Origin of the sequence: Streptomyces guryensis, assembly GCF_021261325.1 — a bacterium.
Taxonomy (GTDB): Bacteria; Actinomycetota; Actinomycetes; order Streptomycetales; family Streptomycetaceae; genus Streptomyces; species Streptomyces guryensis.
The window spans coordinates 1-113,362 of the sequence record NZ_JAJSBI010000011.1; the positions used below are offsets into that span (position 1 = coordinate 1).

Consider the following 113,362-nt stretch of genomic DNA (forward strand, 5'->3'; position numbering starts at 1 on the left):
CGTACCGGCCCCGCCCTCCCACAGCATTCCAGCAGTACCTCGACGCACGCGACTTACCCCGGCCACTGTGGTGGCGCCAAGGGAAGTGACGCCCGTCCTCAAGATTCCCGACAGAGTCGCTCAATGAGGACGTCCGTCGAAAGTCACCAGCAACCGGCCGCACAGCCGGTACGCCTCCCGCAGCACCGGATCAGTAATCCCAGCCCGATCCAGAGCACCCCGGTCACCCAACACTCGGCTCCACCCTTCGGTCAGTACCTGCCAGGGAAACGAAAGCCGGCAACGCCCGGCCCCATGGCAACGCCGCTGCTCAAGCCAGGTCACGCCCAAAACGCCCGTCACTGGCTTCGGCGTCTCTGGGTGCCTTGAGGCGGGTACAGCCGGAACGCTGGTCGCATGCCGTACGGCTCCACACGGTCGTCACGACTGCGTACGTCACCTGGTACGGCCGCGCCCCTCAACGGTGCTGTCCTGCCACACGCCGGCACCGCGGCACCGGCCATTCGTCGGCACCCGGAACATGCGCACGAACACAGGCCGCTACCGACAAGGTCGTTGGACGGACACGACCGTACGGTCATCGGCCCGCGGAGGGCGGAAAGTGCGCACGTCAACGGACCGCATAACGCACCTTGACCGGGCCCAATGGTTTCGTGCGCTTCTGGGCGCCGAGAGGAGGCATCGAGGCCCTGATCCTCGTCAAGCCCCGGGCTTCCAGCACCTCAGACCCGTACCCCGACGCGGAAGGGAGGCGGAAGGGAAGTTTGCGCCGGGGCTGTGGCACTCGACGTTCGTCCGGGACGCCACCTGTTCATGACCCACCCAGCTTCCCGTTTGTCATGTCTCAGGGGCTGGGCGCGCGGTTCTGCGGCCCAGCCCCTGAGACCGGCACTGCTCGCCTACGGCAGCGTCCACCGCTGGTTGGCGCCACCGTCGCAGGCCCAGATGTCCAGCTGGGTGAGGTTGGCGGTGCTGCTGTTGGGGTCGTCCAGGCAGCGTCCGGACTGCATGCCGCGCAGGCTGCCGTCAGCCTGCTGCGTCCACTTCTGGTTGTCTCCGCCGTTGCAGGTCCAGATGTCGACGGGGGTGCCGTTGGTCACGCCCTGCTTGACGACATCCAGGCATTTTCCGCCGATGGTCAGGGTGCCGTCGGGATTGTATGTCCAGTTCTGTGACCCGGGCTTCTGGTTGCAGTCGTAGAGCTGAACCGCGGTGCCGTTGGTGGTGTTGCCTGTGTTGAGGTCGAGGCACTTGCCGGAGATACCGGAGCGGACGGCGCCGGAACGGGTGGGGATCGGGTTGCTCCCCGGGGTGACGGAGAAGTTGTCGAACTGCTGTGTCTGGTATCCGCCCCCGTTCACGCTACTGGTGGAGTCCGCGGTGCCCAGTCCGGCACGGCCGTGGGTGTAGCTGTTGTCCGTGACGCTGCCCAGAGCCGTGCCGTCGAGCGTGGCGCTGATGGTCGCCCCTTGCATCGTCAGTGAAACGGTGTGCCACCGGTTGGTGCCCAGTGCCGTCGTAGAGCCGCTGGCGAGGGTGGTGTACGCCCATGTGCTGTTGACGACATCAGACTTGAGAATCGACCACGTGCCGGTGCTGCTCACCCGCAGGTGGTACGCCTGCAGGCCGTTGTCGTTCCGACCTTGCATGCCGATACGGCCCAGCAACTCCACCGCTCCGGACTGCGCGAGCATCGTGTCCGCCGTGACGGTGTAGTTGCCCCATGACTCGTCGCCCATGACGGTGTACGGCGCGTAGTAGTTCTCGTTGGTCCAGCGGACAGGAGTGGTTTGCGCCGTTTGCTGGAGGCAGGTTCCGGTGCGCCCTGCGCCGCAGGCCGCGGTCTGGAAGGCGCCGTTCATGTCGGTGAAGTACTTCGGGGACGTGGTGGTCGCCGGGGTCTCGAAGTTGTTGGAGTACGGCAGGCTCAGCGGGGCCGCCGGGGGCGAGGTGGCGGTTCCCTTGCTCTGCCCGGTCGTCGTGGTGACCGTGTACACGTAGCCGGGTTGCAGTGTCAGCGTGTAACTGCCGCCGGAGGGGGTGACGTCGGTGGTGTGCACGAAGTGTTCGCTGTCGTTGGGCGACTTGAGATTGGTGCCCCAGACGTGGACCTGGCCGGTGGACAGGCCGCCCGTGACGTGAACGGTCAGGGTCTGCGCGGCCGTGGCGTCCACCGTCTCGATGACGGTGCTGTAGTCACTGTGGTTCGGCGACTTCAGTGTCACGTAACTGCCGTTGGACTGAGCGCCGCCCAGGTAACCGCTGGCCGAGTCCTGGTACTGCCAGCCGATCTGCGCGAACTGGGACGTGTGTGCGAGGACCCAGGCCGTCTTGGCGATGCTGTAGTGGCCCGACCAGGGCTGGTTGGCGACGGCCAGCCCGTTGAAGGCGAAGTAGGTGTTGGGATACAGCGCGGCGACGAGCGGCCAGTTGTAATAGGCCGTCATACGGCCGTCGATGTAGTCCCGGTTGACGGCCCTTGCGACCGCCACCGCGCCGGCCTCGGCATCCTCTGACCCGTTCTCACTCGCCCACAGCGGTTTGCCGAGGTTCTGGGCGTTGCTGGTGCTCGGGCAGTTCTTGAAGTCGGACTTGTTACCGATGGCCGCGCCGTTGACGTAGCCGCAGGGGTAGTGGACGCCCACGATGTCCACCGCGCTCTTGAACGTCGGATCGCCGGCCATCGCGTCGGCCACCGACCAGTTGTCGTCGGCCGCGACCAGCTTGGTGGCACCGTAGCCCTTGGCGACCAGGGCGGACTTGAGGTTCTCGTACCAAGTCGCGTTGTAGCCGCGCTCGTTCCAGCCACCGAGGTAGTCGATGGTCAGTTTGTGCTGGGCGGCGCAGCCCATCCAGTCCGTCAGGTAGCTGATCGCGTTGGGGGTGAAGAAGGTGTTGCTGCCGCTGCCGACCCAGCCGGGTGAGCCCCAGGCGAGCCCGTAGAGTCTGATGCTCGGGTTGCGGGCTTTGGCCTGCTCCGCGAGCCACCACTCGTAGCCCTGGTTGCAGTCGACCACGCCCTGTGTGTGCTCGTGGCTGGCCTCGGCGCCGTCAGTGGTGTTGGTGTCGCCGCCTATTTCGATCTTGAGGGACTGCAGCGAGGCGCCGTAGCCGGGCTTGAACAGGTAGTCGAGGATCTGGCTGCGCTGCGGCTCTGGATAGTCGATCAGCAGCCGGGTGTTGCCGCCGCCACCGGAGATCGCGCCCACACCGTCGAAGGTCCGACCCGTGCCGTTGCCGTCGACGGTGATCGAGGTCGCGGTGGCCGCCTGTGCCGTCGGCGCGGACCAGTTCACCAGGGCAGCGACGGTGAGGGACAAGGCGGCCAGGAGTGATGTCCGTCTTGAGAGTCTTCGGCGGATCGGGGATCTGAGGTTCATGTCGCCTCCAAGGGTGCTGGTTCAGCAATTTGGAACAGGTACGAACGGTCCGAGGCCGCGGAAGGCTTGGCGTGCCTACGGACAGCGGCGGAGACGCCACTGGGTACGAGTGCGGTACAGAGGACCCCGGGATCTCCAGGGGGGGCCGTCACTCACGCTGAGCCTTCGTCGGCGCGTGGGACTATTTGTTTGCACTCGTTCGGTAACGTTGTTTCGCGTTGCAGAGTGTGGAGCTGTCGACGATTGCCGTCAAGGGTTTCGGTGGGATTGGGTTCCCGGCCCGCGGCTGTCCCACGCGAGTCACCCGTCCCGCTCACCAGGTGGCGGCTTGACCGAAGCAAATCAGGACCGGGCGTTGGTGGGGCGCGTTCGCAGTGCCGTCGTGAGCGGCGCGTGCGTGGGATCGGCGGCCGGTCGGCGCGCTGGTCGCCCGGCCGGAGACGACGGCGCGAGCCGCGGCGCCCGGGAGTACTTCACCATCGCCGACTGAACCCGCGTCCCTCGCGTCAGCTCGATTTGAGGATGATCGCCTGGCCGCCCGCGGGAGCCATCGCCACGTTCAGCGTGGCGGCCGAGGTGACCGTCCGGGTGCTGACCACGACGGGTCGCCGCGCCGAGACTGACCGGGTTGCGGTCGATGGGGCAGAGACTGATCTCGGTGCCTTCCCAGGGTTCGGCGAGTGCGTAACGGGCGGCGGTGCCGCGTACGTGCGGCAGCACGGCGCTTCCCAGTCTGTCGGCGACCCCGGCCGCAGGTGTCCCGAAGACCACGACGGGACTGGACGCGAAACAAGAAGACGTCAAGGCGCAAGCGGGGACTGGCCGTCGACGTGCTGGGACTGGTCATCGGCGGCGTCGTCCTGGCAGCCTCCGCGCGGTACTCGGCGGCGCGTTCGGTGAACCTCGGCGATGTCCGGCCCCCCGTGGTCGGCACTACGAGCGTGCGGGATCGCGTCGTCGGGGCTCTCCGTGACCACTTGCCGGGGCCGGGGGAGAGTCCCCGGCCCCGCGATGGTCAGACCTTGCTCCAGCGCTGGTTGGCGGCCCCGGTGCAGGTCCAGAGCTGGAGCTTGGTGCCGTTGGCGGTGGCGCCCGCGGTGACGTCCAGGCACAGGCCGGACTGCACGCCCTGGATGCTGCCGTCAGCCTTGAAGGTCCATTGCTGGTTGTCGGCACCGCTGCAGGTGTAGATGATCACCTTGGTGCCGGGTGTGGTTCCGGCGCCGCTGGCGTCCAGGCACTTGCCCAGGACGGTCAGGGTCTTACTGGATGTGGGTGTCCACTTCTGGTTCGTACCCCCACCGCAGTCCCAGATGTCGATCTGGGTGCCGTTGGTGTTGCTGCCGGACGGGTCGTCCATGCAGCGGTTGGACGCGGCGCTGACCAGGCTGCCGGTGCCGGTCAGGCCGATCGACACCGAGCCGAGAGTGCGGGACTGGGTGGCGGGGGTGCCCGTCACCGGGGTCACCGCGCGTCCGCCGACGGGGTCGGAGACCTGCTGGACGAGGTACGAGCGGCCGTTCACGGCGGGGACGGCGATCTGGGAGGCGGTGGTCGAGGCGACCACGACGGTGCTCTCGTCGTTGCCGTCGACGACCTGGACCTGCTGGCCGGGCCAGGGGTTGCGGACGTTGATGGTGCCGGTGGAGCCGGCGTTGATGCCGACGGTGGTCACCGTTCCGCCGCGGACCTGGACGGAGACCTTGCTGCCGCCCTGGATGAACACCGTTCCGTCGGCGCCCCAGCCCGAGGGCAGGGCGGGGGCGATGCGTACCAGCCCGTCGTAGTCCTGCACCAGCGCCTCGCTCAGCGCTGCCGCGACCACGCCCTGCTGCTCGCCGTACGGCTCGCTGCCCACGAAGGTCGCCAGGCCCGAGGGGAGTGTCTGGTACTTCTTGGTGAGCCCGATGAGGGTGTTGGCGACCTCGCTGCCCATTCCGAGGCGGGCGGCCTGGATCGGGTCGTTGCTCCAGTCGTTGACCATCTTTTGCGGGCGGTTGGTGAAGGTGCGCTTGGCCAAGCCGGACATGCTGCCCGAATCGCCGATCAGGTTGTAGGGCCACACCGGCTCCAGGCCGATGTTCTCGCTGTTGTGCTTGGTGGCGGACGGGTCGTAGGAGGGCGCGATGACGTCGTTGCCTGCGGCGTCGTCGGATGGGGTGAGCAGCTGCGACTGCGTCGAGGCGTCGGTGCGGGCGAACGGGCGGATCTTGGGGATCGCGGCGTTCAACTGGGTGACGAGGTCGGCGTCCTGCCCGAGGGTCTGTGCCGCCTGGACGGTCACCGGGAACAGGGCCTGCATGGCGGCGATGTCGGTGGTGGGGTCGTGGACGTCCCACTGCGTCTCGTGCGCGTTGGAGGGGAAGGTGTGCAGGAAGCCGTCGGCGCCGGTGGTGGAGTAGGCCAGCAGGAAGCGGGCAGCCTCTGCCATCAGCGGGTAGTTGGCGGACAGGAAGGACTGGTCGCCGGTCATCTTGTACTGCTGCCAGACCCACAGGCCGACCTCGGCGCCGGTGCTGATGGTGCGGGCGTTCCAGGTGGGGCTGGCCCCGGAGTCACAGTTCAGCGCGACGTAGTTGCTTCCGTTCTCGTAGCCGACGCCGTTGAAGCGCATCGTCTCCGGGACGCAGATGCCGGCACGGTTGCCCATGTGGGCCTTGGTCCAGGCCTGGATGTTGCTCAGGTTGTCGCGGTAGAGGCGGAAGTAGGGGGTGTTGAGGTCGAAGGCACCGGCGGAGAGGTTTGCCTGGACCTGCATGCGGGTGTTCCAGTGCCACCAGGCGCCCGGGTCCCACCTGTGGCTGTCCTGGTAGGGGGAGAACAGGTCGGCGATTCCGGCCTGGGAGCCGGGGTAGGTGTCGCGGCTCTCCGCGGCGGCGCCGTACAGGTCGAGGACGCGCAGGTTCTCCATGTAATCGGCGCTGCCGTCGGAGGACGAGAGCTTGATCAGACCGACCCGGCCCCAGAAGGAGTGCCACCAGGACAGGTGGGGCGCCTTCAGAGTGGAGGAGGCGGTGGTCGCGTCGCTGCCGAGCAGGGTCGTGGCGGCGGCCTGGGCGTCCCCGCCGGTCCAGTGCGGGGCGGCGGCGACGACCCGGAAGCTGCCGTCGGCGTTGGGCGTGAAAGAGACCTTGACGGTCTTGGAGTCGACGACGCTCGCGCTCACGACCTGCCCGTTGGCGGTGATCGCGCCGAGGGAGCCGAAGGTCGCCCCGGTCGCCCCGCTCTGGGTGTTGTCCACCCAGGTCTCACCGAGGGTGGCGATCTTGCCGGAGGCCAGCGCCTGTGGGGAGCGGCCCGACCACAGGGCCAGCTGCGCGGTCTGCGCGGAGGCCGGATCGGCCCCGGTGACATCGACGACCAGTTCGTTCTTGTCCGCGCGGGTGTAGATGGTGGCGGTCATGCCGCCCCCGGACTCGATCAGCGTCCCGTCGTAGAGGTCCAGGCGGGCGGAGAAGTCGGGAGCGCTGGTGAGCGCGGCCAGCCCCGGTATGGTCAGCCAGCCCGGCGACTTGCGCTGCGGAAAGGTGTCGGAGCGGTTGAGCTGGGCGGTGAAACCACCCGCCGCCCAGACCGCAGCGCCCAGCGTTCCGTTGCCGAGCGGCATGAACTGCGACTGGGCCGTGTTGGGTCTGCCCAGTACCACGTCCGAGCGGCGGACCAGGTTCGGGGCGTCGACCTGGAACGCCCCTGCCTGCCAGGCGGTCGTCGCCGTTGCAGCTTCGGCGGAAGGGGCGGGGGACGAGAGGGACAGCGCTGCGGTCAGCGCGATGCTGAGGCAGGCGCCCAGTGCTGCCGCTCTTCGGTTACCGGACATGTACGTGATCACTTCCTTGTGAAGCACGACCCGACTTGGGGAGCGCTCGGTCGGTCAACATGCCTCGAAGGAACAGCATCACTTGACGTTCCTTCAGGAGGCCCTAGCAGATAGCTCCGATGACTGAGGTCCAGGCATTTGGGGTGTCGGCGTGGAGCCACAGGGGATACCGTGCAACGCAAGTGGATTCATCGGACGTCTTGCGCCCGTGGGAGCGTACGTTCAGATCACGCCCACAGCAAGAGGAACGAGCGGGTCGAGCGCGTGAGCGTTGCTGCCCTCCCCTCCCGGGTCTCTCCGGAGGCAGAACGGGAGATCGCCCAGAAAGTCCTGGCCACAGCAGGCGAGTTCAGCGACCGGATGGCGGTCGTCGCGGGGTGACCCCGCCCGCGCTGCCGGCACATCGCCCGAGCCGCGCCCTGCCCCAGGACGTGGGCCAAGCCGCGCGAAGAGCGGCCCGGGGAGGTGGAGTCCCAGGCCGTGCCGGACGTTCGACGGCCTTGCCACGGGACCACTCGCGCACTGCGGCGAAGCGGGAGCGCAACCGCCTCCAGCCGTGCCGCCAGGCGACAGAAGTGAACGTCGAGGCACCGAGGCCGACGGCCAGTGCAGCCATCGAGGGCGCGGGATCTCGGTGGCACGGCGGGGGCCGGCATCCGAGCCCAGTCGCCTCTCCGCTCGACCTGTCAAGCCAAACACATCCTATGAATCACGTCACTTAGCCCGGAACTCGAACGCGTCTGTCAGCTGCGATCTCGGGGTTCTGGCAATTTCCGTCGAGACCCTAGACAGACCACCGACTGATGCTCGTTAATACATCCGATGTTACTCCGCTGAACACACGCTGTGTTTAAGGCCTTCCATGGCAGCGTGTGCTGTCCTGCGAACTGCCAGGAGAAGACCTTGTCAGAGCCGATCACCCGCCGAAGGGGCGCTCGTCGGCATGGCGGTCACCCACAGCGGGCTTCACCGTTGCGTCCGGGGCCCTGTATCGAACGGAAGACCTGCTGCCCAGCGCGCCGTAACGCATGTGCCGGCCGCCTCACTTAGGGGGTTCACGCCGCTCCCACCGCACCCAAGCTGCCGTACATCGACGCCGCTCTCACGCCGTCCGCGCACAGGTGGGCAACCGCCGTTGCCCTGGCCGTCATCCAGGTGGCGCCCGACAGCGGCAGTCGTGCATCCACCCGCTCCGGCACGGCGCCACCTGCGCCACGCCTCCGTCCAGCGACGTCCCCACCGGCACGCTCACCTGCAACGGCTTCCCGCACTCGGCGACATGACCGGCGCGACCGTCCACCTCGCCGGCTCCTGGGTCGCCAACTCGGCCTCCGCCGACGGGGCCGCGCTGGTCCAGTAGCCCTGTGGAAGCCGGCTCAACCAGCAGTTCACGCTCCGGAGCGTCGCCTCCTGAGCGCCCCAGCCCCCTCGACCCGCACGTCTCCACGAACAAGACGCGCACGTCCCCACGCGGAAGAACCGCGCGTCCCCACGCAGAAAGAAGCGCCGCACATGCACACCTCCCGAAGACTCTCCGCCAGACTCACGGCCACGGCATCCGCCACCTGCCTGGCCGCCGCCGGACTCGCGCTCATCCCGGCGGCAGACGCCTCGGCCGCGGGCGCGCCGCAGGGCGGCCACGTCTACGCGCTGACGGCGGCCAACAGCGGCAAGAACGCCGCCGTGCTGTCGGACTCCCTGGCCAACGCAGCGGCGGTCGTGCAGAAGACCGCCTCCGGCGGCCCCGGCCAGCTGTGGGAGGCGGTCGACCACAGCGACGGCACCTTCTCACTGGTCAACATCAACAGCGGCAAGTGCATGGACGTCCAGAGCGGCTCCTCGGCTCCGGGAGCCGCGATCATCCAGTGGCCCTGCACCGGCGCCGGCAACCAGAGCTGGACTGTCAGCGGTTCGGCGATAGTCTCCGCCCACAGCGGCCTGTGCCTGGACGTCTCCGACGGCTCCACCGCGGAGGACCACGCGATCATCCAGTGGACCTGCAAGAACACGACCAACCAGCAGTGGAGCCTGACCGAGCGCCCGCGCTCGGCGAGTTGGGGCCCGGCCATGGCCAGCGGCGGCCAGAGCTTCAACGCGCAGACCATCCGGATGGTCGTCCACAACAACACCTCCGGCGCGGGGCTGCGCATCCGGCTGTCCAATCTGCGCAGCACGACCGCCCTCCCGGTCGGGGCCGTCACGGTGGCCGTCCAGTCCAGCGGCGCCACCGCGGTCGCGGGCACCACGCACACCGTCACCTTCGGCCGGTCGGCCACGCCGACCATCCCCGCCGGGCAGGAACTGACCAGCGACGTCATACCGATGCCGGTCGCCGCGGAGCAGAACCTGCTGGTGAGCGTCTACCTCCCGGGCAACACCGGCGCCTCCACCTACCACTACGACGCCCACCAGACCTCCTACCTGTCCGCCGCGGGCACCGGCAACCACGCCGCCGAGGAGGCCGCGACGAACTTCACCTCCACCACGAACCACTGGTTCTACGTCGCCGGACTCGACGTCGTGTCACCCACGGCCAAGGGAACCGTCGTGGCCATCGGCGACTCCATCACCGACGGCTCCCTCGCCACCGACAACGCCAACCAGCGCTGGCCCGACTACCTCGCCCGGCGTCTGCAGGCCGAGTCCGGCGGCCAGCGCCTCGGCGTGGCCGATGCGGGCATCGGCGGCAACCGGGTGGTCACCGACAGCCCGTCCGCGCAGCAGGGCATCGCGGCCGTCACCCGGTTCTCCCACGACGTCCTGACCCAGCCGGGCGTGAAGGACGTCATCCTGCTGGAGGGCATCAACGACATCAACACCACCACCGTCACCGCCGACCAGATCATCGCCGGCTACCAGACCATGATCAACCAGGCACACACGGCCGGTGTCCGGATCCTCGGCGGGACCATCCTGCCGAACTCCACGGAGACCACCGCCAAGGCCGCCATCCGTGCCCAGGTCAACGACTGGATCCGCACCAGCGGCGCCTTCGACGCGGTCATCGACTTCGACGCGGCGCTCCGGGACCCGGCCAACCCGGCGCAGCTGCTCCCCGCCTACGACGGCGGCGACCATCTGCACCCCAACAGCGCGGGCATGCAGGCCATGGCCAACACGGTGAACCTCGCGCTGCTCACCTCCTGAGCGGTGCCCACCTCCCGGACGGCGTAGTTCCGTTCGGCGCCCCCTCTCCGCGTACGGGGCACCGGACGGAACGGCCCGTCATCCGTACGCCTGCGGGCAGCTACTGCCGCGGACGATCAGGTGGCGCAGGACGACCGAACGCATCCAGGAGCAACGGACGCCCGTGGATGTGGTCGAGCACATTGGTTTTGGGGTTTGCCGGTGGCGGGCGGCTGGGCCTGGTAGTTGTCGAGGGTGGCACGTGGTGATCTCTCGGATGCCGAGTGAGCCGTGCGCATCGTGAAGTTGCAGGTCATGGGTCTGGGGTGCACAGGCGTCGGTGTGCTCGGGCCGGTCATGGGCGTATGACTCTCGCGAAGATCATCGGTCAGCGGGCGACTTCACGGTTCGTCAGGACCAGCAGGGCCCGTACCAGCGCGGTCGCGCATTTCGGGTCGGTGCGTACGTTGCCCAGGACGCGCCAGTTCCTCTGGTGCGCGAAACCGTGCTCGACCGGGGCGCGCACCGCGGCCAGTGCCTTGTTGGACAGCTTCTGGCCATGATGAGGGGCCGGTTCCGGGCGGCCTTGCAGCCGGTGATCACCGCCAGGTCGGCGTCCGGGCCACTGTCGTCGAGCCCGACGAATCCCAGGTCGGCGATCGCGCCGAGCCCTGCAGCCCGCAACTTCTGCGTGAGCTTGTCGTGACGGCAGGCGGTGACCGCCGAGGTCCGCGCGGGTCTGACCGCGGAGACCGATACCAGCCGGCCCCGGTCGTCGGTCAGCGCGATCACGAGCAGGCCATGGCATTTGCTCTTGCCCGAGGGCGATCTCCGACACAACCTGCTCGGCGACCACCATCCGCAACCGCCGCGACGAGTGGATCCGGCTCGGCGTCTTCGCCCGCCTCAAGCAAATCGAGCTTGAGTCCTACGACCGGATCGTCGAGCTCGTGCTCGACCAGATCGCCGTCGACGGCTCCATCACCAAGTCCCCCGGCGGCGGAGAGGCGGCCAGGCGTTCACCGGTCGATCGCGGCAAACAGGGCCCGAAACGCTCCGGCATGACAGACGGTTATGGGATCCCACTCGGCGGGGTCCTCGCAGGAGCGAACCGCCACGACTCCCCACTGCCGGCCCCCACCCTGGACCGGCTGGCGGACCTGGGACCGCTACCCGAGGACATACCGTGCACCTGGACGCCGGCTACGACTCGGACAAGACCCGCGCCGAACTCGCCGCGCGGGGCTTGCACGGCCACATCACGCACAAGGGCGAGAAGGCGCCAATCCAGGCGAGCCAGCGGTGGCACGTCGAACGCACCCACGCCTGGCAGAACGCCTTCCACCGGCTCGCCTCGACCACTACGCCGACCTCGCCAAGACGCTGGGCCCACTGCCCGAGCAACCAGCGCTGAGCCTGGATGCGGGCTACGACTACCGGCCGGTCTACGCCGATCTCTACACACGCGGCATCACCGCGAAGATTGCCAAACGAGGCCAACGCACCCCGATCCAAGCCGACGGACGGTGGGTCGTAGAGCGCACGAACTCGTGGATGAACAACTTCGGCAAGCTCCGTCGGTCACCGAACGTCGCCGCGTCTGCGTCGAGTTCTTCATCGCGCTCGCCGCAGCGATCACCACCATCCGTAGCCTCATCCGCCGGGCGTGGCCCCACCGCTGACCCAACCGCCCCCGAAGCCCCCGCATCCGGTGACCCAGGGCCTGTCTGGAGTCGTGATCAATGCGGTTCGGTCGCATGCGCCGGAGCACTCTGGGGTGGTAGAACGCTCTGGTGACGCGCGGCGGACTGAGCAGTGGCGATCGGGAATGTTCGAGCCGCTCCTGCCGACGAATGCGAAGTAGGTCCTGCGCCAGAGCGAGGGGGCGTGCTGTGGCTGAGACCCGAGATGAGCAGCCTGTGCGAGCAGTCGAAGCCGAACGGCTCAGGCTACTGTTCCGGTTTTTCAGTGCGACACAAGGTGCTGGCCGCTCCGCGGTGTACGAGACCCTCAGCGAAGGCGTCGCAAGTGACAACGGCCTCCTTGCTCTTCTTCTCGACGCCCCGGAGCAGCAGCGACGGCCCAGCCTCCTGTTCGCCGCGGTGAACTCGCTTCTCGCCTCACGCCGAGGCTCGGACCTGGCTGCCTACTACCCGATCCACGGTGGGCACCGAGCGGTCGACGATCAGCTGGTGCCGGCGTTCTCCGCCTTCTGCGGCCAGCATCGCGACGACCTGACTCGCCTTCTGGCGCAGCGATCCACCCAGACCAACGAGATCCGCCGATGCGTCGCCCTGCGCCTTGGGATCGACCACGTCCAGCGCCATTGGCCGGGTCCCGTTGCCCTGGTCGAAGTAGGCGCCAGCGCCGGACTCAACCTGCTGTTCGACCGCTACGACTATCGCCTCGACGGCGAAGCATCTTCCGCAGCCGCCTCCTCGGCCGTGGTGTCCTGCGAAGTCCGGGGCTCGTCCGGCACGAACATCCTCCGGACACCGCCGACGATCACCCGGCGACTCGGCATCGACCAACATCCGATCGACTTGTCCGATCCCGATGCCCGAGCCTGGCTGGAGGCGTTCATCTGGCCTGAGCAGGTCGAAGAACTCGCAACTTTGCGGGGTGCGATCGACCTCGCGGCTACTACTGCGGCGGCGAGTGTGGTGACGGGCGATGCGACCACGGACACCGCTCGAATGCTCAGCGAGCTGCCAGGCAGCGAGCCGGTAGTCGTGTTCACCGCTTCGCTGCTCAGCTACCTCACCGGCCAGGCTCGTAATGCCTTCGTCGCCCAGCTTCGAGAAGCCGCCCACCGACGCCCGGTGGCATGGGTCTTCGCAGAGGCCCCCGGCCTGCTGGCGACCACCGCACTCGACGTCCCTGCTCTGCGCGGCCCCCTCGCTCAGCGCAACTCCAGGTACCTGGTCGGAGCCAGCCTACGCAGGGCCGATCAACATCATGATCAGTTGCTCGGCCTGGCTGACCCGTACCTGCGCTGGTTCTCTCCAGCCCGTGATTCCACTGATGACTTCCAATGGATCCCGACGGACTGACTATGAGGGCGGCCCGTTGAGCGCGATAGAACGGTCACGTGACTCGTGGTGACCTGACTGATGGCGAGCGGGAGTTGGTCGAGCCGCACCTCCCGATGGGTGCGTTTGGTCGATCCCTGACCTGCGTAGAAACTTCAACGCGGTGATGTGGCGGTTTCGGACCGGCAGTCCCTGGCGGGACGTGCCGCAGAGCTATGGCTCCTGGTCAACAATCTACGACCGGTTCCGCATGTGGGCTCGCGGCGGGATCTTCCGGACCCTCATGGAAGCGATGATCGCCGAGGCGGCGGCCCGCGACGACGTCGATCTCAGCCTGGTCAGCGTGGACTCGACCGTTGCCCGCGCACATCACCACGCGGCGGGCATGGTCGTCGACCCGGAGCTCCTTCAGGACCTGGAGAAGGTAGCGGCGGAAGAAAAGGGGCTACATCAAAGGGGCAAAACGACCCCGTAGGCGAGGGGGCCGCGGTCAAGGAGGACCCCGAGCGCGAACAGCCGTGCGTCCCATCGTGCCGTCGGCCACGCGTGGGTGTCTCCTTCCCATGAGCCGGACAGCACGCCTGCTTCCAGGGTTCCCTGCGTCCCAGGGGCAATCTGCGGCGTCCGAGGGCCACGGGGTGCGGCCGGGTGCCGACGGTGGCGCGATGGAACGAGACGACGCCCGCCCCGGCTGGTCGGCCGGGGAGCTGGCACGCAGGACAGGTTCGTGAGGAGGCCCATGAGTGACGACGCCTTCTACCATCCGACGACACCGACAGGTCCATGCCTGGCGGGAGCACCTCGCGCCAGGAGTCCACGACGCGTTCGAGGCTTTGCGAGGGCGGCCCGCGCCTGCTCGGGCATCTGGTCGGTGAGGGCCTGCTGGACGAGCTGTTCTGGACCGTTTCCCCGGTGCTGGCCGCCGTAACGCAAGCCCCCGCCCTGGCCTGGTCGACGGCCGGGAACTGCTGCCCGGCCAGCTGGTGCGGTCCGAGACGGTGAGCGTGCGGCGCCGGGCGTCGTACCTGTTCCTGCGTTACCGGTTCCCGCGCCACGGCCCTGAGCAGCCATGACCTGGCAGCGGATCGTCGGTCAGGCAAGCTCCAGAGCGGAGTCGAGGGGCACGACGGGATCGGTGAGTCGGCCGACGTCGACCGGGCGGCTGGCGCGGACCAGTGCCTGAATCTGGTCGTTGACGTCCCAGATGTTGACGTTCATGCCTGCCAGCACCCTGCCGCCGGCCAGCCAGAAGGCGATGAACCGGCGCTCGGCGGCATCACCGCGGAAGACGACCTGGTCGTAGCCGCCCGGCTCCACGTATCCGGCGTACTCCATACCCAGGTCGTACTGGTCGGTGAAGAAGTAGGGCACCCGGTCGTAGACCGCATCCTGGCGATCGAGCATCGCCTTGGCCGCCGTGTGGGGCTGGTGCAGGGCGTTGGCCCAGTGCTCGACGCGGATGTGTTTGCCGAGCAGGGGGTGGAACGCGTTCGCGACGTCACCGGCGGCGTAGATGTCCGGGTGGGATGTGCGCAGGTGTTCGTCAACGCGAACACCGTCGTCGACCTCCAGGCCCGCCTGCTGGGCGAGCCCGGTGTTGGGGGTGATGCCGACGCCGACGATGACCACGTCGGCGTCGAGATGGGTACCGTCGGTCAGCCGTACCCCGTCCGCCGCGCCGCCACTGCCGGTGATCTCGGCGACCTGCGCGCCGCACCGTAGGTCCACTCCGTGGTCGCGATGCAGGTCCGCGAAGATCTGGGCCACCTCGCGGCCCAGCACGCGCAGCAGCGGCAGCTCGCCCCGCTCCACCACCGTGACCTCCAGACCGGCCGTGCGGGCGGCGGCCGCGGTCTCCAGGCCGATCCAGCCCCCGCCGATCACCACCGCCCGGGACGCCGACTGGAAGGCAGCCTTGATCCGATCACTGTCCGCCACCGTGCGTAGATACAGCACCCGCTCCAGGTCCGCGCCCGGTGCCGGCAGGCGGCGCGGGGAGGAGCCGGTGGCCAGCAGCAGCCTGCCGTAACCGACCCGGCTGCCGTCCGCGAGGGTCACCTCGTGCGCGGCCGGGTCGACGGCCGTTGCGGCGGTGCCCGGGCGCAGATCGACGTCGTGTTCGGCGTACCAGGTGGACGGGTGTACGTAGATCTGCTCCCGCGGGTCCTTACCCATCAGGTAGCCCTTCGACAGCGGGGGCCGCTCATACGGCCGCTCACTCTCCTCGCCGATCAGGACCAGCGCCCCGTCGAAGCCCTCCTCACGGAGCGCCTGGGCTGCCTTGGCTCCGGCCAGACTCGCACCGACAATCACGCACGCGCTGTTGGTCGCCATGGTCAGCTCCCTTCACGGGCGTCAGGACGGGTGCGAAGCCGGTCGGCGAGTTGCCCGGCGAGCTGCTCCCAGCTGGCGTCGAACTTCGCCACACCGTCGTCCTCGAGGGACTGTACGAGGTCGTCGTAGTCCACACCGACCGCGTGCAGTTCGCCGAGCACCCGGCGCGCGTCGTCGTAGTGGGCGCGCACCGAGTCGGCGGGCACCTGTCCGTGGTCGGCGACCGCGCGCAAAGTGGCCTCCGGCATGGTGTTCACCACGTTCGGAGCCACCAGGTCGCTCACATAGCGCGTGTCCGGGTAGGCGGGGTCCTTGACGGAGGTGGAGGCCCACAGCAGCCGCTGCGGACGAGCCCCCGACTGTTGCAGGGACTTCCAGCGAGCAGAGGAGAGCACCCGCTCGTAGTGCCGGTAGGCGAGCCGGGCGTTGGCGATAGCCACCTGGCCGCGCAGGTCGGCCGCCTTCGCTGCGCCGGTCTTGTCCAGCCGGACGTCCGCCTCGGAGTCGACCCGGGAAACGAAGAAGGAGGCCACCGAGGCGATCTCGGACAGCTCCCGGCCCGCCGCACGGGCGCGTTCCATCCCGTCCAGGAACGCCTCCACCACCTCGTCGTAGCGGGCCAGGGAGAACAGCAGCGTGACGTTGATACTGATCCCCTCGGCCAGGCACTCGGCGATCGCCGCCAGACCCTGCCGGGCCGCCGGGATCTTCACGAAAAGGTTGGGCCGGTCAACCAGCCACCACAGAGCCCGCGCCTCGGCGACCGTCGCCGACGTCTCGTGCGCAAGCCTGGGATCGACCTCGATCGAAACCCGCCCGTCGACGCCGCCCGTCGCGTCGTAGACCGGTCGCAGCACATCGCACGCCCACCGCACATCGAACGTCGTCAGAGCCCGCAGCGCCTCACCCACCCCGACGCCGCGGGCTGTCAGGTCACGGATCTGGCCGTCGTACGCCTTCCCGTGCGTGATCGCCTTGGCGAAGATTGTCGGATTGGTGGTCACCCCCACCACCCGGTCCCGCGCGACCAGTTCGGCCAGGCTCCCGGAGATCAGCCGCTCCCGGCTCAGATCGTCCAGCCAGATGGACACTCCGGCATCGCTCAGTGCGTTCAACGGATTCATGACACCGCCGCTTCTCCCCGCCGCCGGCCGGAGAGCACAGTGCCGTTTCTTTCCTTGCCCTCCGCGGCCCGCGGCAGAGCTTGATGTCGTTCCATCGTCCGCCCGGGGCCCAGCGGCCCGCAAACCGCTCCCGGGGCGGCGCGGGCTCGCGGGTCCCTGTCCCTGGGTACAGTGCCGATACGCATGATGTGCCGGTGGAATTCCAGATCTCCGCTGCCAGGGTGGGTGGCCGGGAGCGTTTGCCCCAGGTGTAGAGGTCGGTGAAGCGCCCGTTGGCGATCACGACGTAGGCCAGCACGTGGGCGGCTTCCCCGACCGCTGCCAGGACGTCCGGGTCGGGGGTGGCCGGCAGGAGCAGTTCCAGCAGCCCGATGGCGTCTCCGCGGTTGGTGACCGGCAAGATCACCCGCTGCCCCATGTCGGTCGCCTCCTGACACAGCCGCTGGGTCCGGATCACGACCTCGTAGACGCTGCCGTAGAGCGGGATCCGCTGCACATCCGGCCCCTCCTGCGGTTCCCCGGCTGTGGACACCCGTGCCACTGCCTTCCCCGTCAGGTCGACGATGAGGAACGACACCTTCGTGGCGCCGAAGCGCCGCCGCAGCTCCTCTGCGAACACGTCGACGGCCTCCACCGGCGCCGCCGTCTCCGCAGCCGTCAGCAGCTCGGGATACCCGCTGCGCCCACCACTCACGACCGCGGTCCTTCCACCAGCCCCCGCTAACCAGCGCGGAAGCCGAAGTCGTGAGTGTCAACCGCGGCCCAGGGCGGGAGACGCCTCGGCCGCGGGCGCGCCGCAGGGCGGCGACGTCTACGCGCCACGGGCAGTGCTTGCTTCGACTGCACCGCCGCGATCAAGCGGCGGCCTCGTTCGCTGACGGTCAGGATTCGGCCCACGGCCGGTGTGCTCGAGTCAGGCTGAGGTCTTCGGCTGCGCCCCGCCCTGGGTGCGCAGTTGCTCGTTGATGCGCTGGGCTTCTTCGAGCTGGTCTTCGAGAACGACGATGCGGCAGGCGGCCTCTATGGGTGTGCCCCCGTCGACGAGTTCGCGGGCGCGGGCCGCGATGCGCAGCTGGTAGCGAGAGTAGCGGCGGTGGCCGCCTTCCGAGCGCAGAGGCGTGATCAGGCGATGTTCGCCGAGGGCACGGAGGAAGGCGGGGGTGGTGCCGAGCATCTCGGCGGCCCGGCCCATGGTGTAGGCGGGGTAGTCGTCATCGTCGAGATTGTCGACGGGACGGGGATCGCCAGGGGGCATAGACCTCTTCTTTCGCGGACGCGCCGGGGGGCCCGGGTGCCGTACTGGCACCCGGGCCCCGAGCTTTCAACACCATCTACCGGCACACGGCGCCGGCCTTGTTCGTCCGCAGGGGCCGCCTGGGAGGGCAGGGCTGCGGGGATCGCGAATGCGTGACCGGGGACCACCTTCCAATCCGGGGCCTGCGGTACCCGGGCGGACTGCTTTCTCGCCCGGGCGATCCTGATGGCGTTCGGCTCCTTACCTTCGGTTACTCGATTGCACTGCTGGATACCGCGGGTACTACTCACGGCCCCTCGGGGTCGTGTCCTTCTTGACCTGCTCGCACGGCAGTTCATGTCTGCCGTGCCCACTTCGACTTCCTGGGTACGCGAAAACAGTAACCCCACGATGAGCCAATGTCTACTCTCGCCACAGCAGGTTTTCTTCTGAGCTGATGCATGCACCTCTACGGCATGCACACCCAGAAGAGTGCTGCCTTGGGTGCCATTGCCGTGCCATTGCCGACTCGAAGAGCAGCGCCTGGGTGCGCGGGTCGAAGGGCAGGCGAGTCTGCACGATCCGGTGCAGAGCAGCGTTGGCCTGCCGGGCACCACCACGGTTGAGATGGCGGTCCTGCCGACTTCCCGACTACGAATGGACCAGTGCCGAGCCCCACCGGGAGGCCGCGAGCGCCGGAAACTCGACAGGGTGCACTAGATCCTCTCCGGCACCGGGCGAACGGTCCGGCCACGGAAGCTCGTCCGACCAGCAAGCGCCGCCAGTCACTGTCCGAGGGAAAGGACAGCGATGACCACCACCCAGCGCTACCCGCACCCCGACGTAGGCAAGATCACGACCGCCGGGGCGGCGCGCTCCGCACACCTCAGCGCGCTCCGCGCACCTCGCTCACTGCCGAGCCCGATCGCCGTGACCCGCTGACCTGGGTCAAGGACGCCGGTCCCCAACTGGTCCCCAAGAATGATCAAGGGCCGGTTTCGGATGCTCCGAAACCGGCCCTGACCTGCAACTGTCTCCAGTCGGGACGACAGGATTTGAACCTGCGACCCCTTGACCCCCAGTCAAGTGCGCTACCAAGCTGCGCCACGTCCCGGTGCCTGTCTGACCTGGGGTTTCCCCCGGCCGAACGTGCATGGAAACCATACCGCACTCGGGTCGATGGTCGCGCATGGCTTTACCTGGGGCCTGACGAGGAGCGGCCCGTGGCAGCGCTTGACCTGAAGCTTGATTGAGGTTGCACGATCGTCCGCATGACGATCACCGAGGAACAGCGGCATACGTACGCCTACGACGACCTGCCCAGGCTCATGGGGATGATGACCGGCGACGAGAAGCACGGCCCCGCGGCCACGTCCACGCTGGACGTGCTGTGGGTGCTGTACGACCGGGTGCTCCAGGTGGGGCCGGAGCGGATGGGTGACCCGGAGCGGGACCGCTTCCTGCTGTCGAAGGGGCACGGCCCCATGGCGTACTACGCCGTGCTCGCAGCCAAAGGCTTTGTGCCCGCGGACTGGCTGCCGGGGTACGGCTCCTACGACTCTCCGCTCGGTCACCACCCCGACCGCGTGCTCGTGCCGGGGTCCGAGATCGGCAGTGGGTCGTTGGGGCACGGGCTGCCGATCGGTGTGGGTACGGCGCTCGGGCTGCGTGAACAGCACCGCGGCGAGGGACTGGGTGCCGAGGCGTACGAGGTCGGCACCGATCATCAGCTTCTGTGTACTGAAGCGGTCGGCGATCACCCCGCCGAAGACCACCAGCCCGGCGAAGGCGACCGAGGTCGCGGCCATCGCGAGGCCGACCGCGCCCGCTCCGTACCCGTGCCGCAACAGGCCCGCAGCGAGGGCTACGGGCAGCATGGTGTCGCCGAGTCGGGCGACGGCGCGGGCCACGAAGAAGAGTGCGAAGTCCCGCGACCACACCAGTCGCATGTCCCCCGGTCGGCGTCCTTTGCCGCCCGCCGCTTCGGCTTCGGCTTCGGCTTCGGCTTCGGCTTCGGCTTCGGCTTCGGCTTCGGCTTCGGCAACGATGTCAAGCGGTCCGCCGGCCGCTCCTTCCGAGCTGCCCTGCGGTCTCCCCGCACCTGCCTCGCCCCCGGCCCCCAGGTCCGATGGCTGTGATGACTTTCCGGTCACCCCCTACGCCTCCCCTCCCCGCTGCCGCTACCCCCACAAGCCCCGCGCCCCGACGTCGTGGTGGCAGCCGAAGCCCCCTCCGCCCCGGCTCCCACACTCGACTTCGGATCATGCCACGCGCCACTGACAACACTCGAAGCGTTTTCAGTCCGCGTCCGGAAGCCCCAACTCCGGGTAGGCGTCCAGCAGTCGGGGCGGGGCCGCCTGGCGCCAGGAGTCGGCGAGGATGTCGCGCAGTTCGCCCTCGTCCTCGATCGCGGCGAGGCGGGCCCTCACCCAGGCGAACTGCGCCTCGTGGTCCGCGATCCAGAACTTGCCCGGCTCGGCCAGCACCAGTTCGTCGCGCTCCTCCTTGGGGCAGCGCACGGCGATGGAGGTCTCGTCCTCGGGCAGCGTGGCGAACATCTTCCCCGCCACCCGGAACGTGGGCATGCTCCAGGCGACCTTCTCCGTCGTGTCCGGCAGAGCAAGGCAGATACGGCGTACGTCTTCGGCATCCGGCATGCTCCGCACCGTAGCCGCCGCCACTGACAATCACCTGGTGAGGCCATCGGGCGACAACCTGGTGAGAACGCAGGCAGCTACCGGGCGCGCGCGACGGGCGTCAGTTCCTTGAAGAAGATCGACGTCGGGCGCAGCACGCCGTCCGGTGCGGCGGCGTAGTCCGGTATCGCGCCGATCCGGGTCCAGCCGGCCGCACGGTAGAGGCGCTCGGCGAGGCTGTCGGTCTCGGTGTCGAGGTGCAGCAGGGTGAGGCCGGCCGCGGCTGCCGCCGCCTCGGCGGTGGTCAGGAGTGTGCGGCCGAGGCCCTGCCCCCGGGCGTCCCGGTGCACCATCAGTTTGACCAGTTCGGCGCGGTGGCGGCTGTTGGGCTTGTCCGGGAAGGCCAGGCTGACGGTGCCCACCAGTCGCTCCCCGTCGTGCGCCGCCCACACGGCGAGCTGCCCGGCGGCGACGCCCGCGGCGCGCTCCCTCCACCAGGCGAGGGCCTCCGCGCGGTCGAGCGGTGCGAGAAAGCCGACGGAGGCACCGCCGTCGACCGTGTCGACCAGGAGGTCGGCCAACGCGTCCACGCGCGCGTGCAGTTCATCGCAGTCCAGCCGGTTCACGATCACGGCAGCACCACCGCCAGGACGTATCGCACGTCGTCCGGTCCCGCGCACCGGAACCTCGTCGGCCCCCACACCCGCAACCGTAGACAGTCCCCGGTGGCGAGGTGGTGCTCCACCTCCTGTGCCGTCACCTCCAGTGCTCCTTCCAGAACCCAGATGTGCTGTTCCAGGCCGCGCACGGGGGGCCGGTCGTAGGCGATGTCGGCGCCCGCGGTCAGCCGGCCCTCGACGAGTTCGCCGCGCAGCCCGGCATGCGGCGGCGACACGGAACGTCGTACGAAACCGGAGGCCCGGTCCTCCCACACCTGTTGCTCTGCGGCGGGTACCAGCAGCGTGGGTTCGGCCTCCACCTCGCTGAGCAGCTGCGACATGGTCCGCCCGTACACGCCGCACAGACGGTTCAGGAGCGAGGCGGTGGGGCTGATCTCGGCCCGCTCGGCGCGGGAGAGGGTCGAGCGGCTGACCCCGCTGCGTTCCGCCAACTCCCCCAGGGACCAACCTCGTTCGGCCCGTAGCTCGGCCAGGCGCGCGCCCAGCCGGGTGTCGACGGGGTCCGGCCCCGCCTCAACAACGCCCTGTTTCATATTCGGGATGCTATCCCATATCAAGGACGCGTAGGCGGCTTGATGTTTTCGCGCTGCAAGTGGCCGCACGCTGCATGTTCGCGGCAGGTTGCCGTGCCCACGCCTCCGCCTACACCCGCGCCGCCTCGTCGAGCGCGTCCAGCACAGGCCGGATCAGCGGGTGCTCCTCGGCTCCACGGCGTACCGCCGCGAAGACCCGGCGGGTGGGCGCGAGCCCGTCCACCGGCCGTACGACCACGCCCGTGAGGTCCATTCCGCGGAGCGCCGAACGCGGTACGAGGGCCACGCCCGCGTCCGCCGAGGCCAGCGCGACGACGGCCCGGAAGTCGTCCGAGGAGTGCTCCAGGCGCGGCTGGAATCCGGCGCTCTCGCAGGCCAGCACGACCACTTCGTGGCAGGGGTTGCCGGGGTACGGGCCGATCCACGGGTCCTTGGCCAGGTCGGCCAGCGGGATCTCGGTGGCGTCGGCCAGCCGATGGCTCACCGGGACGACCGCGTCGAAGGGCTCGGCGTACAGCGGTACGTGGGTCAGGCGCGGGTCGTCCGCGGACGGCGCCCCGCGGTACTCGACCGCCACCGCGACGTCGACCTGGCGGTCCAGGACCATCGGCAGGCTGGCGTCGCCCTCGGCGTCCTGGACGCGGATGCGGATGCCGGGTGCGGAGGAGGCGAGGCGCGCCACAGCCGGCGCCACGACCTGGGCGATGCCGGTCGCGAAGGACGCGACGGTGACCGTGCCGGCTGCGCCCGACCCATATGCGGCGAGCTCGGCCTCCGCCCGCTCCAGTTGGGCGAGGACCGCGTTGGTGTGGCTGAGCAGGATCTCGCCGGCCGGAGTCAGCCGTACGCCCTTGGCGCTGCGCTCGACCAGGCGATGGCCCGTCTCCTGCTCCAGCGCCGTCAGCTGCTGGGAGACGGCGGAGGGCGTGAGATACAGCGCGGCGGCAGCCGCCGTCACCGTGCGGTGGTCGGCCACCGCACGGAGGATGTGGAGCCGCCGCGCTTCGATCATGGGATCGATTATCTCAATATGTCCGGGACGGCCGGATCAGGCCTCCAGTTCCGCCCGCGCCGCCACGAAGGCGTCGACGGCCCGGTTGACGTCGTCCGTCGAGTGCGCGGCGGACAGCTGGACGCGGATGCGGGCCTGGCCCTGCGGCACCACCGGGTAGGAGAAGCCGATCACGTACACGCCCCGCTCAAGCAGCAGCTCCGCGAGGCGGCCTGCCCTGGTCGCGTCGCCGATCATCACGGGTGCGATGGCGTGGTCGCCGGGGAGGATCTCGAAGCCCTCCTCGGTCATCCGGCGGCGGAACAGCGCGGTGTTCTCGGCGAGCCGGATGCGCAGGTCGTCGGCCGACTCCAGCAGGTCGAGGACCTTGAGGGAGGCCGCGGCGATCACCGGGGCGAGCGTGTTCGAGAAGAGGTACGGCCGCGAGCGCTGGCGCAGCAGGGCGACGATCTCGGCGCGCGCCGCGACGTAGCCGCCCGAGGCTCCGCCGAGCGCCTTGCCCAGCGTGCCCGTGATGATGTCGACGCGGTCCATGACGCCGTGCAGTTCGGGGGTGCCGCGGCCGCCGGGTCCGACGAAGCCGACGGCGTGTGAGTCGTCGACCATGACCATGGCGTCGTAGCGGTCGGCGAGGTCGCAGATCTCGCGCAGCGGGGCCACATAGCCGTCCATGGAGAAGACGCCGTCGGTGACGATCAGGCGGCGCCGGGCGTCGGACGCGTCCTTCAACTGCCGTTCCAGGTCGGCCAGATCGCGGTTGGCGTAGCGGAAGCGGCGGGCCTTGGACAGTCGGATGCCGTCGATGATCGACGCGTGGTTCAGGGCGTCGGAGATGACGGCGTCCTCAGGGCCGAGCAGCGTCTCGAAGACACCTCCGTTGGCGTCGAAGCAGGAGGAGTACAGGATCGTGTCCTCCTGGCCGAGGAAGGCGGAGAGTCGCGCTTCCAGCTCCTTGTGCACCTCCTGGGTGCCGCAGATGAAGCGGACCGACGCCATCCCGTAGCCCCAGCGGTCCAGGGCCTGGTGCGCGGCGGCGACGACCTCGGGGTGGTCGGCGAGGCCGAGGTAGTTGTTGGCGCAGAAGTTGAGGACCTCGCCGGGGCGGCCGCCCGCGGTGACGTTCACGGTCGCGGACTGCGGGGTGCCGATGACGCGCTCGGGCTTGTGCAGGCCGGCGGCGCGGATCTCGTCGAGGGTGGCGCGCAGGTCGTCGCGCACGGAGTCGAACATGGGGAGGCTCCTGAAAGTGCTGGCGGGTGAAGGGGGTTACACGGTCCAGTCGAGGATGACCTTGCCGCCGCGGCCGCTCGCCGCGTCGGCGAACGCCGCCTCGAAGTCGCCGTACCCGTACCGGCCGGTGATCACGGGTGACAGGTCGAGGCCGCCTTCGAGCAGCACCGACATGGCGTACCAGGTCTCGAACATCTCCCTGCCGTAGATGCCCTTGATGGTGATCATCGAGGTGACGACGCGGGCCCAGTCGACCGGGAACTCCTGGGCGGGCAGTCCGAGCATGGCGATACGGCCGCCGTGCGTCATGTTGGCGATCATGTCGCGCATGGCCTCGGGGCGGCCGGACATCTCCAGGCCGATGTCGAAGCCCTCGCGCAGCCCCAGCTCGCGCTGCCCGTCCGCGATTTCCGACTCCGCCACGTTCAGCGCGAGGCTCACGCCGATCTTCCTCGCCAGCTCCAGCCGCTCCTCGCTGACGTCGGTGATCACGACGTTGCGGGCGCCCGCGTGCCGTGCCACCGCGGCGGCCATCAGACCGATCGGTCCGGCCCCCGTGATGAGCACGTCCTCGCCGACCAGCGGAAAGGAGAGCGCCGTGTGCACGGCGTTCCCGAACGGGTCGAAGATCGCGGCGATGTCGAGGTCCACCGGCACCCGGTGCACCCACACATTGGACGCGGGCAGGGCGACGTACTCGGCGAAGGCCCCGTCCCGTCCGACGCCGAGCCCGACGGTGGCCCGGCACAGGTGCCGCCGCCCGGCGAGGCAGTTGCGGCACTTCCCGCAGACGAGGTGCCCCTCGCCGCTCACCCGGTCGCCTATGGCGATGTCCGCGACATCACGCCCGGTCTCCACGACCTCGCCGACGAACTCGTGCCCGACCACCAGCGGCGTTCGGATGGCCTGCTGCGCCCAGCCGTCCCAGGCCCGGATGTGCAGATCGGTGCCGCAGATGCCGGTGCGCAGCACCTTGATCAGTACGTCGCCGGGTCCGACGGCCGGCTCCGCGACGTCCGCGAGCCACAGCCCGGGCTCCGCCTTCTCCTTGACCAGCGCCTTCAACGCTACGGCTCCTGTGGGTGCGACCCCGGGCCCGGGCATGCCGAAGGCGCCCGTATCCGGGGAGAGGGGTGGAATCGCGTAGCAATCTGCCGTACGACGCCACCCCCGGTCCATCGAGGATTTCTTAACCCGCGCCGCAGCTGCGCTTCACGCCCGGCCCGCCCGCCTCATGCCTGCTCCCTCGGCATACGCGGCCAACTCCCCGTCCGGCGCCGGAATCTCAGCTACGACGCCGCCTCACGACAAGGCCGACTCGATCATGGTTGTGCTTCTGCGGGTTCGCCTGCTCGGACTGGTCGTCCGTTCTCGCCTGGGAGAGCGGCACGGGGCGCGGATCCGCCCAGCCCGGCACACAGGTGGTCGAGTGGATCGTGGACTGAGTCACGGCCGGGCTGAGGGCTCCTGACTGCCCGCGCGGCGCGGTGGGCAGCGGGGTGCGAGTCCGCGGACTCCTCGCTCCAGGTGCTTGCGTGCGCATGGCGTGGAAGTGGACATCGACCGTGCGTCCTCCTGCCTGGAAGCCGCATGCTCCCAGCCCGAGTCAGCCCGGGAGCGCGTATGGATCGTCGGCTGGCAGCCAGGCGTCCGCGGCGTGGATGCCGAGGTCGCCGACGTCCTTGCACAGGGCGTCGGCGGCGGCGAGGACTCCGGTGCGGTCCTCGGTCTCGCTCCAGACCAGGGACCACGTCCAGTAGACCTTCGGGGCGACGATCTCGCGGCGGACCAGGTCGGGTGGGAGCGGAGTGGCCTGTCCCTTGGGCGAGTTGAGGATCGGGCGGCGGCAGCGGCGGACGTGGTCGAAGAAGGCGGGGCCGGTGACGGCGCCGTCGGAGATGCGTACCTTGCGGGCCCCGGTGGCCTGCGCGAGCTCCTCGGCGTACACGTTCCAGGAGGCCCAGGAGGTGAGGTCGTCGTCGATGAGGACGTCGGTGTCCTGGACCGCCACATCCGGCACGTCTTTGGTGTCGCCGCCCTTGGCGACGGCGTACAGCCGGTCGGCGCCGATCAGCCGGGCCCGCAGCCCGAGCCGCTTGAGATCCTCGGCCCGCAGCCAGCAAACGGCGAGGTCCAGGCTGCCGTCGGCGACCCGGGCGGCCTGGGTGTGCGAGGGGGCGACCCAGGCGTCGACATGCACGCGGGCGACCGCGGCCGTACGTGAAGTCAGGTCCGGGGGAAGCCAGTTGACGTAACCGAGCCGTACCGACTGGGAGCCGGACAGTCGGCCGGCCCGGCGTTTGAGGTCGTCGGCCCGTTCCAGCAGGGCACGGGTGTGCGGGAGCAGGTCGGCTCCGGCGGGGGTGAGGGAGACCGAGCGGCGGTCCCGGTCGAACAGCCGGACGCCCAGGTCCCGTTCGAGGGCCTTGATCTGCTGGGAGAGCGAGGGGCCCGCGATGAGCAGCCGCTCGGCGGCCCGGCCGAAGTTCAGTTCCTCGGCGACCGCGACGAAGTAGCGCAGCTGGCGCAGTTCCACGCGCGCCATGCTACGCGCGCTGGGAGGCTGCGCCTATCAGAAGCGAGGAAGCCGGTCGTGGCATCGGTGCTGGTCACGGGCGCACGATGGGCCCACCTACGACGATCGGAGCACATCATGCGCGAGTTCCTGGTCGAGATCACCACCACCGTCCCCGAGGGCACCGGCCAGGACGACGAGGTCGACCGGCGGCGGGCCGCCGAGGCCGTCTGTGCGCGGGAGCTGGCCACCACCGGCCATCTGGCCCGACTGTGGCGCCCCGTGGGCGAGTTGCGCAGTATCGGCGTGTGGCGGGCCGCCGACGAGGAGGAGCTGCACGAGAAGGTGCTCGGCACGCTGCCGCTGCGCCCGTGGATGACGGTCGCCGTCACCCCGCTCGAGTCACACCCCAACGATCCGGGGCGGGTCGACGGCAGCCGATGAGCACCCCCTCCTCTCCCTGGACCCATGTCGCCCGGGCCGCGGCAGCGCTCGCGGCGGGCATGGGAGTCGGCCGCTTCGTCTACACGCCGATCCTGCCCCTGATGCACACCCAGACAGGCTTGTCCGCCGGTGCGGGAGCCGACCTGGCTACCGCCAACTACGTCGGCTATCTCTTCGGGGCGCTCGCGGGCATCCTGCTGCCCACCCTGGTGCGATCGCGTAGTGTCCTGCGCGGTTCCCTGCTGGCGCTGACGGCGACACTGGCCGCGATGCCGCTCACCCACAGCACCGCGGCGTGGGGCGTGCTGCGGCTGCTGGCCGGGGTGGTGAGCGCCCTGGTGTTCGTGGTCGCGGCCAGTTCCCTCCTCCACCACCTGCGCGGGCACCCGGCGCACCTGCCCGGCTGGGCCATCGGCGGCGTCGGCGCCAGCATCGCGCTGTCCGGCCTGCTGCTCCTGGTGCTGCGGTCCGTCGCGGACTGGCGGGCCGCCTGGTGGGCCTCGGCCGCGCTCACCGCGCTGCTCACCGTCGGCTCGTGGAACCTGCGGCCGGAGACGGCTGCGCCGGTGAGCCGCGAGAGGTCGGACAGTACGGCGCCTCGCACGCACCGCTGGTTCGGTGCGCTGCTCGTGAGCTACTCCCTGGAGGGCATCGGCTACATCGTCGCCGGTACCTTCCTGGTCGCGGCGGTCGGCCAGGGCTCCCCCGGCTGGGTCGGCAACGGCTCCTGGGTGCTGGTGGGACTGGCCGCCGTTCCGTCCCCGGCGCTGTGGGCGTGGCTGGGACGCCGCTGGTCCCGGCCCTCGCTGCTGCTCACCGCGCTGGTGGTGCAGGCGCTCGGCATCGCCCTGCCCGCCCTGGTCGGCGGAACGGCTGCCGCACTCGTCTCGGCGGTGCTGTTCGGGGGCACGTTCCTGGGCATCAGCATGCTCGCCCTGACCACCGGGGTCCACCTGCGCTTCCCCCGCTCGGTGGCGCTGCTGACCGCCGGATACTCCGTCGGCCAGATCCTGGGCCCGCTCGCCGTCGCCCCGCTGCTGCACCACGGCTACCACCGGGCGCTGCTACTGGCCGCTCTCGTGGTCCTCGCCGCGGCGGCGGCCGCCGCCGTGCTGCGGATCGGCTTCCCGCACCACATGGTCGTAGTACGACACACAACGCCGCCGCAGCAGCGAGAATCGACCGAGGACGTCCGGCCCGCTGAGGGCCTGTCCGGCGGACCAGGGCGGCTGTAGGTAACGTCGCCTTGCAGCCGGGCGGAGCGGGTCCGGCGCGTGCAGCTGCTGGGCGGCGGAGGGTGTCGACGCGAAGCGTCGGCAACCGACGACTACACCGCTGGGGCGGCGCCTCCACGCCTTTACGGCAGCGGGGGCGGGCGTGCCGGCCCCCGCCCCGCCGGCATGATCCGCCGGACAGGCCCCTGAGGCCGGCTCCGACGCTCTCGCCCCGCACTCGGCCAACTGACATGGAGCCGCCGATGAACACCGCACGGGACCTCGCGATCGTCGCCCTGGACGCGGCGCCCAGCCGCCATGTCCACCAGGGCGAACTGTCGCTCGCACTCGCGGGAGCCGAGGTGCTCGACCTCATCGAGGCCCTGGCGCTCGCCCTGGACGGTGACCGTATCCACCCCAGCGCCCCGTCACCCACGGGCGACCGCCTGTTGGACGAGGCCGCCTCCTCCCTCCTACGACACGAGCCGTACGAGTCGGTCGAGGAGTGGCTGTGGCGCAGGGGCCGCGGGTTGTCCTCGGCCTACGTCGACGACCTGGAGCGGGCGGGGCTGACCGCCCGGCCGCGCGGGCGCCGGATTCCGCTGCGGAGCGGGCGGGCCGAGCTGGTCGACTCAGCGGCCCGCCGCCAGGCCGAGGAGCGCTGGGCATCGGGCGAACCGGTCCTCGCCGCCCTTGCTGCCGCCGCCGGGATCCACGAGGAACAGGCCGAGGACCAGGACGGCCTCTCGGGTGAGGCGGTCACGACCGTACTGGCCGCCGTCGGCGACGCGGTGATGGAGCTGGAGGCCGTACGACAGCGGAAGGCGATCGAGGACGCGGCGTTCGACAACGTCTGGCGCGGCTACTGAGCGCTCCGCGGGCTGTGCCGATGTGTGGCTCCGCCGCGGGGCTGCGATGGGCCGTCAGCCGTCAGCGGCTCCGTCGTGGCTGTTCACGCCGTTCCCCGCGCCCCATCGGGGGCGTCGCCGAACCGCGGCGGGCTGCGCCTTGGCCCAGCTCAGCTCCGGGAGAGGCTGCCGTACAAGCGTCACAGCAGCGGGAGCCCGTCCGCCTCCCGTCGCTCCAGCCGGGCGACCAGGTCGGCCGCGGTCGACTTGATGGTCTCCAGGCCGGGCCTGCCCCAGGGCCGTGGCTCCACGTCGACGACGCACACGGTGCCGAGCACCATCCCCGTGCTGTCGATCAGCGGGGCGCCCAGATAGGAGCGGATGCCGAACTCGTCGACCACCGGATTGCCCGCGAACCGCGGGTAGTCGCAGACGTCCTCCAGGACCAGCGCCTTGCGCCGGACCACCACATGCGGGCAGAAGCCGTGGTCGCGGGCGAGTTCACGGCCCAGCACCGGCGTGGTGCCGTCGGCCTTCACCACGGGCCGGGCGACGTCCGAGAGGTGCAGACCCGCGAAGAACTGCCGGTTCTCGTCGATGAAGTTGACCATGGCGTATGGCGCCCCGGTGAGCTCGGCGAGGTGGTCCGCGTAGGCGTCGAGGGCGGGGTCCGGGTGTTCCGCGAGGCCCAGTTGGCCCAGGCGCCGGGCCCGGGCGGGGGCCTCCTTGTCCTCGGGGGTGAGCAGCAGACGACCGGCCGGGCGCGCCGGGTCGTACCTCATGGGCGGGCTCCGTCACTGTGGACGCAGGGCATATACGGGCTCCGTGGAGGTGTGCGGGGATCACATGTGGGCGCCGTGGCTCGGCGCGTGTGCCGGGGCGTGGGCGATGAGGTGCCGTACGAGGGTCAGCAGGGTCTGCACTCCTGAGCTGGAGATCCGGGCGTCGCAGCGCACGACGGGGATCGCCGGGTCGAGGTCGATGGCGGCGCGGACCTCCTCGGGGTCGTAGCGGTACGAGCCGTCGAACTCGTTGATCGCGACGATGAAGCCGAGGCCGCGCTGCTCGAAGAAGTCGACCGCCGCGAAGCACTCCTCCAGGCGGCGGGTGTCGGCGAGGATGACCGCGCCGAGCGCGCCCTCGGAGAGCTCGTCCCACATGAACCAGAACCGCTCCTGCCCGGGCGTGCCGAACAGATACAGCACATGCTCCGGGTCGAGTGTTATCCGGCCGAAGTCCATGGCCACCGTCGTCTCGACCTTGTTCTCGATCCCTTCGAGACTGTCGGTCGCGGCGCTGACCGTGGTGAGCAGCTCCTCAGTACTGAGCGGCGCGATCTCGCTGACCGCGCCCACGAAGGTCGTCTTGCCTACTCCGAACCCGCCCGCCACAAGGATCTTGAGTGCGGTGGGGAAGGGGTCAGAGCTGTCGTCGTAGTCCATCGAGCACTGCCTCCAGAAGGGCCCGGTCAGTCGGGTTGTGGTGGAACTCGGGGGGCTTGGTGGTGAGCGCCCCGCAGTCGACGAGGTCGGACAGCAGCACCTTGGTGACCACCGCCGGCAGCTTCAGTTGGCCGGCGACCTCGGCGACCGAGACGGGCGCGCGGCACAGGTCGAGCGCCTGCGCGTGTTCGGGGCCGAGGTAGCCGAGGGGGGTGGCTCCGGTGGCCATCACGTGCGACAGGAGGTCGAGCGCGATGGTGGGCCGGGTGCGTCCGTTGCTGACCGTGAAAGGGCGCACCAGGCGACCGGCCGCGTCGTCGAGCCAGGGCCCGTCGCCGACCGCCGCCACGCTCAAGGCCTCATCGCCGTGGGTTCGACGGCGTGCTGCCGGGGCGCGGTGACCAGGTAGGGGCGGACGCTCTTGACCAGCATCGCCATCTCGTAGCCGAGCACGGCCGCGTCGGCCTCGCGGCCGGCCAGTACGGCGAGACAGGTGCCGGAGCCGGCGGTGGTCACGAACAGCAGGGTCGAGTCGAGTTCGACGACGACCTGGCGGACGTCTCCGCCGTCGCCGAAGCGGACTCCGGCGCTGCGGCCGAGGGAGTACAGGCCGGAGGCCAGCGCGGCCATGTGGTCGGCGCTGTCCGGGTCGAGGCCGTGGACCGACTTCACGAGCCCGTCGCAGGAGAGGAGTACCGCACTGGTCGTGTGGGGTACGCGCTGCACGAGGCCGCTCATCAGCCAGTCGAGATCGGATACATGGCCGGTCGGCGCATCGCTCGCCATGGTGGATCGACTCCTTGGGGTACGAAGGTCCGCGGGAGCGGTGGGGGTGGGGGCGGAAACGGGGGTGGGGACAGAGCTGGTCATCCGGCTGGTGCGCTCCCGTCGTGCCGGGTGGGGTGGTCGGTGCCGCGCGCGGACGCGGGGCGCGCCTCGGCTATGTGGGCCGGGTCCATGTGCGATACGTCAATGGAGGGCGGCGGACTGGTGGCGGTGACGTCTGTGTGGAGAACGTCGAGGGGCGAGCTCGGAAGGATGGAGGCGGCCTCTGTATGGGCCGGGTCGGTGAGCGGGCGCGACTCGAAGCGCGTCGCCTGCCCCATGGGCTCGGAGACCATGTGTGCCGACTCCGTGCGGGGCGCCTGCGGATGTGCCGACTCCATGTGCGCCGACTCCATGTGTGTCGACTCCACGTGCGCCGACTCCACGTATGTCGGCTCCACGTGTGTCGAAGCCATGTGTTCCGGTTGCCAGTCCGGTTCCCAGTGCGCCGACGACGTGTGTACGGCCCCCGTGTACTCCGCGGACTCCGAGTATTCCGAGTGCTCCGACTCGAGGTTCTGCTGTGCCTCCGCCAGGCCGATGCCGCGCTGGAAGGCGGCCATCAGGCCCGGGTCGTGGGCGGCGAGGTACTCGGACTCCTGGCGCGGCGCCGGGCCGTCCCGCAGCTGGGGCGCGATGTGCTCCTGGGCTCGGCGGCGCGGGAGCTGGGGCTTGCCCATGGTGCCGCGGACGGTGCCGGTTCGGGGCGTGGGCGGCGTGGCCGCGTTCTCCGCGACGAGCCGCCGGTCGTCCGGCCGGACGCCGGGCACGGCCTCCGCGGGATTGGCCCGCTCCTCGTGGGCGCCGCGTACGGGGAGCGGTGCCGGTCCGCTGCCGCCCGCCGTGCCGCCGTTGAGTGCACTGCCGTTCGGCACGGCGGCGGGCGGTGTGGCCTCCCGCGGCTGCGTACCTCGCGGTGCGGACGGCGGGGGCGCTACGCGGTGCCCGACGGCCTCGGGGTGGGGGCCGGGCGGAACCTGCGGCTGGGACCGCGGTGGTACGGACGGCGCGGGTACCCCCATCACACCCGTGACACCGTGCGGCTGCGCCGCGCCCCCGGGAACACCGGGGGGCGAGCCCAGCAGCCCCTGCGGTACGACGAGCACGGCCTGGACTCCGCCGTAGATGTTGGTCTGCAAGCGGACGTTGATGCCGTGCCGCCGCGCGAGCTGCGAGACGACGAACAGGCCGATGCGGCCGTCCGCGAGCAGGCTGGCGACGTTGACCTGGTCGGGGTCGGCGAGCAGGGCGTTCATCTTCTTCTGCTCGCCGACCGGCATGCCGAGGCCGCGGTCCTCCACCTCGACGGCGAGTCCCGAGGTGACCAGGTTGGCACGCAGCAGGACCTGGGTGTGCGGGGCGGAGAACACCGTGGCGTTCTCGACGAGTTCGGCCAGCAGGTGGATGACGTCGGCGACGGCGTGGCCGCGCAGCGTGCCGTCGATCGGGGGCACCAGCTTGACCCGGGAGTACTGCTCGACCTCGGCGATGGCGGAGCGGAGCACCTCGGTCATGGAGACGGGGTTGCTCCACTGCCGGCGGGAGACGGCTCCACCGAGGACGGCGAGGTTCTCGGCATGGCGGCGGATCCGGGTGGCGAGGTGGTCGACGTGGAAGAGGCCCTTGAGCAGGTCGGGGTCCTCGATCTCGTTCTCCAGCTCGTCGAGGATGGAGATCTCCCGGTGCACCAGCGACTGCAGGCGCCGGGCGAGGTTGACGAAGACCTCCAGCTTCTGTTCGCTGCCCGCCTGGCTGGAGAGCTGGGCGGCCTGGACGACGGCGGTGACGGCGCCGTCGTACGCGCGGGTCAGGTCGGCAGCGAGCAGCTCGAAGTCGTCGGCGTCGTCCGCGGGAGAGCTGCGCGGCTTGCGCGGGGGCGGGGTGTCTCCGCGGCGCAGCGACTCGACGAGGGCGCGCAGGTCGGCCTCGCCGCGGGCGCTGACGCGACGCAGGGCGCCGATGCGCTCGCTCACGGATCTGGCGGTGCGCTGGGCGGCGACGGAGGCGATCAGGATGCCCGAGAGGGCCACCAGGGCGGCGCCGGCGAGCACGCCCCACAGGGCGAGGCCGGGCCGTGCTCCGGTGCTGCGGACCGTGAAGAGGACGGCCGCGCTCGCGCTCAGGGCGACCGCGATCGGCGGCAGCACGGCGAGCCGCAACAGCTGGGGCCGTATGTGCGTCTCGGGCAGCGGGGGCACTGGACGGGCAACCGGCCGTCCGTGCCGCCCGCCCTCGCGGCGGTCTGCGCGTGCGGCCGGTGCGCGAAGGTGAGACATCGGTGTCCTCGTCGTACTGATCCGTCGGTGCCTGGGGCGCGTGCTGCGCGGTCCGGGCATACGTTGCCCGATGGGCACTGACAGTAGTCGGCAACGCATCATGTGCGGTGGGCAGTTGACAAAGTCCCACGCACAGCGTCCCGCTCTGGTATGAGGACTCGTACGACAGACCGATAAACCCAGCGAGTGCGTGATCCAGCTGGATAATGGATCGATCAGAGCTGGTCAGAAGCGCTCAGCAAGAAAGGGCGAGGGCCGGGGAGCGCGCGCTCCCCGGCCCTCGCCGAATGCTCTTTTCTGTCCACCCGACAGCCCGCCGGGACGGTTTCGGGACGCTCACACACCTCCAGAAGTCATCCCCCGAACGTCACTCAGCGTATTGCGCTAGGCCTTCGGCTGGGTGAAGCGGATGCTGTTGCCGAAGGGGTCGCGCAGACCGCAGTCGATTCCGTACGGCCGTTCGGTGGGCTCCTCGGTGAACTCGACGCCCTTGGCCCTCAGCGTCTCGTACGTCTTGCGGCAGTCCTCGGTGCGGAAGATGAGGAAGCCGCCCGTCGCGCCCTTGGTCAGCAGCTCGCGGACCTGCTCCGCGGTCTCGTCGGACAGCCGCGGCGGACCGGGCCGCTCCAGCAGTACCTCACGGTCCGGCTGGCCGGGGACGTTGATGGTGAGCCAGCGCATGAAGCCGAGGTCGGCGTCGGTGTTGACCTCCAGGCCGAGCTTGCCGACATAGAAGTCGAGGGCCTCGTCCTGGTCGAGAACGTAGATCTGCGAGTGCGTGATTGCTGTGAACATGTGCCTCACGCTACGAGCCCGGCACCACGAAAACTTATCCAAAACTGCTCTGTCGGCCGAATGACGAGCAGAAGGACAAGCTGAAGAACGAGCGGAAGGACGAGCGGACTGTCAGGCGCTCGGCCGCATCCACGCCATCGTGAAACAGGTGGGGACGTTCAGGGCGACGGCCTGTTTGCGATACTCCCTCGGTGAGCGGCCGACGACGTCGCGGAAGGTGCGGCTGAAGGTGCCCGGGCTGCCGAAGCCGACCTCGAAGCAGACGTCCGTGATGCTGCGGTCGGTCTCCCGGAGCAGGAACATGGCGCGTTCGACGCGGCGGCGCTGGAGATAGCGGTGCGGTGTCTCGCCGAACGTGGCGCGGAAGGTGCGGGCGAAGTGCGCCGGGGAGACATGGGCGATACGGGCCAGGGCGGGCACGTCCAGCGGCTGCGCGTAGGCGCGGTCCATGGCGTCCCGGGCCCGCAGCATGCGGCGGTTGGTCTCTTCTGCGGCGCGGCTCACGGCGCCATCACACCATGGCTCGCCACTGAGGGGATGCGGTCGGGGTTCGTCCGCACCGAACCCGTCGTCCTCCCCGGCGCCTTGGGGGTGGAGTTCGGCCCGGCCGGCTACGTGCCGAGCTGGCGGCTCCCGCACACCCCCGTCGGCGATGTCGTCAGCGAAGGGCCGCGAGAACCCCGCCCGGCAGGTGGATCCAGCCCTCCTGCCCGGCGGCTGCGCGCTCCTCCGCAGTCTCAGGCCACCGCGTGTCCCCGACCAGGACGGCCCTCGCGACCAGTGCGCAGAGCAGGGCGTCGAGATGGTCGTGGCTGTCGGTGCACGTAGAGCGCACGGGCTCGGAGAGGGCCAGTCCCAGGCCCTCCTCGACCGCGAGAACGATGTGCTCGCGGACGTCGCGCGCTTCGGGCGTGGCACTCTTGTAGCTGCGGGCCGGGCGGATGCCCCACCGCCGCAGCGCGGCGGCCGGGTACACCTCGGCGACCTGGCCCGAACCGTCCCGGGGCACAGGAGTGCCGGTGGCCGCGAGTGCGTCCAGGAGACGGGCCGCGCGCAGCGCCACGACGCCCAGCAGATCGGTGGACACCGACAGCGGAGGGCGCATCGAGGTCGCCTTCCAGGTGAGGTCGTCGGTCAGCCGGAAACGCAGCGCGTCCAGTCCGGGCCGGCCGTCCGGGCGCCCCTCGAACCGCGCCGACGGCGGCAGACGCAGGCCCTGATGGTGGGCGAGGACCGTGGCCACGAAGCTCGACGGCCAGCCGATCGGGCAGTCGAGGCCGGTCTTGTCGGCGGCCCGGACCAGCGCCAGCAGGTCCTCGTCCCCTTCCGGCACGATGAACTCCACCGTCGGGGCACCGTCGGCTGCCCACACCGCACAGCACACGGCGGTACGCCGTGCACTCGCCGCCAGGTCGACCCCGACCGTCACCGTCTGCTGGTCCCTCATGCCCGGGATCCTCTCCTGGCATGACGGCCGGCTCACGGCCGCCCCCGTCGAAATCAGCCCGCCGATACCGTCTCGGGCTCCCCGGTTCCCTCCGCGGACTTGCCCTGCGCCGCGTAGCCCGCCTCGGCCTGGGCTTCGGCGCCGGAGTCGGCGGCCGTCTTGATCGCCGCCTTCGTGAGCACGTCCGCCGTCGGCCAGCCGCCCGCCGGGGCCCGTGCCTGCTTATTGCTGAAGTGCCGGGCGGAGGCGGCGTGGCTGACGCCGATGTCTCGACTGATCTGCCGCAGCGACAGGTTCGCGGATCCCTTTTCACGCAGCACGCGTTCCGCGCCGGCCAGCAGGACGGCCCGCAGGTCTCCATGGTGGTAGGGGCGTTGCGACACAGGCCCTCCCTCGCCGTTGCGTTTGCGCTGCCGGTCTTGGAGGGAGCACGGGCGGGGACTGATCGCCCGCCACCGCCTGGTCGGCTCAGGCGGTGTCAAGCCGGCTCGGACAGGACCGGGACGACAGGCGCTCCGCCTCAGTCACTGCTGATCCTGCGGTCCCACGGCGGCCATCGCCTTGTCGACGGCCGCCGCGAAGGTGCCGCTGGAGCCGCTCTCCAGCCACGCCTGCTGTGCATGGGCGGCAAGCTGGTCACGCCTCTGGGCGGCTGGTACCACGCCAGCAAGTACGCCGTCGAGGCGCTCAGCGACGCCCTGCGCATGGAGACCAGGCAGTTCGGGATCAACGTCGTGGTCGTCGAGCCCGGCTCGATCCGCACCGAATGGGGTGCCATCGCCGCCGAGACGCTCAAGGAGACCTCCAGCAAGGGCGCGTACTCCAACCTGGCCGAAGGCGTCGCCACGACCCTCGCCGCCAGCTCGCAGCCCGACGCGAAGATGACCTCCGCTCCGTCCGTCATCGGCAAGACCATCGTCAAGGCCGCAGGCGCCCGCCGCCCGCGCACCCGTTACCGGGTCGGCTTCGGCGCCGCCCCCACGATGTTCCTGCGCTGGCTGCTCCCGGACCGCGCCTTCGACTTCGTCATCCGCCGCGCCTTCGGCATCTGACCCCCATCCGAACCATCGGAACCCATCTGATCCCGGAAGGGATCTGTGAAGGACACGGCCATGTCAGCACTGACCAACAGCGTCCCTGTCGTCACGGGCGGACGTATCGGTCTCGGGCGCGCCCCTGTGCTCGAGGCCGCCCGCCGGGGCGCCACGAGGTCGCCTACGCCTTCTGGGGATGGTCACCTCCAACGGCAGCACGGCACACCTCGAGGACACCCCAGGGGGCGGGCTGACCGTCGTACTGGATCTGCCTGCCACTGTGGCCGGAACGCGGGCACGAACACGGTGTCGCGTCGTTGAAGAGCGGCCCGAATCGGACCACCGGGCCCTGAAGGCGACGGGACCCGCACGGTGGGACACCGAGATCTTTACCTGTTCTGAAGAAGACGTGAGCAAGTTCCTCCGCGCCGTCAGCACAGCCTGGAGGTGCACGCAGCCGATTCGGGCCGCCGATTCACCAGGAGCCCCGCCATGGCACCCCCGTCCGACGACTTCCACCACACGCCCTCCCCCGCCGGTTCCCCGCGCTCCCGCGATAACGGCCTGCGGCGCAGCCGCCGTCTGAACCGGTGGATCGCCGTCACCGCCGTGGCCGGTGCGGCAGCCCTGGGCGGCCTCTTCACCCACCTGTTGCCGGGCGGTTCGGCCGCCTCCGCGCCGCCGGGCCCAGCCGTGCAGCACTCCGCCGCTTCCACCGTCGCGACCACAGGAGGGGGCGACCGGGAACACGGGGAGGCGGGCGACCACGAGGACGACGGCGGCGCGGCGCCGGTCACGCAGCCGACACCGCAGCCCCCGGCGCAGCCGCCCGCCGCCACCCAGCAGCAGCCGCACACCACGACGGGGGCGTCATGACCACGCGCACCCCGTCACCAGCGCAGACCGTCTTCCCCGCACTGGGCACCACGGCCGCCCTGCTCGTGACCGTCCCGAGCACGCTGCCCGCGGCGGAAGAGGTCCTGCGCGCCGAACTGGCCGCCGTCGACCTCACGTGCAGCCGCTTCCGGCCAGACTCCGAACTCACCCGCGTGAACCTGAGCGCAGGCTCCCCTACGACGGTGAGTGAGCGCTTCGCCGAGGCTCTGCAGACCGCCCTGCGTGCCGCCCGGATCACCGACGGCGCCGTGGACCCGACCGTGGGCAGCGCGGTGATCGCGCTCGGCTACGACTGCACCTTCGCCTCCCTGCGCCCCGACGACGCCCGCCCCCTGCCCGTGGCACGTCCGGTGCCCGGCTGGCAGCGCATCCTTTTTGACCCACGCACTCGCCGACTGCGCCTGCCCCCGCACGCCCTACTCGACCTGGGTGCCACCGCCAAAGCTCTCACCGCCGACCGCGCCGCCCGGCTCGCCGCCGCCGTCACCGGAAGCGGGGTCCTGGTCAGTCTCGGAGGCGACCTGGCCACGGCCGGGCCGGCGCCCGAGGGCGGCTGGCGGATCGCGCTCGCCGACGACCACGCGCAGCCCGTCACGGAGCAGGTCCCCGCTGTCACCGTGACCAGTGGCGCACTGGCGACCTCCGGCATCCGGGTGCGCACCTGGCGGCGCGACGGGCGCACCCTGCACCACATCGTCGACCCGGCCACCGGTGAGCCCGCCGCGCCCGTGTGGCGCACGGTCACCGTCGCGTCCGCCACCTGCGTGGACGCCAACACCGCCAGTACCGCCGCGATCGTGCTGGGCGACCGGGCCGAGGCCTGGCTGCGCGGCACCGCCCTGCCCGTGCGGCTGGTCGGCCTCGACGGCGAGGTCGTACGCCTCGGGGGCTGGCCGCCCGATTCCCACGTTCCCGCCCGGGGAGGATGGCGATGACGACCCTGGCTCTGACCGGCAGCCCCCTGTGGTACGCCAGCCGTGCGAGCGGCACCCTCTCCCTGATCCTGCTCACCGCCACCCTGGTGCTCGGGATCACCTCCGGCGGGCGCTCCGCGCCACGCCGGATCGGCCGGTTCGAGATCGGCCTGCTGCACCGCAACCTGTCCCTGCTCACCCTCGTGTTCCTCGCCGTGCACGTGGTGACCGCGGTGCTCGATCCGTTCGTGCACCTGGGATGGGCGGTGTCCCTGGTGCCGTTCGGGGCGTCCTACCGTCCGCTCTGGCTCGGGCTGGGCACGGCTGCCCTCGATCTGCTGCTGGCGGTGCTGGTCACCAGCGCACTGCGGCTGCGGCTGGGGGTGCGGCGCTGGAAGGCGGTGCACTGGCTGACGTACGCGGCGTGGCCGCTCGCCCTCTTCCACGGCGTCGGGACCGGCACCGACACCCGGCTCCCGCTCCAGCTGTGGCTCTACGCCGCCTGCCTGGCCTCGGTGGTCGGTGCCGTGTGGTGGCGCCTGGCGAAGGCGGGCCCTGGACGGGCCGCGGGGCGTCTGGTGGCCGCCGTGGCCGCGACCGCCGTACCGGTGGTGCTGGCGGCGTTCCTCGCCACGGGGCCGCTGCAGCCCGGCTGGGCCCAGCGCGCCGCCGCGACGACGGTCCTGCTCGGGGGTGGACGGTGAACTCCTCGACCGCCGCTCCCTTCGCGCCCCACCACCTCACACCCCAGCCGGACTCCCCCACCGGCGCCCGACTGCTGGCGGGCTGGTACGCCACCGGCCGGCCGGCCACCCTCACCGATCACCTCCGGCGCTACGGGCCGGCCCCGGTCGCCATGGCCCTCGGCAGCCCTGAGTCCATGCCGCTGGTGGAGGCCGTCGAGGCTGCGGGGCTCACCGGACGCGGCGGCGCCGGGTTCCCCACCGCCCGGAAACTGCGTGCCGTCGCGGAGCGCCGTGGCCGCGCCGTGGTCGTCGTCAACGCCATGGAGAGCGAACCCGCCAGCCGCAAGGACCAGTTCCTGCTCGCCGTCGCACCCCACCTCGTCCTGGACGGTGCCGTCCTGGCCGCGACCGCCGTCGGCGCCGAAACCGTCCACGTGTGCCTGCCCCGCACCCGCTCCATCCAGTATTCCCAGCTCACCGCCGCCGTGGAGGAGCGCCGCCGCGCCCGCCTCGACCGGGTTCGGCTGCGCCTGCACGCCCTGCCGCACGCCTACGTCTCCAGCGAGTCGACCTCCCTGGTGCGCTGGCTCAACGGCGGCCCGGCCCGCCCTCAGGGCAGCCCGCCACGCACCCACGAACGCGGCATCGGCCGCCGCCCCACTCTGGTCCACAACGCCGAGACCCTCGCCCACCTCGCCCTCATCGCCCGCCACGGACCCGACTGGTTCCGGCAGGCGGGGACCCCGGACGAGCCCGGCACCACGCTCGTCACCGCCTCCGGCAGCGTCGCCGCCCCGGGTGTCCTGGAGGTCGCGCTCGGCATGCCCCTCGCCATGCTCCTCGACCTCGCCGGAGGCCGCACCGAAGCCCTGCAGGCAGTCCTGCTCGGTGGTTTCGCCGGCACCTGGCTCCCCATGAAGCAGGTGCACACGGCTTTCACCCGGCGCGACCTCGCTCCGCTGGGCGCCACACCCGGCGCGGGCGTACTCGTCGCACTCCCCCACTCAGGCTGCGGGCTGACCGAGACGGCCCGGATCCTCGCCTACCTCGCCGCCCACAGCGCCCGCCAGTGCGGCCCCTGCCACTTCGGGCTGCCCGCCGTGGCCGAGGACTTCACCGCGCTGGCCGCCGGACAGGCCGACGCGGGACCTGTTGTCCCGGCTGCACCGGCGGATCGGTCTGCTGCCGGACAGGGGAGCCTGCCGCCACCCCGACGGTGCCGCCCGCCTCGCCGCCTCCGCCCTGCGCACCTTCGCCGACGACGTCGACCAACACCTCACCCAGGGCGCCTGCCCCGCCGCCAGCCGACCACCCCGGCTGCTCGTTCCAGCCGCCTCGCCCCCGGAGACATGGCGATGACCCCCGCCCGGACCCTGCGCATCGACCGCATCGCCTGCACGGGCCAGGGCCTGTGCGCCGAACTGCTCCCAGAACTGATCGACCTCGACGAATGGGGCTACCCCGTCATCAAGGACCGAGCCGTCCCCGACCATCTGCGCACCCACACCCGCCGGGCGGTCCTCGCCTGCCCCCGCCTTGCCCTCCACGCCGACGACGGCCCAGCGTGACGCGCCGTATGTCCCGCGCCATGTGCACCAGGCGTATCTGTCGCACCCTCAGCACGCCCGCCTCGCCGGCCCGGAACAAGAACGTGCGCGTCAGCGTGGCGCGGCGCAGGTCCAGGGTGTGCCGGTGGTCGAAGGGCTGCCGTACGTCGGGAGAGAACCACCGGCCCGCCGCTCCCTCGGCGGAGCGCGGACGGAACCGCAGGAGCAGCCAGTTCGGGAGGTTCACCAGGTCCTCGTTCATCGCCTGGCGCCCCGCCACGGTCGACTCCCGCTCGGCACTCGGGCACCGCGCCGCGGGTGGCGAAGTGGCCGTTGCCCAGCGTGCAGAGCGACTCGCGCAGCCGCTCGGCGGCGGGGTCGTACCCTTCGTACTCCCAGGTCCACTCCGACATCCGTCGGCCTCACCCTCTCCCGCCACCGCACGTGCGGGAGTTCAGGCTCGCTGCGGGACGACGGCCACCGGGCACTCGGCGTGATGCAGCAGGGCGTGGGCGACCCTGCCGAGTTGCAGGCCGAAGTGGCCGTGCCGTCGCAGGGCGCCGACGATCACCAGGTCGCGTCGGCCGCAGCGTCCTGGAGGACCTTGTGGGCGGGGCCTTCCACCGCCCGGCGGTGTACTTCGACCCTGGGGTGATCCCGTACCGCGTCACGCAGTGCTTCGGTGAGGGTGGAGGCGCGTTCCTCGTGGACACTGGCGGCGCCTTCGAGCTGGGAGTCCCCCGGACGGAGTCTGAGGGAGATTGATCCATGTGCTCATGAGCAGGGGAGCGCCAGGCCCGCACGGCATCCAGGACGCAGCCGCGCACCTCGGCCTCGTGAAAGGCGAACCGTACGGCGGCCGAGCCCTCGGTGGAACCGCCGACCCCGAGCACCATCCGGCCGAAGGAGCCCTGCCGGTTCCGTTCCCCGCCACGGACCACGATGACCGGGCACACGGCGCGGGCCGCGACCGTGAGGCTGACCGAGCCCAGCAGCATCCCGGTGAGCTCGCCACGGCCGCGAGAACCCGTGATCAGGGCAAAGGAATCATGGCCCGCGTGCAGCAACACGGACGCGGCGTCGTCGGGCGGCACCTCACTCGACACCTTCAGCTCCGGCTTGCGGAGCTGGGCACCTTCCGCGCCGGACGCAGCGATGTGCAGGCGATCGGCTTCGGGAGCAGACCTCCGTCCCGGTTGCACCACGCCCGTTTGCGGCGATCGTGGAATTACGGCCCGGAGGAACACAGCGGTGAGGCACCCCATCGCCAACGCGGCCCTCAAGCCGACGAAGACCACGGCCCACAGGGTGAGATGTCCATGACCGGATGCGAAGCCGACCGGACACGAAGCCCGGCCTCCACCTTCGAGGCCATGGAGAAGGGAAGGCCATCGTGGTGACCAGGCCCGGCGTTTTCGGCGCCCTGACCCCGGAGCATCGCGAGCAGCTCATGGCAGTCGCTCGCGAGGTGTCGTTCGAGACGGGCGAGCGCATCTTCAACGAGGGCGGAAAAGCCGACCGTTTCTGGATCATCCACACGGGCACGGTCGCACTCGACGTTCACGTGCCCGGTCGGCAGGCAGCGGTCATCGAGACTCTCGGCGTCGGCCGACTGCTGGGCTGGTCCTCGCTGGTGCCTCCCCATCACTGGCATATGGGGGCCGAGGCCGCCAGCCCGGTGCGCGCCTACGAGTTCGACGCGGCGGCGGTCCGTGAGATGTGCGCCAAGGACCCGGCGCTGGACCACGAGCTGTGCACCTATGTCACCGGCGTGATCGCGCGCCGGCTCAGGTCCGCCCGGGTGCGCCTGCTCGACCTCTACGCGCCCCACGGCGCGGGCGAGGTGCCCTGACGAGACAGGACGAGCTGCCTGGACATGCCCGACACCCCGCACGTCGTGGGCGATGTGGTGACCCAGACAGTCGTGGCGATCGGACGCGACGCCCAAGGAGGAGTTCCGCGAGAGCGACCCGAGCCTCTACGAGCAGCGCCGACGGCTCTCCGACGTCGCCAAGGCCGGCGCGGTGGCGGCGGATGAGCTCATGAGCACCCCCGCCATCACCGTCCACCCCGACGTCACCCGGCCCATGGGGCCCATGGGGCCCATGCGGCCCATGCGGCCCATGCGGCCCATGCGGCCAGGATCATGGCCGTCCGGCACGGCAAGCGGCCATCCACATCAACGTGCACGAGGGAGTCGTCACCCTCCGCGGGCACATCCGCGACACCTCGCTCATCTCGGTCGCCGTGCGCCTGGTGCGCGCCGTGGAGGGGGTCGTGGACGTCGAGTCCCACCTCACCGCCGAGTCCGCCACTCACGCGGAACCGGGACAAACCCTCAAGCCCGTAAGCGGAAGGTCCAAGCCCGAAGGCGGGAGGTCCAGCCTGCAGCAGTTCAGGGCGGGGCAGACAGGAGCTCCTCCCTCACCTCTGGGCCGAAGTGATACGGCGCCCCGTGATGCGGGTCGGCTGGATCGACACCCACATCTCGCGTTCCCTCCCCGCCCACGGCTTGGAGTGGGCGCGATCGACCAGCTCCCGCACCTCGTGAGGGTCGGTCACCTCGCGCGCAGGTCCGACGACGAGCACGCTCCAGCCCTGGCTCATGGCCTCGTCGATGTGGTCGACCTCGAAGGCGACTTCCGACCCCACTGCCCTCGCCGGGACCGAGTCCGGCGCGGTCCGGAACGCGATCGCATCGCCTGCGACCTCGTAGTTCACCGGAACCACCGCCGGGCCTTGCGATGTCGACACCGCGACGCGCCCCACCCCGTACGCGGACAACCGGGCGCGGCATTCATCGGGGCCGAGGTCCAGCAGCTGAGGATGCAGGAGCGCCTGACCGCCCTGTCCGGGCGGCAGATCCATGCCGCCGCCGCGCAGCGCGACGATGGTGGTGCCCAGCGCGTCAGCCAGTCGAACAAGACTGGCGGTGGTCGGGTTGGCCGGCCGTTCTTCGACGTACGCCAGATATGCCGGTGCCATCCCGGCGCGGCGGGCCGTCTCTTCACGGGTCAGTCCTCGGCGCGTGCGTTCGGCGGCGACGCGGCGGCCGACGTCACCGGGATCGGGCGGCCTGCGCGGCGGGCTTGCAAGGGCCTGGGCGCTGCTCGGCCTGCCCGGCTGGTCCCCGGGTGGCCGGGCAGGTTCGTGTGCGCTACCGGGCCCGTGCTCGTGCTCGATGTGACGGATGTGCGCGTCGGGCCCCGGGAAGACCAGCGTCACGTCGTCCGTGTCCGACCAGCGCACGTCGTAGGGCGGTGTGCCATCCTCGTGGTGGAGTCCCACAATCTCGCCATCGCGCCTGGTGGCGCCGGTGGAAGGGCTTTCGATCACAAGTTGGTCGCCGAGTTGAGCTCGCATGATCGCCACCGTTTCCTGAGAATGTTGCTGTAACCCAACGTGCCACGCACGACGTGCCCACGCACGAGATGAGACATCCGGTGATCCGGACACAGCCGACGGCCCCCGGACAGCCGGACGACCGCTCAGGGGCAGGTCCAGCACCTGCACCGCTGGTTGTCTCACGCAGGGAACGGAGAGGCGACATGCACCACCGTACGGTCGCAGAGCTCATGACCCGGGACGTCGTGCGGGCCAGGCGCGACATGCCGTTCAAGGAGATCGTCAAGCTGCTCGCAGAGAACGACGTCACCGCCGTGCCCGTGGTCGACGAACTCGACCACCCCCTGGGCGTGGTGTCCGAGGCCGACCTGCTGCGCAAGTCCTCCGCCCAGGCCGACCCGTCCGGCCTGACACCGGTCCCCCACCTTGAGGAATGGGAGCGTGCCAAGGCCCAAGGTGCCCGGGCCGAGGAGCTGATGTCGGCTCCTGCCGTGTGCGCGCGTCCCGAGTGGACCGTGATCGAGGCGGCTCGCCTCATGGCGGCCCAGAACGTCAAGCGACTGCCTGTGGTGGACGAGGCGGACCGGCTGCGGGGCATCGTGAGCCGCGGTGACCTGCTGAGGATCTTCCTGCGCCGCGACGACGCCATCCGCGACGAAATCACGGTCGACGTACTGCGCGGGACACTCGGCCCTGCTGCCTCGGAGGTGACGGTCGAGGTGCGCGAGGGGCAGGTCGCCCTGGGCGGATCCGTCGAGGCCAAGGCCCTGATCCCGGTGATCGAGCGGCTGTGCCGGAGTGTGGACGGCGTGGTCTCGGTCTCCGGGCACATCGCGTGCCGGACAGAAGGCTCCCGTGCTTCCCACCACGGCACATGACCCCGTTACGGTGATGCGCAGTCAGCCGCTGATCCCGATACGCAGTTGCCGAGTCAGCCGGTGATCTCGACGCGACGCGGTTTGGCCTTCTCGGCCTTCGGAACGCGCACGGTGAGCACTCCGTTGGTCAGGTCGGCGCTGATGTGCTCGGTGTCCGAGTTCGGCGGCAGACTCGTGCGGTAGTCGAACTGCCCGATGTGCCGGGCCTGTCGCCGGACCACACCGGCGCGTTCCTTCTCCTTGATCTCGCCGTGGACGTCGATCTCGGACTGCGAGACCTCGACGGTGATCTGGTCCTTGTCCACGCCGGGAAGCTCCAGCTCCACCAGATACGCGTCCTCGGTGTCCTCGATGTCGGCCAGCGGCGCCCACACCCCGGCGACTCCCGGTTCACCGCCACCGGGGAACGCGGACTGCATCAGCCGGTCCATGCGGGTGTGCAGTTCCTCAAGTTCGCGGAAGGGGTCCCATACCGGGAAAGCACCCCTGCCATGACGGACGGGCAGTGTCATCGGTCATCCTCCTTGTGTCTGATCCGGCAACGGCCATCCGGTCTCCGGCCGGGCACTGCGCCCGGTGGCGGGCGCGTCCTCGCCCTCGATGTCGCGCTCTGCGAAATCCACCAGCTGCCGGCCGAGGTCGTGCATCGCTCTGCCCGCCGCCAGTTCGTCTCCGATCTCGGGCACGTCCGCGTCGGCGGGGTTCCGGTGTGCGGCACCGTGCCCGGTGAGCTCCGTGGTTCCGGTGTCCAGCACCACACGCGCTTTGGTCGTTCCCTCTTCCTCGAAGAGATAGAGGCGGACCTTCCATTCAACGGTATGCGGCATCACGTTCCTCCTCATCCCGGTACGGAGCACTGTGGTCCGGATGCGCTCGGCTCACGGCTTCGCAGGTCCGCGTCCGAGGCCCGGACGTCGTCCTCGGTGTCGTAGGTGTCCACCAGGAACGTCACCGGAACGGGTTGCGAGCGGGCGAAGGCACGGAACGCCTCCTCCTCCGCGGCGAACGCCTCGATGTAGGAGTGGGCCATCGTGCCGACGGCCGTCAGCCCGTCGGCGGTGGCCGCGGCGACGTTACTCGTTCCCGCGAAGCCGACCACGGCGCTCAGCCGGGCGGCCTGGTAGCCGGCTTCGGGGCCGTGGGCGCGTCGCAGGGAGAAGGCGCGTCGCAGGGAGAAGTCCACGACCGGGTGTCCGGCTGCGGCCAGGACGCAGCGGGCGGCCTTCGAGGCGATCGTCGTCTGGTGGTTGACCTGGTCGAGTACGTACGTTTCGACCAGCTGTGCCTGCGGGAGCGGGGCGGTCACCTCCAGCAGGGGCTCTCCCGCGAGGACGATCCGCCCCTCCGGAACCGCCCGGACCTGACCGGTGAACTCCATGCCGAGCAGCGGTTCCAGATCGCGGGCGGGCCGGTGCAGCGCGGAGGCGAAGGCGTCGACGTCCTCGACGGTGATCCGGCAGCCGGAGAGGAAGTCGAGCGACGACTCCAGGCCGGCGGCCACGAGAAAGCCCCGGTCGGGCGGCATGTCACGGACGAAGAGACTGAACGTCGCCGGGCCTGTCAGGCCCTCCTTCAGGTACGACATCGCCATCGTGACCTCGTACAGATCAGTGGTCGTCGCATCGGACATCGACGTCACCTCCCGGACGCCATCCCCGGCCCCGGCCTGTCACCCGTGGAACCGGGCGGACCACAGCGGCTCCACCAGGTCCCATTCGGCGTCCCACTGCGCGTACCTTCCGCAGTTCAGCGCCAGCCGCACACCTTTGCGCGCGGCGACGAAGCCGACGTACACGCCAAGCGCTGTGAGGCCGCCCGTCAGCCAGCCGGTGGCTGTCGCATTGCTCGCGGACATCGGTGGATCCTGTACGGTTCCCTCCCGGTCCACCCAGATCCGCACGGTCGAACCCGCGGTTTTGTCCAGTGGTACCTGGGCGGTTCCGGTCCGCTGCCGGCCGCCCTTCCCGGTCCAACTCACGTGCGCAGTCTGCTTGTTGTGCGCGACACTGCCCGGTGCCGCCTCGGGGGCCGAGGTCACTCTCGCTGTGATCTGGTGCCGCTGCGCGGACTGGGCCTGGACGGTGCGCATCGTGGAGTCGTAGGCAGCCAGCCCCACGGTCACCGAAGCCAGCGGCAGTCCAAGGGCGAGCAGCAGGAGCAGCAACCTCGAGCACCAGGCTTCGACGCGGTCGGACGTACGCCGCAGCGGGTTCCCGCCCTTGGCCGGGTGCTGCTCCTGGTGCGGCCGGTGCGGACCGGATGCGTGCGGCGAATCCTGAGTGCTCATGGTCTGGCCTCCAGCTTGTCGCTGGTGCATCCCCCGCCACGTCCGGCTTCCTCACCACCTTCCAAGGGCAGTGGGACTCGGTCACGGGGCCGAAGGTCCCTGTCGGCCGGCACTCGGCCCACCCCGCCCGTCACCGGTCAGATCTGGGGGACGACCGCGATCGGGCACGGGGCGTGATGCAGCACCGCGTGGTTGACCAGCCCCAGCTGCAGACCGAGGTGCCCATGCCGCCTCCGGGCTCCCACGACGAGCAGATCAGCGCCGGCCGCGGCGTCCAGGAGCGCCGCTCGTGCCGGGCCCTCGACCACCTCGCTGCTCACCGGCACGTCCTGATACCGCTCCGCGCTCTCGCGCAGCGCCTCGGCGAGCACCTGCGCCGGCGGGCGTCGCAGGGCTTGGAGGGCGTATCCGGACAGGCCCGGAGGCCCGGGGTTCCCGACCGGGACACTCCAGGCGTGCACCGCCACCAGCCGGCAGCGCCGCACGTGGGCCTCGCGGAACGCGAACTCCACGGCCGTACCGCTGCCCTCCCCGTCCTCCACACCGACGACGATGTTCCCGTACCGGCCGGCCCGGTGCTCCACCCCGCCGCGCACGACGACGACCGGGCAGTCGGCGTGGGCGGCGACGGCCAGGCCGACCGAGCCCAGGAGCATCCCGGCGAGGTCTCCGAGCCCCCTGGACCCGAGCACCAGCGCGAAGGCGTTACGCCCCCGTACGACCAGGGCGGACGCCGCCTCCTCGTGGAGCACCTCGCTCGACAGCCGAGCTGTGGGAGCAGTCTTGGCGGCACGTTCCGAGGCTGCGCCGATCACGTCGGACGCCTCGCGGTCCCCGGCCACCGCGTGCAGGAGGTGGAGCGGCACCCCGTGCCGGACCGCCTCGGCGGCGGCCCAGTCCACTGCCTCCAGGCTCGCCTCCGACCCGTCGACACCGACCACCAGGGGAATCGTCACCACCCCTGTCTCCTCTCTGTGCCGGGTTCCGCTTCTACCGGGTTCCGCTTGTACCGGATTCCGCTTGTACCGGATTCCGCGCCCGAGGCACCTCCTCCACAGGTCCACATGCGCCGAGGAAGGGATTGGGGTACTCCTCGAATGAGAGAACGCACCACTCGGCATGTCGGCGCCGTCCGGACCATCCACGCCATCGGACTCGTTCACCGTCATCCACCGTCGTTTCCAGCTTCCTACGAGACGGAGACCGCCGCCATGGAGCCAGTCGTCACCGTGGGCCTCGACGGCTCACCCGAGAGCCTTGCCGCTGCCCGCTGGGCTGCCGACGAGGCGGAGAAACGCAAGCTCACCCTGCGCCTGCTGCACGCGTGGCCGCTGCTGGTGCCGGAACCGACGAGCATCCCCTCGGAAGTCGATCAGAACTACTGGGCGAAACGTCTCGTCCACACCGCGCGGGCGGAGCTCCAGGCACGCCACCCGGGCCTGTCCGTCATCGGGAACCTCGTCGCCGACGACGCCCAGAACGCCCTGCTCGAAGCCGCATCGGACTCCGAGATGCTCGTGCTCGGTTCGCGGGGGCTGGAGTCCGTCGAGAGCTACTTCCTGGGCGACGTCAGCATGCCCGTCGCGGCACGGGCCGAGCGGCCGGTGGTGCTGGTCCGCGCCGACGCCCAGGAGGAAGGACCGCCCCAGGCATCCGTGAGCCGCGTGGTCGTGGCCTTGAAACTGCACGGATCCTCCGACGACCTGCTCGACTTCGCCTTCCACACCGCTGCCGCCAGAGGCGCTCCTCTCCTGGCCGTCCACGGCCGGAGCGTGCCGCTCCATGCACGCGTGCCCTGGGGGGTGGATCACGACGTCACAGAGGAGATGACGAGGGACGCCCAGAAGCGGCTGGGCAAGGTGCTGCGCCTGTGGCGCGAGAAGTATCCGCAGGTGGACGTGGCCGACAGCATCCGTCTGGCCGGCCCCGCCAAGGCCGTCGTGCGGGCTGCCGAAGGCGCCGCTCTGCTGGTCGTCGGCCGGCGCAAGCATCGTCCGGACCTGGCGCCGCACCTGGGTCCGGTGGCGCAGGCCGCCATTCATCACGGACGCTGCCCCGTCGCCGTCGTTCCTCATGACTGAGAACGGCTTCCGCGGGACATCGGTCCGGCCGATGCCTCGGGCCGAGGCGTCCGCGCCGCCGTCCGGTGCCTGGCACGACGACCGGCCGCTGCCACGCGCAGGGGTATGCGAGACACACACCGCGATCGTGTTCTTCGCTGGTGGCCGCGCCTACAAGATCAAGAAGCCGGTCGATCTGGGGTTTCTGGACTACACCACGGTGACGGCTCGCCGGGCCGCGTGCGAGCGCGAAATCGCTCTCAACCGCCGCTTCGCCCCCGACGTCTACCTGGGCCTGGGCGAGATCCGCAGCCCCGATGCCACAGAAGCCGAACCGATGGTGGTGATGCGCCGCATGCCCGCGGACCGCCGCCTCTCCCGGCTGGTACGAGAAGGGGCCGCCGTCGACGATGTCCTGCGGGCCGTCGCCCGGCACCTCGCCACGTGGCACGCGGAAGCGCCCCACAGCCGCGACGTGGACGAACAAGGCACGCGGGACGCTCTGTCATCGCGCTGGGAAGCAAGCTTCGCGCAGGTCCACGAGCTGGCCGACGACGGCTTCGCCCCCGACGGGGTGACGGAGGTCGAGCGGCTCGCGCGCCGCTACCTCGCCGGCCGCGAGCGGCTGTTCGACGCCCGCATCGAGCAGGGGCGGGTGGTCGACGGCCACGGCGACCTGCTCGCCGAGGACGTCTTCTGCCTCGACGACGGCCCCCGCGTGCTGGACTGCCTGGAGTTCGACGACCACCTCCGCTACGTCGACGGCCTCGACGACGCCGCCTTCCTCGCCATGGACCTGGAACAGCTCGGCGCACCGGATGCCGCGGCGTACTTCCTCGCCCGGTACAGCGAGTACTCCGGCGACCCCGCGCCCCCTTCCCTGTGGCACCACTACGTCGCCTACCGCGCGTTCGTCCGCGCCAAGGTCTCCCTGATCCAGGCACACCAGGGCGCGCCGGGCGCGGAGACGGCGTCGCGGCGGCTGGTCTCGACGACGCTGCGCCACCTGCGCACCTCCGCCGTCGGCCTGACGCTCGTCGGCGGGCTGCCGGGCAGCGGGAAGTCCACTCTCTCGGGAGCCCTGGCCGACCGGCTGGGCGTGACGCTGCTCAGCAGCGACCGCCTTCGCAAGGAGCTGGCGGGCATCCCCGCGGAGCAGTCCGCCGCGGCCGGCTACGGCGAGGGCCTGTACACCCCTGAGTGGACCGCCAGGACCTACGCCACCCTGCTCGACCGCGCGGCGACCCTGTTGTCCTCCGGTGAATCCGTCGTCCTGGACGCCACCTGGTCCGACGCGGCACAGCGTGACGCGGCCCTGCGCATGGCCGAACGCACCAGCGCCGACCTGGTGGCGCTGCACTGCCATGTGCCGGGCGACGTGTCAGCGGCCCGCCTGACCATGCGCGCTCCCGGCCCCTCCGACGCCGGCCTCGACATCGCGACCGCCATGGCTGCCCGGGAATCGCCGTGGCCGGAGGCCGTCGCGGTCGATACCAGCGGCCCGTTGGAGTCCGCGGTCGCCCAGGCACTGGCCGCCGTACGCCCGTGGGGCACTGGTCAGGCGCCGGTCTTCCGCCGCCCCTACATGGAGCCGGACTAGAGGAGTGGTCATGCCCGCGGGTGCTCGGGGGCGAACGCTGGTTGCCGCGCCGCGCCCAGGTTTCGCGGGAGGTGGCGGATTCCCTCATGGTGGGTTGTACGAGGTAACTCCGGCCGGCAGGGGCGGCGGCAGAGCCCGGCATCATGCCGTGCCCGTTACGGCTCCTCGGGAGGAGGCCACCATGGGCGATCAGAGACCGCTCGCCCCCGGCGAGGCATGGCGGGCCGTTGCCTCATGTTTCCTCGCCACGTTCGCGCTGCTCGCGCGGCACCGGATCCGCCTGCCGAACGAACGGGTGGGAATGCGGCTCCGCTTCGCCGACGGCACCTCGGCCCGGGTGTACCGGGAGACTCGCCTCGGCAGCGGCCTGGCGAAGGACCCGTGCACGCTGGTGGTCACCTTCCGCCTGCGGCTGGTACGCGGCGGGCCTGGGCACACGCTGTTCCGCAGGGAGAGCCTGCTGAACACCCCGCTGTTCGTCGGCTTCCCCGGTTTCACCTCGAAGCTGTGGCTGGCCCACGACCAGCAGGGCCGCTACCGCGGCGTGTACGAGTGGGACGACCCGCAGCGCGCCGAACACTACGCGCGTTCCCTGTGGCGGGTTCTGGCGCTGGTCAGCGTGCCTGATTCGATCAGCTATGCCGTTGTGCCCGGGGTGCACCGCGACGACATGATCACGGGCTCCGGTCTGGCCGAGGGCCTTGTGTCGCCCGACGCCACAGCATGGTGGCGCGTTCAGGCCGGGGTGTGACGACAGCGGTGGACATCCTGGTCGTCGGGGCCGGCACGACCGGCCTCACCCTGGCGCTGCAGGCCCATGACCACGGAGCGCGGATCCGGGTCGTCGAGCGCCGTACCGAGCCGTTCCGGCCCTCCCGAGCGCTCATCCTGCACCCGCGCACCCTGGAAGTCCTGCGCCCACTCGGCGTCACGGACGACCTGCTGGAGCTGGCGGACACCGCCCCGACGGCCCATCTGCATCTCGGCTCCCGCGTCGTCGAAACCCGGCTCGCGGACCTCGCACTGCCCGACACCGCCTTCCCACACCTGTCACTCCTGCGGCAGATGGACGTCGAAAGAGTGCTGACCCGGGCGCTCGCCGACCGCGGGGTGACGGTCGAACGGAGCACCGAACTGCTCACCGCCCGCGACGACGGGGACAGTGCCCGTGCCGTACTGCGATCGCACAACGGCATCGAGGAGATCCACTGCCCCTTCGTCGTCGGCTGCGACGGCCCGGCCAGTACCGTGCGGGGCTGCGCCGGCATCGGGTGGCACGGCAGGCCCTACGCCGAAGAGGTGGTCCTCGCCGACCTCGACCTCGACGGCATGTCCGGCCTCTCCGGTGCTTCCGGTGCTTCCGGTGCTCAGGTGTACGCGGGGCGCCAGGGACTGTTGTTCCTCTTCCCGCTCGGAGAGCAGGCCACCTGGCGGCTGCTGGCCACGCGGGCCTCCACCGGCGGGGCCGACCAGAACTTCGGCCGGCCCGGACCCGCCGTCCCGCGAGACGAGCTCCAGCGCCTCCTGAACGAGGCGGGGATGCAGGCACGGATCGAGCGTCTCGCGTGGTCCGCGCAGGTGCCGCTGCAGTGCCGCCTCGCCCGGCGGTTCCGGCGAGGGCGGCTCTTCCTGGCGGGGGACGCGGCGCACAACTACTCACCGGCCACCGGCCAGGGTATGAACGCCGGTATCCAGGACGCGGTGAACCTCGGCTGGAAGCTCGGCTTCGCGGCAGGCCGCTCCAGGGGAGAGTCCGCGGACGGGACAGGTGCCGAGACCGGGCCAGGCGCCGACATACTGCTCGACTCCTACGACAGCGAGCGCAGATCGGCTGCCCACCGCCGGCTGATCCTCACGCACACGGCGTTCTGGGCAGAGGCATCCACCGGCCGGATCCCCTCATGGCTGCGCGCTGTGGCCGCTCCGCGCGCAGCCCCGGCCATACCCGCTCTCCTGGACCGGCGACGGCTGGTCGCCGAAGCCATCCGTCTCATCTCCCAACTGCGCGTGAACTACCGGCACAGCCCCCTGTCGGTGGAGGGAACATCGCGCCTGCGTGGCGCTCCTCGCCCGGGAGACCGTCTGCCGGACGCGACCGTCAGCGTCGGAGGAACCCCCACGCGGCTGCACGAACTGCTGGCCCGTCCGGGCGTGCACGTGCTGCTGCAGCGCGACGCCGACTCGCCGCCGGACGCAGTGCCCGGCCCCCTGGTCACCGTCGTCCGGCTGACGAACAGCCCCGGTCGCGGTCTGCTGACCGTCCGCCCGGACGGACATGTCGGCTTCCGGAGCGGGAGCGCCGACCCGGCCGGGCTGACCGACTGGCTGTCACTGGTCGGCGCAGCGACATCTCCACCCGTCCGGCCATGACCGGCGGCGACGGCGCCGACGGGCCGGAGGAGTTCAACCAGGTGTGGGGCACCATCGCCTCCAGCGCCTGGGCCGTGCGCTCGGCCGAGTACTCCTGGGCGAAGCCGAGGGCGGCGTTCAGCACCACGACCGCCAGGACCGCCACCGCCACCGCCACCGCCACCGCCACCGCCACCGCCAGCTGCAGGGTGCCCACGTCCCGCGGCTCCCGAAGCCCGTACGCCAGGAAGGTGATCCCCGACGCGACGATCAGCACCACCGCGAAAAGGTCCGTGAACTGCGCTCCCAACTGCCGCCACACGGCGCGGCGCCGCGCACGGGGCAGCTCGTTGGCCCCGTACCGCTCCAGCCTGTCCTGTGCCTGCGCCGCCGACAGGCCGCGCCGGGACGTGTCCAGTGCGGTGAAGACATCACCGGCGGCAAGTTCCCCTACCGGAGGACGCGGACCGGCACCGGACGTACCGCCGGCCCCGTCATCCTTCCCCGCGCCTGGCACCAACGGATCCGTGCCGGTGCGCATCATCCGGGCCTGTACGGTGGCGAAGTCTTCGTCGGCGACGGGTTCGGCCGGGTTGGGCGGAGGATCTTGACTGGGGCTTCCATCACGGACTCCAGGGAGCTCGGCGTACATCTCGCCGGTTCGCCGCCCTCTATCGGCGGCGCTCACTCATCGTGTGCCGGGCCGGCCGACGCCACCAGGGCCGTCCGGGACAGGGTCCCGGGCCGTTCGCCGCCTCACGCCGGGACCGTGATGACGGGGCAGCGGGTGTGGTGCAGCACTCCCTGGCTCACCGAGCCCAGCAGCAAGCCCGTGAACCCTCCATGCCCCCGGGTTCCCACGACCAGCCCCAAGGCGTGTTCCGAGGCTTCCGTCAGCACCTGCACGGGGTGACCGCGGACGACTTCGTGGTGCAACTCCACCTCCGGGTGCGTCGCGGTGCGACCCGCGACCGTCTCGGACAGCACACGGCGGCACTCCCGCACCGCGGCGTCCTCGTCCAGCACACCGAGGAGCGGCGGATGCCACACATACAGGGCGCGCAGGAGCGCTCCGCGCAGGGCCGCCTCCTCGAACGCCACATCCACCGCCGCCGCCGAATGCGGGCTGCCGTCGACCCCGACCGGGGCCGGAGCCGGTTCGATCGCCTTCCGCTGGTGCATCAAGACCTTCACGCGCCTCCTCTCCGGCCACGACGACTACGCGGCCTCCCCCGGCGCGGACAATCCGCACGTGCCGTGGCTCGGCCCGTACTTCGTGCTGCTGGCCCCGGTGATCGGCGGCCTGCTGTACGGGCCGCTGGTGAACCGGTTCGCCAAGGAGGCCCGCGGTCACGGGGTGCCCGAGGTGATGCTGGCGGTGGCGCAGCGCGGCGGCCGGATCAGACCGAAGGTCGCCGTGGTCAAAACGCTCGCTTCCGCCCTGTGCATCGGCTCCGGCGGCTCGGTGGGCCGCGAGGGCCCGATCGTGCAGATCGGCTCGGCCCTCGGATCCACGCTGGGCCGGGCGACGAAGGTGACCGAGGGCCGGATGAAGCTGCTGGTCGCCTGCGGCGCGGCAGGCGGCATAGCCGCCACTTTCAACGCACCGCTGGCCGGCGTGTTCTTCGCGATGGAACTGATCCTGGGCACCTTCAGCGCGGAAGCCTTCGGCGCCCTCGTGCTGGCCAGCGTCACCGCGAGCATCATCGGGCGGGCCGCCTTCGGCGACAACGCCTTCCTCAATCTCCCCGGCTTCCACGTCGACCATCTCGCCCAGTACGGCCTGTTCGCCGCGCTCGGCGTCGTAGCCGCGGTGGCCGGGGTGGGCTTCTCCCGGTTCCTGTACCTGATCGAGGATGCCTGCGACTGGCTCTGGCGCGGCCCGGAATGGCTGCGCCCGGCGGTCGGCGGGCTGGCACTCGGCGTGCTCCTGCTGGCCCTGCCGGAGATGTACGGGGTCGGCTACCCGGTGCTCCAGAAGGCGACCGAGAGCGGCTACGCGGTCGGCTTCCTGCTCCTGCTGCTGGTGGGCAAGATGCTGGCGACCAGTCTGACCATCGGTATCGGCGGCTCCGGCGGGGTGTTCGCCCCCAGCCTCTTCATCGGGGCGATGCTGGGCTCGGCGTACGGCATCGGCGTCCACCACCTGATGCCCCACTCCGCCGGCGCGGTGGGCGCGTACGCGCTGGTCGGCATGGGCGCGGTCTTCGCCGGCGCGGCGCGCGCGCCGATCACCGCCGTGGTGATCCTCTTCGAACTCACCGGCGAGTACTCGATCATCCTGCCCCTGATGCTCGCGATCGTGCTCGCGACCGCCACCAGCCGCCTGATCACCCGCGACACCATCTACACCCTCAAGCTGCGCCGCCGGGGAATCGACCTCGAAGGCCCCGCCCCCGGCGCCCGGATCGGCACCCAGCAGGTCGGCGCCGTCATGGAAGCGCTGCCCTCTTCCCTGCCCGCCTCCGCGACACTCGCGGACGCCGCCGACCTGCTGAGCCTGTCCGGACACGGCACCCTTCCGGTGGTCGACGGCGCCGGGGACTACGCCGGCGTCGTCACCGCGCAGGCGGTGGCCGAGGCCCTCGCGGAACAGCCGGAGGACGCGCCGACCCGGGTCGGACAGCTCGCCGAGCCGCCCGCCTCGGTCACTGCCGAGCAGCCCCTGGCACAGGCGCTGCACGCCCTGCTGTCGGCCGCCGGGACCGGGCTGCCCGTCCTCGACTCGGAGCACGGCAAACCGGTCGGCTGGCTCAGCCACCAGAGCGCTCTGCGCGCGGTGCACAAGGCCCCTTGACCATGTGCCACGCGACGGCCGCCCGAATCCGGACACCAACTTTTGCGCTATGCAAAGCTGGGTACAGGGATCTGGCGCCCGGATGGCTCCAAGGAGGTGGGCCATGCACACAGACCACGCCCAGGCCATACACACAGACCACGTCCAGCGCGCCTACTCGTTCGTGTGCCTCCACCGCCGGGCACGGCTGGGAGAACACATACGAGATCGACGTGACCGTGGACGAGCACGCGAGGACCACCGCGACCTACCACCTCGGCGCCAGGCGCGTACCTTCGCCGCTGCAGGCGCGTGGGCCTACCAGGCCGTACTCTTCGCACCGGGACCGGTGAAGACCACGGCCCCGTATCGGCCACTGATGCAGCTCGCCGTGATCATCGGGTTCTTCCCGGGCTTGCCGGTCAACCACCGCTGGGCCGGGCCGGGCCGGCTGGAGGGAACCGATGCGACCGCGGCCGGCCTGCGTCGCCCGCAGGCCGCCAGGCACGGCCACATTGCTCACATCGGATTATTTTGCATAGTGCAAACGAGAGTGTCTCCCGGGATCCCGGGGGTGTGCGAGGTAGTGGTCGGTACGTCCACGCCCGACCGGCCCGCAGCGGAGGCACTCCCCGATGGCCCAGCGCACCTCCCGCCCCACCACCCGGAAGACCCTGTTCGCCACCGCGGCCGTCGTCACCCTCGCCGCGCTCAACGCCCCGGCCGTGGCGGGCTTCGCCCAGCACGCCTACCACCACTACGAGATCAACCAGCCCGAGTACAAAGCGGCCTACGGCCACTGGGCCCTTGCCACGCTGCCGGGCCAGTACCAGCTCAACTCCATCCACGCGATCCTGCTCCACACCGGCAAGGTGCTGCTGATCGCCGGAAGCGGAAACAACGTCAAGCACTTCGACGGAGGCGTCTTCAAGAGCACCCTGTGGGACCCGGCGACCAACACCTTCAAGAAGATTGACACCCCGGCCGACCTCTTCTGCAGCGGCCACACCCAGCTCCCCGACGGCAAGATCCTCATCGCCGGCGGCACCGCCCGCTACGAGGTCCTCCAGGGCGACGTGAAACGCGCCGGCGGCGCCATGCTGGTCAAGAACAACGACCCTGACCGCGGTCGCACCTTCCCCAAGGGCACCGTCTTCCGCTCCCCCGCCGGCGTCGAGTACCGCTCCCAGTTCGCCGTGCAGGTACCCGCCGCAAAGAAGACCTCCACCGGCAGCATCGGCAACGCCACGGTGACCGCGAGCCAGGCCCGCGTCTTCGTCGAGGCGGTCGAACAGGGCCCGCTCGGCATCACCAACACCACCGAGCAGTACGAGATCCAGGGCTTGAGGGGCAAGGACGCCAACAACGTCTACGGCGTCGCCAACAAGCTCGGCCTTGACAAGAAGGACTTCCAGGGCATCAAGGACGTCTACGAGTTCGACCCCGTCACCGAGAAGTACACCAAGGTCGGCTCGATGAGCGAGGCCCGCTGGTATCCGACCTTGACGACGCTTTCCGACGGACGTGTCCTGGCCGTCTCCGGCCTCGACGACATCGGCCAGGTCGTCCCCGGCAAGAACGAGATCTACAACCCGGCGACCAGAGCCTGGTCGAAGGCCCCGACGCGCTACTTCCCCACCTACCCCTCCCTCTTCCTCACGGGCAAGGGCAAGATCTTCTACAGCGGCTCCAACGCCGGTTACGGACCCGCCGACAAGGGCCGCAAGTCCGGCCTGTGGGACCTGACGGCCAACTCCTTTACCCCGGTCCCCGGTCTGAAGGATCCGGACATCCTGGAGACCTCCTCCTCCGTCCTGTTGCCGCCCGCCCAGGACAGGAAGGTCATGGTGCTCGGCGGAGGGGGCGTCGGGGAGTCCCGGGCGGCCACCTCCCGCACGGCGATCGTCGACCTCAAGGCCACGCACCCCACCTTCACGCCCGGCCCGCACCTTCCGGAGAACACCCGCTACCTCAACAGCGTGCTCATGCCGGACGACACCGTCTTCACCACCGGCGGCAGCAGCGGCTACCGCGGCAAGGGCGCCAGCGACATCCTCAAGGCCCAGTTCTACGACCCCGCAGCCAACGCCTTCATCCGGGCCGCCGATCCGGCCGTCGGCCGCAACTACCACACCGAGGCCCTGCTCCTGCCCGACGGCCGCGTCGCCGTCTTCGGCTCCGACCCGCTCTTCGCCGACCAGGACGACTCCCGCCCCGGACACTTCGAACAGCGCGTCGAGGTCTACTCCCCGCCCTACCTCTTCCACGGCGCACGCCCTCGTCTCGACCTCCACGGAAGGACCTGGGCGCACCGCGGGGACGACATCACCCTCGGCTCGGCGGACGCCGCCGGCATCACCCGCGTCCGGCTCATGCGACCCGGATCGGCCACTCACGTCACGGACTTCGACCAGCGCTCCGTCGCCCTGAAGGTGATCCGCCGCACCGGCACATCACTCACGGTCCGGATCCCCGACGATCCGTCACTCGTTCCCTCGGGCTGGTACACGGTCGTCGCCACGGACGGCAACGGGACACCGTCGAAGGCCCTGTGGCTGGGGGTCCGCCACGCGTCAGCGACTCCATGAGCAGCTTGGCATAGTGCAATCTTTACCTGGAGCAAGGGTTTCCTTTCCGTTGCCGGCCCGTACCTGCCGACGTACCCGCCGCCCGCTCCAGGAGGCACGATGCCCCTCTCGCGCAACACGATCGGAACCGTCTTCGTGGGCGGCGCGCTGAGCGTGACGCTCGCCGCCCTGGCCTACCCGAGCATGCTCGGCATCCAGAACGCGTCCACCAACCAGTCCCGCGTGATCGCCAGCACCCAGTGGGGGCCGCTCACCGAGGCCGACCGCAACTTCGTCGTCTTCGTGCGCTCCGCCGGACTGTGGGAGGGCCCCTCCGGCGACCTGGCCATGCAGAAGGGAACGACCCAGGCGGTGCGCGAAGCCGGCCGGCACCTGGTCATCGGGCACGCCGCACTCGACGCCAGCTGCCGCAAGATCGCCCCCGAGCTGAACATCACCATCCCCAACCAGCCCACTCCACAGCAGCAGGGCTTCCTGGACACGTTCAAGTCGGACACCGGCAAGCAGTTCGACTCCGACTTCGCCAACACCCTGCGCGTCACCCACGGCTCGATCTTCAACACCATCGCCAAGATCCGCTCCACCACCCAGAACACCCTCGTACGCCAACTGGCCGACCAGGCCAACGACGTCGTCCTGGACCACATCACGCAGATGGAGAACACCGGGCTCGTCAACTTCACCCAGGTCAACAACCAGGAGACGAACCCGCCCAAGCTCCCGTCCAGCCAGGCCACCCCGCCGGTGCCACAGCCGGGGGCACCGATGGTCACCCTCACCGTGCCCCCCGGACTGCCGACCGACGGAGTACCGACGGGCCCCGCCACGACATCCTCACCCTCGCCGTCACCCTCCCCCACAGCCGGATGACCTCGCCCATGTGACGCACAACACAGGCGGCATGCAATTTTTACCGCGCCCTGGGCCTGACCCTCACCGCGCTCGCCTACCCTGCGATGCTCGGCGTGCAGACCGTGTCAAGCGACCCGAACCGCATCGTCGCCAGCACTCAGTACGGCCCGCTCACCGAGGCCGACCGCGACTTCGTCGTGAAGGGCCGCTCAGCAGGACTGTGGGAGTACCCGCTGGGCGAACTGGCGCTGTAGAAGGGCTCGACGGAGGAGATGAGGGAAGCCGGCAGGCACCTGATCGTGGGGCATGCCGGACTCGACGAGCTGTGCCGCAAGATCACCCCCGAGCTGAACATCACGCTGCCCCACCAGGCCACCCCGCAACAGCAGCAGTTCGTGCCGACATCGGCGGCCGTCCTCACCGCTCGCCGCGACCTGAACATGAACACCGCCTCGCCGACACCCAGTTCTTCGGCCGACTGATCAAGCGAAGGATGGCGCCGCTCTCCGGCCCGGGCACTAGGCCGTGGGACGCGACAGCCGGTAGGAGCGGACGACGGCGACCACGCTCCCGGCGACGAGTGCTGCCGACCATGGGGCCAGGTCGCGCAGCGGCCCCGGGACTCCAGCCCCCGTCTCCGCACCGCGAGTTGGCACCGAGCCCTTGGGGTCGTACACGACGGCGAGCGCGTCTCCGGGCCGGGTGGCCCGTCCGCAACCGCGCCAGATGCGGACCTTGAGCGGTATGCCGTCGGTGTCCGCCACCGAACAGAGGTACCGGGCACGCCCACCGTCTGTCGCCCGGCCGTCCTCGACCGAGGTCACCACCACGGACTGCACCTGCTCGCGTTCCGCCAGCACCATGCCGGCGGCGACCTGCGGTGCCTGCAGCGCAAGGCATGCGCCGAGCAGCGCCGCAACAGCGACGGGCGCACGTCCGGCCCCCACGAAGGACAGGTACAGAGCAAGGGCTCCCGCGCAGACCAGGCCCGCCTCGCCGTCGGCCAGCGAGGGCCTCCCCGTCCAGGCGCCGTAGAGCGCCGTACCGACGATCGCCACGGAGGCGAGGCCCCCTGCAAGGATCCCCTCCGCGACCAGCCACCGGGGCGGCAAGCCGACGAACTCCGCGGGCCCCCACACCGTGGTGCGCAGATGCGCCATCAGAGGCAGTTCAGCAGAGGACGAGGGCCGAGGCCTTCGGCGCATCCGTGTCACCCGCCCCGCATCCTTCCCTGGTTGATCAGCGACGATCGGTGCCGCCACCCAGGAGGCGCGACCGCACTGCCCTCGACCGGACACACTCATGTGGCGCGTACTGCCGGAATCCGGCAGCGAAACCCATGTCCCCCAGCAAACCCATAGTCCAGAATACTCTTGCATTATGCAAAATCCGCCGGACCCGGAAAGGAGCCGCCCGGAAACCCGTGCCGTCCGCCCGGGAAGAACGTCACGCGTCGTGTGCCATCGCTCCGTCCACGACCCAGCCGAGCGGGTGCGGCTCCGGGTCGTCCAGGGCGGGGGCCGGGGGCTCTCCTCCGGCTCGGTTGAAGGCACTGAGGGCCTCGATGAGCGCCAGCCGCTGCGTCGGGCCCAGCCGCGCCACGATCGTGGCGATCTCGGAGCGGCGCCGGGCGGTGACGTCCTCGACGGTACGGCGCCCCTCCTCGGTGAGCTGGAGCAGGGTCTCGCGGCGGTTATCGGGGTTGGTCTGCCGGTCGGCAAGCCCGGCGGCGATCAGCCGGTCGACCATCCGCATCGCCGTCGACGGCGCCACCTGCAGCAGATCGGCGAGCGCCACCAGCTTGGTGGCGCCCCGGGTGGCCAGCACCACCAGCATCCGGAACTGCGGCAGCGTCACCCGCTCCTCGACCTCGGCGAGCGAGCGGGCGGAGACCGCCACCAGCAGGCGGGAGGCGGTCAGCACCGCCCTGGTGACCGCATCGACGTCGTCCATCGCCCCGGCGGGGTTCTCATGCTCCGGCATGTGTCCTTTCTACCGTGCCGAAGTCGCTGCTCACTCATCCGATGGGAACAGATTTTCCTTCCCCATGACCGTGGTACCGGAGCAGCAGCATGGCGGCATCTCCAACTCCCGGGCCACGCTCCGCTCCAGCCGCTCGCCCAGCCCCACCAGGCCGGGCTCGTCGTGGGCCGCCTCCCGGAAGGCGCCGAGCACCACGGCGGCCGTCTCCACCGCGGCCAGCCCCGCACACCGCCGGCGACCACATCACGACCATCTACACCGAGGTCAACCGCTATTCGACCTACCTGCCGATCGCCCTGGGCGCGCTGATTCTCGCGCTCGTGGCCCGTGCCGTACTGCGCCGCCGCCGGGCGAAGGGCTGAGCATCCTGCGCGTTTCGCCTGGTCCGAGTACGGCAACGGGTGGCTCTTCTGTGTCATGTGACTTTGCCCAGGGGTGCTTGCCGTCACATGCCCGGCACCACCTAGTCTTACAACTTGTAGTAGTTGCCAAGGGTACTAGCCGACCCCAGGCCAGGCCCCCCGCCCCGCACCACGGCGGGCCGGCCGGTTTCGCCACGGTGGGTGGGCCTGTGCCTGGCTGAGGAGTGGCGAGTATGAGTGAACACCGGCGCCGATCGTCGGGGAGGACCGGGCCGTCCGGTGCGGGCGGCATACCGCGCGGCGGCCGGGCAGAGGCGCGCAGGGCCGCCCGGTCCGGCGGCGGGCGGGGCCGCCGCGCGGCGGCCCCGCGACGTGCGGACGCCCTACCCACCGGCCGCCGCCGTCTCGTCGACTACCCGCGTGCGGGCAAGCGGGGCGTGCGGCGGTGGCTGCCCTCGTGGAAGCAGGTGCTCGGCACCTTCCTGCTGTTCTCCGGCGGCGTGCTGGGCCTGTTCTGGTACGCCTACGCCACCACGACGATCCCGAGCGCGAACCCCAGCACCCAGCAGCAGAGCAACACCTACTACTGGTCGGACGGCTCGGTGATGGCCACGCAGGGGTCGATGAACCGGCAGAACGTCGACCTCGCCCAGATCCCGAAGGCCGTGCAGTGGGACTTCCTCGCCGCGGAGAACGCCACCTTCTACACCGACCCCGGCGTCGACACGCAGGGCATGCTCCGCGCCGTCTACCACATGGCCACCGGCGGTGAGGTGCAGTCCGGGTCCACCATCACCCAGCAGTTCGTGAAGAACACCTACCTCAACCAGAACCAGTCGGTCACCCGCAAGCTGCGGGAGATCCTGATCTCGCTGAAGATCGGTGACCAGATGTCCAAGCAGCAGATCCTGCAGGGCTATCTGAACAGCTGCTACTACGGTCGTGGCGCCTACGGCATCGAGGCCGCGGCCAACGCCTACTACCACGTGCACGCCTCCCAGCTGACCGTCAGCCAGGGCGCGTTCCTCACGGCCACGGTCAACGAGCCGAGCGTGATGATGCTCGCCGGCACCGACCCGCAGGCCAAGACCCAGGCCACGGCGCGCTGGAAGTACGTACTGGACCGCATGGTCACCATCCACCAGATCAGCCAGGCCCAGGAACAGCAGTACCTCACCGCCGGGTTCCCCACGCCCAAGCCCTACACGCCGTCGGCGGGGATGTCCGGGCAGTCCGGCTACCTGATGCAGATCGCGGAGAAGTACGTCGAAGCCCATTCATCGGCCACCGAACAGCAACTCGGACACGGCGGCTACCAGATCTACACCACCTTCGACAAGAAGAAGGTGAGGGCGCTCGCGGCGTCCGTCAAGGCGATGGAGCACAAGCACCTCGACCCGGGGCACCGTGCCGCGGACAAGAACGTCCAGGTGGGCGCGGCATCGATCGATCCGTCGACCGGCGCGGTCGTCGCCCTGTACGGCGGCGCCGGCTGGGACAAGGGCCACTGGACCGACAACGCCGAAGCCACCGGTGTGCCGGTCGGCTCCACCTTCAAGCCCGTAGACCTGGCCGCCGCCCTCGACCACGGGGCCGTTCTCTCCCCGGGTCAGCCGGCCTCACCGATCACCCCGGACTCCAAGTTCAACGGCGACGACCGCCTCACCATCAAGAACCAGCAGGGCCAGGAAATGCCGGACCCGGGCGACCCCACGGGGCTCCTGCACCAGCGCAACGACGTGACCACGAAGTGGGGTTACATCACCCTGCGCAAGGCGATGGAGCAGTCGGTCAACACCCCCTACGTCCAGCTCGGCGAGTACGTCGGCTACTCCAACGTGGAGAGCGAAGCCCTCAAGGCAGGTCTGCTGCGCACGAGCCTGCAGTACGACACCCCCGGGTTCTACATCGGCACCTCCACCCCCTCGGCGATCCGCATGGCCGACGCGTACGCCACCTTCGACGACGAAGGTGTCCAGCACGATCCGTACTCGGTGACCAAGGTCGTCGCCGACGGGCAGCAGCTGCCCGGTTTCGACAAGCCCAAGGGCACCATGGCCATGCCCTCCTCGACCGCCGACACCGTCACCGATGTCCTGCAGGGTGTCGTGAAGCACGGAACAGGGACCAACGCCCAGGCCCTGGGCCGCCCGGTGGCGGGCAAGACCGGCACGACCGACGACTACAAGTCCGCCTGGTTCATCGGCTACACCCCGCAACTGGTCACGTCCGTCAGCATGTTCAAGGAGGACCCGAAGAAGGCCGGCCTGCAGTCGATGCAGGGGGCCGGCGGCTACTCCAAGGTCTTCGGCGCCGACATGCCCACCGAGGTGTGGACCGGCTACATGACCGCCGCACTCCAGGGGCAGCCCGTCCGGCAGTTCCCGCCCGCACCCTCACTGGGCAAGGGCACCGACGAGTACGGCGCCCCGTCACCCACCCCCTCCCCCACCCAGAGCACGCCCTCGGCCACTCCGACCACACCGGTCAGCCCGACCCCCACCACCGGAGGGTGTCACGGGCCGAAGAAGGGGTGCGCCTCCCCGACCCCGACGGGCACCTCCGGCACCACCACCGGCGGCACCGGCGGCGGGCTGCTCGGCGGCACCACGGGCGGCGGCACCTCACCCACGCCCACGCCCACGCCCAGCTTCACCGGCCGCGGCCGGCATCCGTAAGGCGAAGCCGCGGTCAATCGCACGACAGGCAAGCGGCGGGGGTGAGGGGACGTCACACGAGGCCGGAAGGGCGCGGCCGTCACACCGGCCTCTGTGACGGTCCTGCTCCTCGCGGGGGTCGGGGAGGGCAAGGACCGCCCTCGACGGCGCACAGGGACAGCGGACCGAGAGAACACCGGGGAGGCGCGGACGATGGGCGGGGCGGGCAACACCGACCAGGTGGCGAGCGCGGCCAGGCGATTGTGCCGACGACCGTCGGCACGGCGATTGTGTTGATGACCTATCGGTCGGCGAGCGGACGGTGAACCTTGGCCGTCACCGAGATGAACGCCTTTCGCCGGACCCAGCAACTTCTACATGATGTAGTAATTTCCAGTCTGGCTGGCACCGCTCGAGCGTTGCCCGAAGCCTCACCGTGCCTGCATCGCGAGTCAAAGGCCATCCATGTCCGTCCTGACCTACCCCGAAGCCGTGGGCGTCGGCCTGCTGCAAGGCGTCACCGAACTGTTCCCGGTCTCCAGCCTGGGGCACAGCATCCTCATACCCGCCCTGCTCGGAGGGCACTGGAAGCAGGACCTGGACGTCTCCGCCGAAGACTCCCTGTACCTCAACGAACTGGTCGGCCTCCACCTGGCCACCGCTCTGGCCCTGGTGGCCTACTTCTGGCGCGACTGGGTCAGGGTGATCCGGGGCCTGTCGACGTCGATCACGCAACGCCGCATCCAGACCGTGGACCAGCGGCTCGCCTGGCTGATCATCTCCGCGTGTATCCCGGTCGCGGTCGCGGGCGTGGCGCTCGACAAGGTGTTCCGCACCACGCTCGGGCGCCCGATCCCCACCGCGGTCTTCCTGGCGCTCAACGGCATCGTGCTGTTCGTCACTGAACGGCTGCGGCGCGGCGGCACCGGCCGCAGACGGGCCGGGGCCACCGTCGCCCCCGGGGAGGAGCATCTGTCCGCGGAGGAGCAGTCGGACCTGCGGATCACCCGGATGACCTTCCGGCAGGCCATCGCGATCGGCGCGGCATAGATCCTCGCCCTGTTCCCGGGCATCAGCCGCTCGGGCTCCACCATCAGCGCCGGCATCTTCAAGGGCCTGGGCCACGAGGACTCCGCACGCTTTGCGTTCCTGCTCGCCACGCCGGTGATCGGCGGTGCGGCCCTGCTCAAGCTGCCCCCGCTGCTCGGTCCGCAGGGCAACGGTCTGCGCGGCCCGCTGCTGGTGGGCGGCATCGCCGCCTTCATCGCGGCCTATCTCGCCACCCGCTACCTGGTCAGGTACTTCGAGCACCGGACCCTCATCCCGTTCGCGGTCTACTGCACCGTCGCCGGGCTGGGCAGCCTGGCCTGCTTCACCCTCGGCTGACTGGGCGCCGGCTCCCGCCCGGCACGCGATCCGGCCGGGCGGTCCGGTGAGCGACGCCCGCTACCCGGCGCCGACCGTCCTCAGCAGCCGGTGGAGGCCATGGGCGGCCTCGGCGGCCCGCTCGCCCTCCACGACCGCGCCGAAGTGCTTTTCAAGCCGGTCTTCGCACCTTCGCCGACCGCGTCGGTGCCCGCCTGTGCTGCTCGGCGGGCTGGTCGCCTTCGCGGTCGCGTCCGCCCTGTACGTTCTCGCGGACAGCCCCGGCTGGCTCTGGGCCGCCCGCCTGGGCCAGGGCGCCGCAGCCTCCGCGTTCTCCCCGTCAGCCTCCGCACCGGTCGCCCGGCTCAACCCGGCCGCCAAGCACGGTCGGGCGTTCGGCAGTTACGGCTTCCACAAGTCGATCGGCTACACGCTCGGCCCGCTGCTCGGCGGGGTGCTGGTGTGGGCCGGGGGCCTGCGTCTGCTGTTCGTGGTCCTGGCGGTGCTCGGCGTGGCGGTCGCTATGTGGGCACTGGACGACGGGCGACTTTCGGCCCGCTCCGGCATCGCGGCGGGGCTGTTGGTGACCGCCGTCGAACTGGGCTGCGCGATGCCGCCGGGCCTGACCGGGGCGTTCGGCGCCGCCCTGATCGGTGTCGGGACCGCTCTGATCACCCCGCTCGGCTTCGCCGCCCTGGCCGCCACGGCCCCCGCCGAACGCTTCGGCCAGACCATGGGCGCCGCCGATCTCGGCCGCGGACTCGGCGACGCGGGCGGGCCGTTGCTCGTCGCGGTCGTCGCCACGCTCACCACCGTCACCCACGGCTACGTCGTCCTCGCCCTCGGCCCGGCGCTCAGCCTTGTCCGCCGCCGGGGCACGAGATCGCCGTCCACGGCTATCACCACCGCCCCCTGCTGCTGCGCGGCCCCCGAGCCACCTACGACGACCTCGCCCGCGACGCGGTGGCCGACGTCACCGGCCGGCCACCGGCACTGTTCCGGCCGCCGTACGGGGATGATGAGCACCACCGCCCATCTGGCCTGCCGCCGCCTGGAGTTGCCCCCGGTGCTGTGGACCTGCTGGGGCGAGGACTGGCGCGGGCGGGCCACCCCTCGGTCCGTCGAGGACACCGTCCTGCGGGACCTGCGCGGCGGCGGCACCATCCTGCTCCACGACTCCGACTGCACCTCCGCCACCGGCTCCTGGCGCACCACCTGCGGGCGCTGCCACGCATCCTCGACGCCTGCCAGGCGCGCGGCCGGCAAGTCGGCCCGCTGCGCGAGCACGGTGCCCCTGGCCTGCCCGGCACCGTACTCTCCGCAGGCCGCCCGTCTCCCCCGGCGAACGGCCGAGCAGTTCAGGAAGGGCCGTGGGCCACCGCCCAGCGGGGCGACGCCGTAGGAAGTTGATGCCCGGTTCTGGCGGCGATGGCGGGTATCGGGCCGGGAACGGAGCGGTGCAGTTCGAGTCCTGCCGCGCGCTGGGCCTGGCCGCGGGCGCCGTGGAGGAGTTCGGCGAGCACCGGGCCGAGGTCCGCGGGGTCGCGGATCCAGGCCGCGAGGCCCGCCTCGTCCAGGGCGGCGGCGTTGGTCTGGCCGTGGCCGGGGATACAGCGGTAGCTGACCACCGGCAGCCCGGCGGCGAACGCCTCCAGCGAGGTCAGTCCGCCGGCGTTCTGGATCAGCACGTCGCAGGCGTGCATCAGGCCGGGCATGTCGTCCACCCAGCCGAAAGCGTGCTCGATGCCGTCCCGGCGCAGCTCGTCGGCGAGGGCCTGGTTGCGCCCGAACACCACCACCGGCACCGCCACTGGCTCGGTCGCCACAGACCACTTCGGCCCCACTCTGTTCCGGATCTTCACGGCGTTTGAGATCACGACAGGCCACGAGCTGTGCTGCCCTCCCTCAGCGGGCCACCGCGATCGCCGCCGCGCCACGCCCCGTACTTTCTGGCCCCTGACAGCAGCGGAGACGATGGCTCTCAGCGGCGGCCGACCGGCTCGTCGGCACCGGTCCCGCTCCGATAGGCGCGCAGGCTGCGGGACGAAGCCGGCCAGGGCTGCGGGAAGGGGCGAAGCCGCCGCCAGTCGTACGGCGGATGCCCCAGCTTCGGACGGCGCCGGTCGTATCCGTTGATCAGCGCCCAGCCTGCGACACACACCACGATCAGCACGCGACCGGTGGCATCGCGCAGCTGCGCTCCAGGCGCGAGCAGGCCACCCACGCCGGCCGTCCACAACCAGTACCCGAGCAGCGGATAGACCACCAGCTGATGCCAGATCTTGGTCGGAGCGACGGCCTGCTGACGGGTGAAGAACCCCGCCCGCAACTCCGCCCACCACTGCACCAGGCCGAAACACAGCCAAAGCCCGCCCCACAAGAGCCCCCACCACAGCCCCGCCGGCCCGCCCGGCGCTGCCGTACCCATCCGCCACACTCCCAGCGCGACCGCCACGGCCAGCAGCGGATCACCGAGCAGCACCGCCACGAACCCGGTGCGAAAACCCATCAGGCGCCGCTCCAGCACCAGCGCCAACAGCCACAGACCGCCCGGCGTGACGGCAAGCACCGCGAGCGCGGCAACCCAGGGGCCGTGCCGCAGCGGCACGCCCAGCCACGGAAGGAAGCCTCCGCTCACACCAAGACGATCCCCCAGCCCACCGGCGCCCATGCGCGACGGGGTCCACGTCCCCCCGACCGGACGCCTGCACGCCGGTCTGGGCTCCTCGCCTGCATCAAGCCCGGATCGCCGAAGGCGTGAACCGGAAACCGGCCACGCCCCAGCGGGCCTCGCTCCCCGCCGAACCTGTCACCGCGTAGGCAGCTGCGCCCCGACGGCATGGGCGTGCATCGCGGCCTCGAACAGCCGTTCCCTGTCGTGCGCCGTGACGGCCAGGCTCACGCAGCACGCCGCCATCAGGACCGCGAACGCCGCCATCACACCGCCTCGACGACGTACCGGCGGAGCCAGCAGCGCCTGCACGCGCTGGGGCACCGGGCCGCCGGTCGCGGCCAGTGCCGCCTGCCTGGCCCGGCTCGATGCCAGAGCTGCCCTCGCGATCGCCCGAGCGACCAGCGGCCGGTCCGCCACCGCGGCCCCGGCCTCCTCGTCCGCCCACCGCTCCACCGCGAACGCCCCTGCCCGCTCCACCGGCCGCAGCAGCGGATTCAACGCCGCCATCAGATGCAGCACCAGCGAAAACAGGTGATGCCGATGCCGCAGATGCGCCCGTTCGTGGGCCAGCAGAGCGCCTTGCTCCGGCCCGGCCAGCAGCCGCAGCATCCCGGAGGAGACGACCACCCGCCCCGGCAGGCCGAGCACGGCGAACGCAGCCGGCACCGGATCATCGACCACGGCCAGGTCCCCGCCCGCCGCGATGTGCCGGCACTCCCGCCAGGCATCGACCAGCGCACGCCCCCTGCGCCAGGAAGCCACGGTCAGGCTCACTATCAGCGCCAGGACCACCCCGGCGCACACCGCGGCGACCATCCGGCTCACCGGATCCTCCGCCGCCAGCACACTCACCGACCACGGCCCCTGGGCCGCCACCAGCGGCACCTGGCCCACAGCGGTGAACGCCAGGATCGCCAGCTCGGTCACCCAGGTACCGGCCGCCACGACCGCCGCGCACACCATCGCCCACGCCCCCGCACGCGGCGGCATCCGGCGTCCCGCCCACGGCGCCCCCAGCGCCAGCACTGCGCTCACCAGCAGCGGCAGATACATCGGCACCGGCCAGAACACGCCTCACCACCGCTCAGACAGAAGAGTCGCCGTGCAGCAACTGTTCCAGCAACTGCTCATCCTCCACCGACAACTCCGACACGAACCGCGCCAGCACGGCCGCACGGTCCCCGCCCTCCTCCAGCAGCGAGTGCATCCCCGCCGCCGCATGCCCCGCCTGATCATCCACGGGCGCATACACATGGCTGCGACCCTCCCGCTGCCGGGTCACCAACCCCTTGTCGCACAGCCGCGTCAGAATCGTCAGCAGCGTCGTATACGCGGCGTCGGGCACCTGCTCCTGGACCACGGTCGCGGTCACCGGCCCGCCGGCTGCCCACAGGGCGGCCAGCACCTCACTCTCCAGCTCACCCCGCGCACGCCGCCCGCCCTCCCCCCGGCCGTCCTTACCGCCCGTCACCTGGCACCTCCCTCGCTTAGTCGGCCAGGCCATCTTCGACTCTTCAAGCTACTACGAGACGTAGAAACACGGCCACCATGATCACGCGGCCGTTTCGAACGGCCACACAGGCCCGCATACACGTCGAACAAGCGGCCTGGTGGGTCGTCACACTTTTCGGCCGCCAGCACGCCATCCGGGAGGTTGACTGCGCGCGTCACGGCCAAAGCCATGCTCACGACATCACCCGCCCCGTGGCCACGCATGCCTGCTTGGCCGTCCTGCGCCCGGGATTTGGACGTGGGCAATGCTGAAACGGCCGTGGGGCAGCGGGCGCGAAGGAGGCGCGAAGCCTCCTCGCCGGGTTGGGAAGTCGGCCCGTTCGGCGTCTGCGAAGACCGTATCGCCCGTATCGCCCGTACCCTTCGTGGTGTCCACGGCGTCACATAGCAGGCGCCAAACCACTGGAGGCAACACCTCGTGCTGATTGCTCAGCGTCCCTCTCTGACCGAAGAGGTCGTCGACGAGTTCCGCTCCCGGTTCGTGATCGAGCCGCTGGAGCCGGGCTTCGGCTACACCCTCGGCAACTCCCTGCGTCGTACGCTCCTCTCCTCGATCCCGGGTGCGGCGGTCACGTCCATCCGTATCGACGGCGTCCTGCACGAGTTCACCACCGTGCCGGGTGTCAAGGAGGACGTCACCGACCTGATCCTCAACATCAAGCAGCTGGTCGTGAGCAGTGAGCAGGACGAGCCGGTCGTGATGTACCTGCGTAAGCAGGGTCCGGGTCTGGTCACCGCCGCCGACATCGCGCCCCCGGCCGGTGTCGAGGTGCACAACCCCGACCTGGTCCTCGCCACGCTCAACGGCAAGGGCAAGCTGGAGATGGAGCTGACGGTCGAGCGCGGCCGCGGTTACGTCTCCGCCGTGCAGAACAAGCAGGTGGGCCAGGAGATCGGCCGTGTCCCGGTCGACTCCATCTACTCGCCGGTGCTGAAGGTCACGTACAAGGTCGAGGCGACCCGTGTCGAGCAGCGCACCGACTTCGACAAGCTGATCGTCGACGTCGAGACCAAGCAGGCGATGCGTCCCCGTGACGCCATGGCCTCCGCCGGTAAGACCCTGGTCGAGCTGTTCGGTCTCGCCCGCGAGCTGAACGTCGACGCCGAGGGCATCGACATGGGCCCGTCCCCGACGGACGCCGCCCTGGCCGCTGATCTGGCGCTGCCGATCGAGGAGCTGGAGCTCACCGTTCGGTCCTACAACTGCCTCAAGCGTGAGGGCGTCCACTCCGTGGGTGAACTCCTGGCGCGTTCCGAGGCCGACCTGATGGACATCCGCAACTTCGGTGCGAAGTCGATCGACGAGGTCAAGGCGAAGCTGGCCGGCCTGGGCCTGGGCCTCAAGGACAGCCCGCCCGGATTCGACCCGACTGCCGCCGCATTCGGCGCGGACGACAACGCGGACGCGGGTTTCGTGGAGACCGAGCAGTACTGAACGCAGCGCTGCGCCGGTCATAGAGACACTTCGCGTACGGGGAAAGGAGAACCTCCACGCTGTTTCCTGCCCACTGGGCGACCTCGGCCGGGTCCGCACCCGCGCACAAAACCTGGCGAAGGCAGCCGACGACAAAGCGGGTCTTCGACTTGAGCGGTGCGCGCCTGATGTGGGCTGGAGTGCGCCCTCGGTGCGCCTGCGCCCCCTTGAGCGGCCACGGCTGTGGGTGGAGCCGGCCTCCAGGCCCGCGCCACGCCGCGTGTGGTGGCGGCGGAGCTCTGTACATCGACCCGGCCAACCGGCCCGCCGACGCCCTCGGCACCGTACGAACCGGTATTCCACTGCTGGTCGGCGGCCCGTCGGCGCGCGGCGGCGACGATGACGGTGACGCACAGCGCCTGGGGCGGCGTGTTGGCCCGCGCCCGAGGGCATTCACGAAATCACTCTGCTGGGTGCGGGAAGACGCCATGGGCCTGGATGACGCTCTACCGCGGCCTGGCCCCGGTCGGCCGTCCTTGATGCGGCGTGTCTACTGACTGCAGCAGGGCGCTGCCGCTCGGCCGACGCGGTGGCGCCGACAGACGCCGGGCTACGGGTTCCTCTCGAGCGCGGCGTCCGGGCCGGCTCCGGCTCCGCGGCAGGGAGTTCACTGTCGAGTCGGGACGTCGTCCGCCCGCTCGCCCTCCGCTTGAGATGGTTCGGTCCTGGGCACGTCCGGGTGCTGTCCCGCGGTGCTGCGCTCGCCTGGCTCGTCGCGCTCTCCCTCGGCCTGCGACGGGGTATGCGCGTACAGCCAGCGGTCGTAGTCCGAGGCTCCGGATTGCATGATGGGCCTCCTTGGCTCGCTAACCCCATGGTCCACCCCCGGCTGTGACGAGGCGAGAGAAGTGTGAGCAACGGGGCAATTACGCGCCGCCATCATCGCTGCACGCTACGCGGGTGACGACGAGGAAGCTTGAACAGCGGGCGTGGACGTGGTTTCTGGTCATGTCGTTGGACCGGGGACCGTCAGCTGTCTCTGCCGCGGTTGCGGTGAGCCCCTTGACCAGTGCGTTCGGCGCACAGCTTCCGTGTGCCCCCGAGGCTGCCGGTGCAGGCGTGTCTCGGCGTCGGGCGAGGTTCAACCGCCGCCGACAGCATGCGGCGCAGACCGAACGGCCTGCTCGTCGGACGATCCGACCCGGCCGCGTCCGGCCCTCAACCCTGCGGGGGCCAGGAGACAACGCCGGCGCGCCACACAGCAGCCTCCCGGACGAAGATGGGAAGGAGGAGCGGAGCAATGGCACGGATGTACGCCGACGGTGATGACTTGGTCGTGCACCTGGCATGGCGGGAAAAGGCCGCCGCGCGCCGCGGCGACGTGCGCGTGCCGCTGACGGCGGTGTGCCGGGTGACGGTCGAACCCGACTGGTGGCGCGCCCTGCGCGGAGTCCCGCAGCGCGGCGTCTGGATTCCAGGGGTCCGGTGCATCGGCACGCGCAGCCACCACACCGGGCTGGACTTCGTGGCCATCCGGTCCGGCAGACCCGTCGTGTGCGTCGAACTACGGCCCGCTGCCCCCTTCCGTTTCCTTGCTGTGTCCCTTCCAACCCGTGCGGAGGCGAAGACCACAGCTCAATGGCTCGGCCGAACCGCGCCGAGGATCGACACGTCCACGCCTTGGCGGCAGCCGCTTCCGGTACCCGAGGAGAACTCCGCCCCGGCGACGTCGGGCACCTCGCCAACACCCCCTCTCACATCTCCTCCGTGCGTGCGCGATGCTTGAGCGGCTGTCCGGCACAGCCGTGCTCAGCGGCCCGTCGAGGCGCGGCCGCGACGGATGGCGAACCCGCCCAGGAGCGCAACCTCCAGCAGGACCACAGCCAGGAGGCCGCCGCTGGCCCAGCCGGTCCACCGCCAGTTCGACAGGAGGACACTGCCGAGCCCCAGGTGTACGGCGAGAACGATTGCGACGACGGTCACGACGCCCACCACGTTGAGGTGACCGCGGCGCGGCCCGGCATCCCCTTGCGGCACCTGGGCGTCGTAGAGGGCGGCTTCGGGAGAAAGCGCGGGGGCGTCGGTTGCCTGCCAGTTCACCTGCATCCCGTCGCGTCGGCCAAACCTCTCGACATGCCCGGCGACAAGGTCCTGCAGCCGCCTCAGTTCCTCCTCTCCGAGAGCCTCGACCCTCACCGCCAGCACGCCCGAGGCGGCCCGCAGGGTGATCCGACCCCAGGGAAGAGCGACGTATCCCTCGGTGTCGGACCACTCGACCTGTGCCTGATCCGCCGCAGCACGCATCTCACGCAGAGTGTTCCCATCGCCGCCTGGATGGCCGTGCAGGCGTTGGCCGAGGTGGCGGGGGCTACCGCGCCGACGGCGGTTTTCCACCACGAAGCGCAGGTGGGCTTTGCCACGCCGGGGCGGCGGCGTCAGCGGCCGCCCCGCGGCCGCGACCTCCGCGCTGCCAGGAACACCAGCGCGCCGCCCGCCACCAGCAGGACGGCGGTGCCCGCCCGCAGCAGGACGCCGTCCGCGCCCGTGGCGGCGAGCCGACCGCCGGTCGTCGTCCCGCTGCTGGTTCCCGCCCCGGAGCCGGACGAGCTCGCGGCGGCTGTGGCCGACGGGGACGCGGACGCGCTGGGCGACGGGCTGGACGTCGCCGAGCCAGTGGCCTTCACCGCGATCGCCGCGGTGTCGTTCGCCGCGTCGTCGTCACGATTGGGGTACTCGGGGTTCTCCACCGCCCGCACGCTGCCCCGCGCGCCTGGGACGACCCGGTCGATCCGCACCGTGAACTCCTGGGTCACCAAGTCGCCCGGCCGGAAGTCCGTGCTGCCGATGTCGCAGGTGTAGCTCTTCGCGCCGGCCTTGCGCGGTGTGCAGTTCCACAGCGGGCCGGGGTCGCCCTGCTCGCCGGGACCGGGGGCGCCGGTGATGGTGGTGCCGGCGGGCGGGGTCACCACGAACGTGCCGGAGTTGTCGGCGTCCGCCCAGCGGAAGCCCATCCGGCCCGGCCCGTTGTTCCGCACGCCCACGGTGATGCTCACCGTCTCGCCGACCTTGCCCTCGACCGTGTCACCGAGCGCCTGGTAGTCGGCGTGCTGGGTGGTGGCAAAGGTGCCGTACCCGGAGCCGGTGAATCCGGAGCCGGAGGCGACGGACTTCAGGCCGAGCGGCGCGCCGGCGCCGGTCCCGGGGAAGTCGGACGGGTCGAAGGAGTCGGGCGCGGTGCCGCCGACCGGCCACACGACGTAGGTGTTGTAGCCGTACATCGTGTCCTTGGAGGCGGTGTAGCGAAGCGGCGCGCCCGTCTCGTAGGCCGCGCCGGGCGCGACGGGGGTGTCGAATCGGCACCAGGCGCCGACGTCGGGCCCGTCCGAGTAGTGGCAGTTGGAGTGGTCACGGGCGAGCGAGACGCCTTCTGAGTCCTGCACCAGCAGCATGATGCCCTTGTCGGCGGGGGCTGTGCCGGTGTTGGCGAAGGCCGGGGTCCGCTCGAAGACGGCGCCGGGCGCGATGCCCTTCAGCGCCGGGTAGGGCCGGCTGACGAGCTTCGGCCCGCCGACCAGGACGTCCGTCTTCCCCGTCACGCCGGCCGCGTCGGAGGCTGTGGCGGTGTAGGTGATGGCACCGGTGTCGCCCGCCTTGGCGGCCGCGGTGGGCTTCAGGAAGAACGGGTCGATCGACTCCCTGCCCGACAGCGGGCCCACCTCGCACCTCACCTTCAGGGTGCCGGTGCTCACGCAGTCCCCCGTGACCACCATCGTCGCCTTCCCGGCGAGGGACGACGCGTCGACCGCGACCGAGACGTCATGGGCGTCCCCGCCCGAGGCGGTGATGCCGAGGCCCAGGTTCGGGCCCTCGCCCTCGGCGGGGAGGTAGTAGTTCTCCTGGGCGTCCAGGACGAGCGTCGTTCCGGCGGCGTGCGCGGCCGGGGTTGCGACCGCCAGGGCGGCGGTCGTTAAAGCGGCGGCCGCCGCTGTCCTCAATGTTCTGCGTATCGTCAGCACACTACGTGGACACGTCAGAACACCGGAAGGTTGCGCCCGAGCGTCCGTCAGCTGACGGACGGGGCCAGCGTGGCTGCGAACTCCTCCGCCCTGGCCAGTTGGGTGCGCAGACCCCCGACACGCCGCTAGGCGGCCTCTTCGAAGCCGCGGATCCGCTCCAGCACGTCCTCGCGTTCCTCGCCGGAGGCCACGTTCCCTACCGCCGCCGGTGGGAGACGCTTTCTACAGGCCAGCAGGCCAGCAGGCCAGCAACCGATCCCATGCGAAGATCCGTGCCCGCGTCGAGCAAGCCGTTGCCGCCCCCAAGTCCTGGCGGCTCCTCCGCAAGCTCCGTTGCTCGACTACCCGGATCACGGACCTCATCCGGGACGTCCTGTGCCTGCATCTGGCCGGCTCAGCCTGAGGATGGAAAACACTCACTGTTACTCACACACTCGCGCCCGTGCGGCAGGCGAAGGGCAACGGCCGGAACTCCGACGCCCCTTCTCGCCTCCGCCGACGCGGCGGCCCGTCGACAACCCGCAGAGCCTGCTCCCGCTCGGCCTGCGTCATCGCCGCAAGGGCTTCCCTCACTCGCCTCAGCTCTTCGACGCTCAGCCCTCGCCCACAAGGTCGAGGTCGTCACGTGACGCCATCGGCATGATCTCCGGAACAGGCCACCTGCGGTTCAGCGGCAGGGACACATCCCGCCACCAGGGGCGCGTGGGGAGGACTCCAGCAGGTTCGAAGGGCTGGCCTGGAACAGGGACGGCGACCGCCTGCCCGACCGCGTCGGCTGCGGCCAGCGTCCACTCCCCCGGCTCGGCCCAGGGATGAAACGAGAGGTTGAATGTTCCCCAATGGATCGGCAGCATGACCCCACCCGGCCGGCCTTGCTGCAGGTCGAGGTGGCTCTGGACCCCTTGCGACGGGTTCATGTGAATGTCCGGCCACGCGCCCGGCAGTGGCGTGGAACCCGTGTGGTTCTTGGGCCAGAAGTCGGAGTACGCGCCGATCTGGATCATCGTGGCGTCGAAGGGCCCGTGCTCGGCGCCGATGTCCTTGAAGCCGTCGAAGTAACCGGTGTCACCGCTGTGGAAGATGCGGTGCTCGTCCCCGGCGACGGACCAGGAGGCCCACAGGGTGTGCTGGGTGTTGCGCAGGCCGCGGCCGCAGAAGTGGCGGGCCGGGGTCGCGGTCAGGGTGAGACCGCCGACCTTGGTCGCCTCGTGCCAGTCCAGCTCGCGGAGCCGGTCGGCGGACACACCCCAGTGTTCGAGGTGGGCGCCGACGCCGAGGGGCACCGCGAACAGCGTGTCCGTGTCGGCCAGTGCCTTGATGGTGGGCAGGTCCAGGTGGTCGTAGTGGTCGTGCGAGATGACGACGACGTCGACCGGGCCGAGCGCCGCGATCGGTAGCGGCGCCGGGTGCAGGCGCTTGGGTCCGACGAAGGAGAACGGGGAGCAGCGCTCGCCCCACACGGGGTCGAAGAGCACCCGGTGCCCGTCGATCTCGGCGAGGACGCTGGAGTGCCCCATCCAGGTCAGCCGTAGTCCGGTGGCCGGCGGCTTCGCGATGTCGGCGAGCGTCGTGGGGTGCACCGGCACCGTGCCCCTGGGGGCGCGCCGGGGGCGCTCGTCCTTGTCGAAGAAGACCTTCGCGAAGTCCAGCGCGGAGCCGGAGGGCCGGGTCCGGGCGGTGCCTCCGGGATTCTGGAAGACCCCGTCCTTGAAGTGCGGTGATCTGCGGATGCGCGCGAGGCGCTCACCGCTCGGATCCGCACCGAAGCCCGCGGGCTGCAGCGCGCGGAGCCCGGAGCTCAGGGAACGGAAACCGGACACGGTACCTCCAGGTGGAGTGGACGAGGCATTCCATTATGGTCGGCCCCTCCGACAACACCCGTGTCGTCCGGTCCGTGCGGGCTCATTCCAAGGAAAGCCCAAGGATTGCCCACCGATCGGTGAACCGCGGACCGTCGGCGTCCATTCCCGTCACCAGCCGGCGCCGAGGTGATCGATCCGCCCGTTGACAGGGGGTGCCCCGATTCCGATACTGACTGACGATTCAGTAAACGGGGACCTTTGCCCCAGCCGCCCCCCTCTGATGACCATCCGCGAGGAGATCGCATGACCGCCCCCCTGATGTCGGTCACCTGGACCGACCACCTCACCGGTCGCCAGGGCTTCCTGGTCGTCGACCGGCTGGTGCGCGGCGTCTCCAGCGGCGGACTGCGCATGCGCGCGGGCTGCACCCTCGATGAGGTGGCGGGCCTCGCGCGCGGGATGACCATGAAGGAGGCGCTGCACTACAACCCCGAGGGCCGCTACGTCCCCCTGGGTGGCGCCAAGGGCGGCATCGACTGCGATCCCCGGGACCCGGGGGCGTACGAACTCCTGGTGCGCTACCTGCGGGCCATGAAGCCGTACGTCGAGAGCTTCTGGACCACCGGGGAGGACCTCGGCCTGACCCAGGACCTGGTGGACCGGGCGGTGGCCGAGACGGGGCTCGTGTCGTCCGTCCAGGCCGTGTATCCGCTGCTCGACGACGAGACAGCGGCGCGGAGACGGCTGACGGACGCGTTCGCGATCGAGGTGGACGGCATCGGGCTGGACGAACTGGTCGGCGGGTGCGGGGTCGCCGAGTCGGCGCTGGCCGCCCTGGACCGGGCGGGCGTGCCGTACACGGGAACACGGGTCACCGTGCAGGGTCTGGGCACCATGGGCGGGGCCACGGCGCGTTTCCTCGCGCGCGCGGGGCTCACCGTGGTCGCCGTCGCCGACATCAAGGGCACGATCGCCAACCCGGCGGGACTGGACGTCGAGGCTCTGCTGGCCGCGCGGGACGGGTACGGCACCGTGGACCGTGCGGCCCTGCGCCCCGGTGACCGCGAACTGCCCGGCGACGCCTGGCTGTCGGCCGAGGCGGAGCTGCTCGTGCCGGCGGCCGTCTCGTACGCTATCGACACCACCGACCAGGAGCGGATCACCGCCCGCTGGATCGTCGAGGCGGCCAACATGCCCGTACTGCCCGAGGCGGAGGAGCTGCTGACCGCGCGCGGGGTGACCGTGCTGCCGGACGTGGTCGTCAACTCCGCGACGAACGCATGGTGGTGGTGGACCCTGTTCGGGGACATCGGCCCGGACGCGGAGGAGGCGTTCGCCCACACCCGCCGCTCGATGCGCGCCCTGACCGAGCAGATGCTGGTCCGCGCGGAGGCCGACGGGACGACCCCGCGGGCGGCGGCGCACGCCATCGCCGCGGACCGGCTGCCGGTGATCGCGGAACGGTTCGGCTGGTACCGGTGAGGAAGGTCCCGCCTCCGCGCCGAACATCTCGGTGCCATCCTCGGCGCTGACATCTCGGACGCCCGGGAGAGCTGGGCGGTCGGGCACAAGCAGGTGTACGGCCGCACCGCGCACCCTCTCGAACCCGCCAAGTGCCGACCTCGCCCCGCGTCACCAGCGGCGACGGAATAGGGTGACGGCGTGGCGAGAGTGCGGTTGAGCGTGGCCGAGCGGCGCGAGGAGTTGCTGCGGGCCGCCATCGGGCAGATCGAGGCGCGGGGTGTGGCGGCGGTCAGGATCGCCGACGTGGCCTCGGCGCTCGGCGTGAGCAACGCCCTGGTGCTGTACCACTTCTCCACCAAGGAGAAACTGGTCGCCGCCGCGTTCACCTTCGCCGCCGAGGACGACCTCGGGCATCTGCGCAAGCTTCTCGGCCGCCGTACGACGGCGCTGCGGCGACTGCGGTCGGCGGTGCGCTGGTACGCGCCGACGGGACAGGCCAAGGGCTGGCGCCTGTGGATCGAGGGCTGGGCGGCGGCGCTGCGCGAGCCCGCGCTGCAGGAGGTCACGCGCGACCTCGACAAGCAGTGGAAGGCGGCGATCGCCGAGGTCATCGCGGAAGGCGTGGCCGCGGGCGAGTTCCGCTGCCCGGACCCGCACGGCGCGGCGCTGCGCCTGACGGCCCTGCTGGACGGGCTCGCCGTGCAGCTGACGTCGTACGCCGGTGCGGTGTCGCGGGCGCGGGCGCAGGAGTGGGTGGACGAGGCGCTGGCCCGGGAACTGGGGCTGGAGCGGGCGTCGTTGACGGCTGCGGAGCGCTGAGCCCCCGCACTCGGCGGGGGCTCGAACACTCAGGCACCTTCTCCCCCCCCGCCGAAGCGAGGGGCACGCGCAAGCCATCTCGAACAAGCCCGACTCAGACAGTCCGAGAGGGCCTCAGACCGGCCTCAGACCACTGAAGCGATCCGCATCTTGATGTCGTCCGGCGACAGTGCGCCCTTCGCCGTGACGTGGTCCCCGGACGACTCGCCACGCAGTCGGCGGCCGATCCACGGCACCAGGTACTCGCGCGCCCAGTGCACGTCGTCCCGTCGCACCTCGAGGGTGCCGCGCGGCGGGAGCGGCGGCCAGGGCTGGTCGGGGTCGGCCGGTACCTCAAGACCGAGGACCTGCCCGGCGCGCAGCGCCACCCGCGTGTGCCCGTCGGGCGAGAGATGGAGGCGGTCGCCGTCCCACGCCCTGCGGTCCTGAACCGTCTTCAGGGACCACAGGTCGAGCACGGGACAGCCGTACCTGTCGGCGATGGCCCGGACATGACCGTTATAGGTGGCGATCTTGCCGCGCAGGTGCTTGAGCACGGGGACGCCACGGGTGTCGAAGCCGGTGGTCACCAGGACCGTGCCGGCGACTTCGGTGAGCCGGACGATCGCCCGCTCGAAACGCTCGGCGACCTCGTCGGGGTCGGTACCGGGACGGATGATGTCGTTGCCGCCCGCACAGAAGGAGACCAGGTCCGGCGCCAGTTCGACGGCCTGCGGGATCTGGTCCTCCACGATCTGGTCGAGCAGTTTGCCGCGCACGGCGAGGTTGGTGTAGCCGAAGTCGCCCTCGGGTCTCAGGTCCGCGAGAAGAACTGCGAACCGGTCGGCCCAGCCGACGAATGCCCCGTCGGGGCCGGGGTCGCCGACGCCCTCGGTGAAGCTGTCCCCCACCGCGACGTACGACCCGATCACTGCTCTGCTGTCACTCTTCGAATCGTCTGCCACGTCGACCATGATTCACCTTCGAATGTGACCTACGCGACCGTAGGAAAGGGTTGACCCGCGGTGAGATAAGCCACTTCTAAAGTGTTCGCCAAGCCCGGAATAAGCCTCCGATCAGGGGCGTTGAGGCGTCAGCGATGTTGCGGGGTGAGCCGCAGGACCCTGAAGTCGGCGATCCGGAAATGGCTCCAGGTGGTCCGGAAGGCGAAGTGCCCACTTGTGTACGGCTCCTGGTCGGTGTAGTCGAAGACGAGCCGCCCGTTGTTCCACCAGCGGACCGTCGAGCCGTCGGAGACGATGCGGACGCGGTTGGGTTCGTTCGCGACGAGCAGTGGCTCCGGGTAGTCGTAGATCAGCGGGCGGACTCCGGCCTCGCCGACGTAACGGCGCAGCCGGGTCGTGGTGTTGGTGTTGGCGCCGTAGCCCACGTAGTACGTCCTGAGGTAGTCGTACTCGGCCAATGCCCCGCCGCGGCGGGTGCCGAAGAGGTCGTCCGGGGAGCGGACGTCGGTGGCGTTCCAGAAGTTGTTGAGGTCGGACACACGGTCGTTGACGCCCCCCTCCGAGACGGGCGTCGCCGTGTACTCGAGGACGTACGGCCCTTCGAGCCGCTGCTTGAACCAGACCGTCGCCCCGGCGGGCACGTCCACCTCCAGCACCCCCCGGCAGGCGGTGACGGTGCCGCCCTTCTCCAGTTCGACCACCCACTGGCGAAGTCCGTGACGGAAGTCGTCGCGGGCGATGAGGCGGCCACGGGGCGAGGCACTGGCGACCGGGGCGAGGGAGGCCAGCGCGGCGCCGGCGGCCAGGGCTCCGAATGCTCTACGGGTGCTCGTCACGGGAGGTGCTCCTTGGGGGCGAGGAAGGCACAGAAAGCGCTTACACCGGTACGGAGATCACTGTGCCCCGACCCTGCCCTCGCTGTCGACACCCCTGCAGCCCCTGCCACAAGAACGCAACACGGCAGCCCGACCGCAGCCGGACACACCGAAGGCCGGACCCGGGGATGGAGGTCCGGCCTTCGGCAGCGTGTCAGGCAGGTGGTTCTGAGGTGATGTCAGCCGACGCCGACGCCCTTCGAGCGGAGGTAGGCGACCGGGTCCACGTCGGAGCCGTAGTCCGGCGTGGTGCGGATCTCGAAGTGCAGATGCGGGCCGGTCACATTGCCGGTCGCGCCGGAGAGACCGAGCTGCTGGCCCTCGGTCACGGTCTGGCCCGCCGAGACGGAGATCTGGGACATGTGGCCGTACTGGGCGTAGTAGCCGTCGGCGAGCCTGACGACGACCTGGTTGCCGTACGCGCCGCCCCAGCCCGCGGAGACGACGGTGCCCGCGCCCACGGACTTGATGGAGGTGCCGGTGGGGACGACGAAGTCGACGCCGGTGTGGTACCCGCTGGACCACATGCTGCCGGGCACGTGGTAGCCGGTGCCGACGGTGCCGCCGGTCACCGGGAGGGTGAAGCCGGTGGGGGCGGACTCGGAGGCCTTGGTGGCGGTCGTCCTGTCGGCGGACGAGGACACCTTCGAGGAGGACGAAGAGGAGGGCGAGGAAGACGACTCGGTGGTGGTGGTCGCGGCCTTGCGGCCGAGCGCCAGCTTCAGGCCCGGGTGGATCAGCGACGGGTCGTCGCCGACGGCGCGGCGGTTGTCCGAGTAGAGCCTGTGCCAGCCCCCTCTGACATGCTGCTCGTCGGCGATCTTCGAGAGGTAGTCGCCGGCCCGCACCGAATAGGTTCGCACGCCTGCATTCCCGGCGGCGCTCTTCTCGGCCGCCTTCTTCTCGGCGGCCGGAAGGGACTGGACGGCCTTCTCCGAAACCGACTGGGCGGCGGACTGAGTTGTGGCGGCATGGGCGCCGGTGGCCCCCATGAGCGGGAGAGCGAGTGCGGCGCCACCGGTTCCGGCGACGGCGATGGAGCGGGTGAAGCGCTGGGGCTTCGGGCGGCGGTGCTTACCCTTCGCGGGCATGACGAATTCCTCTCCGGCGCCTGCGAGGTGAGCTGTCGGGTGCGGGCTGGAGATGCCCGGCCGCGCATGCGACGCGGCTTTACCCCTAGCCGTTCCGGAGACCGGAACAGGCGGTTGTACCTGTGGGTCCCCCGCTCCTGCCGTTCACGGGTGAGTTCTGCGGGCACCGGGCGGCGGCAGGATTGGGCGTCCGTCCGGATTGGTGGCGAACGTAAGCGACCAAGACGCAAAGGAACAAGTGACGGTTCCCTGTGAATGCGTTTCTGTTGATCCCTTGAGAGAAATCCGAGTAACCCTGCGTGAATTCCGGGGTGATCGTCTTACCCAAACACCCTTGTCGAGTAGGCGAATTACGTGGACATGACGCGCCACGCACCGTCACGGATATGACGCTCCTCACGTGCCCCCATTCCAGAATCCCCTATTCCGGAGCGAGTTGGAAGGAAGAGGCCGAAGAAGCGCCAATCCGGACAGAAGGCTCAGATGCGCCGCAGGCGGAAAACTGTCGCGTCCAGGTCACCGCGCAACCCGGTACGCAGTCCGTGATGCAGCAATACGGCACCCCGATGAATTTCGCCTGTTTCGCGGCATTCGTACGAGGCTGCCGGGTCAAGGCCCCGAAGTCGCAGGGAAGGTACGGGTTCGCCGTGGCTCTGCGCCTGGAGCCAGGCGAGGACGACCGCCTCGTCCCCGCGCACGTACTGCACCGCACTCAGTCCGCCCCGCGGAGGCCGCAGCCGGTAGAGGTCCCCGTGCTGCACCAGCGGCCGGATCTCCTTGTAGAGCCCCACCCACTCACCGGCTTCGGTGAGCTCCTCCTCGGTCCACCGGGTGAGGTCCCCGCCGACCCCGAGCACGCCCGCCATGGCGCTCACGAACCGGAAGCGCAGCGAGCTGACCCGGCCGTTGAGCTGGGTGTTCGGGCTGTCGGTGACCCAAGCGGCCATCACGCGCGCGGGGTGGATCTGACTGAAGCCCTCCTGGATGGCGAGCCGGTCGAGCGGGTCGGTGTTGTCGGAGGTCCACACCTGGTCCGTACGGCTCATGATCCCGAGGTCGATACGGCCGCCGCCGCCCGAGCAGGACTCGAGGGCGACATGCGGGTGAGCCGCCCGCAGCCGGTCCAACAGGGCGTACAGGGCACGGACATGATCGACCCAGAGGCGCTGCGGGTAGGCCTCGCCGGGCCAGCCCGCGTCGGTGAAGCAGCGGTTGAAGTCCCACTTCACGTAGTCGATCGGGGCACTGGAGAGGAGCGCGTCGAGCTGCTCCCAGAGGTATTCCTGAACGTCCTCCCGGGCCAGGTTCAGCACGAGCTGGTTGCGGAGTTCCGTCCGCTTTCGTCCCGGCTGGAACTGCACCCAGTCGGGGTGGGCGCGGTAGAGATCGCTGTCCGGGTTGACCATCTCGGGCTCGACCCAGATGCCGAACTGCATTCCGAGGGCGTGCACATAGTCCGCCAGGGGCTTGAGGCCGTTGGGGAAGCGGTCCCTGTTGACCGTCCAGTCGCCGAGTCCGGCGCGGTCGCTGGTGCGCCTGCCGAACCAGCCGTCGTCGACCACGAACAGCTCGACGCCGATCGCCGCGGCCCGCCGTGCGAGGGTTCCCTGCTGCTCCTCGGAGATGTCGAACTCCGTGGCCTCCCAGGAGTTGTACAGCACCGGCCGGTCCCGGTCGGCGTCCGGGATGACGTACGCGCGCTGGTAGGCGTGCCAGGCGCGGCTCGCACCGCCGAAGCCGCCGTCGCTCCACAGCCCGGCGAAGACAGGGGACGTGTACGACTCCCCCGGCTCCAGGCGCAGCAGCCCGGAGTCGTCGTAACCGGCGCCGCCGGTGATCTGCACGCGCGCGTCCGGAAGTTGCGCCACCGCGATCCGCCAGGACCCCGACCAGCCCAGGGCGCAGCCGTAGACCTCGCCGCGTTCCTCGGTGGCGTCGGTGTCGAGGGCGACCCAGGGCAGGTGCTGGTGCCCGGTGTGGCCGCGGCGGCTGCCGATGATCTTCTCCCCGTAGGTGAGAAGCGAGGCGGTCAGCCGGGACTCGGCGGCCCAGCGGCCGTGCAGCTGGGACAGCCGCCACTCCTCGCGCCCGGGCAGCGTCCAGGCGGCGGAGTCGGCCCGCAGCAACTCCAGGGCGGGCCCCTCGTTGTCGAGGGTCACCCAGCGTTCCACGACGTCGTGCCGCATCCGGTAGTGCAGGGTGATGGCGAGCCCACCGTCCCGGAAGCCCAGCCGGAGGTGGTCGCCCTCCGCCTCGTACCTCTCGAAGCGCCACTCGGTGCCGCGCCGCTCGTCGGTGCGTACGGACAGAGCGGGCCGTACGAAGCGGGGGCCGCCCTCGACCGGGTACTCCTCGTATCCGTCGAGCGGCGCCTCGAAGGGCCGGTAGTCGGGCAGCGGGCGGACGGCGAGGGCCTCGGCGTCGGCCAGCGCGATACGGGGCCCCCAGTGCAGGTGCAGGAGCTCGTCGTCCTCGGTGAGGTGAACGGCGTAACTGCTGGCCGGCCCTGAGAGAAGCCACGTACGGCCGTTGTCAGCGATCTCCAGCATCAAGCCCTCACACTTCCGAACAGGTCCGATCAATCGGCAACATCATCAAGGCATGACAGGCCTGGTCGCAACGCCTGTGGACAACTCATTGCCTCAGGAATCCATGTCGTATCGTCGGGAGGGTGCCCGTCGACGAGCCGCGCCGGACGGGCGGACTGGGAGGAGCCCCCGTGACGCAGCAGATCCCGTCGACCGAGCCCGAGCTGGCCGGAGTCCGCAATTTCCGTGATGTGGGTGGACTTCCGACCGTGGACGGACGGCGGGTGCGGTACGGGGTGCTGTTCCGCAGCGGACACCTGGCGCACGCGACCGAGGAGGACGCCGAGTTCCTGTCCTCCCTGGGGCTGAACACGATCTTCGACTTCCGCAACGCGGCGGACCAGAAGCTGGAGGGCCCGGACGTCGAGCTGCCGGGCGTGCTCAATGTGAACCTGCCGCTGTCGGACCCGGCGGACGGCTCCGGTTTCTGGAAGATGGTCCGGGACGGCGAGATCGACCAGCTGCGCGAGCTCCTCGGCGACGGCAAGGCGGCGAACCGCATGGTCGTCTCCTACCGCACGATCATCAAGGAGCGCACCGCCGAGCACGCGCGCGTACTGCGCTCGCTCGCCGAGGACAGTGTGCCCGCCCTGATGCACTGCGCGGCGGGCAAGGACCGTGCGGGCCTGTCGATAGCCGTGACACTGCTCGCGCTGGGCGTCGAGCGCGAGGCGATCGTCGCGGACTACCTGGAGTCGAACGCCAAGCACCGCCGCTACAAGGTGCACCGCAGCAGCAGCTCCGCCTCGGCCTACTCCCCCGAGGTGATGGAACTGCTCAACCCTCTGTTCGAGGCGCGGGCCGAGTATCTGACGGCGGCCTTCGAGACGATCGAGGAGACGTGGGGCGATGTCGACACGTACCTGGAGCAGGGTCTGGGGCTCACGCCGGAACTCCGCGAGCTGCTGCGCGAGCGGCTGCTGGACTGAGCCGGGCCGGCACCTTCGACCGAGGCGTCCCGCTACTTCGCCCCGATCTCGAACAGCAGGTAGATGAAGGCCGCGAAGAGGTGCCCCACCGCGATGTAGATGATCAGACGGACCCACAGGGCGCGCGGGAACTTCTCCTCCATGTTGCTGTTGCTCATGGCGTCTCTCCGGTGATCGGGCCCAGGCACAGCGTGGCCGTGGGGCTCTGCAGAAGGGTGTGGACGAACAGGAGCTCGACGCCGTCGGGGTCCTCGGCGGCGATCCGGTGCGGAGTCAGCGAGTCGAAGTGGGCGCTGTCGCCGGGGGCGAGCCGGTGCGTGGTGTCCCCGAGGCGCAGCCGCAGCCGCCCTTTGAGGACGTACAGCCACTCCTCGCCGGGGTGCACGCGCACGATGTCGCCCTGCGAGCCGTGCGGTACGTGGACGCGCAGGGCCTGCATACCGCGGCCGGGCGCGCCGGCCTGGAAGTAGGTCCAGCCGCCGGCGGCGGTCGGTTCCATGTCGGCGGCGCGTACGACGGCGTCCCGGTCGGCGGCCGTTTCGCCGAGCAGCTCGGACACCGTCGTACCGTAGATGCGAGCGAGGGCGAGCAGCATCGGCAGCGACGGCTGGCGCCGGCCGGTCTCCAGCCGGGAGAGATGTGCCGCCGAGAGTGCGGCGGCGCGGGCCGCGGCCTCCAGCGTGAGGGAGGCCGCGGCGGCGCAGCGCGCGCAGCTGGGGTGCCACGGCGGGCAGGATGTCCTCCGGCCCGGCCGGAACACCCGCCGCCGCAGGTCCGGTCTCGGGCCCGGTCTTGGGAGAGCTCATGCTCTCCATTGAGCCGGAGCCTTGTCTCAGCGGCAAATTTCTTGCCTCAGAGGCAAAGACCTCTCGCTGGGCCTCGCCGCGACGGCTACCGGTTGGCGACCGCCTGCTTCACCAGTGTCCGGCTGAAGTCCCACATCAGTCCGCCGCCGCTGTGCGCGTCATCCATGACGGCGGTGAAGGCGTCGACGAACCGGTCCACGTCCTGCTTCCCGATGGTCAGCGGCGGGATCAGCTTGATCACCTCCAGGTGGTCGCCGGAGACCTGGGTGAGGATCCGGTGCCGCTGCAGCAGCGGTACGACGACCATCTGTGCGAACAGGCCCTTCCGCGCGGCCTGGAGCATCGTCCAACGGCTGCGCAGCTTCAGCGACTTGGGCCTGCCGAACTCGATGCCGATCATCAGGCCGCGGCCGCGGACGTCGGCGAGCAGCTCGTACTTGTCGATCAGTGCCGCGAGCCGGGACTTCAGCTGCTCGCCGGTCGCGCGCGCGCCCGCGACGACCTGCTCGTTCTCCATGACGGACAGGACGGCGAGACCGGCCGCCATGGCCTGGGCGTTGGAGCCGAAGCTCGCCGAGTGGACCAGCACCCGGTCCATCGAGGAGTAGACCTTCTTGAAGATCCAGTCCTTGCCGAGGGTGGCGCCGACGGGCACATAACCGCCTGACAGGGCCTTCGCCACGCACACCAGGTCCGGCTCGACGCCCTCTTCATGCTGGTAGGCGAAGAAGTCACCGGTCCTGCCCAGTCCCGTCTGCACCTCGTCGGCGATGAGCAGCGCCTTGTGCTTGCGCAGCAGGTCCTGGGCTGCGCGCAGATAGCCGGGCGGGGTCTCGTGCACGCCCTTGCCCTGGATCGGCTCGACGATCAGGGCGGCGACGTCGCCCTTCTTCAGCTCCCGGGCCAGGGCGTCGAGATCGCCGAGCGGTACGGCCGTGTCGGGCAGCAGCGGGGCGAAGCCGTCGCGGAAGCCGTCCTCGCCGTTGACCGACAGCGATCCGGTGGTCAAACCGTGGAAGGCGTGGTCGCAGTACAGGATGCGCGGCTTCCCGGTGGCGTACCGGGCGAACTTCAGCGCGGTCTCCACCGCCTCCGTACCGCTGTTGCCGAAGAACACGCGGTCCAGGTGCGGGCTGTGCGTGAGGAGCTTCTCCGCGAGCAGCCCGGGCAGCGGCTGGCAGTCGAAGCGGGTGAGGTCGGCGAGCTGTGCGTCCAGGACGTCGTGCAGCGCCTTGCGGACGACGGGGTGGTGGCGGCCCAGGCCCATCACCCCGAACCCTGCCAGCATGTCCAGGTAGTCGTTGCCGTCCGCGTCCCAGAAGTGGGCGCCCTCGGCGCGCTCGTAGACCTTGTCGAAGCCGATGGTGTGCAGCATGCGCGGGAGCTGGTGGTTCAGGTACCTGGTGTGCAGCTCGTAGCGCTCGGCTCCGCGCTCGGCCAAGAGTGCGCCGAGGTCGAACTCCTTGGTCATTCGGCCTTCTCCTTGAGGGTGCCGTCCAGCTGTTCCTTGACGGCCAGGGTGTCCTCGGCCTCCTTGACGGCCAGGCTCGCGCTGATCCGCCCGGCCACCTCGACCGGCGTGAGCCCGATGTCGGCCAGCACCTCCCCGCGCTTGGCATGCGGGAGGAACTGCTCCGGGATGCCGAACCGCCGTACGGGGACGTCGACGTCGGCGTCACCGAGCGCCAGCGCCACCGCGGCTCCCACCCCGCCCGCACGGCTGTTGTCCTCGACCACGGCCACCAGCCGGTGCTCGGCGGCGAGGCCCGGCAGCGACGGGTCGACCGGCTTGACCCAGCGCGGGTCGACGACGGTGCACGCGATGCCGCGCGCCTCCAGCAGCTCTGCGGCCTGAAGGCAGACGGGTGCCATCACGCCGACGGAGACCAGGAGTACCTCGGGGGCGCCCGGGCCGCGGTGCAGGACGTCCAGCCCGCCCACCCGGTCGACCGCCGGGATCTCCGGACCGACCGACTCCTTCGGAAAGCGGACCAAGGTCGGCGCGTCGTCGACCGCGACGGCCTCCCGCAGCTGCGCCCGCAGCTGGTCGGCGTCGCGAGGCGCGGCGATTCTGAGCCCCGGCACGACCTGGAGGATCGACATGTCCCACATGCCGTTGTGGGAGGGTCCGTCGACACCGGTGACGCCGGCCCGGTCCAGCACGAACGTCACCCCGCAGCGGTGCAGCGCCACGTCCATCAGAAGCTGGTCGAAGGCGCGGTTGAGGAAGGTGGCGTAGACGGCGAAGACCGGGTGCAGCCCGCCGGTCGCCAGACCCGCCGCGGACACGGCGGCGTGCTGCTCGGCAATCCCCACGTCCCACACCCGGTCGGGGAAGCGGGCGGCGAACTTGCCGAGCCCCACCGGGTGGAGCATGGCCGCCGTGATCGCCACGACGTCCTCCCGCTCCTCCCCGATCGCTGCGATCTCGTCGCCGAACACCGAGGTCCAGGAAGGACCGTTGGAGGGGGCGAGGGGCTCGCAGGTGAGCGGGTCCATCACGCCGACGGTGTGGAAGTGGTCCTCCTCGTGGGCGATCGCGGGCTCGTAGCCGCGACCCTTCTCCGTCAGGCAGTGGATGAGGACCGGTCCGTGGAAGCGCTTGGCGCGCCGCAGCGCCGACTCGACGGCCCCGATGTCGTGCCCGTCGATCGGGCCCACGTATTTCAGGCCCAGGTCCTCGAACATGCCCTGCGGGGCGAACGCGTCCTTGAAACCCTTCTTGGCGCCGTGCAGCGACTCATAGATGGTGTTGCCGACGACGGGCGTACGCAACAGCACGTCCTTGCCCCAGGCAAGCACCTTCTCGTACGAGTCGGTGGTGCGCAGGGTGGCCAGGTGGTTGGCGAGCCCCCCGATGGTCGGCGCGTACGAGCGCTCGTTGTCGTTGACGACGATGATCAGAGGCCGGTCCTTGGCGGCCGCGATGTTGTTCAGCGCCTCCCAGGCCATGCCGCCGGTGAGCGCGCCGTCACCGATCACCGCGACGACATGGCCCTTCTCGCCCTGTACCTGGCGCGCCTTGGCGAGGCCGTCGGCCCAGCCGAGCGCGGTGGAGGCGTGGCTGTTCTCCACGATGTCGTGCTCGGACTCCTCGCGCGAGGGATAGCCGGACAGGCCGCCCTTGCCACGCAGCTTGGAGAAGTCCTTACGGCCCGTCAGGATCTTGTGTACGTAGCTCTGATGACCGGTGTCCCAGACGATGCGGTCGACGGGCGACTCGAAGACCCGGTGGAGCGCGATGGAGAGTTCCACCACCCCCAGGTTGGGCCCGAGGTGTCCGCCGGTCCTCGCCACTGCATGTACCAGGAACTCCCTGATCTCTTCGGTCAGTTGACCGAGTTCCGTCTCGGACAGCGCCTTCAGGTCGCGTGGTCCCCGGATGTTCTCCAGAATGGTCACGCTCGGGCCCCCTTCGGTCCGTGCTGTTCAACTCACGGTGACGGCCGGCTCCCCCGACCCGACGCCGTCCTGTTCCATCTGTTCGGCGATCTTCATGGCCTCTTCGATGAGGGTCTCCACGATCTTCGACTCGGGGACCGTCTTGATGACCTCGCCCTTGACGAAGATCTGGCCCTTGCCGTTGCCGGAGGCGACGCCGAGGTCGGCCTCACGGGCCTCACCGGGGCCGTTGACGACGCAGCCCATGACGGCTACCCGCAACGGGACCTCCATACCGGTCAGGCCCGCCGTGACCTCCTCGGCCAGCTTGTACACATCGACCTGGGCCCGCCCGCAGGACGGGCAGGAGACGATCTCCAGGCCGCGCTGCCTGAGGTTCAGCGACTCCAGGATCTGGTTACCGACCTTGACCTCCTCGACCGGCGGGGCCGAGAGGGAGACACGGATCGTGTCGCCGATGCCCTGCGAGAGCAGCGCGCCGAAGGCGACCGCCGACTTGATCGTGCCCTGGAAGGCGGGGCCGGCCTCCGTCACACCGAGGTGCAGGGGGTAGTCGCACTGGGCGGCGAGCTGCTTGTACGCCTCGATCATCACGACCGGGTCGTTGTGCTTGACCGAGATCTTGATGTCCCGGAAGTCGTGCTCCTCGAAGAGCGACGCCTCCCACAGAGCCGATTCGACCAGAGCCTCCGGAGTCGCCTTGCCGTACTTCTGGAGCAGACGCCGGTCGAGGGAACCCGCGTTGACGCCGATACGGATCGGGGTGCCGTGGTCCTTGGCGGCCCGCGCGATCTCCTTGACCTTGTCGTCGAACTGCTTGATGTTGCCCGGGTTGACGCGGACCGCGGCGCAGCCCGCCTCGATGGCCGCGAACACGTACTTCGGCTGGAAGTGGATGTCCGCGATCACCGGGATCTGCGACTTGCGGGCGATCGTGGCGAGCGCGTCCGCGTCGTCCTGCGTGGGACACGCCACCCGCACGATCTGACAGCCGGACGCGGTCAGCTCCGCGATCTGCTGCAGGGTCGCACCGATGTCGGACGTACGGGTCGTGGTCATCGACTGCACCGAGACCGGGGCCCCGCCCCCGACCGCCACCGGCCCGACATGGATCTGCCGCGACACGCGCCGCTCGGCGATCGGACGGGCCGGCACCTCGGGGACGCCCAAGGAGATGGCGGTCATGACGTCACTCCCGGTTTCCGGAGACCGTCTCGCGCATCGCGCGCAGGGACTCCTTCAGGGACCCCATGGTGGCGAGGACGGCGGTGGGCTCGTAGCCGCAGTGCGCCATGCAGTTGGCGCAGCGCGGGTCCTTGCCGCGGCCGTACTTGTCCCAGTCGGTGTCCTCGATGAGTTCGCGGTACGTCGGCACGTACCCGTCGCTCATCAGGTAGCAGGGGCGCTGCCAGCCGAAGAGCGAGTAGTTCGGGATCGCCCAGGCGGTGCACGGGAAGTCGACCTTGCCCTCGAGGAAGTCGAGGAACAGCGGCGAGTGGTTCAGCCGCCACTTCCTGCGGTTGCCGCCCGCGAAGGCCTTCTTGAACAGCTCACGGGTCTGCTCCACGCCCAGGAAGTGCTCCTGGTCGGGCGCCTTCTCGTAGGCGTAGGCGGGCGAGATCATCATCTCGTCGACCTTGAGGTCGTCGTTGAGGAAGTTGAGCACCTCGATGATGGTCTGCGGGGTGTCCGTGTTGAAGAAGGTCGAGTTGGTGGTGACCCGGAAGCCGCGCCGCTTGGCCTCCTTGATCGCCTCCACGGCCTCGTCGAACACGCCCTCCTTGGCCACCGACTCGTCGTGCCGCTCGCGCAGCCCGTCGATGTGCACGGCGAAGGCGAAATAGGGAGAGGGCTTGAACTTGTCCATCTTCTTGCGCAGCAGCATCGCGTTCGTGCACAGGAAGACGTACTTCTTCCTCGCCACCAGCTGCCGCACGATCTCATCGATCTGAGGGTGCATCAGGGGCTCGCCGCCCGCGATGGACACCATGGGGGCACCGGATTCGAGCACCGCCCCGACGGCCTGCGCGACCGGCATGCGCTGCTTGAGCACACCCGCCGGATGCTGGATCTTGCCGCAGCCCTCGCACTTCAGGTTGCACGCGAAGAGGGGTTCCAGCTCCACGATCAGCGGAAACTTGTCCCGCTTGCGAAGCTTCTGTTCAGCCAAGTACGTAGCGACCTTGATGGACTGACGCAGCGGCATGGCCATCTGGCTCACCTCCTGGGGAGCAGCAAAGAACGGTGCCATTCGAAGAAAGCTGGAAGCACGGCACGAAGGACGCGGAAAGCTGATATTCCACCGCGGACCGTGCCGATTCGAACAAGTTCATGTTCAGGAGCGTCCACGACCACCCGCACGGCCGCAACCGGGCGCGCGCCGGTGCGCACGGCGCTCAGAAGCGTCGCCGCGGACTCCATGTCGACCGCGATTGCGCCGGTCGCGAGCAGATCCGACCGTTCGTGACCCCGTACGACGTGATCGGAGCCGGTGACGGGGCCGGTGTGGACGGTGCGTCCGGGCACGGCACGTCCGAGCTCCTTGACCAGCAGGTCGGTCCCCACGCACGGAACGGTTCCTTCCGGATCACGGGTCTCCTCGGCGACGACCAGGTCACCGGGGTGCATGCCGGGCGCGAGTCCCGCACAGAAGCCGGTGGCCAGCACGGCCGCCGCACGCCAGGCCGGGTCCGCGAGCATCCGGGTGACGGAGCGCTCGGCCGCCTTGGGCCCCATGCCCGTACGGAGCATGGTGACGGGCCCGCCGGCCCCGCCGCGGTCCCCGGCGCGCAGGGCGAGGTGCTCGATGCCGAGCGCGCATGCGATCAGCAGCGGGGCCGGGGCGGGCCGGGTGCTCATCAGCCCCCCTTGGCCTCGGCGAGAGGCCTCTTGCTGAAGGGCTCACCGTTGACGTACCGGCCGAGTGCGGTCAGCGGGAAGACCTGCCGGTAGAGGTGGTAGTTGATGGAGAAGTCCCAGGGGAAGCCGGTGCCGGTGAAGTACGGCTCGTCCCATGAACCGTCGTCCTGCTGGGTGACCGCGAGCCACTCGACACCGCGTTCGACGGCCTTGGAGTCCTGCTCCCCGGCCGCCAGCAGCGCCATCAGCGCCCACGCCGTCTGCGAGGCGGTCGAGGCGCCCTTGCCGCTCCACTCCTTGACGTCCTTGTACGAGCGCAGGTCCTCGCCCCAGCCGCCGTCGTCGTTCTGCACCGACTCCAGCCAGGCCACGGCCCGCCGGATCGCGGGGTGCGAGGCGGGGAAGCCGGCCGCGACGAGGGCGGGTACGACGGATCCGGTGCCGTAGACGTAGTTGACGCCCCAGCGTCCGAACCACGAGCCGTCCGGTTCCTGCTCGGCGAGCAGCCACTCGATGCCCCGCCGGGTGCGCGGGTCGTGGGAGAGGCCCTCGACGGCCAGCATCTCCACCACGTGGGCGGTCACGTCGGCGGACGGCGGGTCGATGACCTCGCCGAAGTCGCAGAACGGCAGCCGGTTGGGGAAGGGGCTGGTGTTGTCGACGTCGAAGGCGGCCCACGCCCCGTTCTTCGACTGCATCCCGAGGTTCCAGCGCACCCCGCGTCCGATCGCCTTCTCCACCCGTTCCGGGTCGTGGTGCCGCACCCGGCGCAGGGCGAGGACGACCTCGGCGGTGTCGTCGATGTCGGGGTAGTTGTCGTTGTGGAACTCGAACGCCCAGCCGCCCGGCGGGAGCCCCGGCCGCTTGACCGCCCAGTCGCCGGGCCGGACGATCTCCTCGCCGAGCATCCAGTCCGCGGCCTTGACGAGCTGCGGATGGTCGGCGGGCACGCCCGCGTCGACGAGCGCGATGGTGGCGAGGCAGGTGTCCCAGACGGGCGACTGGCAGGCCTCGATCATCCGGGCCCCGTCCTCGCGCCACACGGCGAAACGGTCCAGCGACGCCAGTCCCTCGCGCAGCACGGGATGCTGGAGGTCGTAGCCCAGCAGATACAGGGCGATCACCGAGTACACGGCCGGCGGCTGGATGCCACCCCAGCAGCCGTCGTTCTCCTGCCGCTCGATGATCCAGCGGGCGGCGGAGTTCATGGCCGCCTTGCGCAGTCCGCGCGGCGCGACCTTGCGCAGCTGGTGCAGCGCCTTGTCGAGGCGCTGGAAGGCACCGTCCCAACTCGCCACCGGGGCAAGGGGCTTGGGCGGGTTCGGGAGGGCGGGGTCGATGTGCAGTTCGTCGAGCGGGAAGGGTGCGGGCCGTACCGGCCGCTTCGCGGACACGACCGTGAGCGGCACGATCGTCTGCCGGGCCCAGCACCCGAAGTCGTAGATGTTGAGCGGGACCCACTTGGGGAAGTAGATGAGCTCCGGCGGGAGTTCGGGCAGGTCCTCCCACTTCCACCAGCCGAACAGGGCGAGCCAGATCCGGGTGAAGACACGGGCCGCGGCGATGCCGCCCTGCTCGCGGATCCAGGCGGACGCCTTCGCCATGTGCGGGGCGTCCGGCGTGTCGCCCGCCAGCCGCAGGGCGACGTATGCCTCGATGGTGGTGGAGAGTTCGCCGGGTCCGCCGTAGAAGGTGGCCCAGGTGCCGTCCTCGCGCTGCTCGCCGCGGATGAACAGCCCGGCGGCGTGCGCGGTGTCCTCGTCCAGGATCCCCAGGAACTGCCTGAGGAGCAGGTCCTCGGCGTCCATGGTCACGTTGGTCTCGAGGTCGCCCTTCCACCAGCCCTGGGCGTCCTGCCGGGACAGCAGGAAGTCGGTGGAGCGCTGTGCGGCGCGTACGGCGGCATCGCGAACCCCCGCCGCCACGGGGCTCGTGCTGTCGGTTTCGCTGGCCGAGGCTGCCCGGGGCGGCAGGGCCCCGGTGCTTCCGTCGGTCGTCGCTGTCATGGCTTCCCCTTCGTGCAGTCGTTCACATCGTGCTGCTGTGGGTCCGCCGTCGGCCGGTGCTCGTGTTCCCGCGACACCGGCCGGCGACTACGCGAGGGCTATTCGACCGATAGTGATCATCTCTTTCGTACGACGACGAAGTCGGCGAGCGCCGTGAACCGGTCCCGCACCCTGTCGGGCATGTCGATGGCGTGCAGGGCCTGGATGGCGGTGTTGTGCTGACGACGCGCCTCCTGCGCCGTCCACTCGCGGCCGCCCGCCTCCTCGATGAGGGCGGCGCGAGAGGCGAACTCCTCCTCGGAGAAGTTCTCGAAGTCGCTGCTCTTGGCGTCGGCGGCGAGGATCTCGCCGAGCCGCTCGGAGGCGGATCCGCCGGCCGCCAGCGCGGCCACGACCGGCAGGGACTTCTTGCGCTGGCGCAGGTCGCTCCAGGTCTGCTTGCCGGTGGAGACCGGGTCGCCCCAGATGCCGAGCAGGTCGTCGACCGCCTGGAAGGCGAGGCCCAGGTGGTAGCCGTACTTCTCCAGGGTGTCGGCGGTGCGGTCGTCCGCGCCGCCGAGCACCGCGCCGATGGAGCTGGAGGCGGCGAGCAGGGCGCCGGTCTTGTTGCCCTCCATCTCCAGGCACTCCTCGACGCTGACGCGGTCGCGGTGCTCGTAGGAGATGTCCTGGGCCTGGCCGTCGATGAGGGCGCGGGTGGCGGTGGTCAGGCGGCGGGTGGCTCGGCCGGCCTCGACGGTGCCGAGCTCCAGCAGGATCTCGTTGGCGAGGGCGAACAGGGCGTCGCCGACGAGGATCGCCTGGGCGGGGCCGTGCACCTTCCAGACGGTGTCGCGGTGGCGGCGCTGTTCGTCGCCGTCCATCAGGTCGTCGTGCAGAAGGGAGAAGTTGTGGACGAGTTCGACGGCCACGGCGCCGGGGATGCCGACCTCGGGTGCGGCGCCGGTGACCTCGGCGGAAAGGACCGCGAGGGCGGGGCGCACGGCCTTGCCGCCGTCGCCGTCCGCGGGGTTGCCCTCGGCGTCGATCCAGCCGAAGTGGTAGGCGGAAACGGTGTCCATGGGAGGGGCCAGGCGGTCGACGGCCGCCCGCAGTACCGGTGTGGCAAGGGTCCGGCCGCGCTCCAGGAGCGCGGACACGTCCACCGCGTCGGCAGCCGTCTCGGCCGGGGGCACAGTGGGCACAGTCTCTCCTCTTGTTGCGGTACCGGGGGTGCGGGGGCCTGCCGCATGCTGATCGAGCATCAGGCCGCCTCCTCGAAGTCGAAGAGGTGACTCGGGCGGGGCCGGCCCAGGGCGGCGAGGGCGGCGTCCGCCGCACTCACACCACTGCGGACCGCACTCTCCATGGTCGCGGGCCACCCGGTGGCGGTCCACGCTCCGGCCAGGTACAGGCCGGGGGCTTTGGTACGGGCGCCGGGCCGCAGCCGTCCGACGCCGGGGGTGGGGGCGAACGTCGCCGTGCGCTCCCTGGTCACGAAGAAGTCCTTCACCTCTGCACCGCGGGTGCCGGGCAGCAGGCGTTCCAGCTCGGGCAGATAGCGCTCGCGCAGCGCGGCGACCGGTTCGTCGATCTCGTCGTGCGCCGCCGACTGGGACAGGGCGAGGTACTGGCCCTCGCGCAGTCCGGAGGCATGGGTACGGTCGAAGACCCACTGGACGGGGGTGCCGAGGGCCGCGAAGAACGGCTTCTCCAGCACCTTGCGGTCGTAGACGACATGGACGTTGAGGATCGGTGCGGTGCCGATCTCCAGAAGATTTTCCGGGGCGTCGAGCGCGCCCTGAGGCAGCAGGTCGTGGGCCTCACGCTGGGGTACGGCGAGCACGACGGCGTCCGCGGCGAGGGTCTCGCCGGGAACCTGAACGCTCCAGCGCCCGTTTTCGTCAGTGGAGATGGAGGTGACGCGTGTACGGACCTCGGTACGGACGCCCGCGGAGTCGAGCGCCTTGCGGGCGAGCCGGTCATGCAGTTCACCCAGCGGGACGTGCGCCCATCCGATGTCGGCCGCGCCCGGGTCCGACAGCAGACCGGTCTTGAACACCATCGCGGCGAGACCCAGCGAGGCGTCGCCCGCGACCGCGTTGAGGGTGGCGACCCCGACCAGGTCCCACAGGGCCTCGACGGCACGCGCCGACTGACCGTGCGCGGTCAGCCAGCTGCCGAAGTCCTGGGTGTCCAGGTCCGGATCGGCGAGGTCGAGCCCCTTGAGCGCGAGCGCGGCCCGGCCCACCCTGGCCCGCTCGGCGAGCGAGAGATGCGGATACGTGGCGAGGCTGCGCCCGAGGTGCAGGGGCACCGGCACCGGGTCGCGCCGCAGCCTGCCCAGCCGCCGCCCCTCGGGCTTGTCGACGTCGAGTACGGGCACGTCGAGACGATCCTGCAGCGGCGCCAGCGCCGTCCCCTCGATGCGGTCGAGGAACCAGCGGTACGCGGTGCAGCAGCGCAGGTACACGTGCTGTCCGTTGTCGACGGTCAGGTCGCCGCGCTGGAAGGAGAAGGCGAGACCGCCCAGTCTCGGCCTGCCCTCGACCAGGGTGACACGGACTCCCGCGTCGGCGAGCGCGAGCGCGGCGGTGATGCCGGCCAGCCCGCCGCCGACCACGACGGCGTCCCTCGCGGAACGCCCCGATGGATCCGCGAGCGGGTCGCCGGACCGCGTGGAGTCGTCGCTCATCGTGCACCCTCCCCTGCCCGGACGCCGTGGTTGAACGGTGCACGGCAGACCGTCGCAGTCAGGGACGCCGTCCCCGCCCGGAGGGTTGCCTGCCACTTTTCGCCGGTGGCATCACCTTGGCCCTGTTTGTCCATCAGGCGCGCCTCCTGACGGTCCTCCGCGTCACATGCCGGGCATCCAGGCCGGACAGGCCGCGCACGGCGACGTAGGCCTTCTCCCGCCCGGGCAGCGAGACCCGGCCGCGCAGCACGGCCTCCGGGTCACGCTCGATACGGTCGAGCAGCCGGCGGTAGATCCCGGCCATGGCGGCGACACAGGCGCCGCTGCGCCGGTCCAGCATGGGGAGCAGCCGGTAGCCCTCGGCGAAAAGGGCGCGGGCCCGTCGCACTTCGAAGTGCACGAGGCCCGCGAAGTCGGAGCCCTCCGGTGGGGTCGGGCCGTTGAACCCGGCCGAGCACCCGAATTTCGCGAGGTCGTCGGAGGGCAGATAGATGCGGCCGCCCTCGGCGTCCTCGCGGACGTCTCTGAGGATGTTGGTGAGCTGCAGCGCGAGTCCCAGGGTGTCGGCGTACTCCGGGGCGCGATCCGCGCCGCGCGCCCCCGGTTCCGTACCGAACACACCGAGCGAGAGCCGCCCGATGGCTCCCGCGACACAGCGGCAGTAGACCTTCAGGTCGTCCCAGGTCTCGTAGGTCTCGCCGCGTACGTCCATCAGCACGCCGTCGATCAGCTCGTCGAGGCCGTCGAGCGGGATCGAGAAGGTCTCGGCGGAATGGGCGAGGGCGACGGCGACCGGGTCGATGTCGTCCTCGGCGACCGATCCCTCACGCACCCGGGCCAGCAGCGCCCGGGTGTCCTTGAGTCTTGCCGCCTTGACCTCGCCGGCCAGCGCGCCGTCGCCGATGTCGTCGACGCGCCTGGAAAACGCGTAGAGCGCCGACATCGCGCGGCGCTTGGGCGTCGGCAGCAGCCTGATGCCGTAGGCGAAGTTACGGGCCTGCTGTCCGGTGACGGCCTCGCAGTAGCTGTAGGCGGCGAGTACCGGTGCGGACACGTGTTGTTCCGACTCCACGGTCCGGATCACCCCTCTCCTCGCAGAGTCACGCCCACCTCGCGCAGCAGCTGGACCTTGCCGGGCTTGGGCGGGCCGGGAAGTACGTCGTATTCCACGGCGGCGATCGCCTTGACCGCCGCCCTTCCCCCCGCCACGAATCCCGCAAGCAGCAGCTTCAACCTGCCGTGGACGCTACCCACGAGGGGGGCGCCTTCATTCAGGAGATCGCGGGCGCGTTGTGCTTCGTATGCAACCAGTGCGCGCAACGATGCGCCCGAGGTGGACGTGGCGAGATCCGCCTCTTGAACATGGAAGCGCTTCATGTCCTCGGCGGGCAGGTAGATGCGGTCGCGGCCGAGGTCCTCGGCGACGTCCTGCAGGTGTTCGACGATCTGGAGGGCGGAGCAGATCGCGTCCGAGAGCCGGATGCGTTCGGGGGTCGAGGTGCCGGTGACGGACAGGACCAGGCGGCCGACGGGGTTGGCCGACAGTTCGCAGTACGCGAGCAGGTCGTCGTAGGTCTCGTAGCGGCTGACCAGCTGGTCCTGGCGGTTGGCGGCGATCAGGCCGAGGAAGGGCTCAGGGGTGAGCGAGCAGCGGCGGACCGTGCGCTGGAGGCGGCGCAGCAGGGGGTGGCTCGGGGTCGAGTCGAAGACCCGGTTCAGGTCGGCCTCGAAGGCGTCCAGGAGCAGCAGCCGGTCCTCGGCCTCTTCGGGCGACACGCCGAGCAGCCGGGCGTCGGCGCCGCCGGGCGCCAGGTCGCCGTCGCCGATGTCGTCGACGAGGCGGGCGAAGCCGTACACCGCCATGAGGTCGGCGCGCCAGGCCCTGGGCAGGAAGAAAGGCGCCACGGGGAAGTTCTCACCCGCGGCCTTGTCGAGCGTGCCGCGCTCCGGATCGACGGCGTGCGACATGCCGGTTCCCGTCACCGGTGACTGCCCGGGGCGGGGACGGCGCATGCTGCGTTCAGCTGGGGAGTTTCCGTAGCCATTGCCGTCACATCTCCCGTTCTACACTGCCGACCCAATGCATACTATTTCGGACACGCCGCCCGGCCGTCCGCGCGGCTGTCCCGGTCGAGGGTGTCGCGCATTATCGCCCCACTTGCCGCGTTTCGGGACCGGTACAGCTTACGTTGTACAACGCAGCCAGGATCCCTGGGGTGTCCTGCACATCACAACAACACACCGATTGACGTCAAGATTCCTTGAGCGAAACCGAGTTGACGTTTCCTTTACAGACGCGGGGCCCCGCCGCAGAGGTTGCGGCGGGGCCCCGCGATCCGTCCTGGCCTGTGCGTCCAGACCGGGGTGGACTACTTGCCGGTGAACTTCTCGTACTCCTTGAGGACCTCATCGGTGGGCCCGTCCAGGCGCAGCTCGCCGCGTTCCAGCCACAGGACGCGGTCGCAGGTGTCGCGGATCGACTTGTTGTTGTGGCTGACGAGAAACACCGTGCCGGCCTCCTTGCGCAGCTCACGGATGCGTTCCTCGGAGCGCTTCTGGAACTTGCGGTCGCCGGTGGCCAGCGCCTCGTCGATCATCAGCACGTCGTGGTCCTTGGCGGCGGCGATGGAGAAACGCAGACGGGCCGCCATACCGGAGGAGTAGGTGCGCATCGGCAGGGTGATGAAGTCGCCCTTCTCGTTGATGCCCGAGAAGTCGACGATCCCCTCGTAGCGCTCTCTGATCTGCTCGCGGGTCATCCCCATGGCAAGCCCGCCCAAGATGACGTTGCGCTCGCCGGTCAGGTCGTTCATCAGGGCCGCGTTCACGCCCAGCAGTGAGGGCTGGCCGTTTGTGTAGACGCAGCCCTTCTCCGCCGGGAGCAGGCCGGCGATGGCACGCAGCAGGGTCGACTTGCCGGAGCCGTTGGAGCCGATGAGGCCGATGGCCTCGCCGCGGTAGGCGACGAAGGAGACGCCCTTGACAGCGTGCACCTTGCGCACCCCGCGCTCCTCGCCGCGTTTGACGATGCGGCTGAGCGCGGAGGTGGCGCTGCCTTTGCCGGTCTTGGCGCCGTGGACGCGGTAGACGATGTGGAGCTCGTCGGCGATGACGGTGGGGATCCGCTCGCCGGTCTGCTGGTCGGTCTGCTCAGCCACGGCCGTACCTCTCCTCCGCCTTCCAGAAGTACACGAAACCGCCGAGGGCGAGCAGCGCGGCCCAGCCGCCCGCGACCACCCAGACGTGCTCGGGCAGGTTCTCGGCCCCGTAGCCGTCGATGAGGGCGAAACGCATCAGGTCCATGTAGATCGCGGCGGGGTTCCACTGCAGGACGTTGGCCAGCCACTGCGGCTTGTCGGCCAGCATGATCGGGATGGAGAACATCACGCCGGACGCGTACATCCACGTACGCATCACGAACGGCATGAGCTGCGCGAGGTCCGGAGTCCTGGCGCCGGCGCGGGCCATGATCAGCGCGAGGCCGGTGTTGAACAGGAGCTGCAGGGCCAGCACCGGGGCGATCAGCAGCCAGGACAGGTCAGGGATGCTGCCGAAGCCGATCGCCACGGCGAACAGCACGATCATCGAGAACATCAGCTGCTGGAGCTGCTGCAGCGCGAAGGAGATCGGCAGCGAGGCGCGCGGGAAGTGCAGTGCGCGGACCAGGCCGAGGTTGCCGGAGATCGCGCGTACTCCCGCCATCACCGAGCTCTGCGTGAAGGTGAACACGAACACGCCCGTGACCAGGAACGGGATGTAGATGTCGCGCGGCAGGCCGCGGTTCGCCTTGAGGAGCATGCCGAAGATGAAGAAGTAGACGGCCGCGTTCAGCAGCGGCGTCGCCACCTGCCAGAGCTGGCCGAGCTTGGCCTGGCTGTACTGGGCCGTCAGCTTCGCCCGTGAGAAGGCGAGGATGAAGTGACGCCGGTCCCAGAGCTGGCGGACGTACTCGGCAAGGGACGGCCGGGCGCCGCTTACGGTCAGGCCGTACCTGGCCGCCAGCCGGCTTGCCGGCAAACCCTCGTCGGGCGACATGGCCGCGCTCAGGGCGACCGTGCCGTCGTGCGTTGTCTCACTCACTGGTGGAAACCTTCGTCTTCGGGGTGCGCAGCCTGTGCGGGCCCGGCAGGAGCCCGGGACCCGGGTGGGGCCGATTGCCCACAGGAACGAGCTTGTCAGATCACCGGGGGGCGGCCCAGCCGGGTCAGCCGCCACACCGTACGCCACTTCATCGGCCTGCGTGGCCCGCACGAAGTGGTCCAGCCCTCCCGGAACCCGCCGAACCACGCCTTCAGGGCGGGCCGCGAGGGGCGGCGGACGAGGGTGAGCAGCAGCCAGACCCCGAGGTAGACCGGGACCAGCAGGGCGGGGAGGTTGCGGCGGGCCAGCCAGACGCGGTTGCGGGCGACCATGCGGTGATAGACGGCGTGCCGCGAGGGCGCGGTCGTCGGGTGGTACAGCACCATGTCGGACCGGTAGTCGATCATCCAGCCCGCGTCGAGGGCCCGCCAGGCCAGGTCGGTTTCCTCGTGGGCGTAGAAGAATTCGTCCGGGAGCCCGCCGACTTCGGCGAAGACCTTCGTGCGCACTGCGTTGGCGCCGCCGAGGAAGGTGGTGACCCGGGAGGAGCGCATCGGGTCGGCGGCCCGCAGGCGCGGCACGTGGCGGCGCTGGGTGACCCCCGTCTCGGGGTCGGCGATACGGAAGCTGATGATGCCGAGCTCCGGGTCGGCCTCGAAGGCCTGGCGGCACAGCTCGGCGGTGTCGTGCAGGGCGAGGAGTCCGTCGTCGTCGAGGAACATCAGTATGTCGACGTCGCGGCCGCTGGGGCCGAAGGCCTCGATGCCGACATTGCGGCCGCCGGGTATGCCGAGGTTCTCGGGCAGCTCGATGGTACGGACGGCCTCGGGGACGTCCGGGACAGGCGAGCCGTTGCCGACCACGACCACCTCGACCTTGTCGCCGTCCTGCTTGGCGACCGAGTCGAGCAGGGCGCGGAGCTCGTCGGGGCGGTTGCCCATGGTGATGATCACCGCGCCGACTCTCATGCCACTCACTTCAGCCTGCTGGAGGCGAGGATGGACACGAGGTGCAGCAGGGTCTGCAGCAGGGCGATGCCGGCCAGCACGGCGACGCCCAGCCGGGAGAAGAACAGGTCGCCGCGCATCTGGTCGACGATCGCCAGGAGCAGGATCAGCAGGGACGCCTCGATGCCGAGGATCAGCCGGTGGAACTTCAGCAGGGACGCGGCCTTGCGGGCCAGTGCCATGCCGGAGGAGCGCATCTCGGCGGCGGCCTCCTGCACGGGGGGCTTCCCTGCCTGGTGCCGGGCGACGCCGACGAGGTCGGTCTCGGCCTTGATCAGGATGGCGCCGAGGGCGGCCAGGGTACCCAGGAAGGCCCACAGCCAGTCGATACGGCCGCTGCCCCACAGGTCGGCGGCGCGCAGCCCGAAGCCCACGAGGACCGCGGCGTCGGTCAGGTAGGCGCCGACCCGGTCCAGGTAGACACCGTTCAGCGAGTACTGCTTCTTCCAGCGCGCGATCTCGCCGTCGACGCAGTCCAGCAGCAGGTACATCTGCACGCAGACCACGCCGAGCACGGCGCCCGTGATCCCCGGCACCAGCAGGGCCGGGGCCGCGAGCACGCCGAAGACGGTCATCAGATACGTGAGCTGGTTGGGCGTGACCCTGGTGTTCACCAGGTAGCGGTCGACCCGCAGGGACACCTCACGCATGTAGAGGCGCCCCATCCAGTGCTCACCGCTGCGCCGGTCCTTGACCCCTGCGGGGTGGACGACCGGGCGGAGTTCAGCTACCGATGGCCTTGACATAGTCGGCGTAGATGTCCTTGATCTGGTCGGTTTTGAGGTCGAGGTGTTCGAGGATCGTGTAGCGGCCGGGCCGGGTCTCCGGGGCGAACTCCACGGCGCGGACGAACTCGTCCACCGTGAAGCCGATCTCCTCCGGAAGCACCGGAAGCCCGTGCCGGCGCAGCACCTCGGCCGTGTACGCCGACTCCTCGTGCGCGCCGCGCAGGTACATCGCGAAGGCGGCGCCGAGGCCGCACTGCTCGCCGTGGCTGGCGGCCCGCTTGGGGTAGAGCAGGTCGAAGGCGTGGTTGATCTCGTGGCAGGAACCCGAGGCGGGGCGCGAGTCTCCGGAGATCGACATCGCGATACCGGTGAGGACCAGCGCCTCGGCCAGCACCTGGAGGAAGTCGTTGTCCCCGATGCCGCCGGGGTGGCGGAGCACCGCCTCGCCCGCCTGGCGGGCCATGGCGGCGGCGAGACCGTCGATCTTCTCGCCGGTGACGCGGTTGGACAGCTCCCAGTCCGCGATCGAGTTGATGTTGGAGATCGCGTCGCCGATGCCCGCGCGTACGAAGCGCGCCGGTGCCTGGCGGATGACGTCGAGGTCGATGACGGCCGCGATCGGGTTCGGCACACCGTAGGAGCCGCGGCCCGCATCGTTGTCGAGGGTCGCGACCGGGGAGCACAGGCCGTCGTGCGCGAGGTTCGTCGGCACGGCGACCAGGGGCAGGCCGACCCGCGCCGCCGCGAACTTGGCACAGTCGATGATCTTGCCGCCGCCGAGGCCCACGACCGCGTCGTAGTGGCCGGCCTTTATGTCGCCGGCCAGCCGGACCGCGTCGTCGAGGGTGCCGCCGCCGACCTCGTACCAGGTGGCACCGGGCAGCGTCGGGGCGATCCGCTCGCGCAGCCGGGCGCCGGAACCGCCGCTGACGGCGACGGCGAGCCTGCCGGAGGTCGAGATGCGCTCGTCGGCGAGCACACCCGCCAGATCGTCGAGGGCACCCGGGCGGATGTCCACGACGAGCGGCGAGGGGATCAGCCGGGTCAGTACTGGCACGCGATCTCCCGTCCCCGGGCGAGGTCGTCGTGGTTGTCGATCTCGACCCACTTGACGTCACCGATCGGCGCCACGTCGATCCGGAAGCCGCGGTTCACCAGTTCCTGGTACCCGTGCTCGTAGAACTGCTGCGGGTCGGTCTCCCAGACCGCCTTCAGGGCGTCGGCCAGTTCGGGGGCGGCGTCGCCCTCGATGAGCGTGACGCCGATGTACTCGCCGGTCGCCTCGGCCGGGTCCATCAGCTTGGTGATCTTCGTCATGCCCTGCTCGGGGTCGACGACGACCTTCATCTCCTCGTCGGCCAGCGACTTCACCGTGTCGAGAGCAAGGATGATCTTCTTGCCCTCGCCGCGGGCGGCGAGCAGCGTCCTCTCGACGGAGACCGGGTGGACGGTGTCGCCGTTGGCGAGGATCACGCCGTCCTTGAGGGCGTCACGTCCGCACCACAGGGAGTAGGCGTTGTTCCACTCCTCGGCCTTGTCGTTGTCGATGAGGGTGAGCTTGAGGCCGTACTTCGCCTCCAGTGCCGCCTTGCGCTCGTACACGGCCTCCTTGCGGTAGCCGACGATGACCGCGACCTCGGTCAGACCGATCCCGGCGAAGTTGCCGAGCGTCAGGTCCAGGACCGTCGGTTCGCCCTCTATGCCCGCGGGCCCCACCGGCACCAGCGCCTTGGGAAGGCTGTCGGTGTAGGGGCGCAGACGCCGTCCGGCGCCGGCCGCCAGCACGAGGCCGATCATGCGGGTTCTCCTTCATCGTGTACGGCGGGGGCCCCGGAGGACACCCAGAAGCGGATGCTCTCGAAGAGCACCACCAGGGCGACGGCCACGGCGACCACCGTGAGCGCGACCTTGAACTGCGAGGCGGTGAGCACCGCGGCCAGGACGGTCACGAGCAGCGTCCGTCCTTCGTGCCCCCCGATGGCGCGCACCAGCCAGGCCGGGGACGCTCCGGCGTTGCCGCGGATGCGGTACACCGTGTCGTAGTGATGGTAGGCGACCGCCGCCACCAGCCCGAAAGCCGCAGGAAGGGCCCCGTTCACGTCTGCTTCGGCCGCGAGGACCAGGACGGTGCCGTACTCGGCGAACCGGAAGAGCGGGGGGACCAGCCAGTCGAGGGCGCCCTTCAGCGGGCGGCGCAGAGCCTGACCTGCGGTGTTCGCGTACACCAGGGCGCCGACGACAGGGGCCCAGGTCACACCGGAGAACAGGGACACGGCGAGAACGACCGTGCCCGCGAGGGCGATCAGGAATGGACCCCCGAGCTGGCGGGGGGTCACACGGCCCAGGAAGGAGGCGAGCGGTCCGTTGTCCGCGAGGTCCGCCAGCGCCTGCGCCGCCCGATCGGTGCGCTGGGCCTTGCGGGTCAGCGAACGCAGCACCCGGCCCGCCGTGGTGTACGTCGCGGCGAAGGCGCAGCCGATGAGCAGGACGTAGAAGGTGATCCGAGGAGTCGTGACCGCCGTCAGGACGGCGATCATCGCCCAGCGCTCGCCGATAGGCAGCACGATCATCCGCCGTACCCACACCGTCCAGCCGACGCTGTCCAGCTTGTCCGAAAGGGCCGCCGTGGGGCTGGTGTTGGCGGTGGCGTCGTGGTTGGCCTCGTTGAAGGAGAAGTCGACGACGTGGCGGCAGGTCTGCAGGATCATCGCGCCGAGGGCGAGGGCCCATACGTCGTCGCCGCCGCGGGCCGCGCCCAGCGCGAGGCCGGCGTAGTAGGCGTACTCCTTGGCCCGGTCGAAGGTGGCGTCCAACCAGGCGCCCAGCGTGGAGTACTGGAGCGAGTAGCGGGCCAACTGGCCGTCGGTGCAGTCCAGGACGAAGGACGCGATCAGCAGGACGCCCGCCGCGACGAAGCCGACCCGGGTGCCGGTGGCCGCGCAGCCCGCCGCGATCAGCGCGGTGAGCAGGGAGGCGGTGGTGACCTGGTTCGGGGTCAGGCCGCGGCGGGCACACCAGCGGGCGATGTAGCGGGAGTAGGGGCTGATGAAGAACGTGGTGAAGAAGCCGTCGCGTGACTTCACGGCCGACTTCAGACGTACGGCTTCGTCGTCGACGTTCGCGACGGCCTGCCGTGCCTCGTTGCGGGACTGCGGGTCGGCGGGGACGGCGGCGACCAGGCTGCCGAGTTCCGGGCGGTGCACGTCGGCGCCGTCGCTGTCGAGGGCGGTGACGATGCGGTCGGCGAGGCTGTCGACGTCCCCCACCCTCAACTGCGTTCGCACGGGGGCACGCACTGGGGCCGTGCCGCCGCCGGCCGAGTTCTCGCGGGCCATGGCGCGGGTCAGGTCCTGGCGGCCGGCCGGCTGGGCGGTCACGGCGCCGGGGATCGCGGCGAGCGGGAAGCGGGGGTCGGTGAGGCCGAGGCGCAGTGCGTGCAGGTGGCCCACGAAGCCGGCGTCCACCACGGCGACCCGCTGGTCGCCCGGCGCCTGCGCCAGCAGTGTCTCGGCGTCGGCGGTGTCGACGGCGATCCGTACGTCGAAGCCGAGGGACCGCAGATCGCCCTCGATCGACGATCCGGGGACCGGCTGACCGGTGAGGATGGCGGTCGACAACCGAACTCACTCCCTGGGGGCCGACGCGCGGGCGCCGGTCATGTGCACGATGGGGGCGCCCCTTGGCTGCACCAGGCGGGCGGCATGTCGGCAGAGGCTATCGGATGCCCGGAGAGCGGAGTTCACCGCCCGTTCACGGGCCGATCAACGCCGTCTCCACTGGCCTTTGCCGCGATCATCATCGGTGATCCGGGGTCCCGCCGACAAACCGCGCTGCCCAGATCAAGGCATCCGGGACATTGGGGACCGCCGGGTGGCGTCGGCATAGGGTGGACGACCATGACATGGCTGATCACAGGCGGAGCGGGATACATCGGGGCCCATGTGGTGCGGGCCATGACCGACGCCCGGGAACGCGTCGTCGCGCTGGACGACCTCTCGGCCGGGTTCCCCGCGCGGCTGCCGGCGAACGTGCCGCTCGTCGAGGGCTCGACGCTCGACGGTGACCTGCTGAAGCGGGTGTTCGCCGAGTACGGCGTGACCGGCGTCGTCCACCTCGCGGCGCGTAAGCAGGTCGCCGAGTCCGTGGCACAGCCCGCCCGCTACTACCGGGAGAACATCGGCGGCCTCGCGACGCTCCTGGAGGCGGTCGCCGAGGCCGGGATCGGGAAGTTCCTGTTCTCCTCGTCGGCGGCCGTCTACGGCAACCCCGATGTGGACCTCATCACCGAGGACACTCCGTGCGCGCCGGTGAACCCGTACGGCGAGACCAAGCTCACCGGCGAGTGGCTGGTCCGGGCGGCGGGCCGGGCACACGGCATCTCCACGGTCTGTCTGCGCTATTTCAACGTGGCGGGCGCGGCCGCACCCGAGCTGTCGGACACGGGCGTCTTCAACATCGTCCCCATGGTCTTCGACCGGCTCACCCGCGACGAGGCCCCGCGGATCTTCGGCGACGACTATCCGACACCGGACGGCACCTGCATCCGCGACTACATCCATGTCGCCGACCTGGCGGAGGCGCATCTGGCGGCGGCACGGCGGCTCGCCGGCCGAAGCGGTGACCTCACGGTGAACATCGGACGCGGCGAGGGCGTCTCCGTCCGTGAGCTGATCACCGTCATCGGCGAGACGACCGGTGACCGCCGCCCGCCCCTCGTCGAGGCCCGCCGCCCCGGGGACGCGCCCCGCGCGGTCGCCTCCGCCGCCCGGGCCGCCGAGGAACTGGGCTGGACCGCCCGGCGCGGGGTGCCCGAGATGGTCGAGTCGGCGTGGCGGGGCTGGCAGCTGCACCACGGCCGATGACAGCACGGCAAGCGCACTGAGGGTGCCCTGACCTGCATATCGTTTCCGCAGGTCAGGGCACATGACAACGGTGTTCAGTGCCGCGTTGCCCGATACCCCCCGGCCGTAGTTCACTGTCATCCCGGGCGCACCACAGGAAGGCGGCTGTCATGGGGGCTGGGCACGATCACGGGCACGGGCATTCGCATGCCCCGCCCACCGGTACGGCCGCGGCGGCGTACCGCGGGCGGCTGCGCGTCGCGTTGTCGATCACGCTCACCGTCATGGTGGTCGAGATCGTCGGCGGTCTGCTCGCGGACTCGCTCGCGCTGATCGCGGACGCCGCGCACATGGCGACGGACGCGCTGGGCCTGGGCATGGCCCTGTTCGCGATCCACTTCGCCAACCGCCCGCCGAGCGGCAACCGCACCTTCGGGTACGCCCGTGCCGAGATCCTCGCGGCGCTCGCCAACTGTCTGCTGCTGCTCGGCGTCGGCGGCTACGTCCTGTACGAGGCGATCCAGCGGTTCGTCACGCCGGCCGACACCGCGGGCGGGCTGACCATCGTCTTCGGTGCGATCGGTCTGGTCGCGAACATGATCTCGCTGACGCTGCTGGTGCGCGGACAGCAGGAGAGCCTGAACGTGCGCGCCGCGTTCCTGGAGGTCGCGGCGGACGCCCTCGGCTCTCTCGCGGTGATCATCTCCGCCCTGGTGATCCTGACCACCGGCTGGCAGGCCGCCGACCCGATCGCCTCGCTCGTCATCGGCCTGATGATCGTGCCACGCACCGTCAAGCTGCTGCGCGAGACGCTTGACGTGCTGCTGGAGGCAGCTCCCCGGGGCGTCGACATGGCGGAGGTACGCGCCCACATCCTCGACCTGGACGGTGTCGAGGACGTCCACGACCTGCACGCCTGGACGATCACCTCCGGGATGCCGGTGCTGTCCGCGCACGTGGTCGTGAGCTCCGAAGTGCTCAGCGCGATCGGCCACGAGAAGATGCTCCACGAGCTCCAGGAGTGCCTGGGCGACCACTTCGACGTGGCGCACTGCACCTTCCAGCTGGAACCGGGCGGCCACGCGGAACACGAGGCGAAGGTGTGCCATTGAGCCAGGTCGAGCGCGTCTTGGCCGGAATGCAGCCGTCCGGCGGGCCCCTGCGTCGTTAAGCCTCACAGCGCTGCCCGGACGGTTCCCCGCCGACCGCCACGGGCACGATCAACTACCGGGCCCCTCTTCCGGCCTTCAACGGTGACGGCCGTGGCCCGCGCCGCGCGCGGGACATGCGGGCGCGCCGCGAAGTGCCGGGAGTGCCGGATTCGTACGGCAGACTTGGGGCGCGAAGACCGATGTGAAGGATGGGTATGCCGATCACACCTGCCACCGCGACGCACTCTCCGTCGAACGGCGCCGCAGACGCGATTTTGCTGGAACTGGTCGACGAGAACGGCGTCACGATCGGCACCGCGGAGAAGCTCGCCGCCCATCAGCCGCCGGGCCGGCTGCACCGCGCCTTCTCCGTCTTCCTCTTCGACGAACGCGGCCGGCTGCTGCTGCAGCAGCGGGCGCTGGGCAAGTACCACTCCCCCGGCGTGTGGTCGAACACCTGCTGCGGCCACCCCTACCCCGGCGAGGCGCCCTTCGCGGCCGCGGCCCGCCGGACGTACGAGGAGCTGGGTGTCTCCCCCTCACTGCTCGCCGAGGCGGGCACGGTCCGCTACAACCACCCGGACCCGGACTCGGGCCTGGTCGAGCAGGAGTACAACCACCTGTTCGTCGGGATGGTGCAGTCGCAGCTGCGGCCGGACCCCGAGGAGGTCGGCGACACGGCCTTCGTGACCCCGACGGAGCTCGCGGAGCGGCACGCCGAGGACGCCTTCTCGTCCTGGTTCATGACCGTGCTGGACGCGGCCCGCCCGGCCGTCAGGGAGTTGACCGGCCCGTCCGCCGGCTGGTGACCCCCGTCAGAGCACCCGTACGGGTTTGAGCGGCAGGGCGGCCCAGATCACCTTGCCGCCGCTCGACGTGTGCTCGACGTCGCACACCCCGCCCGCCTCCCGGGCGACCTCGCTGACCAGGAGCAGCCCCCGGCCGCCCTCGCCGCTGTGATCCGTCTCCAGGGCGGTCGGGCGGTAGGGGTGGTTGTCCTCCACGGACACCCGCACCCACTCGGCGCCGACGGCGACCTCCACGGCGAGCATGGGCGACAGCAGCGCCGCGTGCCGGACGGCGTTCGTGACCAGCTCCGAGACGATCAGCAGCAGGCCGTACACGAGATCGTCGGAGACGGGCACCCCCTGGCGGTACAGCAGGTCCCGTACGGCGTGCCGCGCCTGCGGGACCGAGGCGTCGACGGCGGGCGCGGTGAACCGCCACACGCCTTCGTACGGCAGCGGGTCCACGGGCCCCGGGTCGCGGGGCGCGTCGGCGCCGCCGTCTGGGCGTGGGCCGGACCCGCGCCCATGATTGTCCATCGTCCGGTCGCCACCCTTGCGCTCGATTGTCACCACACGTCGAGTGTTGGTAACGATCCGCGGCACTCCGGATGACTGAACACAAGTCAGCAGGTATCGAGCACTTATGACCGTTGGCGTATGACACGGTCAGTTGTGGGACTGGTCCTGTCACCCTTCAGCCGACTTCGCGAACTCTTCGGGTTGTACGGGTTGAAGTGCCCCCTCCTTGATCACGGGTCCGGCGCGGCGGCTAGCATCCGGCCCATGGAGCCCCAGCTGCTGCACAGCGTCACCGACTCGGTCGCCACCGTCGTCATTCACCACCCGGCGAAGCGCAACGCCATGACGGCCGCGATGTGGGCCGCCCTGCCGCCGCTGCTCGACACCCTCGCGGCCGACCCGGGCGTACGGGCGCTGGTGCTCACCGGGGAGGGCGGGACGTTCTGCGCCGGGGCCGACATCTCCACGCTGCAGGGGTCGCCGGAGGAGGCGCAGGCGCTCGCGGTGCGGGCCGAGGAGGCCCTGGCCGCCTTTCCGAAGCCGACGCTGGCCGCGGTCCGCGGGCACTGTGTGGGCGGCGGGTCGCAGCTGGCGGCGGCCTGTGATCTGCGGTTCGCCATGGAGGGTGCGCTGTTCGGGGTGACGCCGGCGAAGCTCGGAATCGTGTATCCGGCCTCCTCCACGCGCCGGCTGGTGTCGCTGGTGGGTCCGGCTGCGGCCAAGTACCTGCTGTTCTCCGGCGAGTTGGTCGACGCGGAGCGGGCGCTGCGCAGCGGCCTGGTGGACGAGGTGCTGCCGCAGGGCGAACTCGCCAAGCGGGTCGCTGAGTTCACCCGCATCCTGGCCTCCCGTTCGCAGCTCACCCAGGCCGCGGCGAAGGAGTTCGCGAACGGCCGCACCGACCGGGACGCGTACTGGACGGAGCAGGCGCGCGGCAGCGGCGACACCGTGGAGGGCGTCGCCGCGTTCCTGGAGCGCAGGCAGCCGCGCTTCACCTGGACTACGTCAGGATGAAGCGGCTCTTGGAGCGGAACTCCTCGACGAGGTGCGCGGGCGCCTTCTCGGGCGACCCCGCGTCGTAGGGCGGCTGCGGGTCGTACTCGGTCGCCAGCTGGACGGCCCGGGCGTGTTCGTCGCCGGCGATCCGGCCGAGCAGGGTCAGGCCCATGTCGATGCCGGAGGAGACGCCGGCCGCGGTGACGTACTTGCCGTCGAGGACCACCCGCTCCCCCGTGGGCTCGGCGCCGAACCGTTTCAGGAAGTCCAGGGCCAGCCAGTGGGAGGTGGCGCGGCGGCCCCGAAGGAGGCCGGCCGCGGCGAGCAGCAGGGAGCCCGTGCACACGGATGTCGTCCAGGTGCTGGTGGCGTCGACGGTGCGCAGCCAGTCCAGCAGGGTCTCGTTCTCCATCTGCGGGGTCTGTCCGGGGCCGCCCGGGACGATCACGATGTCGGGGTGCTCCACCTCGGCCAGGGGCTTGTCCGCGACGATCGCGAGGTTTCCGGTGTCGGTGCGGACGGGGCCGGTCCGTTCGGCGACGAAGACGGTCTCCGCGTCCGGGAGGCGCCCCAGGGTCTCGTACGGCCCTACGGCGTCGAGCGCGGTGAACCGGTCGAAGAGCACGATGGCGATCTGCATCGGGTTCCTTTCAGCGGGTGGGTACGGCGGGGCGGAAGCGGCGGCGGTACTCCGCCGGGGCCGTGCCGAGGGTCCTGACGAAGGCGCGGCGCATGGCCTCGCAAGTGCCGTAGCCGCTGGCGCGGGAGATCTCCTCGATGCCGTCGGCCGTGTCCTCCAGGAGGCGGCGGGCGTGTTCGAGGCGCACGCGGTCGACATAGCGGCCCGGTGTCATGCCGGTCTCCGCCTGGAAGGCACGGGCGAAGTGGCGGGGCGAGAGGGCGGCACGGGCGGCGAGGGACTCGACGTCCAGGTCCCCGTCGGGGTGCTCGGTGATCCACTGCTGGACCTCGCGCAACGGTTCACGCCGGGCGGTCTGGGCGGCGAGCTGGGCGCTGAACTGGGCCTGGTTGCCGGGCCGGCGCAGGAAGACGACCAGGTGGCGGGCGATGGTCAGCGCCGGCTCCCGACCCAGGTCCTCTTCCACCAGGGCGAGCGCGAGATCGATGCCCGAGGTGACGCCGGCCGAGGTGAAGACGTGTCCGTCGCGCACGTAGATGGGGTCGGGGTCGACCTCGACGGACGGGTGGTCGCGGGCGAGCTTGTCGCAGTACGCCCAGTGGGTCGTGGCGCG

The 113,362-nt window shown here is 70.5% G+C and carries 97 protein-coding genes, 1 tRNA gene, 17 pseudogenes and 1 riboswitch (1 of these 116 cut by a window edge); of the genes and pseudogenes, 40 read left to right on the top strand and 75 right to left on the bottom strand.

Annotation, left to right across the window (positions count from 1 at the left end):
* Positions 1 to 899: 899 nt before the first annotated feature.
* A complete protein-coding gene (locus LJ657_RS22155; protein WP_232650494.1) occupies positions 900 to 3,320 on the bottom strand; it encodes a ricin-type beta-trefoil lectin domain protein in 2,421 nt (806 codons plus the stop codon).
* A gap of 1,075 nt (positions 3,321 to 4,395) precedes the next feature.
* Entirely contained in the window at positions 4,396 to 7,197 is a 2,802-nt protein-coding gene (locus LJ657_RS22165) for an RICIN domain-containing protein (RefSeq protein ID WP_232650495.1), read from the bottom strand.
* A gap of 1,177 nt (positions 7,198 to 8,374) precedes the next feature.
* On the opposite strand from LJ657_RS22165, the gene LJ657_RS22170 reads away from it, so the two are divergent.
* Together LJ657_RS22170 and LJ657_RS22175 are read left to right on the top strand one after the other, a co-directional pair.
* The gene (locus LJ657_RS22170; protein WP_232650496.1) at positions 8,375 to 8,557 is read left to right on the top strand and encodes a hypothetical protein; all 183 of its coding nucleotides are present in this window, start codon (positions 8,375 to 8,377) and stop codon (positions 8,555 to 8,557) included.
* Between the two features lie 152 nt (positions 8,558 to 8,709).
* Positions 8,710 to 10,344, top strand: a complete 1,635-nt coding sequence (locus LJ657_RS22175) for an RICIN domain-containing protein (protein ID WP_232650497.1) — start codon at positions 8,710 to 8,712, stop codon at positions 10,342 to 10,344.
* A 367-nt stretch (positions 10,345 to 10,711) separates the two neighbouring features.
* Here LJ657_RS22175 and LJ657_RS22180 read toward each other — a convergent pair whose 3' ends face one another.
* A complete protein-coding gene (locus LJ657_RS22180; protein WP_232650498.1) occupies positions 10,712 to 10,849 on the bottom strand; it encodes a hypothetical protein in 138 nt (45 codons plus the stop codon).
* Positions 10,850 to 11,150: 301 nt separating this feature from the next.
* Here LJ657_RS22180 and LJ657_RS22185 point away from each other — a divergent pair.
* From LJ657_RS22185 to LJ657_RS49005, 4 genes and pseudogenes are all read left to right on the top strand, one after another.
* A pseudogene (locus tag LJ657_RS22185) lies at positions 11,151 to 11,737 on the top strand (transposase); the annotation flags it as partial.
* A 439-nt stretch (positions 11,738 to 12,176) separates the two neighbouring features.
* Positions 12,177 to 13,376, top strand: a complete 1,200-nt coding sequence (locus LJ657_RS22195; RefSeq protein ID WP_269786810.1) for a DUF2332 domain-containing protein — start codon at positions 12,177 to 12,179, stop codon at positions 13,374 to 13,376.
* 121 nt (positions 13,377 to 13,497) lie between these two features.
* Positions 13,498 to 13,830, top strand: a complete 333-nt coding sequence (locus LJ657_RS49505; protein ID WP_505016520.1) for a transposase — start codon at positions 13,498 to 13,500, stop codon at positions 13,828 to 13,830.
* Between the two features lie 308 nt (positions 13,831 to 14,138).
* Positions 14,139 to 14,357: a hypothetical protein gene (locus LJ657_RS49005; protein WP_372487950.1), complete on the top strand. Its 219-nt coding sequence runs from the start codon at positions 14,139 to 14,141 to the stop codon at positions 14,355 to 14,357.
* Positions 14,358 to 14,447: 90 nt separating this feature from the next.
* Here the strand turns inward: LJ657_RS49005 and LJ657_RS22210 are convergent, their stop codons facing one another.
* The 4 genes and pseudogenes from LJ657_RS22210 to LJ657_RS49365 form a co-directional block, all read right to left on the bottom strand.
* Complete coding sequence (locus tag LJ657_RS22210) at positions 14,448 to 15,689, bottom strand: NAD(P)/FAD-dependent oxidoreductase (protein ID WP_232650501.1); 1,242 nt, start codon at positions 15,687 to 15,689, stop codon at positions 14,448 to 14,450.
* A 2-nt stretch (positions 15,690 to 15,691) separates the two neighbouring features.
* Complete coding sequence (gene tal / locus LJ657_RS22215; protein ID WP_232650502.1) at positions 15,692 to 16,813, bottom strand: transaldolase; 1,122 nt, start codon at positions 16,811 to 16,813, stop codon at positions 15,692 to 15,694.
* 913 nt (positions 16,814 to 17,726) lie between these two features.
* A complete protein-coding gene (locus LJ657_RS22220; protein WP_232650503.1) occupies positions 17,727 to 18,068 on the bottom strand; it encodes a MerR family transcriptional regulator in 342 nt (113 codons plus the stop codon).
* Positions 18,069 to 18,590: 522 nt separating this feature from the next.
* Positions 18,591 to 18,698, bottom strand: a pseudogene (locus tag LJ657_RS49365) (IS110 family transposase); the annotation flags it as partial.
* Between the two features lie 159 nt (positions 18,699 to 18,857).
* On the opposite strand from LJ657_RS49365, the gene LJ657_RS48175 reads away from it, so the two are divergent.
* A complete protein-coding gene (locus LJ657_RS48175) occupies positions 18,858 to 18,989 on the top strand; it encodes a hypothetical protein (RefSeq protein ID WP_269786795.1) in 132 nt (43 codons plus the stop codon).
* 98 nt (positions 18,990 to 19,087) lie between these two features.
* Here LJ657_RS48175 and LJ657_RS22225 read toward each other — a convergent pair.
* Positions 19,088 to 19,161, bottom strand: a tRNA-Pro gene (locus LJ657_RS22225).
* 157 nt (positions 19,162 to 19,318) lie between these two features.
* Here LJ657_RS22225 and LJ657_RS22230 point away from each other — a divergent pair.
* A pseudogene (locus LJ657_RS22230) lies at positions 19,319 to 19,724 on the top strand (thiamine pyrophosphate-binding protein); the annotation flags it as partial.
* On the opposite strand, the pseudogene LJ657_RS22235 reads toward LJ657_RS22230, so the two are convergent.
* The 8 genes and pseudogenes from LJ657_RS22235 to LJ657_RS22270 form a co-directional block, all read right to left on the bottom strand.
* Positions 19,718 to 19,996: pseudogene (locus LJ657_RS22235) on the bottom strand (MFS transporter); the annotation flags it as partial. The pseudogenes LJ657_RS22230 and LJ657_RS22235 overlap by 7 nt on opposite strands.
* Positions 19,997 to 20,344: 348 nt before the next feature.
* Positions 20,345 to 20,704 carry an MmcQ/YjbR family DNA-binding protein gene (locus tag LJ657_RS22240; protein WP_232650504.1) on the bottom strand — a complete coding sequence of 120 codons (360 nt, stop codon included), beginning with the start codon at positions 20,702 to 20,704 and terminating at the stop codon, positions 20,345 to 20,347.
* A gap of 77 nt (positions 20,705 to 20,781) precedes the next feature.
* A complete protein-coding gene (locus LJ657_RS22245; protein ID WP_232650505.1) occupies positions 20,782 to 21,315 on the bottom strand; it encodes a GNAT family N-acetyltransferase in 534 nt (177 codons plus the stop codon).
* Positions 21,312 to 21,896, bottom strand: a complete 585-nt coding sequence (locus LJ657_RS22250; RefSeq protein WP_232650506.1) for a helix-turn-helix domain-containing protein — start codon at positions 21,894 to 21,896, stop codon at positions 21,312 to 21,314. The genes LJ657_RS22245 and LJ657_RS22250 overlap by 4 nt, the downstream gene beginning before the upstream one ends.
* Before the next feature lie 109 nt (positions 21,897 to 22,005).
* Positions 22,006 to 22,908, bottom strand: a complete 903-nt coding sequence (locus tag LJ657_RS22255; protein ID WP_232650507.1) for a LysR family transcriptional regulator — start codon at positions 22,906 to 22,908, stop codon at positions 22,006 to 22,008.
* A gap of 36 nt (positions 22,909 to 22,944) precedes the next feature.
* On the bottom strand, positions 22,945 to 24,138 hold the full coding sequence (locus LJ657_RS22260) for a glycine C-acetyltransferase (RefSeq protein WP_099932752.1): 1,194 nt from the start codon (positions 24,136 to 24,138) through the stop codon (positions 22,945 to 22,947).
* Positions 24,139 to 24,174: 36 nt separating this feature from the next.
* Positions 24,175 to 25,203: an L-threonine 3-dehydrogenase gene (gene tdh, locus LJ657_RS22265; protein WP_232650508.1), complete on the bottom strand. Its 1,029-nt coding sequence runs from the start codon at positions 25,201 to 25,203 to the stop codon at positions 24,175 to 24,177.
* Positions 25,204 to 25,744: 541 nt separating this feature from the next.
* Complete coding sequence (locus LJ657_RS22270) at positions 25,745 to 26,683, bottom strand: LysR family transcriptional regulator (RefSeq protein ID WP_269786796.1); 939 nt, start codon at positions 26,681 to 26,683, stop codon at positions 25,745 to 25,747.
* 108 nt (positions 26,684 to 26,791) lie between these two features.
* Between LJ657_RS22270 and LJ657_RS22275 the strand changes: the two genes are divergently transcribed.
* The 3 genes from LJ657_RS22275 to LJ657_RS22285 all read left to right on the top strand — a co-directional run bounded on the left by LJ657_RS22275 (position 26,792) and on the right by LJ657_RS22285 (position 29,180).
* Positions 26,792 to 27,097 carry a muconolactone Delta-isomerase family protein gene (locus LJ657_RS22275; protein ID WP_232650722.1) on the top strand — a complete coding sequence of 102 codons (306 nt, stop codon included), beginning with the start codon at positions 26,792 to 26,794 and terminating at the stop codon, positions 27,095 to 27,097.
* Complete coding sequence (locus LJ657_RS22280; RefSeq protein WP_232650510.1) at positions 27,094 to 28,332, top strand: YbfB/YjiJ family MFS transporter; 1,239 nt, start codon at positions 27,094 to 27,096, stop codon at positions 28,330 to 28,332. Before LJ657_RS22275 ends, LJ657_RS22280 begins: the two co-directional genes overlap by 4 nt.
* 242 nt (positions 28,333 to 28,574) lie before the next feature.
* The gene (locus LJ657_RS22285; RefSeq protein WP_232650511.1) at positions 28,575 to 29,180 is read left to right on the top strand and encodes a GOLPH3/VPS74 family protein; all 606 of its coding nucleotides are present in this window, start codon (positions 28,575 to 28,577) and stop codon (positions 29,178 to 29,180) included.
* A gap of 179 nt (positions 29,181 to 29,359) precedes the next feature.
* On the opposite strand, the gene LJ657_RS22290 is transcribed toward LJ657_RS22285, so the two are convergent.
* The 9 genes and pseudogenes from LJ657_RS22290 to LJ657_RS22330 all read right to left on the bottom strand — a co-directional run.
* On the bottom strand, positions 29,360 to 29,941 hold the full coding sequence (locus LJ657_RS22290) for a GAF domain-containing protein (RefSeq protein ID WP_232650512.1): 582 nt from the start codon (positions 29,939 to 29,941) through the stop codon (positions 29,360 to 29,362).
* Between the two features lie 60 nt (positions 29,942 to 30,001).
* On the bottom strand, positions 30,002 to 30,601 hold the full coding sequence (locus LJ657_RS22295; protein WP_232650513.1) for a GTP-binding protein: 600 nt from the start codon (positions 30,599 to 30,601) through the stop codon (positions 30,002 to 30,004).
* On the bottom strand, positions 30,579 to 30,950 hold the full coding sequence (locus LJ657_RS22300; protein ID WP_232650723.1) for a DUF742 domain-containing protein: 372 nt from the start codon (positions 30,948 to 30,950) through the stop codon (positions 30,579 to 30,581). The genes LJ657_RS22295 and LJ657_RS22300 overlap by 23 nt, the downstream gene beginning before the upstream one ends.
* 2 nt (positions 30,951 to 30,952) lie before the next feature.
* Entirely contained in the window at positions 30,953 to 31,387 is a 435-nt protein-coding gene (locus LJ657_RS22305; protein WP_030936144.1) for a roadblock/LC7 domain-containing protein, read from the bottom strand.
* A gap of 80 nt (positions 31,388 to 31,467) precedes the next feature.
* On the bottom strand, positions 31,468 to 33,702 hold the full coding sequence (locus tag LJ657_RS22310) for a sensor histidine kinase (protein WP_232650514.1): 2,235 nt from the start codon (positions 33,700 to 33,702) through the stop codon (positions 31,468 to 31,470).
* Between the two features lie 384 nt (positions 33,703 to 34,086).
* A complete protein-coding gene (locus LJ657_RS22315) occupies positions 34,087 to 34,497 on the bottom strand; it encodes a VOC family protein (protein WP_232650515.1) in 411 nt (136 codons plus the stop codon).
* A gap of 111 nt (positions 34,498 to 34,608) precedes the next feature.
* Entirely contained in the window at positions 34,609 to 35,001 is a 393-nt protein-coding gene (locus tag LJ657_RS22320) for a helix-turn-helix domain-containing protein (protein ID WP_232650516.1), read from the bottom strand.
* 154 nt (positions 35,002 to 35,155) lie between these two features.
* Positions 35,156 to 35,944 (bottom strand): DUF429 domain-containing protein, encoded by a 789-nt coding sequence (locus tag LJ657_RS22325; protein WP_232650517.1) that lies wholly within the window; start codon positions 35,942 to 35,944, stop codon positions 35,156 to 35,158.
* 215 nt (positions 35,945 to 36,159) lie between these two features.
* Positions 36,160 to 36,327, bottom strand: a pseudogene (locus LJ657_RS22330) (TetR/AcrR family transcriptional regulator); the annotation flags it as partial.
* 237 nt (positions 36,328 to 36,564) lie between these two features.
* Between LJ657_RS22330 and LJ657_RS22335 the strand changes: the two are divergent.
* The 5 genes from LJ657_RS22335 (at position 36,565) to LJ657_RS49010 (ending at position 41,043) form a co-directional block, all read left to right on the top strand.
* Positions 36,565 to 36,996, top strand: coding sequence for an SDR family NAD(P)-dependent oxidoreductase (locus LJ657_RS22335; RefSeq protein WP_232650518.1), 432 nt, complete (start codon positions 36,565 to 36,567; stop codon positions 36,994 to 36,996).
* A gap of 474 nt (positions 36,997 to 37,470) precedes the next feature.
* Complete coding sequence (locus LJ657_RS22340; RefSeq protein ID WP_232650519.1) at positions 37,471 to 37,854, top strand: hypothetical protein; 384 nt, start codon at positions 37,471 to 37,473, stop codon at positions 37,852 to 37,854.
* Positions 37,851 to 38,810, top strand: a complete 960-nt coding sequence (locus tag LJ657_RS22345; RefSeq protein ID WP_232650520.1) for an FAD:protein FMN transferase — start codon at positions 37,851 to 37,853, stop codon at positions 38,808 to 38,810. The genes LJ657_RS22340 and LJ657_RS22345 overlap by 4 nt, the downstream gene beginning before the upstream one ends.
* Positions 38,807 to 39,493 carry a ferric reductase-like transmembrane domain-containing protein gene (locus LJ657_RS22350; RefSeq protein ID WP_232650521.1) on the top strand — a complete coding sequence of 229 codons (687 nt, stop codon included), beginning with the start codon at positions 38,807 to 38,809 and terminating at the stop codon, positions 39,491 to 39,493. Before LJ657_RS22345 ends, LJ657_RS22350 begins: the two co-directional genes overlap by 4 nt.
* Positions 39,490 to 41,043: a ferredoxin gene (locus tag LJ657_RS49010; protein WP_372487951.1), complete on the top strand. Its 1,554-nt coding sequence runs from the start codon at positions 39,490 to 39,492 to the stop codon at positions 41,041 to 41,043. The genes LJ657_RS22350 and LJ657_RS49010 overlap by 4 nt, the downstream gene beginning before the upstream one ends.
* Positions 41,044 to 41,059: 16 nt before the next feature.
* Here the strand turns inward: LJ657_RS49010 and LJ657_RS22370 are convergent.
* The 3 genes and pseudogenes from LJ657_RS22370 to LJ657_RS49020 all read right to left on the bottom strand — a co-directional run.
* A pseudogene (locus tag LJ657_RS22370) lies at positions 41,060 to 41,435 on the bottom strand (glycoside hydrolase family 65 protein); the annotation flags it as partial.
* A gap of 41 nt (positions 41,436 to 41,476) precedes the next feature.
* Entirely contained in the window at positions 41,477 to 41,593 is a 117-nt protein-coding gene (locus tag LJ657_RS49015; RefSeq protein WP_372487952.1) for a universal stress protein, read from the bottom strand.
* 421 nt (positions 41,594 to 42,014) lie between these two features.
* Positions 42,015 to 42,287 (bottom strand): annotated as a pseudogene (locus LJ657_RS49020) (adenine nucleotide alpha hydrolase family protein); the annotation flags it as partial.
* 131 nt (positions 42,288 to 42,418) lie between these two features.
* On the opposite strand from LJ657_RS49020, the gene LJ657_RS22380 reads away from it, so the two are divergent.
* On the top strand, positions 42,419 to 42,874 hold the full coding sequence (locus LJ657_RS22380) for a Crp/Fnr family transcriptional regulator (protein WP_372487959.1): 456 nt from the start codon (positions 42,419 to 42,421) through the stop codon (positions 42,872 to 42,874).
* 332 nt (positions 42,875 to 43,206) lie between these two features.
* A pseudogene (locus tag LJ657_RS48650) lies at positions 43,207 to 43,263 on the top strand (hypothetical protein); the annotation flags it as partial.
* A 183-nt stretch (positions 43,264 to 43,446) separates the two neighbouring features.
* On the opposite strand, the gene LJ657_RS22390 reads toward LJ657_RS48650, so the two are convergent.
* The gene (locus LJ657_RS22390) at positions 43,447 to 44,385 is read right to left on the bottom strand and encodes a pyridoxamine 5'-phosphate oxidase family protein (RefSeq protein WP_232650727.1); all 939 of its coding nucleotides are present in this window, start codon (positions 44,383 to 44,385) and stop codon (positions 43,447 to 43,449) included.
* Positions 44,386 to 44,570: 185 nt separating this feature from the next.
* Between LJ657_RS22390 and LJ657_RS22395 the strand changes: the two genes are divergently transcribed.
* Positions 44,571 to 45,245, top strand: coding sequence for a CBS domain-containing protein (locus LJ657_RS22395; RefSeq protein ID WP_232650522.1), 675 nt, complete (start codon positions 44,571 to 44,573; stop codon positions 45,243 to 45,245).
* A gap of 53 nt (positions 45,246 to 45,298) precedes the next feature.
* Here LJ657_RS22395 and LJ657_RS22400 read toward each other — a convergent pair whose 3' ends face one another.
* The 5 genes and pseudogenes from LJ657_RS22400 to LJ657_RS22420 form a co-directional block, all read right to left on the bottom strand.
* Positions 45,299 to 45,757, bottom strand: a complete 459-nt coding sequence (locus LJ657_RS22400; RefSeq protein WP_232650523.1) for an Hsp20/alpha crystallin family protein — start codon at positions 45,755 to 45,757, stop codon at positions 45,299 to 45,301.
* A gap of 3 nt (positions 45,758 to 45,760) precedes the next feature.
* Positions 45,761 to 46,072, bottom strand: coding sequence for a DUF1876 domain-containing protein (locus LJ657_RS22405; RefSeq protein WP_232650524.1), 312 nt, complete (start codon positions 46,070 to 46,072; stop codon positions 45,761 to 45,763).
* A 20-nt stretch (positions 46,073 to 46,092) separates the two neighbouring features.
* Positions 46,093 to 46,875 (bottom strand): annotated as a pseudogene (locus LJ657_RS22410) (nicotinate phosphoribosyltransferase); the annotation flags it as partial.
* A 39-nt stretch (positions 46,876 to 46,914) separates the two neighbouring features.
* Positions 46,915 to 47,532 (bottom strand): Rv1733c family protein, encoded by a 618-nt coding sequence (locus LJ657_RS22415; RefSeq protein WP_232650525.1) that lies wholly within the window; start codon positions 47,530 to 47,532, stop codon positions 46,915 to 46,917.
* Positions 47,533 to 47,669: 137 nt separating this feature from the next.
* A complete protein-coding gene (locus LJ657_RS22420; RefSeq protein WP_232650728.1) occupies positions 47,670 to 48,488 on the bottom strand; it encodes a universal stress protein in 819 nt (272 codons plus the stop codon).
* A 255-nt stretch (positions 48,489 to 48,743) separates the two neighbouring features.
* Between LJ657_RS22420 and LJ657_RS22425 the strand changes: the two genes are divergently transcribed.
* The 4 genes from LJ657_RS22425 to LJ657_RS22440 all read left to right on the top strand — a co-directional run bounded on the left by LJ657_RS22425 (position 48,744) and on the right by LJ657_RS22440 (position 53,562).
* The gene (locus LJ657_RS22425) at positions 48,744 to 49,613 is read left to right on the top strand and encodes a universal stress protein (protein WP_232650526.1); all 870 of its coding nucleotides are present in this window, start codon (positions 48,744 to 48,746) and stop codon (positions 49,611 to 49,613) included.
* Between the two features lie 31 nt (positions 49,614 to 49,644).
* Entirely contained in the window at positions 49,645 to 51,192 is a 1,548-nt protein-coding gene (locus LJ657_RS22430) for a bifunctional aminoglycoside phosphotransferase/ATP-binding protein (protein WP_232650729.1), read from the top strand.
* Positions 51,193 to 51,373: 181 nt separating this feature from the next.
* Positions 51,374 to 51,943 carry a hypothetical protein gene (locus LJ657_RS22435; RefSeq protein WP_232650527.1) on the top strand — a complete coding sequence of 190 codons (570 nt, stop codon included), beginning with the start codon at positions 51,374 to 51,376 and terminating at the stop codon, positions 51,941 to 51,943.
* On the top strand, positions 51,940 to 53,562 hold the full coding sequence (locus tag LJ657_RS22440) for an FAD-dependent monooxygenase (protein WP_232650528.1): 1,623 nt from the start codon (positions 51,940 to 51,942) through the stop codon (positions 53,560 to 53,562). The genes LJ657_RS22435 and LJ657_RS22440 overlap by 4 nt, the downstream gene beginning before the upstream one ends.
* A 292-nt stretch (positions 53,563 to 53,854) precedes the next feature.
* On the opposite strand, the pseudogene LJ657_RS48655 reads toward LJ657_RS22440, so the two are convergent.
* Positions 53,855 to 54,193, bottom strand: a pseudogene (locus LJ657_RS48655) (cation-transporting P-type ATPase); the annotation flags it as partial.
* A 104-nt stretch (positions 54,194 to 54,297) separates the two neighbouring features.
* Positions 54,298 to 54,702, bottom strand: a pseudogene (locus LJ657_RS22450) (universal stress protein); the annotation flags it as partial.
* On the opposite strand from LJ657_RS22450, the gene LJ657_RS22455 reads away from it, so the two are divergent.
* From LJ657_RS22455 to LJ657_RS22470, 4 genes and pseudogenes are all read left to right on the top strand, one after another.
* A complete protein-coding gene (locus LJ657_RS22455) occupies positions 54,668 to 56,338 on the top strand; it encodes a chloride channel protein (protein WP_232650730.1) in 1,671 nt (556 codons plus the stop codon). The pseudogene LJ657_RS22450 and the gene LJ657_RS22455 sit on opposite strands and share 35 nt — an antisense overlap.
* 614 nt (positions 56,339 to 56,952) lie before the next feature.
* Positions 56,953 to 58,905 (top strand): radical copper oxidase GlxA, encoded by a 1,953-nt coding sequence (gene glxA / locus LJ657_RS22460; protein WP_232650529.1) that lies wholly within the window; start codon positions 56,953 to 56,955, stop codon positions 58,903 to 58,905.
* Positions 58,906 to 59,004: 99 nt separating this feature from the next.
* Complete coding sequence (locus LJ657_RS22465; RefSeq protein ID WP_232650530.1) at positions 59,005 to 59,775, top strand: DUF4142 domain-containing protein; 771 nt, start codon at positions 59,005 to 59,007, stop codon at positions 59,773 to 59,775.
* 86 nt (positions 59,776 to 59,861) lie between these two features.
* Positions 59,862 to 60,170, top strand: a pseudogene (locus LJ657_RS22470) (DUF4142 domain-containing protein); the annotation flags it as partial.
* 105 nt (positions 60,171 to 60,275) lie between these two features.
* Here LJ657_RS22470 and LJ657_RS22475 read toward each other — a convergent pair.
* The 3 genes from LJ657_RS22475 to LJ657_RS22485 form a co-directional block, all read right to left on the bottom strand.
* Entirely contained in the window at positions 60,276 to 60,917 is a 642-nt protein-coding gene (locus LJ657_RS22475) for a hypothetical protein (RefSeq protein ID WP_232650531.1), read from the bottom strand.
* Between the two features lie 286 nt (positions 60,918 to 61,203).
* On the bottom strand, positions 61,204 to 61,740 hold the full coding sequence (locus LJ657_RS22480) for a MarR family winged helix-turn-helix transcriptional regulator (RefSeq protein ID WP_232650532.1): 537 nt from the start codon (positions 61,738 to 61,740) through the stop codon (positions 61,204 to 61,206).
* Between the two features lie 30 nt (positions 61,741 to 61,770).
* Positions 61,771 to 61,950, bottom strand: coding sequence for a hypothetical protein (locus LJ657_RS22485; RefSeq protein WP_232650533.1), 180 nt, complete (start codon positions 61,948 to 61,950; stop codon positions 61,771 to 61,773).
* 385 nt (positions 61,951 to 62,335) lie between these two features.
* Here LJ657_RS22485 and LJ657_RS22490 point away from each other — a divergent pair, with 385 nt between their 5' ends.
* From LJ657_RS22490 to LJ657_RS48660, 4 genes and pseudogenes are all read left to right on the top strand, one after another.
* Positions 62,336 to 64,780, top strand: coding sequence for a transglycosylase domain-containing protein (locus LJ657_RS22490; RefSeq protein WP_232650534.1), 2,445 nt, complete (start codon positions 62,336 to 62,338; stop codon positions 64,778 to 64,780).
* Positions 64,781 to 65,224: 444 nt separating this feature from the next.
* Positions 65,225 to 66,145, top strand: a pseudogene (locus LJ657_RS22495) (undecaprenyl-diphosphate phosphatase).
* Between the two features lie 196 nt (positions 66,146 to 66,341).
* Positions 66,342 to 66,599 (top strand): annotated as a pseudogene (locus LJ657_RS22500) (MFS transporter); the annotation flags it as partial.
* 50 nt (positions 66,600 to 66,649) lie between these two features.
* On the top strand, positions 66,650 to 67,534 hold the full coding sequence (locus LJ657_RS48660) for a polysaccharide deacetylase family protein (protein ID WP_232650731.1): 885 nt from the start codon (positions 66,650 to 66,652) through the stop codon (positions 67,532 to 67,534).
* Here the strand turns inward: LJ657_RS48660 and LJ657_RS22510 are convergent.
* The 4 genes from LJ657_RS22510 to LJ657_RS22525 form a co-directional block, all read right to left on the bottom strand.
* Positions 67,483 to 67,950 carry a glycosyltransferase gene (locus LJ657_RS22510; RefSeq protein ID WP_372487953.1) on the bottom strand — a complete coding sequence of 156 codons (468 nt, stop codon included), beginning with the start codon at positions 67,948 to 67,950 and terminating at the stop codon, positions 67,483 to 67,485. The genes LJ657_RS48660 and LJ657_RS22510 overlap by 52 nt on opposite strands.
* Positions 67,951 to 68,105: 155 nt before the next feature.
* Complete coding sequence (locus LJ657_RS22515; protein ID WP_232650535.1) at positions 68,106 to 68,762, bottom strand: hypothetical protein; 657 nt, start codon at positions 68,760 to 68,762, stop codon at positions 68,106 to 68,108.
* A 171-nt stretch (positions 68,763 to 68,933) separates the two neighbouring features.
* Positions 68,934 to 69,869, bottom strand: a complete 936-nt coding sequence (locus LJ657_RS48185) for a M56 family metallopeptidase (protein ID WP_308117071.1) — start codon at positions 69,867 to 69,869, stop codon at positions 68,934 to 68,936.
* Between the two features lie 13 nt (positions 69,870 to 69,882).
* Positions 69,883 to 70,269 carry a BlaI/MecI/CopY family transcriptional regulator gene (locus tag LJ657_RS22525; RefSeq protein WP_232650536.1) on the bottom strand — a complete coding sequence of 129 codons (387 nt, stop codon included), beginning with the start codon at positions 70,267 to 70,269 and terminating at the stop codon, positions 69,883 to 69,885.
* A 459-nt stretch (positions 70,270 to 70,728) separates the two neighbouring features.
* On the opposite strand from LJ657_RS22525, the gene LJ657_RS22530 reads away from it, so the two are divergent.
* Positions 70,729 to 71,745 (top strand): DNA-directed RNA polymerase subunit alpha, encoded by a 1,017-nt coding sequence (locus LJ657_RS22530; RefSeq protein WP_232650537.1) that lies wholly within the window; start codon positions 70,729 to 70,731, stop codon positions 71,743 to 71,745.
* Here LJ657_RS22530 and LJ657_RS22535 read toward each other — a convergent pair.
* The 4 genes and pseudogenes from LJ657_RS22535 to LJ657_RS22550 form a co-directional block, all read right to left on the bottom strand.
* Positions 71,651 to 71,854, bottom strand: a pseudogene (locus tag LJ657_RS22535) (hypothetical protein); the annotation flags it as partial. The gene LJ657_RS22530 and the pseudogene LJ657_RS22535 sit on opposite strands and share 95 nt — an antisense overlap.
* Positions 71,855 to 72,391: 537 nt before the next feature.
* On the bottom strand, positions 72,392 to 72,571 hold the full coding sequence (locus tag LJ657_RS22540) for a hypothetical protein (protein WP_232650538.1): 180 nt from the start codon (positions 72,569 to 72,571) through the stop codon (positions 72,392 to 72,394).
* 962 nt (positions 72,572 to 73,533) lie between these two features.
* On the bottom strand, positions 73,534 to 74,028 hold the full coding sequence (locus tag LJ657_RS22545) for a DUF2218 domain-containing protein (protein ID WP_232650539.1): 495 nt from the start codon (positions 74,026 to 74,028) through the stop codon (positions 73,534 to 73,536).
* Between the two features lie 131 nt (positions 74,029 to 74,159).
* On the bottom strand, positions 74,160 to 75,719 hold the full coding sequence (locus tag LJ657_RS22550) for a hypothetical protein (RefSeq protein WP_232650540.1): 1,560 nt from the start codon (positions 75,717 to 75,719) through the stop codon (positions 74,160 to 74,162).
* Between the two features lie 200 nt (positions 75,720 to 75,919).
* Between LJ657_RS22550 and LJ657_RS22555 the strand changes: the two are divergent.
* Positions 75,920 to 76,143, top strand: a pseudogene (locus LJ657_RS22555) (IS5/IS1182 family transposase); the annotation flags it as partial.
* A 190-nt stretch (positions 76,144 to 76,333) separates the two neighbouring features.
* Here the strand turns inward: LJ657_RS22555 and LJ657_RS22560 are convergent.
* Positions 76,334 to 77,560, bottom strand: a complete 1,227-nt coding sequence (locus LJ657_RS22560; RefSeq protein WP_232650541.1) for an MBL fold metallo-hydrolase — start codon at positions 77,558 to 77,560, stop codon at positions 76,334 to 76,336.
* A 285-nt stretch (positions 77,561 to 77,845) separates the two neighbouring features.
* Between LJ657_RS22560 and LJ657_RS22565 the strand changes: the two genes are divergently transcribed.
* Together LJ657_RS22565 and LJ657_RS22570 are read left to right on the top strand one after the other, a co-directional pair.
* A complete protein-coding gene (locus LJ657_RS22565) occupies positions 77,846 to 79,024 on the top strand; it encodes a Glu/Leu/Phe/Val dehydrogenase dimerization domain-containing protein (RefSeq protein WP_232650542.1) in 1,179 nt (392 codons plus the stop codon).
* 180 nt (positions 79,025 to 79,204) lie between these two features.
* The gene (locus LJ657_RS22570; protein WP_308117072.1) at positions 79,205 to 79,825 is read left to right on the top strand and encodes a TetR/AcrR family transcriptional regulator; all 621 of its coding nucleotides are present in this window, start codon (positions 79,205 to 79,207) and stop codon (positions 79,823 to 79,825) included.
* A gap of 125 nt (positions 79,826 to 79,950) precedes the next feature.
* Here the strand turns inward: LJ657_RS22570 and LJ657_RS22575 are convergent, their stop codons facing one another.
* From LJ657_RS22575 to LJ657_RS22590, 4 genes are all read right to left on the bottom strand, one after another.
* A complete protein-coding gene (locus LJ657_RS22575; RefSeq protein ID WP_232650733.1) occupies positions 79,951 to 80,736 on the bottom strand; it encodes an SGNH/GDSL hydrolase family protein in 786 nt (261 codons plus the stop codon).
* A 161-nt stretch (positions 80,737 to 80,897) separates the two neighbouring features.
* Positions 80,898 to 81,605 (bottom strand): DUF6250 domain-containing protein, encoded by a 708-nt coding sequence (locus LJ657_RS22580; protein ID WP_232650543.1) that lies wholly within the window; start codon positions 81,603 to 81,605, stop codon positions 80,898 to 80,900.
* A 218-nt stretch (positions 81,606 to 81,823) separates the two neighbouring features.
* Entirely contained in the window at positions 81,824 to 82,735 is a 912-nt protein-coding gene (locus LJ657_RS22585; protein WP_232650544.1) for a M23 family metallopeptidase, read from the bottom strand.
* A 4-nt stretch (positions 82,736 to 82,739) separates the two neighbouring features.
* Positions 82,740 to 82,907, bottom strand: a riboswitch (cyclic di-AMP (ydaO/yuaA leader).
* Positions 82,908 to 83,214: 307 nt separating this feature from the next.
* Positions 83,215 to 85,284 (bottom strand): alpha-galactosidase, encoded by a 2,070-nt coding sequence (locus tag LJ657_RS22590; RefSeq protein WP_232650545.1) that lies wholly within the window; start codon positions 85,282 to 85,284, stop codon positions 83,215 to 83,217.
* A 170-nt stretch (positions 85,285 to 85,454) separates the two neighbouring features.
* Between LJ657_RS22590 and LJ657_RS22595 the strand changes: the two genes are divergently transcribed.
* Positions 85,455 to 86,252: a tyrosine-protein phosphatase gene (locus tag LJ657_RS22595; RefSeq protein ID WP_232650546.1), complete on the top strand. Its 798-nt coding sequence runs from the start codon at positions 85,455 to 85,457 to the stop codon at positions 86,250 to 86,252.
* Positions 86,253 to 86,284: 32 nt separating this feature from the next.
* On the opposite strand, the gene LJ657_RS22600 is transcribed toward LJ657_RS22595, so the two are convergent.
* The 20 genes and pseudogenes from LJ657_RS22600 to LJ657_RS22690 form a co-directional block, all read right to left on the bottom strand.
* A complete protein-coding gene (locus tag LJ657_RS22600) occupies positions 86,285 to 86,410 on the bottom strand; it encodes a DUF6126 family protein (protein ID WP_016431350.1) in 126 nt (41 codons plus the stop codon).
* A pseudogene (locus LJ657_RS22605) lies at positions 86,407 to 87,058 on the bottom strand (helix-turn-helix domain-containing protein). The gene LJ657_RS22600 and the pseudogene LJ657_RS22605 overlap by 4 nt, the downstream one beginning before the upstream one ends.
* 85 nt (positions 87,059 to 87,143) lie before the next feature.
* Positions 87,144 to 88,529 (bottom strand): aspartate aminotransferase family protein, encoded by a 1,386-nt coding sequence (locus LJ657_RS22610; protein WP_232650547.1) that lies wholly within the window; start codon positions 88,527 to 88,529, stop codon positions 87,144 to 87,146.
* Complete coding sequence (gene dxs, locus LJ657_RS22615) at positions 88,526 to 90,460, bottom strand: 1-deoxy-D-xylulose-5-phosphate synthase (RefSeq protein WP_232650548.1); 1,935 nt, start codon at positions 90,458 to 90,460, stop codon at positions 88,526 to 88,528. Before dxs ends, LJ657_RS22610 begins: the two co-directional genes overlap by 4 nt.
* A 27-nt stretch (positions 90,461 to 90,487) precedes the next feature.
* Positions 90,488 to 91,645, bottom strand: coding sequence for a flavodoxin-dependent (E)-4-hydroxy-3-methylbut-2-enyl-diphosphate synthase (gene ispG, locus LJ657_RS22620; protein WP_232650549.1), 1,158 nt, complete (start codon positions 91,643 to 91,645; stop codon positions 90,488 to 90,490).
* Between the two features lie 4 nt (positions 91,646 to 91,649).
* The gene (gene hpnH / locus LJ657_RS22625; protein ID WP_232650550.1) at positions 91,650 to 92,672 is read right to left on the bottom strand and encodes an adenosyl-hopene transferase HpnH; all 1,023 of its coding nucleotides are present in this window, start codon (positions 92,670 to 92,672) and stop codon (positions 91,650 to 91,652) included.
* Between the two features lie 5 nt (positions 92,673 to 92,677).
* Positions 92,678 to 93,319 carry a 5'-methylthioadenosine/S-adenosylhomocysteine nucleosidase family protein gene (locus LJ657_RS22630; RefSeq protein ID WP_232650551.1) on the bottom strand — a complete coding sequence of 214 codons (642 nt, stop codon included), beginning with the start codon at positions 93,317 to 93,319 and terminating at the stop codon, positions 92,678 to 92,680.
* Positions 93,319 to 95,325: a squalene--hopene cyclase gene (gene shc, locus LJ657_RS22635; protein WP_232650552.1), complete on the bottom strand. Its 2,007-nt coding sequence runs from the start codon at positions 95,323 to 95,325 to the stop codon at positions 93,319 to 93,321. Before shc ends, LJ657_RS22630 begins: the two co-directional genes overlap by 1 nt.
* A gap of 116 nt (positions 95,326 to 95,441) precedes the next feature.
* Entirely contained in the window at positions 95,442 to 96,569 is a 1,128-nt protein-coding gene (locus LJ657_RS22640) for a polyprenyl synthetase family protein (RefSeq protein ID WP_232650553.1), read from the bottom strand.
* Positions 96,569 to 97,999 carry a hydroxysqualene dehydroxylase HpnE gene (gene hpnE / locus LJ657_RS22645; RefSeq protein ID WP_232650554.1) on the bottom strand — a complete coding sequence of 477 codons (1,431 nt, stop codon included), beginning with the start codon at positions 97,997 to 97,999 and terminating at the stop codon, positions 96,569 to 96,571. The genes LJ657_RS22640 and hpnE overlap by 1 nt, the downstream gene beginning before the upstream one ends.
* Positions 97,996 to 98,133, bottom strand: a complete 138-nt coding sequence (locus LJ657_RS49025) for a DUF6380 family protein (RefSeq protein ID WP_372487956.1) — start codon at positions 98,131 to 98,133, stop codon at positions 97,996 to 97,998. The genes hpnE and LJ657_RS49025 overlap by 4 nt, the downstream gene beginning before the upstream one ends.
* Positions 98,133 to 99,083 (bottom strand): presqualene diphosphate synthase HpnD, encoded by a 951-nt coding sequence (hpnD, locus tag LJ657_RS22650; protein WP_232650555.1) that lies wholly within the window; start codon positions 99,081 to 99,083, stop codon positions 98,133 to 98,135. The genes LJ657_RS49025 and hpnD overlap by 1 nt, the downstream gene beginning before the upstream one ends.
* On the bottom strand, positions 99,080 to 99,967 hold the full coding sequence (gene hpnC / locus LJ657_RS22655) for a squalene synthase HpnC (RefSeq protein ID WP_269786799.1): 888 nt from the start codon (positions 99,965 to 99,967) through the stop codon (positions 99,080 to 99,082). The genes hpnD and hpnC overlap by 4 nt, the downstream gene beginning before the upstream one ends.
* Positions 99,968 to 100,368: 401 nt before the next feature.
* Positions 100,369 to 101,157, bottom strand: a complete 789-nt coding sequence (locus LJ657_RS22660; protein ID WP_232650556.1) for an ABC transporter ATP-binding protein — start codon at positions 101,155 to 101,157, stop codon at positions 100,369 to 100,371.
* Entirely contained in the window at positions 101,150 to 102,079 is a 930-nt protein-coding gene (locus LJ657_RS22665; protein WP_232650557.1) for an ABC transporter permease, read from the bottom strand. Before LJ657_RS22665 ends, LJ657_RS22660 begins: the two co-directional genes overlap by 8 nt.
* Positions 102,080 to 102,174: 95 nt before the next feature.
* Positions 102,175 to 103,047, bottom strand: coding sequence for a glycosyltransferase family 2 protein (locus tag LJ657_RS22670; protein ID WP_232650558.1), 873 nt, complete (start codon positions 103,045 to 103,047; stop codon positions 102,175 to 102,177).
* 5 nt (positions 103,048 to 103,052) lie between these two features.
* Positions 103,053 to 103,832 (bottom strand): CDP-alcohol phosphatidyltransferase family protein, encoded by a 780-nt coding sequence (locus LJ657_RS22675; protein WP_232650559.1) that lies wholly within the window; start codon positions 103,830 to 103,832, stop codon positions 103,053 to 103,055.
* The gene (locus LJ657_RS22680; RefSeq protein WP_232650560.1) at positions 103,810 to 104,871 is read right to left on the bottom strand and encodes an iron-containing alcohol dehydrogenase family protein; all 1,062 of its coding nucleotides are present in this window, start codon (positions 104,869 to 104,871) and stop codon (positions 103,810 to 103,812) included. Before LJ657_RS22680 ends, LJ657_RS22675 begins: the two co-directional genes overlap by 23 nt.
* On the bottom strand, positions 104,859 to 105,611 hold the full coding sequence (locus LJ657_RS22685) for a phosphocholine cytidylyltransferase family protein (RefSeq protein ID WP_232650561.1): 753 nt from the start codon (positions 105,609 to 105,611) through the stop codon (positions 104,859 to 104,861). Before LJ657_RS22685 ends, LJ657_RS22680 begins: the two co-directional genes overlap by 13 nt.
* Positions 105,608 to 107,431, bottom strand: a complete 1,824-nt coding sequence (locus LJ657_RS22690; RefSeq protein WP_232650562.1) for a DUF5941 domain-containing protein — start codon at positions 107,429 to 107,431, stop codon at positions 105,608 to 105,610. The genes LJ657_RS22685 and LJ657_RS22690 overlap by 4 nt, the downstream gene beginning before the upstream one ends.
* 279 nt (positions 107,432 to 107,710) lie before the next feature.
* Between LJ657_RS22690 and galE the strand changes: the two genes are divergently transcribed.
* From galE to idi, 3 genes are all read left to right on the top strand, one after another.
* Positions 107,711 to 108,676, top strand: a complete 966-nt coding sequence (gene galE, locus LJ657_RS22695) for a UDP-glucose 4-epimerase GalE (protein ID WP_232650563.1) — start codon at positions 107,711 to 107,713, stop codon at positions 108,674 to 108,676.
* Between the two features lie 149 nt (positions 108,677 to 108,825).
* Positions 108,826 to 109,767 (top strand): cation diffusion facilitator family transporter, encoded by a 942-nt coding sequence (locus LJ657_RS22700; RefSeq protein ID WP_232650564.1) that lies wholly within the window; start codon positions 108,826 to 108,828, stop codon positions 109,765 to 109,767.
* A 254-nt stretch (positions 109,768 to 110,021) separates the two neighbouring features.
* A complete protein-coding gene (gene idi, locus LJ657_RS22705; RefSeq protein WP_232650565.1) occupies positions 110,022 to 110,615 on the top strand; it encodes an isopentenyl-diphosphate Delta-isomerase in 594 nt (197 codons plus the stop codon).
* A 6-nt stretch (positions 110,616 to 110,621) separates the two neighbouring features.
* Here the strand turns inward: idi and LJ657_RS22710 are convergent, their stop codons facing one another.
* Positions 110,622 to 111,131: an ATP-binding protein gene (locus tag LJ657_RS22710; RefSeq protein WP_232650735.1), complete on the bottom strand. Its 510-nt coding sequence runs from the start codon at positions 111,129 to 111,131 to the stop codon at positions 110,622 to 110,624.
* A gap of 246 nt (positions 111,132 to 111,377) precedes the next feature.
* On the opposite strand from LJ657_RS22710, the gene LJ657_RS22715 reads away from it, so the two are divergent.
* Positions 111,378 to 112,127, top strand: coding sequence for an enoyl-CoA hydratase/isomerase family protein (locus LJ657_RS22715; RefSeq protein ID WP_232650566.1), 750 nt, complete (start codon positions 111,378 to 111,380; stop codon positions 112,125 to 112,127).
* Here the strand turns inward: LJ657_RS22715 and LJ657_RS22720 are convergent.
* Together LJ657_RS22720 and LJ657_RS22725 are read right to left on the bottom strand one after the other, a co-directional pair.
* Positions 112,114 to 112,749 carry a DJ-1/PfpI family protein gene (locus LJ657_RS22720; protein ID WP_232650567.1) on the bottom strand — a complete coding sequence of 212 codons (636 nt, stop codon included), beginning with the start codon at positions 112,747 to 112,749 and terminating at the stop codon, positions 112,114 to 112,116. The two genes, LJ657_RS22715 and LJ657_RS22720, sit on opposite strands and share 14 nt — an antisense overlap.
* Positions 112,750 to 112,759: 10 nt before the next feature.
* On the bottom strand, positions 112,760 to 113,362 hold the 3' portion of the coding sequence (locus LJ657_RS22725; protein WP_232650568.1) for a GlxA family transcriptional regulator. The gene runs 366 nt beyond the window's last position; only the last 603 of its 969 coding nucleotides appear in the window; its start codon lies off the right edge, out of view — the gene reads right to left on this strand; it ends in the stop codon at positions 112,760 to 112,762.

Coding starts and splice junctions, on each gene's coding strand:
- LJ657_RS22165 (WP_232650495.1), bottom strand. CDS start 7,197: ATGTCCGGTAACCGAAGAGCGGCAGCACTGGGCGCCTGCCTCAGCATC.
- LJ657_RS22175 (WP_232650497.1), top strand. CDS start 8,710: ATGCACACCTCCCGAAGACTCTCCGCCAGACTCACGGCCACGGCATCC.
- LJ657_RS22195 (WP_269786810.1), top strand. CDS start 12,177: ATGCGAAGTAGGTCCTGCGCCAGAGCGAGGGGGCGTGCTGTGGCTGAG.
- LJ657_RS49005 (WP_372487950.1), top strand. CDS start 14,139: ATGCCTGGCGGGAGCACCTCGCGCCAGGAGTCCACGACGCGTTCGAGG.
- LJ657_RS22210 (WP_232650501.1), bottom strand. CDS start 15,689: ATGGCGACCAACAGCGCGTGCGTGATTGTCGGTGCGAGTCTGGCCGGA.
- tal (WP_232650502.1), bottom strand. CDS start 16,813: ATGAATCCGTTGAACGCACTGAGCGATGCCGGAGTGTCCATCTGGCTG.
- LJ657_RS22220 (WP_232650503.1), bottom strand. CDS start 18,068: ATGCCCCCTGGCGATCCCCGTCCCGTCGACAATCTCGACGATGACGAC.
- LJ657_RS48175 (WP_269786795.1), top strand. CDS start 18,858: ATGACCACCACCCAGCGCTACCCGCACCCCGACGTAGGCAAGATCACG.
- LJ657_RS22240 (WP_232650504.1), bottom strand. CDS start 20,704: ATGCCGGATGCCGAAGACGTACGCCGTATCTGCCTTGCTCTGCCGGAC.
- LJ657_RS22250 (WP_232650506.1), bottom strand. CDS start 21,896: ATGAAACAGGGCGTTGTTGAGGCGGGGCCGGACCCCGTCGACACCCGG.
- LJ657_RS22255 (WP_232650507.1), bottom strand. CDS start 22,908: ATGATCGAAGCGCGGCGGCTCCACATCCTCCGTGCGGTGGCCGACCAC.
- LJ657_RS22260 (WP_099932752.1), bottom strand. CDS start 24,138: ATGTTCGACTCCGTGCGCGACGACCTGCGCGCCACCCTCGACGAGATC.
- LJ657_RS22270 (WP_269786796.1), bottom strand. CDS start 26,683: ATGGCGCGCGTGGAACTGCGCCAGCTGCGCTACTTCGTCGCGGTCGCC.
- LJ657_RS22275 (WP_232650722.1), top strand. CDS start 26,792: ATGCGCGAGTTCCTGGTCGAGATCACCACCACCGTCCCCGAGGGCACC.
- LJ657_RS22280 (WP_232650510.1), top strand. CDS start 27,094: ATGAGCACCCCCTCCTCTCCCTGGACCCATGTCGCCCGGGCCGCGGCA.
- LJ657_RS22285 (WP_232650511.1), top strand. CDS start 28,575: ATGAACACCGCACGGGACCTCGCGATCGTCGCCCTGGACGCGGCGCCC.
- LJ657_RS22290 (WP_232650512.1), bottom strand. CDS start 29,941: ATGAGGTACGACCCGGCGCGCCCGGCCGGTCGTCTGCTGCTCACCCCC.
- LJ657_RS22295 (WP_232650513.1), bottom strand. CDS start 30,601: ATGGACTACGACGACAGCTCTGACCCCTTCCCCACCGCACTCAAGATC.
- LJ657_RS22305 (WP_030936144.1), bottom strand. CDS start 31,387: ATGGCGAGCGATGCGCCGACCGGCCATGTATCCGATCTCGACTGGCTG.
- LJ657_RS22310 (WP_232650514.1), bottom strand. CDS start 33,702: ATGTCTCACCTTCGCGCACCGGCCGCACGCGCAGACCGCCGCGAGGGC.
- LJ657_RS22315 (WP_232650515.1), bottom strand. CDS start 34,497: ATGTTCACAGCAATCACGCACTCGCAGATCTACGTTCTCGACCAGGAC.
- LJ657_RS22325 (WP_232650517.1), bottom strand. CDS start 35,944: ATGAGGGACCAGCAGACGGTGACGGTCGGGGTCGACCTGGCGGCGAGT.
- LJ657_RS22335 (WP_232650518.1), top strand. CDS start 36,565: ATGGGCGGCAAGCTGGTCACGCCTCTGGGCGGCTGGTACCACGCCAGC.
- LJ657_RS22340 (WP_232650519.1), top strand. CDS start 37,471: ATGGCACCCCCGTCCGACGACTTCCACCACACGCCCTCCCCCGCCGGT.
- LJ657_RS22345 (WP_232650520.1), top strand. CDS start 37,851: ATGACCACGCGCACCCCGTCACCAGCGCAGACCGTCTTCCCCGCACTG.
- LJ657_RS22350 (WP_232650521.1), top strand. CDS start 38,807: ATGACGACCCTGGCTCTGACCGGCAGCCCCCTGTGGTACGCCAGCCGT.
- LJ657_RS22390 (WP_232650727.1), bottom strand. CDS start 44,385: ATGCGAGCTCAACTCGGCGACCAACTTGTGATCGAAAGCCCTTCCACC.
- LJ657_RS22395 (WP_232650522.1), top strand. CDS start 44,571: ATGCACCACCGTACGGTCGCAGAGCTCATGACCCGGGACGTCGTGCGG.
- LJ657_RS22400 (WP_232650523.1), bottom strand. CDS start 45,757: ATGACACTGCCCGTCCGTCATGGCAGGGGTGCTTTCCCGGTATGGGAC.
- LJ657_RS22405 (WP_232650524.1), bottom strand. CDS start 46,072: ATGCCGCATACCGTTGAATGGAAGGTCCGCCTCTATCTCTTCGAGGAA.
- LJ657_RS22415 (WP_232650525.1), bottom strand. CDS start 47,532: ATGAGCACTCAGGATTCGCCGCACGCATCCGGTCCGCACCGGCCGCAC.
- LJ657_RS22425 (WP_232650526.1), top strand. CDS start 48,744: ATGGAGCCAGTCGTCACCGTGGGCCTCGACGGCTCACCCGAGAGCCTT.
- LJ657_RS22430 (WP_232650729.1), top strand. CDS start 49,645: ATGCCTCGGGCCGAGGCGTCCGCGCCGCCGTCCGGTGCCTGGCACGAC.
- LJ657_RS22435 (WP_232650527.1), top strand. CDS start 51,374: ATGGGCGATCAGAGACCGCTCGCCCCCGGCGAGGCATGGCGGGCCGTT.
- glxA (WP_232650529.1), top strand. CDS start 56,953: ATGGCCCAGCGCACCTCCCGCCCCACCACCCGGAAGACCCTGTTCGCC.
- LJ657_RS22465 (WP_232650530.1), top strand. CDS start 59,005: ATGCCCCTCTCGCGCAACACGATCGGAACCGTCTTCGTGGGCGGCGCG.
- LJ657_RS22475 (WP_232650531.1), bottom strand. CDS start 60,917: ATGGCGCATCTGCGCACCACGGTGTGGGGGCCCGCGGAGTTCGTCGGC.
- LJ657_RS22480 (WP_232650532.1), bottom strand. CDS start 61,740: ATGCCGGAGCATGAGAACCCCGCCGGGGCGATGGACGACGTCGATGCG.
- LJ657_RS22490 (WP_232650534.1), top strand. CDS start 62,336: ATGAGTGAACACCGGCGCCGATCGTCGGGGAGGACCGGGCCGTCCGGT.
- LJ657_RS22540 (WP_232650538.1), bottom strand. CDS start 72,571: ATGCAATCCGGAGCCTCGGACTACGACCGCTGGCTGTACGCGCATACC.
- LJ657_RS22545 (WP_232650539.1), bottom strand. CDS start 74,028: ATGCGTGCTGCGGCGGATCAGGCACAGGTCGAGTGGTCCGACACCGAG.
- LJ657_RS22565 (WP_232650542.1), top strand. CDS start 77,846: ATGACCGCCCCCCTGATGTCGGTCACCTGGACCGACCACCTCACCGGT.
- LJ657_RS22585 (WP_232650544.1), bottom strand. CDS start 82,735: ATGCCCGCGAAGGGTAAGCACCGCCGCCCGAAGCCCCAGCGCTTCACC.
- LJ657_RS22590 (WP_232650545.1), bottom strand. CDS start 85,284: ATGCTGGAGATCGCTGACAACGGCCGTACGTGGCTTCTCTCAGGGCCG.
- LJ657_RS22600 (WP_016431350.1), bottom strand. CDS start 86,410: ATGAGCAACAGCAACATGGAGGAGAAGTTCCCGCGCGCCCTGTGGGTC.
- LJ657_RS22610 (WP_232650547.1), bottom strand. CDS start 88,529: ATGACCAAGGAGTTCGACCTCGGCGCACTCTTGGCCGAGCGCGGAGCC.
- ispG (WP_232650549.1), bottom strand. CDS start 91,645: ATGACCGCCATCTCCTTGGGCGTCCCCGAGGTGCCGGCCCGTCCGATC.
- hpnH (WP_232650550.1), bottom strand. CDS start 92,672: ATGGCCATGCCGCTGCGTCAGTCCATCAAGGTCGCTACGTACTTGGCT.
- LJ657_RS22630 (WP_232650551.1), bottom strand. CDS start 93,319: ATGAGCACCCGGCCCGCCCCGGCCCCGCTGCTGATCGCATGCGCGCTC.
- shc (WP_232650552.1), bottom strand. CDS start 95,325: ATGACAGCGACGACCGACGGAAGCACCGGGGCCCTGCCGCCCCGGGCA.
- LJ657_RS22640 (WP_232650553.1), bottom strand. CDS start 96,569: ATGCTCGATCAGCATGCGGCAGGCCCCCGCACCCCCGGTACCGCAACA.
- hpnE (WP_232650554.1), bottom strand. CDS start 97,999: ATGAGCGACGACTCCACGCGGTCCGGCGACCCGCTCGCGGATCCATCG.
- LJ657_RS49025 (WP_372487956.1), bottom strand. CDS start 98,133: ATGGACAAACAGGGCCAAGGTGATGCCACCGGCGAAAAGTGGCAGGCA.
- hpnC (WP_269786799.1), bottom strand. CDS start 99,967: ATGTCGCACGCCGTCGATCCGGAGCGCGGCACGCTCGACAAGGCCGCG.
- LJ657_RS22670 (WP_232650558.1), bottom strand. CDS start 103,047: ATGAGAGTCGGCGCGGTGATCATCACCATGGGCAACCGCCCCGACGAG.
- LJ657_RS22675 (WP_232650559.1), bottom strand. CDS start 103,832: ATGTCAAGGCCATCGGTAGCTGAACTCCGCCCGGTCGTCCACCCCGCA.
- LJ657_RS22685 (WP_232650561.1), bottom strand. CDS start 105,611: ATGATCGGCCTCGTGCTGGCGGCCGGCGCCGGACGGCGTCTGCGCCCC.
- galE (WP_232650563.1), top strand. CDS start 107,711: ATGACATGGCTGATCACAGGCGGAGCGGGATACATCGGGGCCCATGTG.
- LJ657_RS22700 (WP_232650564.1), top strand. CDS start 108,826: ATGGGGGCTGGGCACGATCACGGGCACGGGCATTCGCATGCCCCGCCC.
- idi (WP_232650565.1), top strand. CDS start 110,022: ATGCCGATCACACCTGCCACCGCGACGCACTCTCCGTCGAACGGCGCC.
- LJ657_RS22710 (WP_232650735.1), bottom strand. CDS start 111,131: ATGGACAATCATGGGCGCGGGTCCGGCCCACGCCCAGACGGCGGCGCC.
- LJ657_RS22715 (WP_232650566.1), top strand. CDS start 111,378: ATGGAGCCCCAGCTGCTGCACAGCGTCACCGACTCGGTCGCCACCGTC.
- LJ657_RS22720 (WP_232650567.1), bottom strand. CDS start 112,749: ATGCAGATCGCCATCGTGCTCTTCGACCGGTTCACCGCGCTCGACGCC.